Source organism: Acinetobacter brisouii CIP 110357, from assembly GCF_000488275.1.
GTDB lineage: Bacteria > Pseudomonadota > Gammaproteobacteria > Pseudomonadales > Moraxellaceae > Acinetobacter > Acinetobacter brisouii.
The window spans coordinates 380,871-496,213 of the sequence record NZ_KI530762.1; the positions used below are offsets into that span (position 1 = coordinate 380,871).

Genomic DNA, 115,343 nt, shown 5'->3' on the forward strand with positions numbered 1-115,343 from the left:
GGTATAACTGGAAACACGTCTTCGGCATCGCCTAGCCATAAATCTAGGCTAAAGCGTTCTTCTGGAAAATTAAGGCGATGACAGCCCGAAATCGGTAGGGGATATTGGGCAAGTAGCTGCTTAGCCAAAGGACGCAGCTCTTCCCATGCATTGAGCGCTCGAATCAAGTCAGGTTTAGACAGTGGAAATTTTTCGACACTGATGGCATGCAAATGGCTATGATTGTCAGGGCGAACCTGTTGCCACAATTGCCACAAGGCCAGAATATTCAGACCTGTACCAAAGCCTGTTTCACCGACACAAAAATAGGCATAATCATCAAGCTGTGCCAGACGTTCAGTTAAATCATTGCCATTTAAAAAAACATGTCGGGTTTCAAGTAAACCATTGTCTTTGGAAAAATATACATCGCCAAATTGTTTGGAAATAGGCACATCAATGCCATCGACCTGTTGCCAATCAAGCTCAGCCATTTCAATTGCACTAAACATGCAAAATTACCTCAGATTTACCACTGACGGCGACGTTTGGTATAAATATAACCTGCGAGCAGAAAGCCGATTAACACGCCAACGCCCATGGTCGCTGCACCATACATAAAGATTTGAGCGCTACGTTCACTTTGTAACACCTGAACCTGTACATTCAAATTGTCATTTTTAAGCTGGAGGGCTTGGTTTTGTGCTAACGCATCCAGATTGGCTTTTTCCAATTGCTGCATACGCGTCAATTGGTTTTTGACTAATGCTTTAATGCGAGCATCTTCTTCAGCTTTTTTCTGGGCAATTTGTGCAGGCGTCAGCTCCATAATCGGGGCAGGCTGATTGAGTTTGACAGCCGCAGGTTTGGCTGCGGGCTGTGCGGGTGTAGCAGGTTTTTGTGTTGTCGGTGGGGCTGTTGCTGTTGTACCCGTGGGTGCAGCAGCTTGCGGCTGAGTTGCTGTTTCAACAGCCCATGCTGAAGAACTAAGCAGAAGCAAGCTGAGTAAGCTTGGTACAACAACACGCATGATTTTATCCTTTTGGGAAAACTTGAATGAAAGGTTTAACGTCAACCTGACTATAAACCCCTGCTTTGAGATAAGGTTCTTCTTTCAGCCAGTCGTCGAGATCTTCACGAGAATCAAAATCAACGATCAGGGTGCTGCCATAAAATCCCGCTTGTGGATTACCTGGCTGTTTTGGCATAGGGCCCGCAACAATCAGACGACCTTCAGCATTGAGCTGTTCAAGTCGAGCTAGATGTGCAGGGCGGGATGCAATACGTTGTTCAAGAGTACCTTCATGGTCGGTACAGGATACTACAAATAAAGCCATAATCTTCTCTGATTTACTCTTCTGGAGATTTGAAATGTTTTCGTAATACGACAAACTGGATAATGATAAAAGAAAACATCACGATCATGTCACCAAATGCAGTAAATTCTCCCCAATATTTGCCATGTGCAAATAAAAAGGCGAAGAACACATGTAAACCTGACATCACCACAAACATTGCTGCCCATGCATAATTGAGTTTTTTCCATGCCGATGAGGTCAGTTCAAGGATGGGGCCAAACATGCGCTGGATGAGGGTACTGCGATCTTTGGTAAAAAATGGAGAGAGTGCAAATGCACCTGCAAACACCAGATTTAAAAGTGCGGCTTTGAGACGAATATAAAAATCATCGCTCAAGAGTAAGGTGACGCCCCCAAAAATCACCGTCATAAACAGCACGATCCATTGCTGTTTATCTAAACGGAATTTCTGGAAAACAAATAATGCACCGTAAACCACTAACATGGAAATAATCAGACCTGTGGTTGCTGCCAGAATATTATTATTATCGATCCCGCCTGGTGAACCAATCAAAGTGAGTAAAGGATGATGTTTGTCGGTCGGATCAACAGTCTTATATAAGTAAAAGAAAATAATGAGCGGCACAAAGTCTAAAAGTGCTTTCATGTTAGAGTATCTAATCCAGTTTCGAGAATGGCATAGTATAAAATATGCAGGTGATAGATTTACATACACATAGCAACATTTCTGATGGGACTTTGTCACCAGAAGCGCTTTTGGCACTGGCTGCCGAACGTAATATTGATGTGCTTGCCTTAACCGATCATGATTCGATGCAAGGAATTCAACGGGCAAAACAGGCGGCTGAGCAATATGGCATCTCGTTAATTTCGGGTGTGGAAATTTCCAGCCAGTGGTCACGTCCTGCCACTAAGAAAAGCTATAGTGTGCATATTGTCGCGCTGAATATGCAAAATCCTGAATCTTTAGAATATGTTTTAGAACAACAGCAACAAATTCGGGCTGAACGTGCCCAGCTTATTTGCGAAAAATTGCAGCAATTGGTCAAAATTGATTTATATCCTGAAATTTTACTGGAAGTTGAGCAACAGCCTGATCGGATTACCCGTAGTCATATTGCTAAAGCCTTACTCAAAAATGGTGTGGTCAGCCGTTTGCAGCAAGCTTTTGACCGCTTCTTAAAAGAAGGTAAGCCTGCGTATGTCAAGTTTGATGGTTTGAGTATTCAGGATACCGTACAGGCGATTCATGAAGCACAGGGTTTTGCGGTACTGGCGCATCCGACCCGTTATGATTTGTCTGCGACCAATACCCGATATTTGATTGATTTATTTGCCCAAAGTGCAGGAGATGCTGTTGAGCTTGCACCTGAAATAGACTCGCTGTCGACTCGGCAAATGGTTGATCGCATGATTGCGCAAAACAATTTAAAGGTTTCTATCGGTAGTGATTTTCACGGTGAACATATGCCATGGCTCAAGCTTGGACAGGCACCACGACCGCGACCTGAACAGGTGGGGATCTGGGAAGATTTTCGCTAAGTCTGGGTTATGGATTTTTCAACGAATTAGATAAAAACAATGATTGAAGATATTCGTTATTTAATTATTTTTGCCAAGATTGCAGAATTTGGTTCGATTTCAAAAGCAGCAAAAGCTTTGGGTTTGTCGAGTGCTACCCTCAGTCAGCATTTGCATAAACTCGAAAAAAATTTAGCGTGCGCGTTGTTCTACCGCAATACGCGGAATATGACTTTAACTCATGATGGTGAACGACTGCTAGAAACAGCAAAGTCAATATTGGGATTGTATGAAACAGGAATGAGCGAGTTTAAACAGCGCTCACTTATCACCAAGCAGAAGTTACACATCTCGATTCCCGCCGTGTTTATTCACGGGCAATTTATGCAGCATGTCATGGCATTTGCTGAACAGCATGTGGATTTAAACTTACAGATCACTTGTGATGATCAGCGCAGCGATATTATTGAAGAAAATATTGATGTCGCATTTCGGATCGGTGAACTGCCGAATAGTGCATTTAAAGCCAAATATCTGTTTGCATTGCCACGCCGTATAGTGGCGACGCAAAAATTTCTCGACCAATATCCACCTGTTCAACAGCCAGATGATTTGCAACAGATGCGATGGATCGGTTTGAGTATGCGCCCTAATTCGAGAAGGCTTCAGCATGATAGAACAGGTGAAGACGTTGAAATTTGTTATCAGCCACAAGTTTATGTCAATAACGTGGAAGCATCATATGCATTGGTTAAACTACATGCAGGGCTTGCCGCACCGCCTGATGAATTAACACAAGCAGATCGGCAAACAGGACAAGTTGTCGAAGTCTTACCTGAGTGGAGATTGCCACCACTTAGTGTATATGCAGTTTGGCATGCTAATGTTCCCATCAGTGGCATTGCTTATGCCTTGATTCAGCATCTTTATCGAAGATTTAACCCTTCAATAGATTGATCAGCATCGAAAGCGCCACAATCATCAAAGCCCCGCCCATGATGGCATTTAACATGCCTATACGTGTGGGGTGAGTGACAATATGAGCCAGTTTTTGCCCGAACATTCCCCAGAGTAGTAAGCAACCGTAACACACTAAAAAATACAGACTAATAAAAATGATTAATGGTGCAGAACGATCTGGGACAGAAAAAAGTGTGACCCCTGAGGCACATGCAATCCACGCTTTAGGATTGAGCCATTGCAACAGAAAACCATGATAAAACTTAGGTGCTGAGTGTGGATGAGTGATTTGAATCTGTGTGGATGAACTTAAAATTCTGTAGCCTGTATAACCAATAAATAGTGATCCAACTACTGCTAAGCCCTTAAACGTAAAAGGATAAAGTATGAGGAGTTTGGAAAAGCCAAAACCCGTCACAATCAGCAGCAATGTAAATCCGATGGTTGCTCCTGAAATGAAAGGCAACGTTTTTTTCACCCCGTAAATCAGACTGGATGAAAGAATGGTGATATTTATAGGGCCAGGTGAAATTGACATGCTGAACGAGAAAATCAGCATACTGAACAGGATGGTGGCTTGCATGGCGATCTTAATTTTAAGGAGAAAGATCAAGCATACAAAGCCACTCAAAAATGATTAGGGGCAATTCATCAAAAACAGATTTAGATTTTTTTAAAGATTGAGATGAAAAGTGCAGATTACAGATGTTTCAATTAATTCTGCCCGTTATTGCCCCAGCGCAGATAGGCTTCACGCTGGCTAAGTAATTCATAATAACGCTTCACCTGCGGATAGTCAGGTTTGTCAAACGGAGTTAAGTACCAACGCTGTACCGATAGCCCAATCACAATATCGGCTAAAGAAAAATGCTCGCTTGTGATATAAGCCCCTGTTTTTTCCAGTTGTTGCTCAACCATCTTCATCATTTTGCTCCATGCCTGAATGCTCTTTTCCACCAGCTTTGGATCTTGATAGTCGGGAGAATGGCGAAACAAATTCATCAGAGCATACGTCCAGCTGTTATTCAGCTCAATGCCTTGCCAGTCAATCCACTGATCGATGATGGCACGTTGTTTGGCATCGGCTGGATAAAGGTTTTGCCCCGCATAAGCATTAGACAAATAGCGAATAATCGAATTGGACTGCCACAGTACAAAATCACCATCAATAATCACAGGAATGGTGGCATTGGGGTTGAGTTTCACAAACTCTGGTGCTTGAGGCGACTGAAAACCACGTCCCCAATCTTCACGTTCATAAGCAATATTTAATTCATCACAGAGCCAAAGCACTTTGCGGACATTGATTGAGTCGGCTCGACCTAAAATTTTAATCACGACATCATTCCTTGCGGGGGGATTGGAGTGAAAAAATGCTCAACAATCGATTTTTCATCACAACTTACACTCTCTTTATTTTTCTTGTATCGGGAGAAATGAAAGGGGAATGATGAAAAAGTCGAATCGAAGCATTTCAAGGTTTTTTTATAGCAAATTATGATTGTCTACCTGAATCGGGGCAGGGATTGGCTTACCCAGTGAACTCAGTAATTCACGCTCGATGAGGCGTACAATCGAATCTAGTGGTAAATCGTTATCTTGAGTGCCAAACGGCTCTTCAAGTTCGGCGCTGAGCATGTCGAGTCCCAAAAACAAATACGCCAGAATCCCGACAAACAGCGGTGTCCATAAGCCCAGAATCGATTCCAGACTAAAAGGCAGCAAAAAGCAGAAACAGTACACAGTACGATTCAATAGAACTGAATAAGAAAAAGGTAAGGGAGTGCTGGCAATTCGGTCACAACCTGCTTGGACATTGCCCATATCGACCACATGACTGTTGACCTGCTGATACAAAATATCGCTAATTTCACCGTCTTTGAGTGCTTGCATCAGCTCCCATTGAATCAGTCCCAAGGTATATTGCGGTGCGTTCAAATGCTGATTGAGCCGTTCTACGGCATGTTCATTTAAGCGACCTGTTTCAAGTAATTGGGTCGGGTTGGCAGTTTGATGGCGTAAACGGTCACGTAGCATGTTGGCAAATACAATCACATGGTGAATGACCCGCTCTCGGCGGGCATGTGACAAGACGCGGGTATCTCGGTCCATGTGGCGGGCATTGGCAATCAGTGCGCCCCAGAGTTTGCGACCTTCCCACCAGCGGTCATAGCAGGCATTGTTACGAAAGCCCAAAAAGATCGACAGAATTACCCCAAAAATGGTAAAGCCAATCGCAGGAACTTGTGGCACGTGCAACATACCATAATAAGTAAGTGTTGCAGTCACTGCGGAAGCCAGCATCACTACGGCTAAAGACGGCAGGACTTTAGGCAGGATTGTGCCTCTCCAAGAAAATAACAGGTTAAAAATATTACTTTTATCGCGGATAATCATAAGGCTTCTATCGCTTGTTCAATTCTGAAGGAGAAGGCAAAAGCTGTTGCTCCGCGAAAGAGAATGAACCTGTTGGTGAAATAATGCAATGGTCAAGTAATTGGATTTCAAGCAGTTGGCAGGCAGTAGCAATTTGCTTTGTCAATTCATAATCGGCAGCTGAAGGCTGTGCCATAGCAAACGGATGTGTGTGGGCAATCACAATATGTACGGCATGCTGGGAGATGGCATAGCGCAGCAGCTGATTGATGGAAATGCTGCAGTGTTGCAATGACCCAAAGAATAATTTCTTAAAGTCGAGTTTGTGCAATTCGGCATCTAGGCACAGCACGGCAAACACTTCCTGTTTTTCGCCTTGCAGCTCATAGCGTAAATAGTCCATGACCAAGGTTGATGAATCCAGTGCTTGGCGCAGCGACCGATAACTCTGGCTCAAATAGCGCCGTCCCAGTTCCTTGACTGCCATCAGTTGAGCGTATTTTGTTGGGCCAATGCCGTGAAAATTGGATAAATCGTTCAGTGAAGCATCAAAAACAGGCGCAAGCCCTTCAAAATGCTGAATCAGAACACGCGCAAGCTCTACGGCAGAATATTGCTGTGAACCTGAGCGCAGAAAAATTGCCAGTAATTCTGCATCAGATAAACTGCTCGCACCTTGGTTTAATAATCGTTCGCGTGGGCGTTCCTGTTCGGGCCATGATTTAATGCTGGATAAACTCATATTTTTTAATTCTAAATAAATCGTTGTTGTTTTTCCCATGACTTGGGATTCGCTATATTTAATGCTATTGTGAGCGCCACTGCAACACAAAGGTAGCCCCTCGTGAGCTTTGATGTAAGCGTAATTTCAAGCAAAAACATTCTGTTGGCTGTAACTGGTGGTATCGCTGCATACAAGAGTGCCATTCTGGTTCGCCGTCTAAAAGACTACGGTTTTAATGTCCGTGTGGTGATGACTCATGGCGCACAGGCGTTTATTACCCCACTTACTTTTCAGGCACTTTCAGGCAATGTTGTACATACCGAATTGCTCAATCCAGAAGCTGAAGCGGGAATGGGGCACATTGAACTGGCGCGTTGGGCAGACCTGTTACTGGTTGCACCTGCCAGTTGTGACACGCTGGCCAAATTTGCACATGGTCTAGCCGATGATTTGCTGAGTACTTTATATCTGGCAACCAAAGCGCCTGTTTGGGTAGCGCCTGCCATGAACCAGCAAATGTGGGCAGCCAAAGCCACGCAGCGTAATTTGCAGATGCTGGTTGAAGATGGCGTGCATGTGATTATGCCTGCGGCAGGGTCACAAGCTTGTGGGGATGTCGGTTTGGGGCGTATGCCAGAGCCTGAATTTTTGGCCGAGCAGGTCAAACTGTATTTTCATCAGACCCAGCGTGCAATTGCTGAAAAATTTGGTTTGCTGGCAGGCAAACGTGTGGTGATTACCGCAGGGCCAACCCGTGAAGCGATTGATCCAGTACGTTATATTTCTAACCATAGTACAGGGAAAATGGGTTTTGCTTTAGCCAGTGCCTGCTATGCTGCTGGGGCAAAAGTCACTTTAATTGCAGGGCCTGTCAGCCTTGACACGCCAAATGGTGTGGAGCGGGTGAATGTACATTCGGCTTTAGAAATGCTGGATCAAAGTTTGCAGCAGCTTGAATATGGCTGTGATATTTTTATTGCCACGGCTGCGGTGGCAGATTACCGTGTGGCGCAGGTTGCCGAGCATAAAATTAAAAAATCGGGCGATGAACTCGATGTTTCACTGATTAAAAATCCCGATATTGTGGCGACCATTGCCCAGCAGCAGAAACGCCCGTTTATGGTCGGTTTTGCCGCAGAAACCCGCAATGTTGAAGAATATGCCGCAGGTAAACTGGTCGCGAAAAAACTGGATATGATCGCCTGTAATGACGTGTCACGTAGCGACATTGGTTTTGCTTCCGATGAAAATGCCATGACGGTATTTTTTGCACAAAAGCATGCGTTACCAAAACGTGACCTTGCTAAAGCCAGTAAGCAGGAAATCGCACAGCAGTTGGTTGAAGCGATTGCCGATGCTTTAGTGCATTAAATTTCAGCTTTCTCAAGCCATAAAAAACCGCATCTGAAATTGATGCGGTTTTTTATTTCTCTGAAAATAAATTCAGTAGGCTTGCACTTTTAAACGCTGATTCATCCTATACAAACGCCCAAGCAACAGCACACATGCCACTGCCAAGCCCACAATCAGGCTGATCCAGATGCCCTGTGGCCCCATGTGCTGATAGCGAATCCAGTAAATACTGAGCGGTAATGCCACCACCCAATAAGCCAGTAAAGTAATCCACATTGGCGCTTGAGTGTCCTGCATCCCACGCAAACAGCCTGCGGCACTGACTTGCCATGCATCCATCATTTGATAAGCAATACAGAAAAACAGCAAATACACAGTCACCTGTGCCACGGCAGGGTCACTGGTATATAACGCAGCAATTTGGTTATGAAATAGCGCAATAAAACCCATGGTCAGACATGCTGTCGCTGTTGCTGTCATTAAGCCAAGTTTTTGTACTTTGCGCAGACCTTCCCAGTTTTTTTCTCCGTAATAGGTGCCCACCCGAATGGTCAGTGCAATCGCCAGTGACAGCGGAATCATAAATAGTTGTGAAGTGACCGAGATGGCAATTTGATGTGCAGCAATAATGGTATCGCCCAGTGGGCTGAGAATAATCGCGCCTGTCGAGAAAATACTGACTTCAAAAAACACGGCTAAACCAATCGGAAGACCCAAATCCCAAATCCGTTTGGCAATGGCTTTGTCCAATGCTTCCCAGTGACTGAAAATTTTATGCGTTTGATATTTTTTTGCTTTCCAAATATAGACTGCCAAAGTGGCCAGCATCAGCCATTGTAAAATCGCGGTGGCGAAACCACAGCCTGCACTGCCTAAATGTGGAATCGGACCGACTCCATACATAAAAATGTAATCCAGTGGCACCAAAACCACCAGTGACAACAAGCTAATCACAGTCACAGGGCGCGGATAACCCAGTGCTTCCGAATAACAACGCAGTGCCGTATATAAAGTGATCGCAGGCATACCAAAACCAACCGCATGCAAAAACAGGCTGGCTTTGGGCATTAAATCTACAGGAACTTTAAATAACGGTAATAGCAGCGGCATAAACTGGAGCAGTAACATGGCTAAAATGCCGAGTAGTCCTGCGACCCATAAAGATTGACGCACAATATGCGGAATTTGGTGCTCTTGCCGAGCGCCCAGCGCTTCAGCCACCAATGGGGTTGTTGCCAGTACAATGCCTGTAAACATCAGCATCACAGGAATCCAGATCCCGACACCAACGGCAATCGCAGCCAGATCGCTTGCGGACAAATGCCCCGCCATAATGGTATCAATCAGCCCTAAACCCGCTTGGGCAAACTGGGTAATCAGAATGGGAATCATAAGACTAAACAGGCGTCTGAGTTCCACGCCTGTCGAAGGAGTTTTTAGCACTGAAAATACTCAAATAAATTAGCGTTGTAGAGTAAGTAATACACCGACAAAAATTGCGACGGCTCCGCAAACACGTTGCCAAGAGATCGGGACACGCTCATTACCAAACCACGCAAAGTGATCCAGTAATATTGACATACTGATTTGACCAAACAGTACCAAACCAGAAAAGGTCAAAAAGCCCAGTTTAGGGGCAGTATAAATGCTCATGCTGATGGCATAAACCCCCAAACAGCCACCAAACCACAAATACCACGGTAACAGGCTCAAGGTCTGCCATTGCGGATAACTTTTGGTAAAAAACAGAACCAGCAGTAATAAAGTCAGTGTCCCGACACTAAAGGAAATCAGAGCAGCATGCAGCGCTGAGGTTAAATGTTCGCGTAAGGCACTGTTAATCGCCGTTTGAAAAGTCATGGCAATGCCCACACCAAAGGCAAGCGGACACAACCATAACAGGTGGACTGTAAGTTTCACGGCTGATCCTTGCTGTTGTTATTTTCAGTTCAGTGTAGCATTGCCCAGCGGCTTTTATGTGTCAGACATGCTAAAATCTACGATGGTTTTTCTTATTTTAGGCTGAGTTCTTGAGCTTGTTTAATCCGCAAAATATTCCGCTGTCGCTGTACATTCATATGCCGTGGTGTGTGCGTAAATGCCCATACTGTGACTTCAATTCGCATGCTGTACCCGATGGCAAATTGTCACTGGATTTGGAACAGGAATATTTACAGGCGCTGGTTGCAGACTTTGATACGCAGATTGAATGGGCACAGGGGCGCGAGATTCAGAGTGTGTTTATTGGTGGCGGAACGCCATCACTGATTTCGGCTGCAGGCTATCAGTGGTTATTTAGCGAATTAAAACAGCGTCTTAATTTTGCTGCCGACTGTGAAATTACTTTGGAAGCCAATCCAGGCACACTGGAACATCAGCCTTTTGCCGATTATTTACAGGCAGGCATTAACCGCCTGTCGATTGGTGTGCAGAGTTTTGACAACGAACATTTGCAGCGTTTAGGGCGGATTCATAGCAGTGACAATGCCCAAAAAGCCATTCAGCAAGCGAGAACAGCAGGTTTTGAACGGGTCAATGTTGATCTGATGCACGGCTTGCCACAGCAAACCCTTGAGCAAGCCTTACTGGATTTGCGTTTGGCGGTGGAATGTGGCGCAACGCATGTGTCTTGGTATCAGCTCACCATCGAACCGAATACAGTATTTTTCCGTACTCAGCCGATTTTACCCGATGAAGATGTACTGCTTGAGATTCAACAGCAAGGTGAAGCGTATTTAAAAGCACAAGGCTTTATCAATTACGAAGTGTCGGCATGGCGTAAAGAATTGCCTTCACGACATAATCTGAATTACTGGCAGTTTGGAGATTATTTGGCAATTGGGGCAGGGGCACACGGTAAAGTCACGCAGCCCGATGGCATTTACCGTTTCCAAAAAAGTCGGTTACCGAAGGATTATCTTGCCAAAGTGCCTGCGCCTGCATTGCAATGGCAACGCATTGAAGACGAAGATCTGCCTTTTGAATTTATGATGAATGCACTGCGTTTAAATGAAGGCGTACCGAGTGAGTTTTATCAGCAGCGTACAGGTTTGCCATTTTCCAGTGTTGCGGCAAGTGTTGAAAACTTACAGCAACAACAACTTTTGATCGAAGATGCTGAGCGACTTGCTTGTACTGAAAAAGGGCATTTATTTTTAAATAGCGTGCTAGAAGAGTTTTTATAAATTCTAGGATCAATCAAGAAAGTATGAAGTATTTGATAAGAATGAAAAACATTATCATGATTTTATCTTGGTGAATTGATATGAGATGAATTCAATCGTAATTTTCTAACTGAACTGGCATTCAACATGACAAAGGGGCAAAATGCCCCTTTATCGTGTCTGTATTTTAGCGTTTGCTGAATGCCAGTTTCAGCGCAAACAAAACAAAAACAGTACCCGTAATACGGTCAATACTCTGCACGATTTTCGGCTGTTTCAGATATTTGGCAAAAGGCTGTGAACCGATGATCAGGAAAGCCGACCAGATCAGTGTCAGTACAATATGAATCAGCACCAGCAACATAATCCAAGCGGTCGCTGCCTGTTGGTTTGGGACAAATTGCGGTAAAAATGAAATATAGAAAATCCCGACTTTTGGGTTCAGCAGATTACTCAGGCAGCCTTTGAGTAACCAGTTTTGCTGCGGAGTTGTACCTTGTTCAAAATTGCCCAAGTGCTGACGTGGGTTGCGCAGCATTTGTACCCCGAGCCAAGCCAGATAAATTGCCCCTGTCCATTTCAGCAGGGTAAAGGCAAATACTGAACTACTCAGCAATGCCCCCAGCCCACAGGCAACCACCAGTCCCCAGACCAGACACCCCAGATTAATTCCAATCGCCGCTTGTAAAGCTTTTTGCCGACTTTCCACTGTTGCTGTACGCAAAATTAGCGTGGTGTCCAGCCCAGGGGTAATTGTCAGTAAAGTAATCGCAATCAGATAAGAAATCATCAGGGTCGTCACAAGGTTGTGCGTCCTTTAGGTTGGGGAAAATGATCGTGACTCTGATTTTAACTGGATTGAACAAAATCGCAATTCTGTGGCAACTCATGGAAGGTGACTGTTTAGCGCAAAAAATATTATCAAAAATAGCCTATTAAGCAGGGAATGCTTCGGGCAGAATGATCCGAACGATAAATTACAATAGCATTTAGGAGCTTTTCATGACTGCTCAATCCGTGATTTTGCCATTACCTTCAGATCATGCGCGTTTTCTTGTGGTTCGTTTGAACCAGCTCAGTCTTCATAATTTAAAAAAACAACTCGAGAAATTTTTCTCGGAACGAGATCGTCTGATTACCCAGCATCCGAATGAGCAAATTAAAACTGCAGTGGCTTTTGGCCCTGACTTGTGGAGTCAGCTGCATAGCACCATGCCCGCAGGGTTCAAGCAGCTTGATCCACAAGCGGGTGCGTTTAACATGCCTGTGCAGCCTGCCGATATACTGATTCATATTGCCAGTCAGCGTACCGACATCTGTTTTTCTTTGAGTCAGACCTTTTTTAATGGCATTCATGACAAAGTGGAAGTCCTTGATGAACGCGCTTGCTTTCGCTATCTCGATGGGCGTGATTTAACGGGTTTTATCGACGGTACCGAAAACCCGCAATTTAGCGATGACCGTGAAGAAACCGCACTGCTTGGTGCAGAAGCAGGTGAATTTGCAGGGGGGAGTTTTGTCTTTGCCCAGCGTTATGTGCATGATCTGGACAAATGGCGCCGTTTAAAAGTCGATGCTCAGGAACAGGTGATCGGGCGAACCAAGCTTGAGTCGATTGAACTGGACGATGAAGCTAAACCTGAAAATGCCCATATTGCCCGTACTGTGGTGGAGGATGATGAAGGTGAGGAACTGGAAATCTTGCGTCACAGCCTACCGTATGGCGATGGGCATGGTGATCAGGGGCTATTTTTTATTGCCTATACCAAAGATTTGACGCGTATAGACCGTATGTTGCAGCGCATGTTTGGAACCAGTGGCGATGGAATTCATGACCGTTTGTTGCATTTTGTGACTGCGGTGGACGGCGCTTATTATTTCGCGCCATCAGAACGGTTACTGGAACAAGTCCTCGATTTAGACGATTAAAGCTAACCAATAAAAAGAGCGCATTGAGCGCTCTTTTTATTTTGAAATTATGGCTTAGTAATCAAAACTGAAATGTTCGACAGGTAAGCCAATCAGGCTTTTTGATGGGGTTACCGCAGATTCGGCATGTCCTTGGGAGCGTGGCAAAATACGGTCAAAGTAAAAATCTGCCAGTTTGATTTTGGCTTTATAAAACTCGATGGTTTCTGCACCGTCACCTGCTTCGATTTTTTCAGAAGCAATCGCGGCTTGTTGTGCCCAGAAATAGGCCATCATCACATAACCCGAGAACATCAAGAAGTCGACAGAGGCAGCCGATACCACATCGCGGTCTTTGCGGGCTGCCAAGAAAATTCGTACCGTAATCGCATTCCACTGTGCGCAAAGTTTGGTTAAATCCCAGATAAAGCGGCGCAAGTATTTGTTACGCGCATGGCGACCACAGAATTTTAAAATCTCCGCAGTATAGTCACGAATGATTTTACCTTTAGATGACAGCAGCACTTTACGTCCGATTAAATCCAGCGCTTGTACGCCTGTGGTACCTTCGTATAGGGTGGAAATACGGGCATCACGGACGATCTGCTCCATACCCCATTCTTTAATATAACCATGTCCGCCAAAGACCTGCATGCCATGATTGGCTGCTTCAAAGCCCAGCTCAGTCAGGAAACCTTTTAAAATCGGGGTGTAAAAACCGAGTTTGTCATCATAGGCTTCAAACTCTGCCTGATCACCACGTTTTAAAGCATCGTTCATTTTGTCAGCAAGCTGCGCAGCATAATAAATCATGGCGCGCCCACCTTCAGCGATGGCTTTTTGGGTCAATAACATACGACGCACATCGGCGTGGTGAATAATTGCATCAGCAGGTTTGTCTGGGTCTTTTTTACCTGACAGCGCACGCATCGACATACGCTGTTTGGCATAAGGCAGCGAACCTTGATAAGACAATTCTGCATGGGCGATACCTTGTACTGCTGTACCGATACGCGCTGTATTCATAAAGGTAAACATGGCATGTAAACCTTTATTCGGCTCACCAATCAGGAAGCCTTTGGCTTGGTCAAAGTTCAGCACTGCTGTGGCAGATGCCTTAATTCCCATTTTATGTTCAATCGAACCGCAATTCACCGCATTACGCTCGCCCACACCACCATCGGTATTTGGCAAGAACTTCGGCACAATAAACAGGGAAATACCTTTGGTGCCTTGAGGTGCATTTGGTAAACGTGCCAGCACAATATGCACAATATTTTCAGTCAGGTCATGTTCACCTGCCGAAATGAAAATTTTGGTGCCTGTAATATCATAGCTGCCATCGGCATTCGGCTCAGCCTTGGTTTTGACTTGCCCAAGGTCAGTACCACACTGTGGCTCAGTCAAACACATGGTACCACTCCATGTTCCTGCTACCAGATGCGGCATATACGTGGTTTTCTGCTCAGGCGTACCAAACTGCATAATGGTATTCATACAGCCCATACTTAAACCCGGATACATGGTAAATGACCAGTTGGCTGTACCCATCATTTCGGATTTAATCAGGTTGAGTGACATGGGTAAATCTTGCCCACCAAATTCTTCAGGGTAGGACAACCCTTGCCAGCCGCCTTGGACAAACTGCTCGTAGGCTTCTTTATAGCCTTTTGGTGTGGTGACGACGCCATCTTTAAAATGACAGCCTTCATCATCACCCGTTTGATATAACGGTGCGAGGACATTTTCACAATAATCTGCCGCCCCTTCCAAAATCATATCGACCGTGTCTTGATCAATATTTTCAGCATTGGAGAGGGTTTTATAGTGCTCAGGATAATGAAACACCTCGTTCATAAGGAAACGTATGTCACGTAGGGGCGCTTTATATGTGGTCATAAGGCAAATATCCTAATTTTTATTGCGTTCTGATGGATTTCATTATTCATAACCGTGTACTAATTACATTGATAGCCTGACTTGCAAGTGCTGTCAATAAGGCAAATCCGATGGATTGAATTACATAAAGCTATTATTTGTATATTATTATTTTTGTTAAAGTATCTCCGAAAAATCGCACTATAGCGATAAGTCGATATAACAAGACGGAAAAACAAGTGATGATGAAATTACAATATTTAACATGTTGTTTATTTGGTTTAAGTTTGACAGGTTGTTCACAGCATTTTGTTCAGTCACATCAAAAAACGGAACAAATTCAGGATCATACTGTACATGCAGTCAGTGCAATTTATGAGAATTCGGGCTTTGATTTCAAAGGGAATCTTAGTTTTGATGTGCAACAGAATACACATGCATTCAAGAAAAATCCTGAGTTAAATCCGGAGTTAAAAAACAAATTAAATCATTATTTGAGTACACAGCAAATCAATTTATCTGCCGAGCAGCGTCAGCAGCTTGAGTTTGCCTTGCTTCAGGAACAACTGCAAAACGGCAAGCAAAAGTGGTCACGTCTGCTTACAACAGGTTTCAATTTCTTACAAGATTTTCAAGTGAATTATCAGGGTGGCGTTGATTATCGCGATCAGGTGGCGGGTATGAACCTGACGGCTCGTTATCAGACCCCAAGTTTACAAATGCAGCTTAGTTATCCGCTCATCGTTGACTTGAAACAGGCGAAATTCTATACCAACGTTTTTGCATTTATGCCATTTTTGGCTGCTCCAGAACAGCGTGACCAGTTGATGTATTTTGACCTGTCTAAATTTAAAGGTCAGTTCAATCGGCTGGATATGCGTTTGTTGGTCGATTACCTGAAACAAAGCAATGCGTTGCCCTATATTCTGGCAACACCAGAACAGTTGACTCATGTCAGTGTAAGTGCCGCTGAACGCCAGCAGGGTGTTGTCGAAAAAGTACAATTGCACACCTCTCTTGAGGAATATGTTGCACAAAGCCTGAGCTATAGCACGGTCAATAGTGCTTATTTGACCCGGCATTTGCTTAGTGAAAAACCTGTCACTACAGAAGAAGTCAAGCAAGTCGATTTAAACCGTATGACGCCACAAGAGCAGGCAGATTGGGCCTATGATTTATGGAAAGATCATGCGGCTGTAGAAAATGAGGATACGGGTTTAACCGATACAAAAGACCTAGAGCCTGTGGCTTCTGCGGCAACAAGTGATACAGAAGATCATGCTGCGGCAGCTGTCAAAAATGACGCAGTAAATAGCGAGTTGAGTGCGAGTGAAGCTGAAGAATCTGATACAGAAGCGGCTGATGTATCCAAACAGCAATGCGTAAATTTGCAAAAACAACCGAAGTCGGCGAGTGTAGGGCAATATCAAACCTGTCTGGATGAAGGTGTTGATCTGTTTGCAACTCAGACACAGGATGACCAACTTGCAGAACAACTGGCCAAGACAGGGACAAATGTGTTTAAAGTGGTGGAACTGTTTAAAGGCCAATCATCGGAAAAATGGGTGAGCGCCACAGATTTTAAAACCCAGTGGCAAGCCAAACAACCTCAAATTCAGGCGTTGCTGGCGAAAGTAGAACAGCGTAATCCGTTAGTAATTGAGATCGGTATCGACCGTCAGGGACGCGCTGTCACCACCAATTATCAGGCACAATTGAAAGCTGATTCGATCAATAAGACTTTACATATCCGCTCGAATAACCAGTGGAGCAATTATGGTCATCCGAAAAATATTGACCGTGAGGGAATGCGTAAAGCTAAATCTTTTGACGAAGCGGCCCAAGGAACGGTATTACAGGAAAAAGCTGAGCAATTTAAGCGATTATTTGGGCAACACAGTTGGGATGAGCAAATTCAGCAGCTTGCTAACCAAGCATATGCACAAAACCATTCCTATATAAAAACCTATCAGCTTGTGTATGGCATGTTATTGTCGCTGAAATATCCGCAAATTATGCAGCATTATTCGGCACAGGATATTCAAGAGATTGCACTGGTCATGGCGTATTATGATGGTCAGGAAAATGGTAGTTACACGCCAAAAGGGCAGGAGCTGGCAAGAATCAAACAGCTGATTAAAAAACATCAGCTCGATTCAAGAACATTCTATAAAGTTGATGCGACACCGATTGTGAAAAAAGCGCAGCGCGAGGCAGGAGTGGCTAAGCAGTGGGCAATTATTCAAAAATCGTATAGCAGTAGTGAGTCACGCTTTGCCAAGCTCTATGAAGTCAGCTATTTAACTGCACACAATGAGGAGCAAGCTACGAATGATTTGAAGCATCTGGCCAATCGTTTGGGTCAATTTTATGTGCAGTCGCGTCAGAAGTCACCGAACTTGAGCAGTATTCAACAGGTGAGTAGTACTGAATATTTATATATGGATAAAGATGTATTTAAGTCTGTATATGTGCAGATTCTACAAAGTTCAAAATAGAAATAAGAGCGCAATCACATGGCAGGCAACCTTATGGTTGCCTGTTTTTTTATCGGGTTTAGAGGAAATCTCGCAGTTCGGGTTTAACACCATTCCAAATCGCAAAGGCTTCAACCGCCTGACCAACCAACATGCCAAAACCATCGCTATATGGCACTTGGCGCTGTGCAGCTTGATCGAGAAAACTGGACGGTTTGCCGTATGCCATTTCATAAGCATGGCTGAATTTTAACTGCGCTGGCAATTGTAAAGCATCGCCTGTTAGGCTGGCAGATGTGGCATTAATCACCAGATCAAATTCTCCGCTTAGCTGATCTAAACCAGTGGCAGATAATTCGGTATTGGGTACAGCCTGTTGTAAGTCAGTTATCAGTTGTTCTGCGCGAGCTAAGGTACGGTTGGCAATCACGATTTGTTTTGCACCCGCTTGGGCCAATGGATAAATCACGCCACGGGTTGCACCGCCTGCACCTAAAATCAGAATTTTACTATTTTTAAGTGACCAGCCTAGCGCCAAAATGGCATTGACTAGACCCTGACCATCAGTATTGTCACCATGCAGTTGTCCATCTTGCATCCATAAGGTATTGACTGCTTTGGCAATTTTGGCACGTTCAGTGAGTTGCTGGCACAAGGCAAAGGCTTGTTCTTTAAAGGGTACGGTGACATTTAACCCGATACCACCTGACTGAAAGAAATCTTGAATGTTGTGTTCAAAGCCATCAAGAGGAGCAAGACGCTTATTGTAAGTGAGATCGATACCTAATTTTTGGGCAAAGGCATGATGTAGTTCAGGAGAGCGCGAATGTTCGATTGGATTACCAACAACAGCAAACTGTTTGCTCATGTTTTGATGTCCATGCGGTGAAAAAATTGCCCTCAATATACGTGAATTTTCACCTTGAAAAAACTAAAAAGCCTGTTTATGGATTACAGATGCCTTCAATTTTTTCCCAGAGTAGTGCCAAAACTAAGCTGATGAGAAGCATACTCAGCATAATGCTGAACAGAATGGATACGCCATCAGAAATGTGGTTGTTAACTGTGAATGTAGTTGTCATAGAACAGATGAGTAGGCTCAGTGTAAGAACAAAAAAACTACCTTTGTGATTATGAAATAGATTAAACATGGTGACTCTCATTCCTCGATGAGCTTGTATTACAGCAGATAAATTTTAAACGGATATGACAAAAATATCCTGAGTCTTTTGTAAGAATAATTATTATTTATAGTGAAAAAAGGCAGTTGAATTTAACTGCCTCAAAAGTCTTACTTTTATAATTCATTGAGCCAGTCTTGTGGTTTTAAATAATACTCGGTTAAGCGTCGTTCAGGAGAATCTTGCTCCCATTCGGGGCGGTATGACCATGCTGCCAGATTAGGTAGACTCACCAAAATAGATTCAATCCGTCCACCTGTTTGTAGACCAAAAAGTGTACCGCGATCATACACCAGATTAAATTCTACATAACGCCCACGTCGGTAGAGTTGAAACTCACGTTGTGCTTCGCTATACGGTTGTTCGCGGTGTTTTTCAAAAATGGGTAAAATTGCATTCAGATAACCATTACCTACAGCTTGCATATACTCAAAGCAGGTTTCAAAATCCCAGCAATTTAAATCATCAAAAAATAAACCACCGACTCCGCGCTGTTCATCGCGATGTTTTAAATAAAAATAATCATCACACCATTGTTTATGCTTGGCATATACATCTTCCCCAAAAGGCTGACACAAGTCATGTGCGGCCTGATGCCAGGCTTTAATGTCGGCATCGTCTGGGTAAAATGGAGTGAGGTCATAACCGCCACCAAACCACCATACTGGATCACGACCTTCGGGTTCTGCGACAAACAGGCGTACATTGGCGTGCGAGGTTGGAATGTGTGGATTTTTTGGGTGGATGACTAAAGACACGCCGAGAGCCTGTGCTTTGGCACCTGCAATTTCAGGATGGCGAGCCGTGGCTGATTCAGGCAGTTTACTGATATTGATGTGTGAAAACATCACGCCGCCTTTTTCAATCACTGTGCCGTTTTGTAGTACACGAGAACGTCCACCACCACCTTCAGGGCGTTGCCAGTCATCAATCTCGAATCGGGCAGTACCACCACCAGCTTGTTCTTGTTGTTCAAGACGCTCACAGATTCTTGCCTGCAAGTCGAGCAGAAATTCGCGTACACGCTGAATATCGACTGAAGTCGGATGCTGCATCACAATCCTCATTTAAAAGAGCAAATATGGCATACATCAAAACATAGAAATGTCAAAAAATTAAGAAATTTTAAATTTATACATAAAAATCAAAGTGTTTTAGTCGGAATAATAATGATATTTTGATCGTGAAATAGCAGTCGTGCCATGTCGTTATTGCTTGAAATCTTGCTGATAGCCGATCAGAATAAACATGCATTTAGGATCAATCTTTCCAAATTTTGCCTGTTGTGGTCAGCAACATCACCAAGAGTTGAGTAAATATGGGTACAACCTCGTTAATTCAAAAATATAATGTTCCAGGACCACGCTATACCAGTTATCCAACTGTGCCGTATTGGGATGATCAGGCATTTTCACTGGAACTTTGGCAGCAGACCTTAAAACGTGCCTTTGATGAATCTAATACCAGCGAAGGCATTAGTTTGTATATTCATCTGCCATTTTGCGAAAGTTTATGTACCTTTTGTGGTTGCCATAAACGCGTTACCAAACGCCATGAGATGGAACAGCCGTATATTCAGGCGGTGCTCAAAGAATGGAATTTGTATTGTCAGTTATTACAAGATCGCCCAGTCATTAAAGAAATTCATTTGGGTGGCGGGACGCCGACTTTTTTCTCAGCCGAACATTTGCTTGAGTTGATTCAGGGGATTTTAGCCAAAGCTGAGATTGCACCACAGCACGAATTTAGTTTTGAAGGGCATCCGAACAATACCACCCGCGAACATCTGCAAACCTTATATGATCTGGGCTTTCGCCGTGTGAGTTATGGGGTTCAGGATTATAATTTAAATGTGCAAAAAGCCATTCATCGTATTCAGCCGTTTGAGCATGTCGAGCAAGTCACGCGTTGGGCGCGTGAAATTGGTTATGAATCGATTTCTCACGATCTGGTTTTTGGCTTGCCATTTCAAAGTCTGGAAGATGTACTGAACACCATTGAAAAAACCAACAGTTTAAGTCCAGACCGCTTGGCATTTTACAGTTATGCACATGTGCCTTGGATCAAAGGCAATGGTCAGCGCGGTTTTAAAGATCAGGATGTACCTAAAGATGATGTGAAACGCACGCTATACGAAGAGGGTAAAAAGCGTTTGTTGGCACATGGTTATCATGAAATTGGTATGGATCATTTTGCTCTGGAACACGACAGCATGTATCAGTCATTTCAGCAGGGCAGTTTACACCGTAACTTTATGGGGTATACCTCATCGAAAACCAAAGTCATGATCGGTTTGGGATTATCTTCGATTAGTGATAGCTGGTACAGCTTTGCTCAAAATGAAAAAACGCTCGAAGATTATTATGCGCGTTTAGAGCAAAATCAAATTCCTGTGTTTAAAGGGCATATCCTGTCGCAGGAAGATTTAATCATTCGCCAGCATATTCTGAACTTGATGTGTACTTTTAAAACTTCGTGGGCAGACCCGAGTATGGCATTTCCTGAATTGTCAGAAGTGCTGAGTCAGCTTGAAGAAATGCAGCAAGATGGCTTGTTGACGCTTCAGCCACAAGGCATTCAGATTACTGAACAAGGTAAGCCGTTTATTCGCAATATCTGTATGGCGTTCGATTTGCATCTAAAACGAAAACAGCCGCAGACGCGAATTTTCTCGATGACGATTTAATTCACTTTATTTTTATAAGTCCTTTGTCTTTCTCTCTATGCAAGAAAAATAAAGAGGGTGTAGATAATGATGAAAGAAGCCTAATTTTCTAAAAATAAAAAGGGCATTTTAAAATGCCCTTTTTATTTGCCTGAACTGGCTGATTTAAAATGTGGTGACTTAAAAGTCATCTTCTTTATACATGTGTGACATGCGGTCATGTTTGGTTTTTAAGTATTGCTGGTTAAATGGATTTAAACCCACAGTCAGTGGTACACGATCAACCACATCAATACCTAAATCACGCAAGGCAATCAGTTTAAGCGGGTTGTTGGTAATCAATTTAACTTGATGTACTTGTAGGTGATCGAGCATGATTTTACACATGTCATAGCGGCGTGCATCGGCAGGCAAGTTCAGCATCAGGTTTGCATCGACTGTGTCATGTCCCTGATCCTGCAAGGCGTAGGCGCGGATTTTATTGGTGAGTCCAATGCCGCGACCTTCCTGACGCAAGTATAAAATGACCCCTTGACCTGCTTCATTAATCATGTGCTGGGTCGCTTTAAGCTGCGGGCCACAATCGCATTTTAAAGATGAAAATGCATCGCCTGTGAGGCATTCAGAGTGAATGCGCACTAAAACTGGTGCAGTTGCTGGCATATCCAAACCTTTCCATAAGGCGACATGTTCTTCACCTGTTTCAGGGTCTTGAAATACACTAATATGAAATTCACCAAATGCGGTTGGAAGTTTAGAAGTAGCAACAAAAGCAATCGGCACAGTCAAACTCTTTCGTCATCAATTAGTCGACCAAAGTATAGCGCAATGATCAGATATTGATAGCTTGAGCATACAAAAATTACGCCAATCAATTTATTTTTTTGTAGAAAGCAAATAATAATAGTTGAATATCGCTATCATTTTTCAGGATAATCACAGCCTTGTCTAGGACAAAAGCAATGTGTAAGACTACATCAAAAGACATGTGGCTCATTGAAAACAACGCTCGATAAGGTAGAATTATCGATTTAACGCAATATACCTAGCTTAGGATTTGCCAGGCTCTAGAAGGCTTTGCCACATATGTTGTATACAGAAATACCAACTCAACGTCCTGTTACGCCGTTGTTGAATGCGATTGATCATCCGCAGCAATTACGTCAGCTAGATCAAAGCCAGCTCGAACAAGTGGCGGATGAGTTACGTCAATATATCTTGTATGCGGCAGGACAAAGTGGTGGGCATTTTGGTGCAAACCTAGGTGTGATTGAACTGACTGTTGCACTACATTATTGCTTCAATACTCCGCAAGACCGTTTGATTTGGGATGTAGGGCATCAGGCATATCCACATAAAGTGTTGACGGGGCGACGTGAACAACTGCCGACCATTCGTAGTAAAAACGGTCTAGCAGCATTTCCTGCACGTGATGAGTCTGAATTTGATACTTTCGGTGTGGGACATTCGTCGACTGCGATTTCTGCGGGACTGGGTATGTCGCTGGCATGCCGCTATCAAAACAAACCGCGTGATGTGGTGTGTATTGTTGGTGATGGTGCCATGACTGCTGGTATGGCATTTGAAGCCATGAATGATGCAGTAGCGCACCAAGCTGACTTAATCGTGATTTTAAACGACAATGATATGTCGATCTCATGCAGTACAGGCGGGTTTGCCAAGCATTTGGCTGCCATTTGGGAGCAGGGACAATTCGTCAATATTAATGCCGATGGCGATGCCGTAATCGAGCCGCATCCTGAGTGGGCATATACCTCACGCTTGCATCAGTCTGCAACTCAAGAAGCAGATAACTTGTTTAAAGCCATTGGGTTTGAATACTTTGGGCCATTTGACGGTCATGATGTTCAGCAACTGGTTCAAGTCCTGAATGCGCTGAAACAGCGTAAGGGACCACGTTTGGTGCATGTCTATACCAAAAAGGGCAAAGGTTTTGCACCCGCAGAAGCTGACCCGATTGGTTATCACGCCATTGCAAAACAAGTGGTTTTGGTTGCTCCAGCCAAGAAAAAGTCAGCTCCAAAATATTCCGATGTTTTTGGGCAGTGGTTGTGTGATGAAGCTGCACAAGATTCGCGTTTGCTTGCCATTACTCCAGCCATGTGTGAAGGCTCGGGCATGGTGAAGTTTGCTAAACAATATCCTGAACGTTTCTTTGATGTTGCGATTGCTGAGCAACATGCTGTGACACTTGCAGCAGGCATGGCATGTGAAGGTTTAAAACCTGTAGTCGCGATTTATTCGACCTTCTTGCAACGTGGCTATGACCAGCTTGTTCATGATGTTGCCTTGCAAAATCTGGATGTGACCTTTGGGATCGATCGTGCTGGTTTGGTGGGGGAAGATGGACCAACGCATGCAGGTGCATACGATTATGCTTATATGCGGACCATTCCGAATTTGGTGATTATGGCACCAAAAGACGAAAATGAATGCCGCCAAATGCTACATACTGCCTATGCTTACGAAGGGCCTGCGGCAGTACGTTATCCACGTGGCGTAGGCGCAGGTGTAGAGATTGAGCAGAAATTGACGGCTTTACCAATTGGTCAGGCGGAAATTGTACTTGAACTCAACAGCCAGTATGACGATAAAATCAGTATTCTGGCATTTGGTAGCCGAGTCATGCCTTGCCTGAAAGTTGCAGAAAGCCTTGCGAAGCAGCTTGATGTTGCCGTTACCGTTGTAAATATGCGTTTTGTCAAACCGCTGGATGAAAACATCATTCAGCAACTTGCAGCAACCACAGCACTGTTCGTTACCGTTGAAGAACATGCAGTCATGGCAGGTGCAGGCAGTGCCGTCAATGAATATTTGGCACAAGCCCAGATTGTAAAACCTGTGCTGAATTTAGGTTTGCCAGACAGCTTCCTGCATCAGGCAGAGCATGCACAAATGTTGCACGATTGTGGACTCGATGCAGAAGGTATTGAGCAGTCGATTGTACAAGCATGGAAAAAAGCCTTACAACTTGTATAGTTTTTTCTGGTTACACATTTCGAAATATTTTTTAGCAAAAAGCGCAGATATTTGTTAAAATGCCTGCGCTTTTATGCATTATTCTTTGTCAAAATCTTCTTGTATTTTTAGTGGGTGTTCAATGGAACCTATGGTGGTGATGGCTGCGCGTGCGGCTCAAACAGTTGGTCAAGAGCTTTTAAAAGCGCATCAAAATCGTCATAAACTCGATTTACAAGTTGAAGAAAAAGGCATCGACGGTCCTGTGACACGTGTTGACCGTTACTTGGAACAACTGACTATCGATACCCTTCGTAAAAGCTATAAAAACCACAGCTTCTTAGGCGAAGAGTTTGGTATGCAAGAAGGCAAAGGCCATGATGCAGACTGGTGTTGGGTCATCGATCCTTTAGATGGCACATTAAACTTCGTCAATGGCGTTCCACATTTCTGTATTTCTATCGCAGTACAACACAAAGGCATTACTCAACACGGTGTGATCTATGATCCTGTGCGTGATGAGTTATTCTCTGCAAGCCGTGGTCGCGGTGCGATGATGAACCAACGCCGTATTCGTGTAAATGTTCGTGATAGCTTAGAAAGCACGTTCATCTCTGTAGGTCACGCTTACCGTGCCAAACGTAATGGTCAAATCATTTCTTATGCAAAACAACATTTTGATGCATTGCTTGCAGTGACTGAAGCAGGTGCACAATTCCGCCGTACAGGTTCAGCTGCGTTGGATTTGGCTTATGTTGCAGCAGGTCGTTTCGATGGTTTCTTTGAACTTGGTTTGAAACCATGGGACATCGCAGCAGGTGAGTTAATTGTGAAAGAAGCGGGCGGTACAGTTGTAGACGCACGTGGTGGTACAGACTCTATGGATAATGGTCAAGTGTTGGCATGTTCAATGAAAATGCTAAAACCATTAATGCAAGCTGTCGTTCCTGCCTGGGCAGATGCTGCTAAGTAAGATTGCATATCCAACTATGGATATTTAAAAAGTGACTCGTAAGAGTCACTTTTTTATGCCAGTAAAAAAATCATGATCTGAGAAATAAAAAATGCTCCCACTGATAAATGATCTAGATAGATTAAGTTGGCATAGATGACGATCATTTTATCTGTAATGCTTGCTTTGAGTGAGAGAGGGTGTTTGTAATAGAAACCACGATATAACAGGTAATAATGCGCATCCAATACATCAGAAACTCTCTTTTTTTTGAAATTTAATTTTAAAAATTTTAATAAAATTCAAATACTTTAATTTAATGACATAAAAGCCAATCAAAAAAGGTGACTTTCTAAAATTTTCTGCTATAATTCTCAGACGCACTTAATTTTCGTTCATTACCTGAACATTATCTTCTAATCATTGTATGCGCGTCTTGTCCATAGAGAGGACATATCCTTCGCGCCCCAATCGCTTAAGCGATTCCTTCAGGTTTGCGGCAGTAATCATGTGTGCGTTATATCCACATCGTCGTTATTCGGATCGCTGCTGAATTCTTATATTTTCAGCTCTAATTGCTGTACCGCTTTTTGCCGATGTCCATATTGTAATTTATTAAATGGAGCACCCACTTCAGGGTGAATACTCTCTATGAGCAAAACTTTTGCTGATTTTTCCCTTGATGAGTCATTAACACAGGCTCTTGAAGGTTTAGGTTTTACTACGCCAACTCCTGTACAAGAACAAGCTATTCCTGCTGCACTTGAAGGTAAAGACCTTCTAGTATCAAGCCAAACGGGTTCTGGTAAAACTGCTGCATTCTTGCTTCCAACTTTGAATGCGCTTGCAAATCAAGAAACTTTCGTACCGTTTAAAGAACGTATGAAAGCAATTACTCAACCGTCAATTCTAGTGATTTCTCCGACTCGTGAGTTAGCACAACAAGTATGTCAAGATGCGATTGCATTTGTTCGCCATATGAAGGGCGTTCGTGTTGCTGCAATCATGGGTGGTATGCCTTTTGGTAAGCAAATCCAACAGCTTAAAGGCGCGCAAGTGGTTGTTGCGACTCCAGGTCGTTTACTTGACCTTGTTAACCGTCGTCAAATCAAACTTGATAAAGTTGATTCGTTAATTGTCGATGAAGCTGACCGTATGCTTGATCTAGGTTTCTCTGAAGATCTAGAAGCAATTGGTGAATTAGCGGCTAACCGTAAACAAACGTTGATGTTCTCTGCAACTTTTGCACCGCGTATTATTACGCTTGCTGAACGCATGATGAATGATCCGATGCGTATTGCGATCGAAACAGGTCACTCTACAAATACAGACATCACTCAAACATTGCATTGGACTGATGGCTTTGAACACAAGAAAAAATTATTAACTCACTGGTTATCTGATGAGTCAGTAGATCAAGCAGTTGTGTTTGCTTCAACTCAAGAAGATACAGATATGTTGGCTGAAGAGCTTGCTGAAGCAGGTTTATCAGTTGTTGCACTTCATGGTGCAATGCCACAAACAGTTCGTAACCGTCGTTTACGTAGTATTCGTGAAGGTCGTGCAAAAATCCTTGTTGCTACTGACGTAGCAGCACGTGGTCTTGACGTACCAACAATTTCACACGTAATTAACTTCGGTCTTCCGATGAAAAATGAAGACTATGTACACCGTATTGGTCGTACAGGTCGTGCGGGACGTACAGGTAATGCAATTACTTTAGCGACTTACCGTGAGCGTGGTAAAATTCGCGCTTTAGAAGATTTCTTAGATGCACGTTTAAGTGTATCTGAAATCGAAGGTCTTGAGCCATCTCCACCTCCTGCACGTAGTGGTCGTGATGGCGGTGGTCGTGGTCGTGATGGCGGCGGTCGTGGTCGTGGCGGTCGTGATGGCGGTCGTGGTGGTTTCGGTGGTGGTCGTCGTTTTGAAGGCGAAAGCAACTTTAAACGTCGTGAAGGTGGTGATGATCGCCCACGTCGTAGTTTTGATGACAAACCTCGTGGTGAACGCCCAGCGTTTGGTGGTGAAGATCGCCCACGTCGTGATTTCGGTGATCGTCCAGCTCCACGTCGTGAAGGTGGTTTTGGTGACCGTCCACAACGTTCGTTTGATGACCGTCCAAAACGTGATTTCGGTGATCGTCCAGCTCCACGTCGTGAAGGCGGTTTTGGCGACCGTCCACAACGTTCGTTTGATGATCGCCCAAAACGTGATTTCGGTGATCGTCCAGCTCCACGTCGTGAAGGCGGTTTCGGTGATCGTCCACAACGTAGCTTTGGTGACAAACCGCGTTCTAACGATGACAACCGTGGTAACCGTGTAGATTACAAGCCAGCTCGTGATGGAGCTGATCGTCCGCGTCGTGATTTCGGTGATCGTCCAGCTCCACGTCGTGAAGGTGGTTTCGGTGATCGTCCACAACGTTCTTTCGATGATCGTCCAAAGCGTACTTTTGGTGGTGAAGAACGTCCACGCCGCGAGTTCAACTCAGATCGACCACGTCGTGAAGATGGTGAGCGTCGCCGTAAATTTAACGACTAATATTCGTTAGAATTTATTGTAAAAAGCCAGTTTTCTAACTGGCTTTTTTTTACTAAAAGTTATTTTTTATAAATGTAAAAACATCTTAAGTAAAAGATTTTAATTTTCTAATTTAATTTTAAATAGTGCTATTTATCAAAAACTTGATTGTTTTTTAAGTTATTTAAATCTATATGTTTCTTATATAAAGTCACGAACTTTGTACAAGTTTTATATTGTCTGCTGATAAAATCTTCAACTTTTTCCGTTGCGAAAATGGTAAGCTACGTCACGTAAAATCTATAGGTAAATTTTAAAAATCTTCTATCCTATGAAGAGTTCACTTGCTGTGAAAATCAAGCAGGAATTTGGTCCATTATGAAAAATACAGTAGCTGTGCCAGAGGATTCATTGATTGATATCAAGAATCTGAGCTTTAAGCGAGGCGAGCGCGTCATTTATGACAATGTCAATCTTTGTATTCGCCGTGGGCAAATTACTGCCATTATGGGACCTTCAGGTACAGGTAAGACAACTTTATTACGTCTGATTGGTGGGCAGTTGACTCCCGATCAAGGTTGTGTCCTGCTCGATGGCAAAGATTTGTCAGAAATGTCGCGTCATGAGTTGTTTGCTGCACGTGCACGTATGGGAATGCTATTTCAAAGTGGCGCATTATTTACCGACATGACTGTGTATGAAAATGTTGCTTTTCCACTTCGTGCACATACTCAACTACCCGAAAATCTGATTGCTGAGCTGGTAGCGCTGAAATTGGAGTCGGTTGGTTTACGTGGTGCGGAACAATTGATGCCTTCTGAGCTATCTGGCGGGATGAACCGCCGTGTAGCATTGGCTCGCGCCATTGCACTTGACCCTGAACTCATCATGTACGATGAGCCTTTCGCTGGGCAAGACCCAATTGTAAAGGGTGTTCTGACCCGCCTGATTCGTTCATTGCGTGAAGCATTGGATTTGACAACGATTATTGTCTCGCATGATGTCGATGAAACCATGTCGATTGCAGATTATATCTATATTGTTGCCGAAGGCATCATTCAGGGGGAGGGTACGCCACAAGAGCTACGCCAACATCCTTCTGCATTTGTACAACAATTTCTAAATGGACAGGCTGAAGGCCCTGTCGATTTCCAGTTTAGCCATCAGGCATATTTAAGCCAAGAGGTAAGTTCATGAATGCTATAGCCTTATTGGGTCGACGCGTGATTGAACGTGTACATGGCATTGGTGTGGCAACATTGATGTTGCTGCAGATTATCTGTTCAATGCCAACCCGACTCGGGGTACGTTTATTTGTTTATCAAATGTACCGTGTTGGGGTGATGTCCTTATTGATTATTTCTGTATCTGGTTTGTTTATCGGTTTGGTCTTGGGCCTCCAAGGCTACAATATTCTGGTGAATGTCGGTAGTGAAACCATGCTGGGTACGATGGTGGCATTGACCTTGCTACGTGAGCTTGCCCCTGTGGTTGCAGCTTTGCTGTTTGCAGGGCGAGCAGGTTCTGCATTGACCGCTGAAATTGGCTTGATGAAAGCCACTGAGCAGCTATCGAGTATGGAAATGATCGGGGTAGACCCGCTCAAACGTATTGTGTCACCACGCCTGTGGGCTGGGATTGTCAGTTTACCGATGCTGACCGTGATTTTTGCCGCAATTGGTATTTTTGGCGGCAAAATGGTGGGCGTAGATTTTCTGGGTGTAGATGAAGGCTCTTTCTGGAGTGGCATGCAAAACTCAGTAGAATTTCAACATGATATTGTCAACGGCATCATTAAAAGTGTGGTATTTGCCGTGATCTGTACATGGATTGCTGTGTATCAGGGATATTTTTGTGAGCCAACATCAGAAGGTATTTCCACCGCAACAACGCGTACAGTGGTGTATTCATCTTTGTGTATTTTAGGTTGTGACTTTGTGTTGACTGCGGTCATGTTTGGAGGAGTGTAATGAAGTCCCGTTCAAGTGAGCTGGCCGTAGGTGTACTTGTTATTCTATTCGGCTTGGCATTGTTTTTCTTGGCAATGAAAGTAAGTGGCCTGTCAGGCAGTACCTTAAGTAAAAGTTATGAAATGACAGCCACGTTTGACAATGTTAATGGTCTGAAAGAGCGCGCTAAGGTAACGATGAGTGGTGTGACCATTGGGCGTGTCGAACATATTGACCTTGACCCTGTAACACGTCTTGCCAAAGTGACTTTCGAGCTGGATGGTAATAAAACGACTTTTAATCCGACTCAATTACAGACTGTAGAACAAAATGCGGTGGAAGAACTGCACTATAGTGATGACTATCAACATGCAAATCCTGCGAAACAAAAAGTAATGGAACAGCAACTGTTGAGTAACATGAAGTCCATCACCAATATTGACCAAGATGCTTACATTATGGTGGCAACCAATGGTTTGCTTGGGGAAAAATATCTCAAGATTGTACCTGGTGGCGGTTTGAATTACATCAAGCGTGGCGGCGTGATTAGCAATACTCAAGGGACGATGGATCTTGAAGACTTGATTGGTAAGTTCATTACAGGCATGTCTGGCAAGTCATCTGCAGGTACAGCCGCAGAGACTAAAACAGCCTCTGAACCGAGCCAAACAGCTGATCCACAGACTTCATTCACCCAATAGCAGAATTTAGAGGAGTAAGACGTTGAATACTTTATTTAAACAAACCCTTACAGCAAGCATCTTATCTAGCATGATCGCAGGAACTGCGTTTGCAGCGCCTGCTGAAGCACCGCCAGTCTTTGTAAAACGTGTTGCAGATGCTTTGATTAGCCGCTTAAAAGCAGATCATGCCAAATTGCAAAGCAACCCAGCATCTGTCAATGCGATTGTGAAACAAAACCTTGACCCATATGTTGATGCACAGTCATTCACCCGTATTGTCATGGGAACTTATGCTGCACCACAAAACAGTACCGCACAGCAACGTGCAGCATTTGAACATAATCTGCGTCAAAGTTTAGTTCAAAACTACGGCTCGGCTTTAGCAAAATATAGCAACCAAAGTTATAGCCTACGCCCTTATAAACCTACAGGTGGTGCATTCCCTGTAGTCACTATCGACTTTGTGAACCAAGGGCAAAAAACCCCTGTATCATTCCAGTTGACTGACAGCAATAGCCAATGGAAAATCCGTAATATTAATGTGGCTGGAATTGACTTGGGTCTGCAATTTCGCAACCAGTTTGCAGCAACTGTAAAACGTAACGGTGGCAATATTGATAAAGCGATTGCGACCTTTAAACCAGATGCTGATGCTGCGGTGAAAAAATAAGATAGGTGTATTGTGATTGAGCTTAAACATCAGCAATTATGCCTGTCAGGCACGATTAATTTTGAGAATGCCGCGGAAATTTACCAGAAAGGTCTGGCGCTAATTCGCCAGCATGCACACTTTCCTTTGGTGGTGAATCTGGAAGGTTTGCAGCTTGGTAATACACTCGCGCTGGCAGTTTTGGTACAGTGGTTACGCCAGACGCCAGAACAAAAGGGGTTACATTTTCAGGCAGTTCCAGTCAAAATGCTCAAGATTATTGAAGCCTGCCATTTACAGGATGATCTGATTTTGTTGAGTTAAAGCATGCAATATAAAAAAGCATCCAGATTGGATGCTTTTTTTATATCCATTTTTTCCAGCGGAAATAAGCAGTTGGAAGAACAAATGATGCAACGATAATGACAGAGACAGCAGTAAAGCTGTAATCTCCATGCGCAAATGGTAGAACAGTCGTATTCATCCCGTAGAGACTGGTGACCAGCATCGGTGCTGTGAGTAAACTAGGTAAAATCGAGAAACGACGAATCGTATCGCTTTGTTCTGAGTTAATGAAGCCTGATGTGGTATCGAGTAAGAAACGTACCTTCTGGAACAAGAACGCTGTATGTTCAACCAATGAGCGCACATCTTCACTCATCTCCCGAATTTCACCATCATAAATATGGCTACCCAAAGCGCGTGGGCGAGATAGAAAACTGAGAATACGGCGTAAATCGATCAAACACAGTTGTGCTTTTCCGAGCATGTCTTCTTGTTGTGCCAAACGAGTGACCATGTCATCAAGGTCAAGCACTTGTTCACGGTGGTGGTTATTGAGAACTTCGGTTGAATATTTTTCTAGATCTTTATGAATATCTTCCAATATATCAGCAAGCTCATCGAGCTTGGCTTCGAATAATCCCAGTAAAATCCAGACAGGGTCTTTATAGTCTACATCGTAATCGTTGCGGCGCGCGCGGGCACGAAATGCACGAAATGACACCAGTTTCTCACCACGAAGTGTAAGCAGGCGCTGTTTATTTAAGATAAATGCAACGGTTTGTACCGTTGCCAGCATATGATCCTGCTCATCACTTTCATTATCGACCTGATAGTTTTTATTTTTCGTTAAAAAATAAGTACTGATATGTAAAATGCCATCATCATCGCGATAGAATCGAGCTGATGATGAAATATCTTCAAGCGATTTGAGTGTAGGCAGATTCTGTTCATAGGCATCAATAACCCATTGTTGCTCCTCTTGTGAAGGTGCAATCAGATCAATCCATACTAATTCTGGGTGTAAGTCGAATCCACCATTAATGGTCGCATCTTCGAGACTCCCACGCTCTGTTGCGTAAAAAGCTTCAAGCATCGGTGTCTTTCTCCCTTGGATAGGTCGGGGGTAAAACGGTGGGTGTATTTTAGACAAGGAATTGCGGAAAAACACTGATCAGTTCGTTATTTTGCTAAAAAAATTTCGCTTTAGTTTATTTTTAATACATGACAGATCAATAGTAGGTCAATTTTATGAATTCAATCGCAATCTTTTGTGGCTCTAAAGCAGGTAATGATTCAATTTTTGTAGAAACTGCACAACAGGTCGGACAAAAAATTGCCCAACAAGGTAAAACTTTGGTTTATGGCGGTGGGCGTTCTGGGTTAATGGGGGTTGTTGCAGATAGTGCTTTGCAAGCAGGTGGAAAAGTCATTGGTGTGATTCCTGAGGTACTGGTAAATCGCGAATTGGCGCACCCGCATTTAACTGAATTGCATGTGGTCAACAACATGCATGAGCGTAAAACCAAAATGTCTGAACTTGCTGATGGGTTTATTGCCTTGCCAGGAGGCGCGGGCACATTGGAAGAAATTTTTGAACAATGGACGTGGGCTCAACTCGGAATTCATTTAAAACCATGTGCATTTTTAAATGTGATGGGATTTTATGACCCGTTACTATCCATGATCCAAGCGACGGTCAGACAAGGTTTTACCCACTCTCGCTTTGCCGATACTTTGTTGGTATCTGACCAGATCGAAACTTTATTGGCCCAGTTTGCACAGTATCAGCCACCACAGCCGAAATGGGGCGTTAATGAAATTGTGGCATAAGTCATAAAGCGGTTTTGTGACAATAACTGGATAAATTTGTGAAGATTAATTTATCCAGTTTATTGTTGAGATCGTTGCATTGAGCAACAGGTGTTTTTGTATGATTGAACAAGGCTCTTGTCGCTTCACGAAAAAATAGAGCCTAGTTTTTCGGACTTGCTAGACAAACCGCATGAATCTGCTGGCAACCGAGTTGCTGTAATTTGCTATGTAATGCCTGAATTGAGCTCCCCGTCGTGATGACATCATCCACAATCAGCACGCGGCGGTAACGTACTTTACTGGGGGCTTGAATCACGAACTGCTGTTCAATATTACTGAGGCGTTCCAGTCGGTTCAAACCTTTCTGATGCTGTTGGTCTTGCCGTAGAATGGGTTGCCAGATTGGAACATTCAGTCGTTTAGCTAAATGCTCTGCCAAAAGCAAGGCCTGATTATATCCCCGTTCGATCAAACGTTGCTGTGAAATAGGCATGGGAACAATCGCTTGAACTTTGGGAAATTTAAGCTGACTCAACATATGATTAAATAACGGCAGATAATGCAGTTGCTGTTCGTATTTGAACTGTTGAATCATGCGATCAAGCGGGTACTGATAATAAGCTGCGACCTGAATTTGCATTTCTTGGCGGTGAATATGTTGTTTGAGCCATGGCAACTGTTGCCAGCAATCCTGACAGACAGAACTTTGGGTCGCCCGATCACTTTGGCACAGGCTACAGCTCAACACAGGTTGCAACAGCCGAGACAATTTAGACATAAGCATAGCGCGGTGCCTCCGGTAGCCAGCGTTTTAGCAGGGGTTCAACCAGTTGCGGATACTTTTGCATGATTTGCTGCGCCACATCGTGGGCTTGATTGAGCAAATGATCATCGCGCTCCAGTTTGGCCACCCGAAAACCCAGATCACCTGTTTGTCTGGTTCCCAGCATTTCACCTGGCCCACGTAGCTCCAGATCTTTTTCCGCAATGACAAACCCGTCATTACTTTCTCTTAAAATCGACAGGCGTTCATGTCCGTTTTTTGATAGTGGGGTTTTATAAAGTAACACACAAAAACTGGCTAAAGCGCCACGTCCAACCCGTCCGCGTAACTGATGTAACTGCGATAAACCCAGTCGTTCTGCATTTTCAATGATCATCAGGCTAGCATTGGGGACATCGACCCCGACTTCAATCACGGTGGTGGCAATCAACAATTGCAGCTGGTTGTCTTTGAATTGTTGCATCACGCGCTGCTTGTCATCGGCTTTCATTTTGCCATGCACCAAGCCAATTTTCAGTTCAGGAAAACGTTGCTGAATTTCCTGATAGGTCGCTTCAGCTGCTTGAGCATCGAGAGTTTCGGATTGCTCAACCAAGGTACAGACCCAGTAGGCTTGTTTACCTTCGGCACAGTTGTTGGCAATGCGCTGCAGCACTTCTTCACGGCGGTCGATGGGAATGGCAACCGTTTGAATCGGGGTACGTCCAGGCGGTAGCTCATCAATAATTGACGTGTCTAAATCACCATAAGCGCTCATCGCCAGTGTACGGGGAATCGGGGTAGCGGTCATCACCAGTTGATGCGGTGTGTATTGGGCATCGCCTTTGTTACGTAAAGCCAAGCGCTGATCGACCCCGAAACGATGTTGTTCATCAATAATCACCAAACCGAGTTTGGCAAATTTTACACTGTCCTGAAACAGGGCATGCGTGCCGATCACCAGTTGTGCTGCGCCCGTGGCAATCTGTGCTTCTGCTGCGCTACGAGCTTTGCCTTTTTGTTTGCCCGAGAGCCATGCCACGTTTAAACCCAAAGGTTCAAACCAGCGTTTAAAATTCAGATAATGCTGCTCCGCCAAAATCTCGGTCGGTGCCATCAGTGCCACTTGCCAGTCAGCTTCGAGAGCATGACATGCTGCTATGCCTGCAACCAGTGTTTTTCCTGCACCGACATCGCCTTGTACCAAACGTAGCATCGGCTTGTTCTGTTTTAGATCATCAGCAATTTCTTTCGACACCCGTTTTTGTGCATGGGTCATTTTAAACGGCAGCCCAGCCAAAAGCTGTTTGGCGAGGACTTTACTGCTTGGCAGAGCAGGTGCTTGGATTTGCTGAATATAGGCGCGCCGAGCCAGCAGGCTGAGTTGATGCGCCACCAGTTCTTCAAAAATCAGGCGTTGCTGTGCAGGATGCGAACCTTGTGCCAGTTGTTGCATGTTGGCACTTAGCGGTGGCTCATGAATATAAAACAGTGCATCTTTAAGTGCGTAGCCGTTACAAAACTGGCTGGGAATCAGCTCAGGTAAAGCGTCACTATGCTGTTGTAAGGCTTGTTTGACATATTCCCGTAGTTTGGCTTGGGTTAAACCATCAGTACTGGGATAAATTGCAGTCAGTTGGGTTTTGGGTAATGGGGTATGTGCATGAATGGCTTTAATTTCAGGATGATACAATTCCAAACCACGCGCACCGACACGGATTTCACCAAACACCCGAACCCGCTGCCCAACCTGTAGCGTATTGGTCAGGTTTTTATAGATATGATAAAAACGCAAGGTGACTTTACCAAAATCATCTTGTAGTGCCACCGCCATGGATTTGCGTTTTCCCGCAGGAAAATCGACGGATTGCACCACACCCTCGAGCAAATAGCTACGCCCAACTTGTAGTTGGTTCATGGCAATAATGCTGCTACGATCTTCATAGTCACGTGGTAAGTGAAATAGCAAATCGTCGGTGGTGAATAGATTCAGTTTTTCCAAGAGTGCAGCGGTTGCCTGACCCACGCCTTGTAATTGATGAATTAAAGCCATGTCCCTCCAGCTTAGGTCATGTCATGCATATTGTATTTATTGGTTATGGTAAAACATCTCAACGCGTTGCAAAACAGCTATTTGCACAAGGACACCAGATTAGCACAATTAGCCGTAGCCCGAAAACCGATCCGTTTGCCCAGCATTATGTTCAAGATGTTCATCATTTAGATTTATCAACCTTCGCCCCGATTGACTGGGTATATGTATTGCTTAGCCCTGAACAGAGTAGTGTTGAGGGGTATCAGCAGACTTATGTGGATTCGGTTGCCCCGATTGTGGCAGCATTAGCTTCACATCCTGTGAAAAAGATCATCGTCGTGTCTTCAACGCGGGTTTATGGTGAAGATGCAGGGCAGATAATTGATGATGATAGCCCAATCCAACCAAGTGATGCGCAGGGGCATTTACTGCGGAAAATGGAGCTACGCTGGCAGCAAGCGTATCCTGAACAGAGTATCATCATTCGTCCAAGCGGAATTTATGGAGACAGTGTAGCGAGGATGTGCAAGCTGGCACAGAACACCAGCATTTATCCAAATACACACTGGAGTAACCGTATTCATGTGGATGATCTGGCTGGTTTTTTAGCGTACCTGACCCAGTTACAACAACATCAGCCAAGTTATATCGTTACCAATCCTCAGCCGATTCCGTTGCATGAGGTGATTGCGTGGTTTCAGCAGCAATTGGCTTTGCCACGATTAACGGTAGCGCATCCTGAACAGATTTCGGGTAAGTGTTTATATGCAACGCATTTGCAACAAAGCGGTTTTCAGTTGCAGCATGCCGATTGTTTTCAAGATTATGCGGCGTTGTTGGCACAGCAGTCACATTAAGCTCATAAAAAAACCGCATTCAAAGATGCGGTTTTTTAAAGCCTGATCACTTATTTTTTCTTACGTTTTGAACGGCGTTTGGCATTGTGCTCGGCCATCGCTGCTAAGGCTTGTTGTAACTCATCATCGCTAAAAGTGGTAATGTGGCGCAGCATTTGACGGGTAGCGTCATCCAAGACCAAGTTGGCATATTGAGCAACACGGCTAAAGTTTTCGTCGTATTCCAAGAAGCCTTGTTCATTGGTTTTAATATAGTTTTGCTGAGTCAATACTTTGAGGAAGCTTTGGAATAATGCCTTATCAAAGAACTCTGGTGAATTAAATTCAAACAGCACGGACAAACGCTGCCCGAGTAGGTGACTCAAATCTTCAACCTGTTTTGCTGAAATATTGCCTGAACCACGTTGCGTGATCAGCGCCAAAGTCATGTAGTAACGTTCCAGACTTTGTTTGACAGGTGCCATCATCAGCACCAACTGGTTGTGTGCTTCCGAATTTGGTGTTGGGCTATGCAAGTCGCCTTGAGCATCGCTTGAGATCAGACCCGCTTCAATCATGGCATCGGTATAGGCTTGGATTGGTTGATTGAGCTCAGTCACATCCCATTTCATAAACAGTTCAGCTTTTAAGAATGGGTACAGCGTGCAGATCACATTGCCTAAATCTTCACGGCTGATTTTGCCGTTGAGTTCCACCAAAGATGCAATCAGTGATGGCAAGACAAAAGCATGCAAAACGTTATTGCGGAAGTAGGTCAACAACACTGCCTGATTGTCTTCTACGGTAATAATGTCGCCAAGTGCGTGTTGCACACGTTTGAGCAATTTGAGTTTCAGACCATAACTGATCATCTCTTTGCCTGACAACGAAGTCACTTCACTGCGCGCATCATAAGGCAATCGAGTTGCCAGATGACGATAGGTATCAAGCTGTTTAATAAACAGTTCTTCATCGAGTGTGTGTTTGTCGTTTGCCAGTAAAATCAGTGACAGTAATGAAACAGGATTGATTACCACCGCATTGTTAATTTTTTCCAAGATCGCGTGAGCAGAACTCGTGACTGCATCCGACACTACAGCAGGAATTGGGTCATCATTCTTTTCAATACGAATCTGGTCAGCATTGTGTGCTTTGAGCAGGTCATTCAAAAATACAGGTTCGCCAAAGTTGACATGTACCTTACCGAAAATGCGCTCGATTTTACGCAAGGTTTTGGCAATCCCAATCAGTGATTCCGCTTCTTTGGGTTTACCCTGCATTTCGCCAATATAGGTTGAACCTTCCATGAGGCGTTCATAACCAATATACGTCGGAATAAACACAATCGGTTTGTTGCTGGTACTGCGCAAATGACTGTGTACTGTCATCGCAAGCATGCCTGTTTTTGGCGGTAGCAAACGCCCTGTACGCGAACGTCCACCTTCAATGAAGTATTCGAGGGGCGTATTGCGTGACACAATGCTATATAAATATTCTTTAAATACAGTAGTATATAAACCATTTCCGCGAAAAGAACGGCGAATAAAGAATGCGCCACCACCACGTAATAATTGACCGACAAAAGGCAGATTCAGGTTATCGCCTGCCGCAATGTACGGTACCATCAAGCCACGACGATGAATAATATAAGACAGCAATAAATAGTCGATGTGGCTGCGGTGACATGGGGTATAAACGACTTCATAGTCTTTTGCCAGTTCACGCACGGTGTTGAAATTATGCACTTCAACGCCGTCATACAACTGCGTCCACAAGCGGGTCAGTGCCATATCGGCAAAACGTACGGTTGAATAAGAATAATCCGATACGATTTCATTGACATAGCCAATGGCACGGCGCTCAGCTTCAAACAGGCTGATTTTGCCACGAATACTTTCACGGCGAATGGCCTCTTGAACATCGGGTGCCTTGACCAGAGACTGCATCACGTTACGACGATCTGACAAGTCAGGGCCGAGTACGGCTTCACGTTGGCGATCAAGATATTGATTTAACTGATTGATAATATATGTCGCAGGGGACAGGTTCGGGCGTTGCTCTTTGGCAAAGTTAACCAAGTCGCGCAACGACTGTTCAGGATGGAATTCAATGAAGGACTGACGACCATGCATCCCGATATTAATCAACTGCTTGAGTGTGCTTGGTGTGGCCCACGTGTCAGTAAACAGCAGTTTAAATAAAGAGTCTTCTTTGTCTGGTGACCGCCCCCACAAAATGGTCACAGGCACTAACTGAATGTCTAGCTCAGGCTGTTTCTCAAGCATTTCAATCATGCGTAATAGGCGAGGGGGTAAGGTCGGCGCACTGGCATTCAATAAATAATTATGGTCGGGTTGCTGTAAAAAGAATACCGAGCTTTTTTCTGTCGTATCGCCCAATTGTAAGGGTTCTAATGCAGGCGGTAATTTGAGTTTACGGGTTTCACTATCGACCACCAACGCATTACTGCGTGAGTAATTTTGCAAGACATAGCAAACAATCTTTTGCGGTTGAGCCGCAACTTCGCCACTTTCTGTGGATGCAGCAGAAGTCTGTGGAACATCGCCAAGAACATGTGGAGTCACCACAAGATCAAGAATTTTGCTTGATAGTCTACGGTACATTTGACCAAAACTATTCTTGGACATAGAAACTCCTACTTCAACACAAAGGCAAAGTGATAAAAACAAACAGGATGAAGGGTGATGAGATGGAACAAATCGAACCTTTCGCCAATTTTAACCAAAATGTAGGGCTTTGCGCACAAATTACGTTGAAAAAACGTAGTTTCATGTCATTGAAATCAGAAAAATATTGATCTTATGGGTTTTTCTTGTGGTTTGGTTGCATAAAACTCACTAAATTACATCTGCACCTGCGCCATTGCTTGGGATTATGGCAAAATAATCAGTAGATTTTTATGGTCTTAAAAACCGCTTACTTAGGTAATTGATGATGACACTCACCCAAGAATTAATCGATTTGCTCAGTTTGGAAAAACTTGAAGAAGATATTTATCGTGGGCAGAGCCGTAATTTAGTGGGCAAACGCGTTTTTGGCGGTCAGGTGTTGGGGCAGGCATTGCGCGCAGCATCTTATACTACCGATCGACCTGCACATTCGTTGCATGCTTACTTTCTGTTTGGTGGAGATGTTGAAGCCCCGATTATTTACCAAGTGGATCGTTTACGTGACGGAAAGAGCTTTGTCAGCCGTCAGGTACGTGCGATTCAGCATGGACGCACGATTTTTACCGCTATGGTGTCGTTTGCCACGCCAGAAGAAGGTTTAAACTATCAGCATCATGCGCCAGATGTACCTGCACCTGAAACCTTGCAAAATGAAAAGCAGATCAAACAGGGTTTACTGGAATTTGTGCCTGAAAATGTACGTAACAGTTTTATGCGTGACCGTCACGTCGAGCTGCGTCCTGTAGAAGACATTCAAAATCCATTTCGGCCACAGCCACAGCTTCCACATTATTCACATTATGTGCGTACCCATGAGCAGATTCAGGCAGAGCAGGACAGTATCGCCCTGCATCAGTCGATTGTGGCGTTTTATTCCGACTTTACCCTCATGACTACTGCATTGCGTCCACACGGCTTAAATTATCTATCGCCGAGTTTGCAGTGTGCCAGTATTGACCATGCGATTTATTTCCATAAACCACTGCGTGCCGATGACTGGATGTTGTATGAAATGGAAGCAACGGTCAGTGCCAGCTCACGTGGTCTGAATTTTGGGCGTATGTGGCAAAATGGCGAGTTGGTGTGTAGCACGGTACAAGAAGGCTTGATGCGATTGCGCGAAATCGAAACACAATAAAATCAATAGGCTAAGGTGAAATTTTGCCTTAGCCTTTGTCATAAACCTGATTTACCTATTTAAAATGGCGCTCGATTCCTTATCTTTGCCATGCCATAGTATTCAACAGCTTAAAATAAGAACTGAGGCAAGATGAGTTTAAATACCAAGATTTTTATTGCAGCCATGATTGGCATTGCCTATGGTTTATTGCTGCGGTTTTATCCAGATACGGCTTTCTTTAATGGCAGCTTATATGTACTGGGCATTGTTAGTGGTATTTTTATCGGTTTCCTGAAAATGTTGCTTGTGCCACTGGTATTTTCTTCGATTGTGATCGGGGTCGCCAGTCTGGAGTCGGGACATCAACTGGGCAGGGTCTGGAAAATTACCTTGTTATGTAGTTTGACAACCATGAGCCTGTCGTTATTTCTCGGCTTGCTCGGCGCGCATCTATTTGAAGTGGGGAAAGGGCTAAATGTTGCCCTGTTCCAGACCGCGATGCAGCAACATCCACCCACAGCACAAAATCTGGATGCTTCCTCATTTTTGGTGAACTTTGTTCAAAATACCCTGATTAACCCATTTAAAGCCTTTAGTGATGGAAATGTGTTATCGGTGGTGATTTTTTCCATGCTGATTGGTTTGGCACTGGTGTATGGCGGAGAGCGCTTTACAGGGATTCGCCGTTTAAGTCAGGAATTTTTTGAACTGGTGATGATGCTGGTGGGCTGGCTGATGAAGCTTGCTCCGATTGGTATTTTAGCGTTGCTGGCTAAACTGATTGCCAAAGAAGATTTGTCGGTATTGAGCCGCTTGGCTGAGTTTGCAGCAGTGGTGACAGGTACAACCTTATTTCATGGCATTGTGGTCTTGCCGCTGTTACTCTGGATTTTTGGCAAAATGTCGCCGTGGACATTTTTTAAAGGTACGCGTCTGGCATTGTTGACAGCATTTGCCACCAGTTCCAGCTCAGCGACTATGCCACTGAGCATGAAGTGTGCACAGGAAAATCTGGGTGTACGACCACAGATAGCAGGTTTTGTGATTCCGCTCGGTTCGCATCTCAATATGGATGGTACGGCACTTTACGAAGCAGCAGCAGCGCTGTTTGTTGCTAATTTGATCGGACTGGATTTGCATTTGGGACAGCAGATTATTGTCTGTTTAACTGCCATGATTGCCTCTTTGGGGGCACCTGGTATTCCAAGTGCGGGCATGGTCACCATGATTATGGTGTTACAGTCTGTTGGGCTGCCTGCTGAAGCTATTGCGATTTTACTGCCGATAGACCGTATTTTGGATACTGTTCGTACCGTGGTCAATGTGCAAGGCGATATGATGGTGAGTGTGGTGGTGGATCGTTATACCCGTATTCCACAAGACCCAAGTTAAGCCCAATCAATCCTGAAAAACAATTCAGAAGATTGTCTGATTCAGTCAATCTTCTTTAAAAATTTTTCTGAAAACGGATTCTTTTCATCACTATGCAGTTTGTGGCGTAGCATCGCGCAAGAGCCAAATTGTTCAGTATGATGCAATACCTAGAAGAATCTTGAGCGTAATAAAAAACAGATTTTTGAGTCATGCGTTGGAATTTATTTTAGCTTTAAAATACTGATGTCATAGATCTACGTCGCCATGATTTGGGTAAATATATACAGCAAGCGCGAGATCTTCAGCATAAGCGAATCAGATAGACTACACTAAACCGATTTACACTCCTGCATCATCAGAACCATGACTCAATCTCAACAACCTGTGATTACCGTTGCCGCCGCGATTATTTTTAATGCTCAAGGACAGGCGCTTTTAGCACGTAAACGTCAAACCGAATTTTTTATGCAGGTTGGTGGGAAGCTTGAAGCCAACGAATCGGCTGAGCAGGGTTTACTGCGTGAAATTCAGGAAGAAATCGGCGTAGCTGCACGAATTATCAAAGATTTGGGTACAGTGGAAACGGTTGCAGCCAATGAAGCTAATCATCGTCTGTTCGCCCATTTATTTCATGTTGAATTGCTAGGTGAAGCTCAAGTGTCTGCCGAACTGGCAGAAATTCAATGGGTCAATGTCTTTGCACCGATTGACTTGGCTTTAGCGCCGCTAACCGAGCAATATGTGCTGCCGTATATTCGACAGCAGTGTGCTGCATCTTAAAACTAGCCGAGCAAGTGTCTTAATTTGTAGCGATTGCAGCATTGTGCTGAGCCACTTTATGTTGAAGCTGCTGTTTTTCTTGAGCGGATAAAAAGGCGATGCTTAAACCGTTCTGCTGTGCTTGACGGATTTGCGCTTCGGACAAGCCTGCCTGTGGTGCAGCCTGTAAATATTCATGTTGAATATCAATCCCTTCAACCGCAGGGTCATCGCTGTTAATGGTGGCTAAAATGCCATGTTCGAGAAAGGTTTTCAGTGGGTGCTGACGAATATCGGCAACGGTACTGGTTTGCAGGTTTGAGGTAATGCAGGACTCAATCCCGATCTGATGTTCAGCTAAATAATCCAGTAACTTTGCATCTTCCACAGCTTTCACGCCATGCCCGATACGGGTTGCACCGAGGGTTTGAATCGCTTGCCAAATACTGCTTGCACCTGCGGCTTCGCCTGCATGGATGCTGATGTGCCAACCTGCATCACGGGCTTGCTTGAAGTGTTCGACAAAGAGTTCCCCTGGAAAGCCCAGTTCATCGCCTGCCAAATCCAGTGCGGTAATCTGGTCACGATGCGTCAGTAAGGCATCCAGTTCTTGCTGGCAATGTGCCTGTCCAAAAGTACGGCTCATAATACCAATCAGTTTGGCAGGAATGTCAAAGTCACGGCTGCCTTGCTGAACGCCATCAATCACGGCTTCGACTACGCCCGCCAGTGGAAGTTGATGGCTCATCGCCATATAAAAGGGTGAAAAACGCAGTTCGACATAGTCCAAACCTTGCTGCGCTGCATCTTGCATATTTTCCCAAGCCACACGGCGGCAGGCTTCCAAATCACCCAAGACTTTTACGCCCCAGTCTAGTTTGCTTAAGAAACTCAGCAGGTCGGGCTGATTGTCCATGACCTGAACATGGGGCAGTAGTTCAGGCAGGGTATTGGCAGGCAGTTGAATCTGAAATTGTTGCCCAAGTTCTAAAATGGTTTGCGGGCGGATGTTGCCATCGAGGTGGCGGTGTAAATCGGTGAGCGGGATATTTTTATCAATCATTATTATTCACCTAAGGGTTTATCCAATCAAAAAAGCGTGATGTCCTCACAGCATAATCGCAAGTGGATTCATCACGCTAGTTCAAAGGCGAAAGGCTTTAGTCAATTTTCTGTAACTGATCGCCAACCGCTGCAAATAAACGACTGAGGTCTTCAGGTTTGCTATTAAACATTGGCCCAAATTGTAAGCAGTCACCGCCAAAACGCACATAAAAACCTGCTTTCCACAGTGCTGTACCGACTTCAAATGGACGAATGCTTGGGTCGCCATCACGCGCAGCCAGTTGAATTGCCCCGATCAAACCGCAGTTACGAATATCGACCACGTGTTTTGCCGTTTTCAGGTCATGAATCACGCTTTGGAAATGTGGTGCAAGCGCAGCAGATTGCTCAAGCAATTGTTCTTGTTTAAGTAATTCTAAAGTTGCCAAACCTGCAGCACAGGCGACTGGATGACCTGAATAGGTATAGCCATGTGCAAATTCAACAAAATGCTCAGGTGTACCTTGTTGCATGAAAGTATTGAAAATTTCGTCTGAAGCAATCACGCCACCCAAAGGCACAGCGCCGTTGGTGACCTGTTTGGCAAAGTTGAGAATATCTGGGGTCACACCAAAGTATTCGGCCGCTGTCCATTTACCCATACGACCAAAACCTGTAATCACTTCATCAAAAATCAACAGGATATTGTGCTGGTCACAGATTTCACGCAGGCGTTGTAAATAACCTTGTGGTGGAATGATTGCACCTGCAGAACCCGATACAGGTTCCACAATGACTGCTGCAATATTCGATGCATCATGCAGTTCAATCAGTTTCAGCATTTCATTGGCCAGTGCTACACCGCCAGTTTCTGCCATGCCTTGGGTAAATGGCAGGTCGGTTTGTAATGTATGCGGTAAATGATCGACATCCATAAACTGTCCAAACATTTTACGGTTACCACCGATGCCGCCGAGGCTTGTGCCTGCGATGTTCACCCCGTGATAGCCTTTGGCACGACCAATAAATTTGGTTTTGGCTGGCTGACCTTTGATGCGCCAGTAGGCTTTGGCCATTTTGACCGCAGTATCGGCTGACTCTGAACCTGAACCTGTAAAAAATACGTGGTTGAGTGGATCTGGGGTTAACGCGGTAATTTGTTCAGCCAGTTGGAATGATAGCGGATGCGCAAACTGGAATGCAGGTGCATAGTCCAGTGTGCCGAGTTGTTTGGCTACAGCATCTTGAATCTGGCTGCGGGTATGCCCAGCGCCACATGTCCATAAACCTGACAATGAGTCATAAATACGACGACCCTGATCATCAATCAGGTAATTGCCTTCGGCTGCCACCACAAAACGCGGGTCTTGTTTAAAATTACGGTTGGCGCTAAATGGCATCCAGTGCGCATCGGAATAATGAGCTTGAGTGTGGAGAGCATCAGACATGTGGGCATCCTTGAAAAATCCTGAGAAATACAGCTTACATTGAGTAAATAGATGAGATAAATTTAAGCTAACTCACGTTTAGATTTAGAAATCCTCACCTAAATGAAAAGCAAAACCTTGAACCAAGTCACCGACTCCGATATCAAGCTATTGAAGGTTTTTCGGGCTGTTGCAGAAAGTGGCAGTTTTTCAGCAGCAGAGAGTGCTTTGGGCATTACCCGTTCGGCGATTAGCTTGCATATGAGCACACTGGAAAACCGTTTGGGGATGCGTTTGTGCCAGCGTGGGCGTTCGGGGTTTGCCCTGACCGATGAAGGCAAACATATCTTGAGTTATAGCGAGGCATTGCTGACTTCGATTGAGGATTTTCGTCAGCATGTCAATCGCTTGCATCACGAAATCAAGGGTGAGCTGAAAATCGGCATCATCAATAATCTGGTGACTTTGCCACAGATGCAGATTACTCATGCCTTATCGCGCCTGTATCAGAAAGGGCCGAATATCCAGATTCATTTGAGTATGAGTACCCCGATTGAGATTGAAAAAGGTCTCATGGACGGGCAATTACATGTCGGGGCATTGCCAATGATCAGCCCGCTTTCAGGTCTGGAATATAGCGATTTATATGAAGAAGCCAGCTATTTGTATTGTAGTCATGCTCATGCATTGTTTCATCAGGTTGGGCAGGTGAGTAGTGCCGAGCAACTGAAAAACTGGGATGCAGTCGTACCGAATTATCGACTCTCTCAAAATGCAATAGAGATGCAGCAAACCTTAAATGCCAAAGCCAGTGCCAGTGACCGTGAAGGCATTGCCTTTCTGATTTTAACCGGAAAATTTATCGGGTTTCTGCCTGAACACTATGCCAAGCACTGGGTCGAACGTGGCATGATGCGTGCGGTTTTGCCTGAAGAAATGCATTATTTTTCCAATGTTTGTATCGCAACGCGTAAGGGGCGGCGCGCCAATTTTATTTTGGATCTGTTTTTGCAAGAACTCAAAGTTCAAGCTTAAGTTTTTATTTAATATGAAATTTAAAAGCTTGGAAAAGGATAGTGCATAGATGTTTTATGATGTCGCTATGAGACATTCATGGTCATTTTCAAAGATGGTGATTTAAAAACTGAAAAGTTTTGCGATGCCGAATGATAAATAATATGTTCCTGCCTCAGACCGATCAGTTATTTAGCATTCAGGTCAAATCATCGAGATGTGATAGAGGCGGTAACACCATTTTTTGATGTTACCTTAAAATTATGGTTTGATTTGTTCTAAACCCTGATCTTCAATAATCTGAGTCGCTTGTGGTGATTTCACGAATTGAATCAGTTCTTTGGCGAGTTGTTCATGTTTCGAATTTTTACCGATACCTGCTGAGAAAACAGTCACTTTTTGATAAGGTGCAGGAATAGGCCCAACCAATTCAACCTGTCCATATTGACCAGTAAAAGGTTTAATTTCGCTGATCTGCTGGAACCCGATATCAAATTGTCCTTCAGCAATACGCTTGGCAACCCGATCACCGACAACTTTTTCAGCCTTACTGCGAATGACTTTATATTCCACTGGGGGAAAGCTTGGGAAAACATCTTTTTCAAGATGCGTACCGCTTGCACTGGCAGAGTAACCAATATGTTTCGCATTTAACAAAACTTTTTCGAAATTTGCCGCAGAGCTAATATCAGGTTTTTTAGCGCCCTTCGGAATGACCATGCCAATGCTGGAATTGACCAAATCACGTTGTGTATTTGGCTCTACATAACCTTTTTCTAAGAGCTTGTTCAGTTCAGGAGCCGCCAGTACCACCATATCAAAACGTTCACCACGATCGAGTCGGTTAGGAATTGCTGTTGGCGATGCGCCCATCGACGAACCAGAAGATAGATGAACCGTATGACCCGTTTGTTTTTCAAATATTGGAATGAGTTTTTGCATGGAGGAATAAAATCCACCTGAGCTAATCACTTCAAGGGTCTCTGCATTTGCTACTGTTGATCCTAAGCCTAAACCAGCGAAGCAGACTATCGTGAAGATAGGAGACTTTTTCATAAGACCTCACATAAATTAAAAAGAGAGTCCAGCAGGTAGACCTGAGATCTACCTGACTGTGAATCGGATTGAAAAATAAACGGTCTTAAGTTCTGACTTTTACAGGTTCAGTTATAGCATCAGGGTGGTTCTGTTTAGAGCCACGACATAAATATAAGCTGGAAAGAAGGCTACATACCGCTGCGAACATCAGCCAGAAAGCTGGTGTGCTGGCATTTCCTGTATGTTCAACAAGGAAGGTACATGCGATGGGTGTCATGCCCCCAAAAATAGCGGCTGCTAGACTAAAAGCGAGAGAAAAACCGACTGTCCGTACACGTTTCGGCATGACTTCTGCCAGTGTTGCAACCATCGTGCCGTTGTACATACCAAAGAAAAATGAAAAGTAAGCAAGCGTAATCAGTAAGTTAGAGAAGCTGACATCATTGACCAACCAACTTAAAACGGGATAACTGGTAAAGATACAAAGTATGGTAATTCCGACAAGAACTGGACGACGTCCGATCTTATCTGAGAGTAACCCACCCATAGGCAACCAGAAGAAATTAGACAAACCTACAAATACTGTGGCTAAAAGACTATCTGTCACAGACATTTCTAAAGTGCGTTTTGCATAAACTGTAGTGTAGACCGTGATAAAATAAAAAGTTGTTGTGGTCATGGCACTCATCAGCATGCCTGCAAGGACAATGCGCCAGTTACCCAAAATAGTTCTGAAAATTTCCTTTGAAGTCGGGTGAATTTTTTGAGCCTTAAAGTCCTCTGTTTCTTCTAAAGTACGGCGGAATATAAAGATTAATGGAATAATCAAGCAACCGATAAAGAAGGGAATACGCCAGCCCCATTCGCCCACTTGCGCATGAGTTAAAACAGTATTCAGCCAATAGCCGAGTAATGAGGCGAACACAACGGCAATTTGTTGGCTGCCAGACTGCCAGCTGGTAATGAATCCACGATTTTTATCTGTTGCAATTTCAGCCAGATAAATAGATACACCACCAGATTCAACACCTGCCGAGAAACCTTGTAATAAACGCCCAATCACCACTAAAATTGGAGCAAGAATTCCGATAGTTTCATAACCAGGCACAAAGGTAATGAAGATTGTTCCAATCGCCATGAGGCTCAATGTGACGATTAATCCTTTGCGTCGACCCACTTTATCGACATAAGCACCAAGAAAAATAGCTCCTAAAGGACGCATCAGAAAACCAGCAGCAAATACTGTAAAGGTCATCATTAAAGAAACATATTCATTTTCAGAGTGGAAAAATTTTGCTGCAATATAAGTTGCATAAAAACCAAAAAGAAAGAAATCGTACTGCTCTAAAAAGTTACCACTCGTGACATTCAATATTTTTTTAAAAGTAGCCCAGTGTTTACTATTGCTATCCATAGGAGACCTCCTTGGTCTGACAAAATGGAAACACTCACAACAATCTGAATCTGAGACCGTTTATTCCCTCATATAGATGAGGTTCAAGAAAAGTCTTCACTGAGTCATTGTGATGCCTTGTTTCCAGTTCAAACTACACATTTACATTCTGTTAAACAGAAATACATTCACCATTCAAAGGAAAATGTAATCGCAAATGGTCGAGGGGAGTGAGAGTGCAAAGTTAATTAGGTATTTAATAAAACTAATGGCTGTTTAGAAAATTATTTCAGAGCAGGGCCAGTTTTGATTTTGTATCAGCTCTTTAATACAGGCTTTTATTGCTGATTTTGCAGCTAAAGCAGCAGGAGATAACTCATTTTCAGCGAGGCTGACCAAGTAGTTGATGCGTTCAATTTCAGGATCGATGACTTTAAGTAACTGCAATTTATGTTTGTATTCCTGTAAGCAGGCACTACCTGGGCGGATGCTGGCAAGTTCCAGATGAATAAGGCTGTCCATAAGCAAATGCAAGCCATCAATTTCATACACGATATTTAATTGCCCAATCGAATGATCTAATAATTTCCTTAAACTATGTCGTTGACGGGGGAGTACTAAGGGGATATCACCGATCTGTTGTGCTTGGATTGTCCCACTGTCGAGACATTCATGCAGCCCATATTTTTCGAGAAATTCCCGCCTCCCCATCAAATACATTTGTTCTTTGACTAATGGTTGTATTGCCCATTGTTTGTCGATTTCATTGGTAAAGATAATTGCCAGATCAAGCTGACGTGAATTAATGGCCTGAATCAGGTTGCCTGATAGTGTTTCAACAATTTCAAGATGGATATCAGGATAGCGTTCAGACATTAATTTCATTAACGGTATGCCTAATAAAGCCGTAATGGTCGGTGGAAAACCAATGCTGACATGACCTGAGAGCCTTGCAGAATGTGCCGCATCAATGGCAAAGTTGATCTGCCTGAGAATTAACTGGGAATGTTTTAAAAATGCAATGCCCGCAGGTGTTGGTGTTACTCCAAAAGCATTGCGCTGTAATAAACGGATACTTAATTCTTGCTCCAGTTTACTGATTTGTTGACTAATTGCAGACGCGCCAACATCGAGTTTCTGAGCGGCTTTTCCGATGCTTCCAGATTCAACGACCGTTGAAAAATATTTTATTTGCTTGATTTCCATAATGAATATTTCACTAATTATTCATAAATTATATGCGTATGATGCGACTAATCCTGTACGAATATTTATATTAACAGCGCTGAAGAGAAAGTTATCTTAAAATTATTCAATATGCGCTTGAAGCATTTCCATAGCGTAAATTTTAATCGTATTCACCCGTGTAAAAAACGCCAATCAATGTGCGCATTTTTCAAATCAACGTAACGCGATTTAAAAGTTTTCCAATTGTTTCGCTATTCTATTCTGCTCTGGGTTTCTCATTTGCTCAATTCAGTGATAAATCCCTTTATAGCCATCAAGTTGATGTAATGATTATAAATTTTAATTAATTCGTCAGTTGGCAAATCTAAGCCTCAAGTTCCAGTTCCAAAGCCAAATGCGTCATACGGTTTAGTCTGGAAGATAAATCAATATTCATTCTTTTTAGCAACTTCAAACCAACAACTGGAGATTCCTGACAAAGCTTGTCAAAAGCACTGCAAGATAATTTTAGCAGTGTAATTTCAGTGTCAGCATATACATCACAGACATGTGGATTTAACTGCTTGCTAAACAATGCACCGACACCAGCACTGTAACTGGCTAAACGGATCATTTGTGCATGATCATCAATAATAACGCTGACACGACCACGGGTAATAAAATACAGCCCACCTTCATCACAACAGTCTTTACGTAAAATAAACTGATGTGCAGAAAATGAAAACCGTTCCATTCTTTGATTCAAATCGGCGATTTGCTCTGGTGATAGGTCTGCCATAATGTCAAATTCAGACAATGGTTTTTCTATTTGTTCCAGAGTGGACAATCCCAATGTGTGTAAAAGCTCATCTTCGGCAAAAGCCAGTGCAGAATCATTATCCTCAAAAACACGACCAGAATTTTCAATTTCGCCAATACCGATATTACGCAGGTATTTACGGCGCTGCCCGCCAAACGGTAAATGTGATAACAGCAGTTTCTTGCCCGTTTTGCTCATGCTTTTGTCCAGACGTTTTAAGGTCATGGCGCCTGTCGTATCGATCATGCCACAATGTTTAAAACTGAGAATAATCCAGTCCGCGGTCAGCATTTCCTTTTCAATTTTTTGAAAGACAGTTTCAACATTGCCAAAAAAGAGCGGCCCGTGTAGATCGATATAGGCAATACGCTGAGATTCTTTGAGCAGGGCATTTACTGCTTCCATGCTACGGTCAGTACGGGAACGCATCTGGTCTGGATGAACAACACGGCGAATAACAGTTTTGTTGGCATTGTGCAGGAAAATCAGCAGGGTAATGGCCATACCTACACCCAGCGCAGCCAGAACACCTTCAAAAACGACTAAAAAGGTGACAAACACCACAATCGCCAGATTACTCAGTACATCGGTCTGGTTGGATATGGTGCTACTGATCCCGACTTTGCGCAGCAGTTGCTGAGTCCAACTGTCCATAGAAGATGCCGTTGTAGCGATAACTACACCCGCCATGACGGACAGTGGAATAGTGGCAATCAGGTCATTGAGACCATAAGACATACCAACCAGTGCAACACCCATCATGACATTGGCAAAACGTGTGCGACCGCCATTATTATAAACAGCGCGGGTCAGGTTCGGTGAACCACCACTTGGCGTACCACCAAACAGTGCCGATACGCCATTGGCACAGCCTTGTACCAGTAACTCCTTGTTGCTGTTATGTCGGGTAGAAAACAATTCGTCAGCATTGGAAATACTCAGTAAGGACTGGATAGATGAAACCAGTGCCAGTGTTGCCGCTGTGGCAAAGATCGCAAACAGGTGATGCTGAAAGCTGTAGCTTTGCATCACATCTAAGGCATTGCTCAATTGCGGTACAAAGTGGATGCCTGAAGGCAATTGACCAACGACTGGCACCAGATTGCTGATACCGGTGAATTTTGTTGCAGCGATATAGGCGAGCGTTCCACCGACCAGTCCGATCAAGGCAGAAGGTATTTTCTTAATCAATTTGCTGCTGAACGCGACCAATAATGCAGATAGAAGCATCAAGCCTAAAGACCAGCCATGCACAGGAATTTTCCCCGTTATTTCTTGCCAAACCTGATTTAAATTTTGTACCCCAAGTCCATTTGGAATTTGTCCGATCATGATCTGTAAGGCAAACCCGTTAATGATGCCTGCCAAAACAGGATAGGGCACAAACTTGACAAATGATCCCATGCGGAACAGCCCAAGCAAGGCTTGCATGATGCCTGAATGTTTGCTTAACGGAATGTGCGCAATACTAGGTGTTGTATTTGAACAACAGATTACAAAATATTGCACTTTTCAATTCATTACAAAAAGTAAGAATTTCATTTTTGAGTTTTGACAAGCCGTTCACAAGAAACGGATTTAAAAGCCTATTTCCGCAAATTTTATTCTTGGTGCTGCTGAGTTTCTTGTTACGTAAAGTAACAATGAGTGCTTTGGCGTTGAATTATCGCGGTTTGCAGAGATTTCTGAATGGGTTGATTTGATAAGGGTTAGATTTTTTATAAAAAAATAGAGCCATTTAGGCCCTATTTTTCGTGATATTAATGTGTGGTAGGTAAAAAATAATTTTATTTACTTTTAAATACTTACCAGCTTAATGCACCACCTGTTTGGTAGTCAGTCACACGCGTTTCAAAGAAGTTTTTCTCTTTACGCAAGTCCATCATCTCAGACATCCACTGGAATGGGTTATTCACACCAGGGAACTGTTCAGACAAACCAAGCTGAGTCAGACGGCGGTTACAGATGAATTTCAAATATTCTTCCATCATCGCCGCGTTCATGCCCAATACGCCACGTGGCATGGTGTCACGTGCATATTCGATTTCTAGCATAGTGCCTTCAAGCAGCATTTGAGTCACTTCTTGCTGGAATTCGGCTGTCCACAATTGTGGGTTTTCGATCTTGATCTGGTTGATCATGTCGATACCGAAGTTCACGTGCATTGATTCATCACGCAAAATGTACTGGAACTGCTCAGCAACACCGTTCATTTTGTTACGGCGACCCATACTCAAGATTTGAGTAAAGCCACAGTAGAAGAAGATGCCTTCAAGCACACAGTAGAATGCAATCAAATTACGAAGTAATTGTTGATCTGTTTCAGAGGTACCTGTTTTAAAGGTTGGATCACTTAAAGACTGAGTATATTTCAAGCCCCAAGCTGCTTTACGCGCTACACTTGGAATCTCGTGATACATATTGAAGATTTCGCCTTCATCCATACCTAAAGATTCAATACAGTATTGATAGGCGTGAGTATGAATCGCTTCTTCAAATGCCTGACGCAAAATGTACTGACGACATTCAGGGTTAGTAATCAGACGGTAAATCGCCAAGACCAGGTTATTTGCAACCAAAGAATCCGCGGTCGAGAAGAAACCAAGATTACGTTTAACAATAACTCGCTCATCTTCAGTTAAGCCATTTTCAGACTTCCAAAGTGCGATGTCATGGTTCATGTTGACTTCTTGTGGCATCCAGTGGTTTGCACAACCATCCAGATATTTTTGCCAAGCCCATTCGTATTTGAATGGAACAAGCTGGTTCAAGTCAGCACGGCAGTTGATCATGGCTTTATCATCAACCTGAACACGGCTTACACCTGTTCCTAGATCTTCTGAACCTGAGCTAATATCAAGATTTTTTAGGGATTCAGATGCTCGAGCCAACGAATCGGTTGAATCTGTTGTGGCACTGGTACTGGTTCCAACGGGTTGAGCATTTGCCACATTCGGCGACGATGGCTGCGAATCAGATACCACTTGCGAATCAGGCGTTTCTTGCGGTTGGACGGGCGCAGACTTGGGTTCTGGTGTAACCGGTTTTTGCGAATCATCTTCAAAATCGTCCCAACTAAGGATAGACATAATCATTCTCTCTTCGTTGTTTATATCTTTTATGACACCTTACAGCGAAGATGTCCCTACTATACGCTTATTCTGCGTAAGCAAAACTAAGTTTTGTCGATTGCTGTTTTGATTTTGTTCAAAAAAGCAGTCTGCACTACTTGTTTTGATTACGCTGTTCTTTACGTACTTTGTAAATCACATAAGTAATCGGTATACAAAACACAATGTAGGTAAAGACATATGCCAGTAAACCTAATTCATAGTTTCTAGATAAATGTTCAAACATCGTCTCTACCTTTGTGGTCTAAATGCCTAATCTCCCTAAATCCCTCTGTAAAAAAAGGGACTTTCACACCTAAATAGGTTGGGTGTAATTCCCCTCCTTTGAGGAGGGGTTAGGGGAGGTTATTATTGGCAAGCTTCGCAATCTGGATTGTCGATTGAGCAAGCTTGTGGTACTGGCGCTGCCTGAGAAAAGCCTTCTTCTTCAGCAACCACTTCCGCTTTTTTCTCAGCCACAACAGGCGCCGCTACGGCAGCCGCAACCGTTGCAGGTTTTACTGCGTTCAGTGCGCCTGTATTGATGGTTGATTTCTCAGCTGAAGTTGCACCTAAAGCACGGAGGTAATACGTAGTTTTCAAGCCACGTAACCAAGCCATTTTGTAAGTGATGTCCAGTTTCTTACCATTTGCACCTGCAATATACAGGTTCAATGATTGTGCTTGGTCAATCCACTTCTGACGGCGTGATGCAGCATCTACAATCCAGCGTGGCTCAACTTCAAACGCTGTAGAGAACATTGCTTTCAAGTCTTCAGGAATACGTGAAATCTTTTGTACTGAACCTTCAAAATGTTTCAGGTCATTCACCATCACGCTGTCCCATAAACCACGCGCTTTTAATGCACGAACAAGGTAAGGGTTGATCACGGTGAATTCGCCAGACAAGTTTGATTTCACATACAAGTTCTGGAAAGTCGGTTCAATTGACTGTGACACGCCACAAATGTTTGAAATGGTTGCGGTTGGTGCAATCGCCATCACATTTGAGTTACGCATACCGTCTTTTTGAACTTTGGCACGTAAGCTGTTCCAGTCCAGACGTTGGGTACGATCGACTTCAAACATACGTTCAGGACGTGATTTTGCCACGATCTCTAAAGAGTCGATCGGCAAGATGCCTTGATCCCAGAGTGAACCTTTGAAAGTTGAATATACACCACGTTCAACTGCAAGATCACTTGAAGTTTGAATCGCGTAGTAACTGATTACTTCCATCGATTCATCAGCAAAATCAACCGCTTCTTGTGAACCATAAGCCATGCCCATTTCATACAAGGCGTCTTGGAAGCCCATGATCCCCATACCCACTGGGCGGTGTTTCATGTTTGAGTTCTTCGCTTGTGGTACCGCGTAGTAGTTGATGTCGATCACGTTGTCGAGCATGCGAACAGCAGTTTTGATGGTACGTGCAAGTTTCTCGCGATCCAATACACCGCCTTGAACGTGTTGTACAAGGTTGACTGAACCCAAGTTACATACCGCGATTTCATCTTCGCTGGTGTTCAAGGTAATTTCAGTACACAAGTTTGATGAATGTACGACACCAACGTGTTGTTGTGGTGAACGCAAGTTACAAACGTCTTTGAAAGTAATCCACGGATGACCTGTTTCAAACAACATTGATAACATTTTACGCCACAAATCTTTGGCACGAACTTTCTTGTGTAACAAGTTGAGTTCTTTGGCGATGTTTTCGTAGTGCGTATAACGCTCAACAAAGGCATTACCAGTCAAATCATGTAGATCTGGCACGTCAGAAGGGGTGAACAAAGTCCATTCTGCATCTTCAATCACACGTTGCATAAACAGGTCAGGAACCCAGTTTGCAGTGTTCATGTCGTGAGTACGGCGACGATCATCACCTGTATTTTTACGAAGCTCTAGGAATTCTTCAATGTCCAAGTGCCAAGTTTCAAGGTAAGCACACACCGCACCTTTACGTTTACCGCCTTGGTTTACGGCAACTGCTGTATCGTTTGCGACTTTCAGGAACGGTACAACACCTTGTGATTTACCGTTTGTACCCTTGATGTATGAGTTCAAGGCACGTACAGGTGTCCAGTCATTACCTAGACCGCCTGCCCATTTAGACAACATGGCATTGTCACGGATTGCACCGTAAATGCTGTATAAGTCATCAGAAATCGTAGTCAAATAACAGCTAGATAACTGTGGACGTAAAGTCCCTGCGTTAAATAGGGTTGGTGTTGACGCCATGTAGTCAAAGCTAGACAACAGGTTATAGAACTCAATTGCACGATCTTCACGGTTATCTTCATTGAGTGCAAGACCCATTGCTACACGCATAAAGAACAATTGTGGAAGTTCGTAACGCACGCCATCTGAGTGGATGAAGTAACGGTCAAATAATGTTTGCAGACCTAAATACGTGAACTGGTTTGAACGCTCAGGCTGAATTGCCGCAGCAAGTTTCGCCAAGTCAAAGTTCAACAGTTCAGGGTCAAGCAACTCAAGCTCAATACCTTTCTTTAAGAAGGTTTCAAGCGCATCGCTTTCAGGTGTATCGGTTGGCAAGCCTAAAAATTCTAAGCCTGTAGCGACCAGCTCGTTACACAACAAGCGTGCGGTCACATAAGTGTAGTTTGGCTCTTGTTCAATACGGGTACGGGTTGCCATCATCATGGTGGTGGCGATATCGCTTGCTTTTACACCGTTATAAAGGTTTTTTACGGTTTCATCGACAATTGCCTGAACATCAATCCCTTCAAGACCTTCTGCTGCTTTTGTAATTGTTGCAGTCAATTCGGTCAAATCTAGAGGCTGCAACTGACCTTGAGCATCTAAAATTTGTAAAGTTGGGTGATGATTGGCATTGGTTTGCTGACGTGCAGTTGCACGTTGCTCACGATAAATGACATAAGCTCGAGCAACTTTTTGTTCGCCAGTACGCATTAACGCAAGTTCAACCTGATCCTGAATTTCTTCAATATGAATGGTGCCACCTGACGGTAAACGGCGGTGGAAAGTATTCATCACCATTTCTGTTAACTGTGCAATACGGTCATGAATACGGCTTGAATCTGCGCTTTGCTGACCTTCTACAGCTAAAAAGGCTTTTCCAATGGCAACAGAAATTTTTTCTGCATCAAAATGGACAACATCGCCAGTGCGTTTAATCACTTGCAGTTGACCTGGTGTTGATGAGATTACGCTCATGTCAGTTTAGCTCCATTTCTCATTCGTTATTATGTCTATAGACCATTTGAATCGGGTAAATGAACCTCGATATTTGCGGGATAAACACAAGATTTAGTGGTTTAAAAAGAATTAAGGCACAAGATACGGGAAAATTTTTTGAAGATCAATATTGACATTTTTTTAATTTTTTTTAAATTTTTGCGAGTGAATTTGAGCTGTTTTAGATACAAAGACATAGCGTATTTCGCTCAGGTTGCATAGCATAACAAAGTCCATTCCAAATTGCTTATACAGAACGCAGCAAAGTAATTAATTGATCATAAAATAGCGTGACCAAGCTCAGGTAAATCTGTAACACGGGTTACTTTAGCTACACGATATGGGCAATCATGGAAATAAAAATATTAAATTTTTCAATAATTAACCAATTTATTACAATTTACCCTGTAGATGTATCAGTTTGGTGAACGGCATCTTGTTTACAATGTAAACATGTGTATATTGCAGAATATGAATTAGCGTATCTGTTTGAATAACTAATAGCTAATATTGACAGAATTCAAGGGGCAAAATGATGAGCCAAGAAGAAAAGTTACCGAAAATCTTGATTGTAGAAGATGATGAACGCCTAGCACGCCTGACTCAAGAATATCTCATCCGTAACGGACTGGAAGTGGGTGTTGAGCCTGATGGTAACCGTGCAATTCGCCGTATTATTAGTGAACAGCCTGACCTTGTCGTTTTGGATGTAATGTTGCCAGGCGCAGACGGTTTAACTGTATGCCGTGAAGTGCGTCCACACTATCATCAGCCGATTCTCATGCTAACAGCACGTACAGAAGATATGGATCAGGTTCTTGGTCTGGAAATGGGTGCTGATGACTATGTCGCAAAACCTGTACAGCCACGTGTCTTGTTAGCACGTATCCGTGCCTTGCTACGCCGTACCGATAAAACTGTTGAAGATGAAGTGGCTCAGCGCATCGAATTTGATGATTTGGTCATCGACAATGGTGGTCGTTCAGTGACGTTAAATGGTGAATTGGTTGACTTTACCAGCGCTGAATATGACTTGCTTTGGTTACTGGCTTCAAATGCGGGTCGTATTTTGTCACGTGAAGACATCTTTGAGCGTTTACGTGGCATTGAATACGATGGTCAAGACCGTTCAATCGACGTGCGTATTTCACGAATTCGTCCAAAAATCGGCGATGATCCTGAAAACCCGAAACGTATTAAAACAGTACGCAGTAAAGGGTATCTCTTTGTGAAAGAAACCAATGGTCTCTAATGGAGATTATTGTCGTTGACGCATGACAACCTCTTTCATTCAAGATGAAAGAGGTTATTTGTTTGATTTAGACATCCTGAACAAAGGACGCTTCATTCGTGTTTAAGCACAGTATATTTTTGCGAATTTACGCAGGTGTCATCATCCTCGTGGCGTTGGTGGCTGTATTTTGCTATTTGCTGGTACAAATTATTAATTATCAACGTGCGCAAGAATACCGTGAATCTTTAACCGATGGCATTTCCTATGTGATTAGTCAGGGGGTCGAGCGTCAGCTGACTTTACAGCAAAAGAAAGACTGGATTTCTGATGCCGCCGATTTACTTGAACTTCCGATTTCTTTGGTCGATCGTTCTAAAGTCGAGTTGTCGCGCTCAGAAACCAAACGGATTGAAAATGAACAGGCTGTGGTACGTTACGATGCACAAAGTATGGTTGCGACTTTATTTTTAGCATTGCCACATGACCAAAAACATTATTTGTACATCAAGGTCAATAAAATTGGCGAGCGACAAATGAAAGCGCTGCCGATTTTTATTTTGGATTATTTAATTTATTATCCTGGTCAGGAAAAAGAATACCTCGAAAAAATCCATTCCCATTTTTCATATCCAATTGAAATTAGTTCGATTCTGGATTTGGGGCTCGACTCTGAACAGATTGGACGGTTGCGTCAGGATCAAAGCATCTTGTTATATCGTGACAGTGCCACAATTCGTGGAACGACGATCTCGATTGTCTCGCCAATGCCGAATAACCCTGCTGAAGTGTTGGTGATTGGTCCTGTACCCATGTTTAACTGGATGCCATTTCAACTTGCAGCAGGCATTACGCTGTTGAGTTTATTTCTGTTGAGTTTGGGCGTGTATGGATTGATTTTGCCGTTACAGCGTAAGACTAAGCAAACCATTAAAGCATTGAATCAAATGAAATCGGGGGATTTATCGACCCGACTCAATGTTGAAGGCACAGATGAAATGGCAAGTCTGGCATCGAGCTATAACGATATGGCAAGCCATATTCAGCGTTTGATTGAGGCGCAGCGTGAACTGATGCGTGCCGTATCACATGAGCTGCGTACCCCTGTAGCACGGATTCGTTTTGGTATGGAAATGCTTGCCGAAGATGATGACTATGATTCGCGTTTAAGTCAGGTCGATATGATTGATAAAGATATTGAAGCGCTCAATACCTTGATTGATGAAATTATGACCTATGCCAAACTTGAGCAGGGTACACCATCTTTGGATATTCAAAGTATTCCGATTGCGGATGTACTGGCACAGGTAGCGAAAGAAACAGAAGCCTTAAAAACCCAAAAGATCATTGAGCTGCAAGCGCCAGACCTGAGTATCGTTGCAGATGCTGAACGGCGTTATTTGCACCGTGTCGTGCAAAATTTGGTGGGGAATGCTGTGCGTTATTGTAATGAGCGAGTACGCATTAGCGGCGGGATTCGCCCCGATGGTCAGGCTTATGTTTGCGTTGAAGATGATGGGCAGGGTATTCCTGAACAAGATCGTGAGCGGGTGTTTGAAGCCTTTGCTCGTCTGGATGATAGCCGAACGCGTGCTTCAGGTGGCTACGGACTAGGATTATCTATTGTCAGTCGTATCGCCTTTTGGTTTAGGGGTAAGGTTGAAGTTGACCGTAGCCCTGAGCTTGGCGGCGCGCGTTTTATCATGACATGGCCTGCCAAACAGAAATTACAATCTAAAAATTAAAGTGCGGCGGCAGAGAGCGGAGCATTTTGGCTTTGCCCTTCTGTGATGAGTTTATCAGCCATTTCTTTGGTTTTCTTTTGGCGACAAAATTTGTCGCCAATCACACAAAATTCTAGCGTTCAGTGCAAGTTCTATTGGGAATCTAAAACCGAGATGACTATAATCATGCTCCAAGCGTAGGAGGTTCACATATGTCATCAGCAAGTCAACTCAATGACAAGCAACTTGAAGCCATGAAATACACTCAAGGACCCTTGTTAGTACTTGCAGGTGCAGGCTCAGGCAAAACTTCGGTAATTACCCGAAAAATTGCCTACTTGGTACAGCAATGCCGCATTCCCGCGCATCGCATTACCGCCATGACCTTTACCAATAAAGCCGCTCGTGAAATGAAAGAGCGTGTCGGTAAATTGCTGAGCCGTGAAGAAGCCAAGGGCTTGTCAGTGTCGACCTTCCATACCTTCGGCTTGAATCTGTTACGACTCGAACTCAAACATTTACCGCTTAAAGCCAATTTCTCAATCTTGGATGCAGATGACTGTAAACGCATTCTGATCGACTTGATGCATCAGGACAATTTGTCAGGTGCAGAAAGCAAAGAGTTGGTCGCAAAGGCCATGAAGAAAATTTCCGACTGGAAAAATGATCTGATTTTGCCTGAACAAGCGCCAAGTACCTGTGAAACCGAAGACGATGTGCGCTTTGCGTATTTATATCAACTGTATGAACGTAACCTGCGCGCCTACAATGCAGTGGATTTTGATGACCTGATTGTGTTGCCAACGCGCTTATTGCAAGAAAATGCTGAAGTGCGCGACAAATGGCAAAACCGCGTGCGTTATTTGCTGGTCGATGAGTATCAGGACACCAACACCGCACAGTATATTCTGGTGAAATTACTGGTTGGGGTGATGGGGCAGTTTACCGCTGTGGGCGATGATGACCAGTCGATCTATGCATGGCGTGGGGCAAAGCCTGAGAATATGGCACTGCTCAAAGAAGATTTCCCGAATTTAAAAGTGATTAAACTGGAACAAAATTACCGTTCGACCAGTCGCATCCTTAAAGCAGCCAATGCTGTCATTGAAAATAATCCGCATATTTTTGACAAAAAATTGTGGAGTGACAAAGGGCATGGTGAAGTCATTCGGATTATTACTTGTCGTAATGACGATGATGAAGCCGAGCGCGTGGTCAAGGACATCATGACGCACAAGCTCATGAACGGTAAAAACTGGAAAGATTACGCGGTGTTGTATCGCGGCAACTTTCAGGCACGGGTACTGGAAACCCAGCTTCGCCAAATGCAGATTCCATATAAACTCTCAGGCGGAACTTCATTCTTTGCGCGCAGTGAAATCAAAGACATCATGAGTTATTTGCGCCTGATCATTAACCCTGAAGATGACAGTGCGTTCTTACGCATTATTAATACGCCGAAACGTGCGATTGGACCTGTAACTTTGGAAAAACTAGGTCTGTTTGCTCAAGAAAATCATTTATCACTATTGATGGCGGCAGCCGATCAGCGTTTGGGAATGGTGCTAAGTAAAAAAGTCTGCTCGCAATTGCATGAGTTTGCGCAGTTTATGGCAGATTACACGCGTGAATTGCTCGATGATGATCAGCCTGTACCGATTGTCCGTCAGATGATCACTGAAACAGGCTATATCGACTATGTTCGCGAGCAATCGGCAACGCCTGCACAGGAAAAAACCAAGCTCGATAACATCGAAACTTTATATAGCAGTATTCAAAGCCTGATTAATCGCGCTGAAGATGTCGATGAAAAAAATATTGAAAGTGTGATTCGGAAAATGGTGTTGCTGGATATGCTCGAGCAACAGCAGGAAGAAGAAGACACGGACAAGGTCAATCTGTTGACGCTACATGCAGCAAAAGGTCTGGAGTTCCCGTTTGTGTATATGATGGGACTTGAAGAAGAATTGCTGCCGCACAAAAACTCGATTGCGGCGGAAACGGTCGAAGAAGAACGCCGCTTAATGTACGTGGGCATTACTCGTGCGCGCCAAGGTTTAACGTTGACTTTGGCTGAGCAGCGTAAGGCGGGCGGGCAAATGAAGCAGATGACCCCAAGCCGTTTCTTGGATGAATTGCCACAAGATGAACTCGACTGGCTTGGGCGTAAGAAAAAAACGCAACAGGTTCATGTTGACCCGAAAGAACAGGCCAAGGTTTATTTGGAAAATTTACGTGCCATGCTCAAGCATAAGCACTAATGTTTTGATTGTTTAGGAAAGTATATGAAAGTTCAGGTTAAAGTTTTAGACAAGCGTTTAGGTCAACAGTGGGCAATGCCTAGCTATGCGACTACAGGTTCAGCAGGTCTTGATTTACGTGCGTGTCTAGATGAAGCCATCCAGATTGAACCAGGTCAAACCGTATTGGTGAAAACAGGATTGGCGATTTATATTGAAGATACAAATTTTGCAGGTCTGATTTTGCCACGTTCGGGTTTAGGTCATAAGCACGGCATCGTTTTGGGTAATTTGGTGGGTTTAATTGATTCAGATTATCAGGGCGAGTTGATGATTTCTGTGTGGAACCGTGGACAACAAACGTTTACGCTTGAACCAGGCGAGCGTTTGGCTCAGTATGTGCTAGTGCCTGTGGTTCAGGCTGAATTTGAACAGGTTGATGAATTTGCTGCAACTGAGCGTGGAGCAGGTGGCTTCGGTCATACAGGTCAACATTAAAATCAGCAACTGATTTATCGTGGTGAAAAAAACTCCACATTGTTGGAGTTTTTTAACTTTATGTAGCGAACTCGGTGATTTCTTACAAAATAGCCTGAGTGTCGTATTTACAAAACATGAGTTTGTCCTACACAATTTATTCATGATTGATCTAAAAAAAAGTATTTTATGCAGTTAAACAAAAATGATTTTCCTGCGCATATCTTCCGTGCCTACGATATTCGGGGCAAGTTGGATGTTCTGACGCCAGCTGTCGTACAAGCGATCGCTGAAGCATTATCCCAACAATATTTACAACATCGGGTAATGACTGTGGTATTGGGCTATGATGCCCGTTTGACCAGTCCAAGCTATGCTGAAATTTTGCAGCAAACTTTTAAAAAGAATGGCTTAAATGTGATCGAATTAGGCTGTTGTTCCACGCCGTGTTTATATTTCTTCGCCATGCAGCACGGTGGTAATGGTGTAATGGTGACAGCGAGCCATAACCCCAAAAGTGACAATGGCGTTAAATGGATGTGTCAGGGAGACCCTTCATCTCCTGAACAAATTCAGCAGGTCGCATTGTCCGCACAACAACATTATCAACAGCAGCAATGTGCGATCCCATTTGTAGATCAGCCACATCAATTTATTGAGTCTTATAAAACCGAGTATTTGCAGTATTTACAACGCGATATTCATTTGGCACGCCCCCTCAAAGTCGTGGTTGATGGTTTGTATGGTTCGGCAGGACAATACGCGGTTGCCATTTTGCAGCGTTTAGGTTGTCAGGTGATTGCACTGCGCTGTGAAGCCAATGGTGAATTTCCTGAGCATGCGCCTGATCCATCCACTGCCAAGCATTTGGAAAAACTCTGTCATACGGTACGTGAACAACAGGCTGATCTGGGCTTTGCTCTCGATGGAGATGGCGACCGTGTGGTGATGGTCGATGAAACGGGAGCAATTTTACGTGCTGACCGTTTATTGTGCCTATTCGCCAAAATATGTCTTGAGCAGCAGCCACAGCGTGAAGTGGTATTTGATGTGAAATGCTCCAGTTTAGTGATTCAACAAATTAAGCACTATGGTGGTATTCCTCACATGTTGCGTACAGGCAGTACCTTCTTGCGTAAATATATTGCACATTCCAAAGGGCAGGCAGTTTTTGGTGGGGAATATGCTGGGCATTATGTGTTTAATGATGGGCGTGGCAAAGGCTATGACGATGGCCTGTATGCAGCACTGCGTGCGATGGAATATTTAGCCCAAAGCCCCGCTCAGAAATTTTCAGCATTGTTTGTACAAATTCCTGAGCGTTACGCGACAGAAGATACCTATATCCGTACTTATCAGCATCATCCTGTCGAAGTATTACAAGATATTGAGCAGCAAAGTCATAAAATTGCAGCACATTTAACGAAAATCGATGGGGTTAGGCTTGATTTTGATGATGGTTTTGGCATTATTCGAGCATCCAATACTGGCGAATATTTAACAGTACGCTTCGATGCCAGCAGTGCATCGCGTTTAAATGAAATTCGCCAAAACTTTGCATATCTGCTCAGCGAAAAATATCCAGAAATCGCGCACGATATTTGTAACGCGCAATAAGGAGAGGCACATGCCACACCAACACACTGGCCTCGACAAAGCACAGGTTTTAACAGAAGCTTTGCCGTACATTCAACGTTTCTCAGGAAAAACCCTTGTGGTCAAATATGGCGGCAATGCCATGACCGATCCTGAGCTTGAAAGCTCTTTTGCGCGAGACATTGTGTTGCTTAAAACTGTTGGCTTAAACCCGATTGTTGTCCACGGTGGCGGGCCACAAGTGGATTCATTGCTCAAGCGTCTAGGGCAAGAGTCAGACCGTATCGATGGTATGCGTGTGACCGATGCTGCGACCATGGAAGTGGTAGAAATGGTGCTTGGCGGTAGCGTCAACAAATCTATCGTTAATCTGATTAACAAACATGGTGGACGTGCCATCGGTTTGACAGGTAAAGACGGTAACTTACTTCGCGCCCGTAAACTCTTGATGAAAAAACAGAATGAAGATGGTTCTGTAAAAGAAATCGATTTGGGAATGGTTGGTGAAGTGGTAGGCGTGAAAACTGACGTTTTGCAAATGTTTACCCAAAGTGATTTTATTCCTGTGATTGCACCACTCGGTGTCGACGAACAAGGTAATACCTACAACATCAATGCTGACTTGGTGGCAGGTAAAGTCGCTGAAGCCTTGGGTGCAGAAAAACTGATTTTGTTGACCAACATCAGCGGCGTACTTGATGAAAATAAAAACCTGCTGACAGGTTTAACTACGCATGAAGTCGATCAACTGATTGAAACGGGTGTAATTTATGGTGGCATGATTCCGAAAGTGAGCTGTGCGCTCGATGCAGTTAAAGGTGGTGTGGTGAGTGCACATATCGTTGATGGGCGTGTACCACATGCGACTTTGCTTGAGATCTTTACTGATCACGGGGTTGGAACACTCATTACTAACCGTGCTAAAGCTGCACATCCAGACGCTTAAGTTGAAGAAACCGCCTGATGGCGGTTTTTTGGACTCAAAAAATTATTATTCAATAATCGTATTTATATTTTATTGTTTAGCATTATTTTTCATAAAGACAGTGAAAAAACGCATTTGCAGATCAAGGCTGCATCCGCTACATTGCCTATAGATGTATTTGATTGTAAGAAGATTTAAGTATGTGCCAGCTACTCGGAATGAATTGTGCAACACCCACCGATATTACTTTCTCGTTCCGAGGGTTTTCACAACGCGCGGGGGTGACCTCTGATCATTGTGATGGCTTTGGCATTGCTTTTTTTGAACATAAAGCCTGTCGTTTATTTGTCGATAACCAGTCTGCGGTTGAGTCACCGATTGCTGACTTGATTCGTAACTATCCGATTAAATCCCGCAATGTGATTGCACATATCCGTAAAGCCACACAAGGCAAAATTACCCTTGAAAATTCGCACCCATTTATGCGCGAATTGTGGGGGCGTCACTGGATTTTCGCACATAATGGCGATCTGCATGGTTTCCAGCCACAGCTCAGTGGACATTTTACCCCTGTAGGCAATACTGACAGCGAATATGCATTTTGCTTTTTGCTCGATCAACTGGTGGAACGTTTTGGTTATCAGGAACCTTCGATTCAAGATGTTTTTCAGGTTTTACAGGAAGTTGCTCCACAAATTGCAGAGCATGGCACATTTAATTTCTGTTTATCCAATGGTCAAGCCTTGTGGAGTTATGCCACTACCAAACTACATTGGATTGTACGTGAATATCCGTTTCAGCATGCCCAGCTCATTGATCTGGATGTCGAAGTTGATTTTAGTGAAGTGACCACACCAGAGGATCGTGTAGCCGTTATTACCACTGAGCCACTGACACAAAATGAACAGTGGACAGCTTTTCGGGCAGGAGAAATGATTTTATTTCAGCAGGGGCGCCCGATTTTACATGCCATGACCACCGTGCAGCGCTTGATTCGTGAAGCGCAAGATCCTTCTTTGCGACGTATCAGTAAAGCTGATTTATATTAGATTTTTTGAATTATTTTTTATATTTGGTAAAAACTAAATATATAAGCAATTGAATTGATTAAAAAATACTTGATTCTTTTAGTTGGGTATATGGGGTTTTATGAATTTAATCAAATAATTAGTGAAAAGTGTTGTAATTCTGAGGGCATTACTTGGTTTTTCATTGATCATTTTTTGTATATTATGCCTCGAAAATGAAATATGAATGCGTTAGGTGGCCTCACTATGAAGATGAATTGGCGCTCTGAATACAATACTGGTATTGAAGTGATTGATGATCAGCATAAACGTATTCTCGATTATATTAATCAAATCGAAGATGTGCGTTTTACTCACGATCGTAATCAAATCAAAGTGGTATTGGATAATATTATTGACTATACCCAGTCTCATTTTACCTTTGAAGAAAGTCTGCAAGATGAAGCAGGCTATAAGTATCGTGTGCCACATAAGCGTGTACATGACTTATTTATTAAAAAAATTGAAACCTATCGCGATCGTTTTATGATGGGACAAGCCATTGAAGATGAGTTGCATCAAATTTTAACAAAATGGTTGATTAATCATATTCAACATGACGATGCCGATTATGTCGGTGCAGTCAAAGAAAACATGAAAGGCATTATTCGCGAGCATGAAAAGAAAAAAGGCAAGAACTGGTTTGCACGGTTCTTCTCATAAATAATAAAAACAATAAACTAGAATAATCATAAAAAACTACAGCTTGCTTTTTGCGCCAAAAATCATTGCCTCGGCAATGATTTCTTTTTTCTACAAACTTTGATTTTCAGCCATGACAAAGGCAAAATAGCTCATTATTTTTAACTTCGGATGCAGGACAGACCTATGTCACGATGGTTATCGCCACTGATGGCGTTTTGTTTATCATTTATGTTGATTACCACGCTTGCGCCAGTGGTGGGGATTCAATTGGATCGGCAACTGGATTTCTGGTTGCTGTGGCTAGTCATGATGGTCGTACTGGCATTGCCTTTTGCCTACATGGAAGTCGCACTGGTTAAACGCGCGAAGACAACAGCCTTGCAAGCGTTGATGGCATTGACGCGTGAAGCAGATGCTTCAGCATATTGGCGTATTGCAGGTTGGCTGGCTGTGGTGTTTATGCCATTTTTAGCAGGTGCATTGATTGCCAATGCCAGTCACTCCTTAACGCATTATGTTCAACTACCTGTTGCAGAAAATATTGTATTTGCGATTTTGGCGGTAGTTGCTGTTACTGCATCATTTTTGCCACGCCTGATTTTGGTTGGTGTGAGTGCAGTTATGCTGCTGGTTTCACTGGTTTTGAGTCATCTCTTCCCGTTGAACTTAACTGCATGGCATATCACCGCAATTCACTTCTCTGAATGGGGCTATGCGGTGGTTCTGGCGCTGGTTGCTACAGGGTTGGGACTAGGTGTGTATGCGCAGACCAGCGCGGCGCAAATCAAAGATACTGAGCAAGCGACTCCAAATGCTTTACCTGTTTGGGTAGCACAAGTGCTTGCAGTAGTACTTTTTGGCTTTTTTGCGGTGCAAGCAGAACTTCCAGCGATTACCATTTTAGTGAGTGCAGTGGCTGTCGCGGCAGGCTTTGTACAATTGGCGCGTGAACAATTACAGCAACGTCAAATTGCGATGGTGGTGCAATGGGCAATTATTTTAATTGCAATATTGACATGGGCATGTCTTGCAATTGTTCCAGTACTCAATACTGTGCTTATGCTTTGGGGATTATTGATTTGTCTGATTTACGCGATTTTTGCGGGTTGGATCATGAAAATCAGCCATTTGCGTAAATCATTGAATTTCAGTCAGGAAGTGACTTATAACCTGTGGCGTATTGCAGTGCGTGTTGTTGCTCCTTTAGCAATCGTATTGGCAATGGTGGCGATTGTGCTGGGGGCAGTGTAATGCCTCAGCAGGTTTGGGTTGCCTATGCAACCATGCAGCAGCAATACTATCTGACTGTCGAATTTCAGCAGGGAATGACTGTACAGGATGCGATTGAGCAGAGTGGTCTTGCCATACAAACTGACCTGCCGCAGCCGTTACAGGTAGGGATTTTTGGGGTCAAAGTTAGCCTTGAGCATCGCTTGCAGGCAGGTGATCGGGTGGAAATATACCGCCCATTGCTGATTAATCCTCAAGATATTCGCCGTAATCGTGCTGCGAATCATCCTGTCGGACGCTATCAGAAAGGAAATCGGTTTAAGCGATCTTCTTAATAAAAGAAAACCCCAATCAAATCTGATTGGGGTTTTCTTTTACCGTATCGATGCATCAATGGATCGATTAGGGTTGTGCAGACAGGATGGTATCTTTTGAAGGTGGTAGTCCTGGTTGTGCATCTGGAAGGGTGTCTAAGCCTTCAATTTTGGTAACAATACCTGATTTATCAAAGTAAATACGCAAATGCTGACCATGAGCCGCTGGAATCTTGGCTTTTTTCGCATAAGTTCCTGGGATATAATTGTAAACATAATCCCAACGTTCAGGATTAAGTGGGTCAGTAATGGTTGGGCTACCAAGTAAGAAACGAACTTGTTGGTAACTCATGCCAACATGTATCTGAGAAGCTTGGGCTTTTGTTAAAGGTGTCCCTTGAGGAATATCTATTTTATAGACACAGCCGGCAAGCAATGAACTGACGAGTAAGGTCGTCAACATAATTTTTTGCATTTTTGCTACACTATCCAAATCAATTGTGATGCATTTAATCTAGTGATAGATCATACTGCATATAAACTCTGTTGCATATTCCAACTTAACAAATTGTTGAGAGACTTTTTCATGCCCATTTCGAATCAAGATTTGCGTAAAGCAGGACTTAAAGTAACCCTTCCAAGAATTAAGATATTGGAATTACTTGAAAGCTCAAAACAACACCATTTGAGCGCTGAAGATATTTATAAAACATTACTAGATCAAGGTGAAGATGTTGGTTTAGCAACCGTATATCGCGTGTTAACACAATTTGAAGCTGCCGGCATTATTCAACGTCATCATTTTGAAAATAATCACTCGGTTTTTGAAATTATGCAAGAAGATCATCATGATCACCTTGTATGTCAAAATTGCAATAAAGTTCTTGAATTTACAAACGATGTTATTGAGCATGAACAACATGAAGTTGCAAAAGAGTATGGTTTTACGCTTACAGGGCATTCTTTGAATTTATATGGTTATTGCGATGCAGCTGAATGTCAGGATGCTTCACGCAAAAAATAAGCCCTACATAAATATAACAAATAAAAAGGCATTTCTTTAAGAAATGCCTTTTTATTGCTGACTTACTGGCCGTCGAAAGTCATTTTGCTGCTTGCATTGAAGAGTTGGTTTGCTCCACCATCTTCTGAAAGCTTGATTTGTAGGCGTAGATCATTTGGCGAATCGGCATGACGAAGTGCATCTTTATAACTAATTTCACCTGCTTTATATAAATCAAACAAGGCTTGGTCAAAAGTCTGCATTCCCAGTTCGCGAGAGCGAGTCATGAGCGCTTTAAGCTCGTGTATTTCGCCTTTACGAATATAATCTGCCATCAATGGGCTATTAATCATAACTTCAATCGCCGCACGGCGCGATTTACCATCAACTGTTGGTACGAGTTGCTGCGCGACAACCGCACGCAAGTTGAGTGATAAATCCAGATAAATCTGCTCGTGGCGTTCGGTTTCAAAGAAGTGAATAATCCGCTCAAGGGCTTGGTTGGCATTGTTGGCATGCAGTGTCGCAAGTACCAAGTGACCTGTTTCAGCAAATGCAACGGCATAGTCCATGACTTCCTTGGTACGAATCTCACCAATCAAGATCACATCAGGCGCCTGTCGTAAGGTATTTTTGAGTGCAACTTCGAAAGAGTTGGTATCAATACCGACTTCGCGTTGAGTGATAATACAGCCAGCATGCTGGTGTATAAACTCGATAGGGTCTTCAATGGTAATAATATGCCCTTTGGAGTTATGGTTACGGTGACCTAACAATGCAGCCAAAGAAGTCGATTTACCTGTACCTGTAGCCCCTACGAAAATAATAATACCACGCTTGGCCATGACCAGTTCTTTAAGAACAGGTGGTAACTTTAATTCTTCAACACTTGGAATTTTGTGTTCAATACGGCGCAGAACCATACCAGGTAAATCCCGTTGGTAAAAGGCACTGACACGGTAACGTCGGGTTTGTTCACGGTTAGTAATCGCAAAGTTACATTCCCGAGTTTCACTAAATTCTTTGCGTTGCTTTTCATTCATGATGGAATGAATGAGCTGGTCAGCTATTTCCCCAGTCAGTTTGGTCGATGAAATGGGGGTAAGTTGTCCATTGATTTTCATTGACGGTTCAGCATCTGCGGTAATGAACAAATCCGATGCTTTTTTCTCACTCATGAGATTGAGTAAGTCATTAAAATCCATAGCCATGGCAGGGTTCCCTTCGCTGAATTACATAAAGCTGTCTGGTTGTTTGGCGGCGGTACGCGCGACATCCTTGGTAATGACGCCCTTAGTCACAAGGTTTTTGAGGCTTTGATCGAGTGTGACCATGCCCTGATTGGCACCTGTTTGGATTGCTGAATACATTTGTGCCACTTTGTTTTCACGAATCAGGTTACGAATAGACGGTACACCCAGCATGATTTCATGTGCTGCAACACGACCACCACCTGTTTTTTTCAGCAGGGTTTGTGAAATCACCGCCTGTAAAGATTCGGACAGCATGGCACGAATCATATCTTTTTCTTCAGCAGGGAATACGTCAATCACACGGTCAATAGTTTTTGCCGCAGAGGTGGTATGTAGTGTTCCAAATACCAAGTGACCAGTTTCAGCGGCAGTTAGTGCCAAACGAATCGTTTCTAAGTCACGCATCTCACCGACCAGAATAATGTCGGGGTCTTCACGCAGTGCTGAGCGTAATGCTTCGTTAAAGCCATGCGTATCGCGATGTACTTCACGCTGGTTGATCAGGCACTTTTTAGATTGATGTACAAATTCGATTGGGTCTTCGATGGTTAAAACATGATCATAACGGTTTTCGTTAATATAGTCGATCATTGCTGCAAGTGTGGTTGATTTACCAGAACCTGTTGGCCCTGTGACCAGTACAATACCACGCGGAAATTCACAGATTTCCTTAAAGGTATTACCTAGGCCCAGATCTTCCATGGTCAGGATTTTTGAGGGAATGGTACGAAATACTGCACCTGCACCACGGTTCTGGTTAAATGCATTGACACGGAAACGTGCCACGCCAGGAACTTCAAAAGAAAAGTCGGTTTCTAGGAGTTCTTCATAGTCGTGGCGTTGTTTATCATTCATGATGTCATAAATGAGGCGATGGACATCCTTGTGCTCTAATGCAGGAAGATTGATGCGGCGTACTTCACCATCAATACGAATCATCGGCGGTAAACCTGCAGAAAGGTGTAAATCCGATGCCCCATTTTTTGCAGAAAAAGCCAGTAATTCTGTAATATCCATTCTTGCCCCAAAGGTTTCGTTATTTTTGTAAAATAATAACGGCTTTCAAAACATCTAACCAATACTTTCCACCGCAAAACATGAAAAAAACCTTGAGAGATGCCTGTTTATGAATCATTACCAAGAATCTCGTGATGCTGTATTGCAACAAATACAACATGCATGTGCACAATCCCGCCGTTCAGTTGATAGCGTTCAATTGCTTGCAGTGTCGAAAACTCATCCGAGCGACGCTTTACGTGCCATGTATGCAACAGGTCAGCGGGCTTTTGGAGAAAATTATTTGCAAGAAGCACTGGATAAAATTGAGGCGCTGCAGGATTTGGCGATTGAATGGCATTTTATTGGGCATGTGCAGCGTAATAAAACCAAACATCTGGCTGAAAAATTTGCATGGGTGCATGGCGTTGATCGTTTAATTATTGCTGAACGCTTGTCGAGTCAGCGCTTAGACTCCGATGAACCATTAAATATTTGTTTACAGGTGAATATTGATGGTCAAGACACCAAAGATGGCTGTGCCCCTGAAGAGGTTGCAACATTGGTCGAGCAGATTAGCCAGCTTCCGCATTTGCGTTTACGCGGTTTGATGGTGATTCCTGCACCGAATAATCTGAAGGCATTTGCCGATGCACAGGCGCTATTTGAGCAAGTCAAAGAGCACCACGCTCACCCTAACGACTGGGATACGTTGAGCATGGGCATGTCGGGCGATCTTGAAGCCGCAGTTGCCGCAGGCTCAACCATGGTTCGGGTCGGTACAGCATTGTTTGGTGCGCGAGATTATCAAAAGTAACCATACAGATCAGGTGCGATGAGTTAGCCAAAGATTAAATGCGCACGATTTTGACGATAGCCTTTGCGGAGGAGGGTTACTGTTGCATCGTGCGGTTCCCATTTACATCAAATTTATTGTCTAGCCCATAATTTCAATCTGACTTGCTCCTGAACCGAGCGGCTGCACTTGGATCTGTACAGGAATGCGCTCATGCATGTCCTGAATATGCGAGATCAGTACGACTTTACGTCCCTGATTTTGCAATTGATCGAGCGCATTCATCACCATGTGTAGCGATGATGCATCTAAAGTGCCAAAGCCTTCATCAATAAACAGCGATTCGATTTTCATGGAGCCCAATGCCATATTGGCAATCGCCAGTGACAGGGCAAGGGCGGTGAGGAAGGATTCACCACCAGACAGTGAGGCAACCGAACGTACTTCGCCATCCATATCATGGTCAATGATGGCGAGGCTAAGCGAGTGTTCCAGACGCTTGAGCGTATAACGCTGTGACAGCATCGCCAGTTGCTGATTGGCATATTCAAGTAAAATATCCAGATTGTATTGCTGGGCTAAATCACGGAATTTTTTCCCGTTGGCATCTCCCATTAAACCTGAAATTTTACCCCAGCGATGTTCCTCTTGCTGAATCTGCTGAATCTGTTCGAAAAATTCTTGTTGTTTCTCTAGATTGCGCTGATGCAGTTCCAGCTTGAGTTTGAAGTTATCGCGGATGTCTTGGGTTTGTTGCAGGGATTCAAGCAACGCTGTGAATTCAGTGTGTAGTTGAGTCAGTCCAATCTCAGGCTGATGGCTCAAATGTTGTTGTAATTGCTCTTGAATGGCTTTCAGAGCCGCCTGAACATCTGCCAATGCACGTTCGGCATCTTGAACGTCTCGGCGGATCTGCTGCGCTTCTTCAAGCGAAATATGTTGTAGCTGGGAAAGTAACGGCTGATCAAACTCTGTATGTTGTGTTAGCCATTGTTCGATTTCAAGGGTCGCGGTTTGATGCTGTGCTGTCACCTGAAGCAACTGAATGTTGAGCTGATCGAGTTGCCGTTGCTGTTGCTCAAAATTTTCGCGGGTTTGCTCGAAGCTTTGGCGAATCTGGTTAAATTGAAGCTGTAGATTTTGCCGTTGCTCGTCATATTGAATCAACCATTCATGTGGTTTTTCAATCTGTATGTGCGTCATTTCAAAAATCAATTGGATGGCTGAATCGGTATTCTCTTTGCCTTTACGTTTCAATTCAGCCTGCTCTGTTTCAGCTTGTTGAATCAGCGCCTGTTTATGTTGCAGTTCAAGCGTTTTTTGCTGTAAATGCTGGGTTTTGTCATTCAACTGCTGATTCAGCATTTCAATATGCTGTAAAAGCTGACTACGTTGGTTGAGCAAGTGCATGATGTGCTGGGCAGTATTTAAAGTTTGCTTTTGCCATGCATCACGTTGTTCAGTCGTGAGTAGATCGAGCAGATATCGGATCGTCTGTTCGGACTGTTGCACGATAGAAAGCTGCTGCGAAATTTCCTGAATCTGTTGGGTCAGCGTGCGTTGCTGTTTTTGAGCATCATCAAGTTGTTGTATGGATTGCTCAAGGTTTTGCTTGTCTTGTTGAAGTGTTTGAATGATTTGTAAAAGTTTCTGCTGGGTTTGCTCAGGCGATTGGCTGAAATCAATGTCAATTTGAGCTTGTGTGCAGATGCTACTCATCGAGTGCTGAGTTTTTTCAAGCTCGGCAGTTAACGCATTTAGGCGGCTTTGATTTTGCGTGAGCGCCATATTGTACTGTGCATGAATCTGCTGCGCCCGTTGCCAAGCCTGTAACTGTTGTTGCTCCAGTTGAATGGCTTGTTGTTCTTGCTGTTCTTGTAGTTTGAGCAGCTCATTGGAAAGAGAAGTATGTTCCGCTTTAAAAGGATGATGGGTGCTGCCACAGACCAAGCAGGCTTCGCCTTCAATCAATTGCTCGCGTAGTTTTTCAATATTTTCGGTATGCAACAGGCGTTGCTGCTGCAAGATACGTTGTAACTGTTCTCGTTCCAGTTTCTGAGTTTGATATTGCTGTTCGGTGTGCTGAACCTGCTGTGTGCTGTGCTCAATTTCTTGCGTCAGTTCATCACATTTAGTTCGAACAGTATTCTGTTCTAAATGAAGTTGACTAAACTGTTGAAATTGGGTGTCGATTAAAGTCAATTGATGGCTTTGGGCAACTATTTTCTCATGCTGGCTACGAAGCTGTCGCAATTGTGCATCAATATTTTGCTCATGACCAAATTGCTGTTGTTGCGATGCAAGCTGTTGTTGTTTTTGACTTAAATCTGTTTGTGCTTTTGCGAGTTCACCATATTGCTGTTCGAAGCTTTGAAAATGCTGAATAAAGCGTTGTAGTGGCGCGATATGTGCGGACAGTCCTTGATCCAAACTGGAAAATTGTGCGGTTTGTTGTAGTTGTTGTGATCGTTCCGCAAGCTGCATGCTGAACTGATCGCAATCCGTTTGCAATTGAGTCTGTTGCTGTAATAACGGTTGTAAATCTTGTTGCAAACTTTCTAGCGTGGATTTGGCTTTAATAAATTGTTTGCCAATAAATTCACGTTCCTGAATATAGCTTCGGACTTGCTCAAGGCTGGACTGATGTATTTGTTCAAACGTATGCTGAGCTTTGAATTGTTTGTCCACATTTTCAAACACAGTTTTTTCTTGTTCAAAATCGTGTTTGATAACGTTGAATTTTAACTGGCAGCTTTGAATTTGTGGTTGTAACTGACGTAGTTCCGTCTGAGTTTTTTGCTGTTGAATCACGCTCGGGCGAATTGAGGCAAAGGTTTCCAATTGTTTAAGCTGCGTGCGTTTTGAACCCAGTGCATCAAATTTTTGTTGCTGCTCAGTTAGATGCTGCTGGCGTTGTTGTACATCACGTTCGAGTTGTTGCTGCTGGGTAAACCAGCGCTGATATTGCTCAAGTTTTATCTTCTCAGTATTGAGTTTCTCATACTGTATATTGCTTTGCTTTAGTTGCTCGGTCAGTTCAGCCACAGCTTCATCTGACAAGATTTCAATATGTCCTAAAACATTTTCCAGTTCTTTACGTTGCTTGGCAATGTCACGGGTTTTTTCAAATGCCAATTGCCCGATTTTGGCAAAAATTGAAGAATTGGTCAGGTATTCGAGCAGTTCACCTCGTTCACTGTCGCGAGCTTTTAAGAATGCCGTGACTTCGGACTGAGCTAACAGCACCGCACGGGTAAATTGTTCAAACGACAACTGGGTAATGTTTTTGATACTGTCATCGACGGCTTTGGTTTTGTCGGCAATTACCACGCCATCGCTCAGGCAAGTCAGCGAACGCTGTACGCTTTGCAATTTGCCCGTAGGGTTTTCACGGGCACGTTTCAACTCCCAACGCGCCAAATAACGCTTCTGATCGGGTGCGATAAAACTCACTTCGGCAAAACCATGCCCCGTGCCGCGGCGTAACACGGTTAAAGGTGAATTGGATAATAATTCTGAACCGTCGACATCACGGAGTTTCCCGTCGCTTTCCTTAAGACGCGGAATTTTATTAAATAGGGCAAGGCACATCGCATCCAAAATGGTTGATTTGCCTGCGCCCGTTTTGCCTGTAATTGCGATCAACCCTGCATTTGCCAACGGCTGACTTTCAAAATCAATCCATTGTTCACCCGCCAGTGATGCCAGATTTTTTATGCGAATAGATAAAATTTTCATGGCAAATCCTTAAGCAGAGGTTTCATCATCAAGAGCATGCTGGGCTTGTTCGACCAAACTCATAAAGTCTTTGAGTACGCTGTCATCGTTATCGTAACCTTGTTTTTGCCACAGGCTACTAAATAGTTTTTCAGGAGTCGGCGGTTCTAAACTTATGCTGAAAGCCTGATCTTGTTGCTGTTCATTTGGCAAATACTGGCGGGAAATTTTGACCAGTCGATAACGGTTTTTTGGCAGTGCATCTTCAAACTGTTGCCGTAAATTTAGAGCAGGCGGTTGGGTGGTACTGTATTCAATATCCACATATTCACGTTGCTCAATCTCCTCAATTTCGCCGTGTGGCAAAGCCTGTAACTGGGCAAAGACTTCATCTAGGCTGCCCCGAATCGCAATCAGGTTAATGCTGCGAGGAATGGCTATTGCGTCAAAAGTATACGGCTGTTCAGGATTTTGGGGGTCAATCCTGACATCAACCACCTGATGTTTATAATGAATTTCGCTAAAAGACAAAGGAATCGGCGAACCACTATAGCGAATATGCGCTTGTCCGACTTTTTGTGGTTTATGCAAATGCCCGAGTGCCACATAATCAATTGCACCATCAAATAATGCAGTAGAAAGCGCTTCTTCATTGCCAATGATAATTGGGCGTTCCGAGTCTGATGTTTCTGCACCTTGCATGTGCGCATGCGACATGACAATCAACGCCTGTTCAGGTGTTTTTCTTTTTTGCGCTTCGCTAATCAAGGTGCGATGTAGATATTCAATCGCAGATTGGCTGGTGCTGGTCTGGTCATTCAGACCTGTAATTTCCGCAGAACGTAGAAAAGGCAGTGCCACACACCACGCCACAATATTTTTTTGTGCATCGTAAATGGGTAAAATCAGGCGCTCAGTATTTAAGCTTTTGTCATCGTTCCAGCGAATCACGCCTACAGCTTTGGCGTGGTATTTTTCGAGGAGCGGTTCGACCTGTTCAATCCGATAACCTGAGTCATGGTTGCCTGCAATCATCAGGGTTTGCATCTGTGGTGCAGCGTCGTGCGCATCGGCAAGAAATTGATAGAGTTGTTTTTGTGCCTGTGAACTTGGATTGATTACATCGAAAATATCACCTGCAATGAGCAGAGCATGTGGTTGTTTTTCTTTGATTTGTTGAATGAGCCATGCCAGAAATTGTTCATGTTCATAGTGGCGCGAATGGTTATAAAAGAATTGTCCCAAATGCCAGTCTGAAGTATGAAGAAAATGCACGCTCATAAAGTTGGAAGTCCTGCGAATGAATGTCCATAAGGTAGCATAAAGCTGTATGCAAGGTGCAGAATACACACCAAGATTGAAAGCGACTTTTTTCCGATAATGGAATTGGGTTAATCGAATCCACTTTATTTTTATTGATTTTTTTGCTGGATATATTGTGTTTCGAAGTTGCCATCTCCATATTAATTTATAGATGAGATAGTTCTTAGATGGGTTGAAAATGAGTGGGAAAATACTCTGAAAAAGAAAAGACCAACGATTCGAGTGATATAAATCGTTGGTCTAAGATACTTCGTACAACGGGTTATTTTTATGAAGTTACCCGAGGCAAAGATTGTTGATGGCAGGTGACTGAAGAGACGTTTTCGCTGATGCCGTACAAAAACGTCAACAACAGACCTTGTACCCTATATAACGTCAGTGTTTTAGGAATGGTTGACAAGAAAGTTTAAAAAACTTTAAAAAAATTCAAGTGGTCTAATTTGTGATCAAATATTGGCAGACATGCTATATTTTTTAGACCATCTCATCTAATAAAAATGAACAAAGGAAATACTATGTCTGCTGCAACTATTTTGATTACAGGTGCTTCGGGCTTTATTGGTAGGCATTTGTTACCGTATTTGTTAGAGCGTGATTATCGTGTGATTGCCCTGAGCCGTAAAAATCGAACGTCAGACCACCATAACCTGCGCTGGGTTCAGAAACTCAGTCAGGTCAATAATGAAATGATTGACTATGTGATTAATCTGGCGGGAGAAAATATTGGTCAGCAGCGCTGGAGTACGGAGCGCAAACAGCAACTGATTTATAGTCGGGTTGAGACTACAACGCAGTTGTTTCAGTGGCTCAATCACCAAAAGCATCGACCAAAACTGGTGATTTCAGGTTCAGCAGTAGGTTATTACGGGATTGATGAGCAGCAACAGTGGCAAAAAATTTGTGATGAAAATACTGAGCCCCAAGACATTTTTATGTCAGAACTTTGTCAGCAGTGGGAACAGGCAGCGTTAGCATATCAAGCGCAGTACACGATTAAAATTATCCGTTTAGGCGTGGTCTTTGCTGCAGATGGTGGAATTTTACCGCAGATGCTACAACCGATAAAAATGAAACTGGCTGGGAAAATCGGGCATGGTCGTCAGCCTGTGACGTGGGTACATATTGCCGATGTGCTGGGCGCGATTGAATTTCTAATCACTCACCAACCACAGGCACAAATTTTTAATGTCGTTGCCCCTGAACACTCAACACAACAGCAGTTTGCCGAGTGCGCTGCCCGATATTTAAAGGTTCGCCCACTACTGACAGCTCCAAGCTTTGCTTTTAAGCTTTTACTGGGTGAACAATCTCAACTGATTTTAAATGGACAGTTTGTCCAACCCAAAGCTTTGCTTGAAGCAGGCTATCATTTTCATTATCCAACTCTGGATTTGGCATTGCAGCAATTATTGGCGTAATTAGGCGAGAGCATTTTGTATGAGGCGCTGCGGAGAATACGCTGCTGGATCGACCAAAGTGCTTTGTTGCAACATGAGTTGACGCAGTAGGCGCGCAGAAGCAGGTCCCATACACAAACCATTACGGAAATGTCCGAAGTTGGCCCATAAGTTGTCGACTTCTGGCATTTGCCCGATGTAAGGCACACCGTCAGGAGAGCTTGGACGTAAACCTGCCCATTGATCGACCAGTGGAAACTGTGCCAGTTCGGGCACCATTTCAAATACAGCATCGACAATATTTTGCTGAATATGGGCTTTCGGTGTGTTGTCAAAACCAAAATCATTCATGCTTGAACCACAGACAATATGTCCGTCACGCCGTGGAATCAGGTACATGACCTTGTTCATACACATGGTTGGCAACCAGTTTTCTGGTGTTTTAAACAGTGCCATTTGACCATGTATAGGTTTAACAGGAATGCTTAAATTGAGTGGCTCAGCCCAAGCTTGACTCCATGCGCCTGTGGCAAGTACCACCTGATCAGCCACAAATTTTTCGCCATTTTCAGTGTGAATCGCGGTGACTTTTTGGTTTTGAATCTGTAATTTTTGGATTGCACAGTTTTCCACAAATGTGATTTGAGGTTGCTGTTTTAAATAGGCAATTAAAGATTGCAACAGTCGTGGGTTACGCACATTGGACAGATGCGGAAAATACAAAGCCTGCTGAAACTGTTCAGATACACGCGGGTTGAGCTGATGTAAGTCTTGCCCTTGTAGTAACTCTGCATATTGCATCGGTTCCTGATGACGCTGCGCATAGCTTTGCCCAATCGCAAAATCTTCAGGGTCAAAAATCAGCATACCCGTATGCTGAATCTGAAAATCAATCTGGGTGATCGGATACAACTGTGCATTGTATTCCTCATAGAGCGCTTTGCCATATTGAGCCAGTTGGTTGACCGCAGCAGGGTAGCGCCACGGGTACATCGGCGACAAAATGCCACCGCCTGCCCATGATGCAGCCTTACCTGCATGTTGCTGGTCAAAAATCGTGACGGAACAGCCGTGTTGAATCAGTTCAAAGGCTGAGAGTAAACCACTTACACCCGCCCCAATGATGGCAATCTGCATCGTGCGCTCGATCTATCTGGGAAAATGAATTATTGCATTTCTTTGAGTTTTTGCGCAGCGACATCGGCAAAGTATGTCCAGATCCCGTCTGCACCTGCACGGCGGCAGCAGAGTAATGACTCTAGAATCACATTGTCACTGAGCCAGCCATTTTGAATCGCGCCTGCAAGCATGGCATATTCACCACTGACCTGATACACGAAGGTCGGCACGCCAAAGGTATCTTTAACTTCACGTACGACATCGAGATATGGCAAACCTGGTTTGACAATCACCATGTCCGCACCTTCCTGTAAGTCCAGAGCAATTTCATGCAAGGCTTCAGCGCGGTTGCCGACATCCATTTGATAGGTGTATTTGTTGCCACCTTTGAGGTTGCTTGATGAACCCACGGCATCACGGAATGGGCCATAAAAACTTGAAGCGTATTTGGCAGAGTACGCCATGATATTGGTGTAAATGAAGTTATTTTGTTCGAGTGCCTGACGAATCGCGCCAATTCGCCCGTCCATCATGTCGCTCGGTGCAATCACATCCGCGCCTGCTTCAGCATGACTGAGCGCCTGTTTAATCAGGCAATCTACGGTTTCGTCATTTAAGACATAACCGTTTTCATCAATAATGCCATCCTGACCATGCGTGGTGTAGGGATCGAGTGCGCCGTCAGTGATCAGCACCATTTCTGGTAATTCTTTTTTGAGTAAACGGCAGGTGTTTTGCACCACACCATCTTCACGCCATGCAGCTTCAGCGGTCAGACTTTTGTCTTCTTGTGGTGTAACAGGGAATAGGGCCAGTTTAGAAACCCCAAGCTCTAACAGGCTTTCCGCTTTTTTCAACAACAAATCAGCCGACAAACGCTGAATGTTCGGCATGCTTGGAATGTCTTCACGCTGGTTTTGCCCTGGCAGTACAAATACAGGATAAATCAGGTGGTGTGGAGTAATTTGAGTCTCACTGACCATCGCTCGAAGTTGATCATTCTTACGGATACGGCGCATACGGGTGGCAGGAAATGCAGGGCGATTGAACGTATAAGTCATAACAATCTCGATGTTCAGTATTAAACTTGGGGGCTATTGTAGCCCTATAATGAGGCGTTTGTACAAGAACATATCATCATTCAAGGAATAACTCAGCATGGGTCAAGCAAAAAAAACATGGACAGGGCAACTGGATATTTCATCTGAAAATCAGCTCTTTGCAATCTTGCAGCAATTGTGTGATGCCTTTAACCATTCGCCTTTTTTACAACACAACGGGATTTGCATGCGGGTGGTGGATGATCAGATTCAGGGGCATTTGAATATGCAGCCAAACCTGATTGGCAATGTGGCTTATGAAATTCTGCATGGCGGTGTGGCAGCGACCTTGCTCGATAGCCTTGGGGGTGTGGTGGCCATGGCAGAGTTGTACAAACGTGCCGATGTGCATAATCGGGCACAGGTGCTGAAACAGATCGAACGTCTGGCAACACTGGATTTGAGGGTGGATTATCTGGCACCTGGTCGAGGACAATCTTTTATTGCGCATGCAGAAGTCTTAAGAATGGGCAAAAAAAGTTGTACAATGAGAATGTCTATGCAAAATGACTGCTCAGTCACCATTGCGGTGGCAATTGCTTCTTATGCTTACTAAATAGATGAATATTTATAAATATTGATGAATATTAAAGTCTTAGATTGTGTTTTTATGTGCTGGAAGCCTATTAAAATCAGGGGTTCTGTTGCACTTTGTACACGTTTTTACGAAAAAAACAATCTTGTATTTTTATAATCAAAATGTGATTTTTACCCGATATAACGAAGCAAACGATTCAAAAAATCAAGACTGGGTATAGTTCAAATACATTTCCTGAGCCGATTGGCAAAGCCTGTGCACAGCTGAGATGTATTTGAGGTGTTCTGATCACAGTTTGAGTTAATTTAGGAATATGTGATGACAGATGTCTCCAATAATACACCCGAGACCCAACCGCCAGAGTCAAATTCTGAACCAGCCATGAAAGCCAAACGCAAAAAAATGCTTGGCTTTTTGGCACTCATATTGATTATTGCAGCGGTACTTTATGCGATTTGGGCCATTTTGTTTAATAACACGGTCAATACCGACAATGCCTATGTAGGCGCTGATACTGCTGAAATCACTTCAATGGTGACAGGGCAAGTTTCAAAAGTTTTGGTACAAGATACGCAACAAGTGCATAAAGGCGATATTTTAGTACAGGTCGATCAGCGTGATGCCAAAATTGCACTCGCACAGGCAGAAGCGGCATTGGCAAAAGCCAAACGTCAATATCACCAGACCCAAGCCAACAGCAGCTCGTTAAATTCACAAATTTTTGTGAGTAGTGACAGCATTAGCAGTGCGCAGGCACAAGTTGTTAAAGCGCAGGCAGATTATGATAATGCACGTCAAGAGTTAGCTCGTCGTCAGGCACTTGAGCAAACAGGTGCGATTTCTAAAGAAGAACTGACATCGTCACAAAGTGCGGCAAAAACTGCACTGGCAGCACTCAATGTAGCCAAAGCAGCCGTGTCGCAAGCCGAATCCAGCCGTAAAGCGGCACAAAGTAACTTGGCTGCCAATGAAGCCTTGATTACGGGGGCTAGTGAAAACACCGCACCCGATATTTTGACCGCACAAGCCCAGGTTCAACAGGCCTTGCTTGATTTGGAACGTACAGTGATTCGTGCACCTGTTGATGGTGTGGTGACGAGTCGTAATATTCAGGTCGGGCAGCGGGTTGCACCTGGCACTGTGCTCATGAGTGTAGTCCCTATTTCACAACTCTATGTTGATGCTAACTTTAAAGAAAGCCAGCTTGCCAAAGTTCGTATCGGGCAAACTGCAACCCTTACCTCTGACTTGTATGGAAAAAGTGTGGTCTATCATGGCAAAGTCATGGGCTTTTCGGGCGGAACGGGTTCAGCGTTTGCCTTGATTCCTGCACAAAATGCCACAGGTAACTGGATTAAGGTGGTACAGCGTTTACCTGTACGTATTGCACTTGATCCAAAAGAACTGGCAGCACATCCACTACGTGTCGGGTTGTCGATGAATGCTGATGTTGACCTCAGTGCGAAGTAATTGCTTATGAAAAATGCCACTCCTTTTGCTGAGTTGACAGGAGGGCGATTACTGCTGGCAGCATTTGTAATCGCGCTGTCAAACTTTATGGTGGTGCTTGATACCACCATTGCCAATGTCTCAGTCACCCATATTAGTGGTGACTTGGCAATTTCAACCTCGCAAGGTACATGGGTAATTACGTCCTATGCGGTTGCTGAAGCAATCTGTGTACCGTTAACAGGTTGGCTGGCTGGGCGTTTTGGTTCAGTACGGATTTTCGTTGCCTGTCTGATCGGGTTTACCGTATTTTCCTTACTGTGTGGTTTATCCAACAGTCTTGAAATGTTGGTGTTTTGCCGAATTGGGCAAGGGTTGTTTGGCGGTCCACTCATGCCAATTAGCCAAGCCTTGCTGATGCGTATTTTCCCACCTGAAAAACATGCCCAAGCCATGGGGCTATGGGCAATGACCACCGTAGTGGGGCCAATTCTGGGGCCGATTTTAGGTGGCTGGATCAGTGACAACCTGACTTGGCACTGGATTTTCTTTATTAATTTGCCTGTCGGGATTATTTGTGCGCTGGCTGCAATACGGGTACTGACACCCGCAGAAACGCCAACGACACAGTTAAAAATCGATGGGATGGGCTTGGGGCTGCTGATTCTCTGGATTGCTGCCTTACAGCTGATGTTGGATTTAGGACATGATCGTGACTGGTTCAATAACGGCATGATTGTTGTATTGGGACTGATCGCAGCGATTGGTTTTGTGGTCTTCCTGATCTGGGAATACACTGATAAGCACCCCGTGGTGGATATTCGAATTTTCAGGCATCGGGGTTTTTCGATTGCAACGTTGACACTGGCATTCGGTTTTGCTGCTTTCTTTGGCAGTATTGTGATTATTCCACAGTGGCTACAAAGCAACATGGGCTATAACGCCACGTGGGCAGGTTACCTGACGGCAATGATGGGCTTTGGAAGTTTGACCATGTCGCCGATCGTGGCAAAACTTGCCAGCAAGTTTGATGCGCGGCTACTGGCGTCCTTCGGTTTTGTGCTGATGAGTGGCGTGACCTTGCTGCGGGCTTTCTGGAACAATGAAGCAGATTTTATGGCATTGGCATTACCACAGATTATTCAGGGTTTTGCTGTCCCATTTTTCTTTATTCCATTGTCTAATCTGGCACTAGGCTCAGTCTTACCGCAAGAAATTGCATCGGCAGCAGGGTTGATGAACTTTGTAAGAACCATGGCAGGTGCACTGGGAACTTCATTAGCAGTGACGATTTGGGATGATCATAGCAAGATTGCCCGTAGTGAAATGGTATCCAGTTTGCATCCCGAAGGAACAGTACGGGCACTTGAAGCTAGTGGTATGAGCCATTCAACCATTGTGGGCACCATTGCGAATTTAGTCGATAAAGAAGCCTTAACCATTTCGGTCAATCATGTATTTTTAATTTTTACGTTGGTCTTTTTGGTCGGGGCAATTTTGATTTGGTTTAGTCCGCGTGCTAAAGGCAATGTCGAGGGTGGGCATGCTCACTAATAAAAGAAGCCAGTCATTCGACTGGCTTCTTTTATTTTAACTTAAATCAGAGCGGGCGCGTTGCAGGGCTTTATGCCACTGTTGCAGCTGGCTCTGGCGCTGGTCGGATGAAATGTTGGGTTCAAAGCAGCGATCCAGTTGCCAAGACTGGGCAATTTCATCGACATCGGAAAATACCCCGATTTTCAAGCCTGCCATAGCCGCGGCTCCCCATGCAGTAGCTTCACGCATTTTCGGGCGCATTACAGGGACATTTAAAATATCCGCCTGAAATTGCATCAGCATGTCATTTTGACAGGCGCCACCGTCAACTCGTAATTCTTTTAAGGGTTGAGATAAATCCAATTGCATTGCTGTGAAAACATCAGCCACTTGAAAGGCGATTGCTTCTAGGGCAGCACGAGCGATGTGGGCTTTGGTGGTGCCACGCGACATACCACACAGTAATGCACGTGCATCACTATCCCAATAGGGCGCACCCAGCCCTGTAAATGCAGGTACTAGCACAACACCATCGGTGTCTTTGACCTGGGACGCCAGATTTTCCACTTCTTGACTGCTTTTAATAATACCTAAGCCGTCACGTAGCCATTGCACAATAGCACCTGCCATAAATACACTGCCTTCGAGAGCATAGTGAGTTTGGTTGTTGCAGGTCCATCCCAGTGTGGTGAGTAGCTGATTGTGACTGTATTGCAGTTGGTTGCCCGTATTGAACAGCATAAAACAGCCTGTGCCATAGGTATTTTTTGCCATGCCTGTTTCAAAGCAGGATTGCCCAAACAATGCTGCCTGCTGATCACCCAAAATCCCTGCAATCGGGATATTGCTACCAAGTAGACCTTGTGCAGTATCGGCAATATAAGCATCGGAATGGATGATTTTAGGCAAGACACTGGCAGGAATGTTAAACAATTCGAGCAGTTCCTCATCCCATATTTGCTGGCTAAGGTTCATCAGCATGGTGCGTGATGCGTTACTGACTTCGATCACATGTTCTGCACCTTGGGTCAGATTCCATACTAGCCAACTGTCAATGGTGCCAAATGCCACATGTCCTTGCTGTGCCAGTTGGCGTAAACCATCAACATTTTCTAACAACCATACCAGCTTGCCCACGCTAAAATACGGGTCAATTTGAAGCCCAGTTTTTTTATGAATTTTGTCAGATAACTGTTGCTGAATTAACTGGTTACACCATGCAGTCGCACGGCGGTCTTGCCACACTAATGCGGGTGCGAGAGGCTTGCCTGTGCGTTTGTCCCAAACCACGGTGGTTTCGCGTTGATTGGTAACACCGAGTGCCCGAATATCTTTGGCAAGAATCCGTGCCGAAGCCAAAGCTTGTTGTACCACGGCAATTTGAGTTGACCAGATTTCATTGGCATTTTGTTCGACCCAACCCGAGTGTGGGGTCTGAATGGAAATTTCACGTTGTGCGATGGCATGAATTTGCCCAAGTTCATCAAAAATAATCGCACGGCTTGAGGTTGTTCCCTGATCGAGTGCAAGTAAGTAGCTCATTAACAAAACCATCGTAGTGGCGGATTGCAAAAATATTAGCCCAATCGTATAGGGAAAGATATGTGCTTGATGTTTGCAAACTGAGGTAGATCAATTAAGCTAAAAACCGCTTTCAAATCAATGGTCATAAGATGCATGCGATAAAAAAACTTAATTTGAATCAACAACTCACGGACTTGGATGTCCTTGAAATTGATAGTCCATCTTGTCGTGCTTGCATTGCCTTGCAAGGGGCGCAAATTTTACAGTATCAGCCCAAACACCGTGCGAACTCAGTACTCTGGTTATCTAAAGCCAATACGGGACAGGTGGGTAAAGCATTGCGTGGCGGCATCCCGCTATGTTTCCCGTGGTTTGGCGCGCATCCGCAAGGGTTACAGCCTGCACACGGTTTTGCACGTAACCAGATTTGGGAATTGCAAAACGTGAGTTATGACCAAGCTCAAGCCATTCACCATGTTGATTTTATTTTACAGGACTCGCCTGAAACGCGGAAAATCTGGTCACATGCCTTTCGTTTGAAATTGCGAATTTCTTGCGGAATATCGTTAAATCTGGATTTACAGGTCGAAAATATCGGGTCGCAAGCCTTTGAATTTAGTTTTGCATGGCATAGTTATTTTCAGGTTGATCAGATTCGGCAGGTTGAAATTCATGGTTTGCAAAACGCTGAATTTATGGATAAATTGCAAAGTAATCAACGCTTTTGTGAAGCAGATGCTGTGACCTTTCAACAAGAAACTGATCGAATTTATCCGAAAGCATCAGGTCATTATCAGATTGTACAGGCAGGGCATACTGCAATTGAGATTGCTGCACCTCGCTGTGCCAGTGCCGTGATCTGGAATCCGTGGCAAGACAAAGCGAAGCGTTTGGGTGATATTGCCGAGGGAGATTGGCAGCATTTTGTCTGTGTAGAATGTGGGCAGATTGCCAGTGAAACTGTACGATTAGCTGCAGGTTCAAAAGTAGATTACCAGCTCCAAATTACAGATATACCAATATAGAAAAGCTCACTGGTAAAAGTGAGCTTTGGCATGAATTTTTTGCGCTGAATTCATGTGAGACAAGGTGTTAAAAAACACTCAAGTGGCGCGATTATAAAAGCCTCTTGAACCCAAGAAAACTCTATTTGTATGACACACTATCCTATTTTTTGATCTATTTGGGGTGTTTTTTAGTCAAAAAACTTAGGGTTTGAGTTTTTAAAATATTGATAATTTATACTTTATTGAAAAATAAAATAATAATAGTATTTGTTTGATGCGATAAGACAAAGAAATGGCAAAGCAATACTGCTTGACCTGAGCATAATGGCTAGCGCTTTCATAAATTTATGAAGGATAGCATCCGAGATACAATCAGGTAGTAATACAAACTTGCCGTATGCATATGGTGGATATGCCTTAAAACCGACCAGTTGGATAGGGGAGTTGATTTTAACTATTTAGTCGGATGCTCAAAAGCAGAGTTGTAAAATTTTGATCTATAAGCAGATTATTCTCTCATAGATCAACATCTTAATGGGAGTTAGAATGATCCAAGTGGATCGTTTTCATAAATCTTGTTGGCAATTGTCGTCACACATTTCATATAGAGAAAAGGAAAAACCATCAGAACCAAAAAAGCTAAAAGGCTGTGGTCATAGTAGTCTTTTAAAAATAAAGCTGTACTGATGCTCAAGATAATCATACTGACCAGACCTACTTTCAAAAAAGTATCCTGGTTTTTTGGGAAAAATTTTTTCATAGCAGATGACCCTCTAGAAAATGTCGGCGATAATTAAAGCAAATTTCTAGGAATTTTTAATCAAGAAAATGTAACCTAATGCAAATAAACTAGGAAAACCTGAAACAGAAATAATCATTTTAAGGGCTTATTTCTATAACAGAAAAATAATAACTCGAAATTATTTAACTGTTTTATATATAGATTTTATTGGGTTTTATTTTTATAAAAAATGAATCAGCCCTTGCCTAAACAATTTTATATAAAATCGAATATTTCTAGATTTGCTGTGTTATTGATTGAAAAGTCATACATTGCTACATTAAATAGACGGGATTTGTTTGTGATAAAAAAGCATGCAAACTCAACCAAAAATAAAAAGACTAGTCATCCTCTAGCATATTGTTTTAAATGGATTGGATAGAAAAATTATATATTTTTTGTGTACATACTTCATTTAACTAACCATAACGATCTAAATAGACAGAGAGTATAAATATGAAAGGTACGTTGCTCGATTTTAGCATTCAATATAATGAAGGCATAATTAATGGTGAAGATAATAAACGCTACAGTTTTATTGGTGCAGAATGGAAAGAACAGGTTGCTCCTGTTCGAGGGCAGCAAGTTGATTTTTTGGTCAATGAACTTGGCCAAGCCGTGGGCGTTTATTTGGCAACCCTTGGAACGCCATTTCAACAGCCACCTGTATTTCAGGAAGGTAATGCACAGTTACAAGAAGAACAAAATTATGGTTTTTTTGATTGGGCAATGAAATGTCTAAAAAATTATACCAATTTCTCAGGTCGTGCTCGACGTAAGGAATATTGGTATTTTTATCTGTTCCAGATTTTATTGGGTTTTATTTTAGGTCTGATTTTGGCGATTATTGGGCTTAGTGAAAGCCAAGTGAATATTTTTACAGGGCTTTTAAACTTATTTTTCTTTTTGCCAGCACTTGCCGTTGGGGTGCGTCGTTTACACGATGTTGACCGTTCAGGCTGGTGGATGTTGATTGCTTTTACCATTATTGGTTTGATTCCACTGTTTATATGGATGGTAAGTGAAACCAAACCTGAGCGTAATCAATGGGGAAATCCTGCGAAATAAATCTTTTCTCGGCTAAAAAAGTAGCCATTTATTTGGCTATTTTCTGCGTTATAAACTTTATATTGTTCTTCAACAGATAGATCATGAAAGTTAAACAGGGAAGCGTTCTTATATTGGGTGATTGATGAACATATTCATGTTGTATAAGTAAAGGCAACTTGTTTATAGCGCCGATTTCCTTAATAAATCACGAATAGTGCATTGAACTTAAGATGATGAATTCAAAATTGAATTTTTCAAGGAAGTATTGAATTAGTTTCATCGAAATATTGAGTAAACTGTTTTCATCAGCCCATTTTATTTCTCTGGTTTTTGATTGAAATAAATTTCAATTTGGCTCAGGGAAAATAAAGAGGGTGTAAACAGTGATACAAAAAGCCTAGCCAGTTGTACTTTATTATTCATGCTATCTAAAAGAATGAAGATTTGGGTGAGCACTAAAAATTTGATGATGCAAAATAAGCCGAAAAATTATACTTACCCATACACCCCACCATACAAAGCTAACTGATAAGCTACCCCCATATAACTTGATATACAGGCAAGAAAAAAGGCCTAAACCCTTTAGATTTAAGCCTTTTCGTCTTATATATCCCCATATTCGGGCGATGGCGACAATTGAACTCGATATGCAAGTTATTGAATATAATATATATAGTTATTGATGTATTTTGCTGTGATACAAATAGTGATACAAATTACTTGCTGCTAGGCATTTTACCCCTCATTAGATAGCCGAAAATTACCACACTAAAGATAGGCGAAAATTACTTAAAAATTTATTTTTCATTTTTCTCATGTCGATAAAGCACTAAAAAATCGATATGACAATGATTATATGCTGATAGCGTAAGGATACTAAGATTAACTTTATTGGATTTACAATCCGAAATTCTATTGTTATCCCCCCAGTGGGGTAATAGGTGCTATCCTTCGCGCCCGCCCGCGTTTCTTAATTTTGCATTATTCCAATATTGGTCGGTTGTGTATTTTCGCATCCTCAAATTGAGGAAGCGTTATAATCCCCTCGCTGTGCGCAGTGATGTGCGCATGGAAAAGTATGTTTTGAATATGGTTGCACTGGTTACGGTTACAGGATTGGTTACGCATAAAACAAGGATTTATCTTTGGTATCCATAGAAACTATGTTTCCAAACTGGTTACCAAAGCTTTGGTGAACACCGAGGTGAACACGGAAAAGCGTGTTTTCAGCCCATGAATGAACAGATAACCATGTGCGCATGAAAACACATGTTTTTAAAATGGTGCGCACTCTCAAGTACGAAGCTTGGTACGCATAGAAAACCCTCTTTCATAGGGTTTGTTTCGCAAAACGCACTTTTGCGCTTTGCTATTGAAAACAATAGGATGGCATTTGAAATGCCGATGGGTGAATGTCCGTCCACCATTGGCGATTGTACCTGTTAGCATTTGTTAGTATTCAACCTCACAAAACCTAACCTTTGAACCTAATATCTAAACTTAGTAAAAATTAGTCTTGAACCTGATAAAACCTGCTATTTAAAATGCTGTACCTGCTAAGAAATGCTAAGGTATGAACTTATAAAAACTTAACCCTGAACCTCATAAAAACTGGCATTTAAAAATCAATCTTCACTTAATCGACTTTGAAATGTGAGTAAGTTTTCTTTATTCCGCATTTGAAATGGCAAATTCAGGCATAGGGTTGACTTGGATGTACTTGGATGAAACGCCGTACTTTTCAAACTTTTCCTTAATGTACCTTGATGAAATGGGTTTTCCTCAAAATCGCGGTAAAGATTGCTGTGTATGAATTAGAGGTCATTTTGATGGCTTCTTTACTGGTAGCCTATCAAGGAAATTTACCCTTACGTAGTCTTGCGAAATGAGCTTATCTTGTTGGACGTAGTATGATAAAACGCAAGTTGTAAAAATGCCTGAAAGCCTTGTTGTATATGGTTTAGAAGTATTTTTCTTAATTATTCGCTATCAATGTAAATAGTATTTAATTAATCTAGTAAGAGTATATTAATATCAGACAATTAGAGTTTCAAAAATGAATGAGAAAGAATGCATTGAAAAGCATGTTGAGAATACTTGTTATGTCATTATTCAACATATAAAAAATATTATTAATTTTCAAAAGAATACAAATAAACTCTTGGGTAATCATTCTAGATTTATAGAAAGATTGCTTCACCCTGAGGATTTTTTTATTTTTAAAGGAAAATCAAAATCTTATTATGAAAATCCAGATTTGGTTCGTAGGAAAGAACACATAGTCCCTATGACTTATTTGATAGATCAATTGTGGGATTTAATCTTGGCGGATAAGCATTCTGATAAAGAGCTATCTTATATTTTAAAAAGAAATCTTGGCGTAGCTTATATTTCTTATGAAGAATCATTAAAACTCGATACAAAAGAATCAGGATTAAAAATAAACATGCCAGCTGGATGGAATTTAGAAATAGATGATCCTTTAGATCGTTTAAAAGCCGTTGGAATAGTATTGGTAAATGAAGATGGGCAAGAAATTAAAACTTTAAAATAGATTTTTTCAGCAGCCGTTTTGCTTTACGTAGCTTTACTAAACTGGTTTCATCTAGAATGGCGTACACTTTGCATCCTCTACATTTGAGCATGGTTTTAGGGGTGTTTTTAGGGTAGAGCTGTAAAGCAATTTACCTTGACCCACCTTGACGGAATGGGGGGTGTTTTGTTTTACGTAGTGATACGAAACTTAGTTTTCAATAAATGGCTGTAATGCTTGCTGTATATGGCTTTAAGGTGTGTTTTGAGGTGGTTTTTATTGGGTTGTTGTAAAACAAAAAATTAAAGGTCGTTTTTTGTGACGGACTTAGTAAAAGCCCTCTGTTTTGTTTGACGTAGTATGACGAAATTAAAATATTTAGGTTGACGTAGGTGGATGGATTGGATTTTTTATAAAATCCATGAAAGTATTGATAGATAAGGCTTTGAGGATAATTTATGGCATGGTTTTAACAGTATTCTGTCAACCTAAATTTAAATATCTCGTCAAACAAGAAAAAGCCCCAGTTAAGGGGCTATATTTTTAATTCTTAAATATTTCATAATAATTGATAATCATAGTCTTTGGGTTAGCAAAACATTTGGTTGCATACTCATTGGCATGTGTATTTTGAAGCATATAATCTCTACTCAATAATATGGCTCTTTCTGCATCATCAGATACAATCATAATTAATTTCTTTTCTTGAGTTGGGGTTATATTAAGTAATTCCTCATTTGCACGATTAAAACGTGGTGAACTTGCACCGACTTGCGCCTGTAATGCTGCATTTACGTATGCATCAACAACAATATTTGCAGATGCTTGGCAGTATCTTCTTATATTGTATTCAGTTTTTGGAATCCCCTTAGCTAACTGTTTTTTATATTCTGTTCTTTTTCTGATAGCTGCCTGTTCAGCTTGCTTTTGAGCTGCTAGGCGTTGGGCTTCTTCCTGATCTTGCTGAATTTTGAGTTGATGTTCATAATTTTTTGATATGTAGAAATCATAAAAGCAACTGCCTTCATTATCTACATTGATATCTTGAGCAAAGCACATGGACACAATAGTTTCTTTCATTTCTAAAGTTTCACTGTGAACCCTATTATTCATTAAATAGATGCTTCTCAAAGAATCTATATTTGTATAATTCTTATTGAGCTTTGAAAAATCAAGTTTCCTCGTTATATCAACTAAATATCTAAATTTATCCTCAGTGTTTTTTACATTTTGATGTTCTACTTTTGCAACTGAATTTCTTTTATTTCTAGTATATTTATTATCTAAATCCATAATGGCAGAACCAACTAATCCACCTAAAGAGCCTGAAGTTTTGTTATTTGTATTTGCTCGTTCAAGCCCATCCCAAGCAAAACTATGGTTACAGCAACATAGTGCAAGTAAAGCAACAAGCCTTTTCATAAATTCCCCTTTTGTATTGTATAAATAAATTACTCAATTTTAAAAATTCAAAATCACTGTCTAAGCTAGTGGAAATTTCTTTTTTACGGACTCTAAAAAACTTTATATTTTGTTTTATTTATGCGTCAAAGCGAAAAAATTTAGCATAAGTCTTGCATATGCTATTTGATTTTCAGGCAAAGTTACGCTCATTTCCTCATAAGGGTTATCCTCATCAGGTCTATATTTAGAAACACCATTTGTTTGATACTGATCTTTTAATTGATATTGATAATAAACAGTTTTTTTGTTTGCTCTCACAATATGCAAAGGTGTTGATAAAGTATTAAGCTTTATATCAAAAGCTCGTTGATATTCTCTAGCAGCTTCTGGGAAAAATGGGCTTGCCGCTTCCATAGCACACCCGACACAAGCAGGGACATCATATAAATTTAGATTTGCTTTTTGGTCAGATGATGTAATTGTCATAATGGTATTGCCATCTGCCCCAATGTAACCCTCCATTCTAGACCATGATGCAGGCGCTAATATCCATTGACCTGTTTCCGCAATATTGTAGATTTTCATGTGTGATGCCATATCTTTTGGCAAGTCCATAGCAAAATAACATTTTGAAGAATTACAGTTTACCGTTGGCGAATGGTATTGCCTTTCTTTTTCATCAGTACCCATCGGAACACTGATTGAATAAACAGGTATATGTACACCATTTTTGAATACAGCCTGCCCTACATACGTTAGAGGATGGCGTTTTTTTTGCTCATTAACACTGAGTGTCACTTTGGCTGGGGTAAAGTTATATTTTTTAGCAAAAGAAAAAGTCGATAAAAGTGACATTGCCAATATTGAGATTATTTTAAATTTCATATTAACACTCTAAATTATATAGGTTTTATTGGATGAGATTTATCTAGCTTAGATAACCTTACATCAGGATTACATCACTATAATGCATTGCTTCAAATAGAAATAGCCGAACACATCAAAGAGACTTTAATATTTCCGAAAGATCAAAACTGACAAAACTAGATTTTTTGATTCAGTTATCTAAGATTTGGAGTATTCGGCTATCTTGTAAGGTAATTTATCTACACGTTAGAAACCAAGATTTTATTGGTATCTATACATAGCCGAAAATTCGATTCACTCACGATGCAGCCCCTCATTTTTATATTTTTCCCTGAAACTCTGACTAAATGACTAAGTTGGTTTTAAGATGCTGATAAATAATAATTTAGTCGTTATTAGTCACTGACTTAACGATGACTAAATGACTAAGTAAATGACTAAAATAGCCCTTTTGATTTAGTCACTTAGTCAGTCTTTAGTCACTGACTAAAACAGTAAATATTATTAAATAACATATGCTTATAACTCACTTAGTCACTTAGTCACTTTTTCGAGTAAAAAGGGACTTAATACGATTAATCGCTTCTTGCCGTTGGTTTCTACTCTTAGGTAATTTGAGTCCTCAAGCTGCTGAATAATCATTTCTAATAGCTTGCCGTTCTTCTGCATTGGGCGAGGGCATGAGGTCTGAACATTGGAATAATTGATTCTATCCACATGCTGCTCGGTGCATTTCTTGATAAGCCATTTAAGCAGTTTTTGGGCTTCGTTTTCTTCCTTGCTCTCAATCTCAGCATAACGTGACCATTCCACCAGTGAGTGCCGAACAATGTCACATGCACCTGACAGGATGGTGGCATCTATCTCATGCTTTCCCTCGAAATAGGCGAATACAGTCGCCAAGCGCCGTGCAAGTTGACTGGCACGACTTGCAAAGGCTTGGAGGTACTCATAACGCTGTCCTTTTGCCTGTAGTCGTTCCACCTCATTGTAAAAGGCTAAATCTATCTGCTTTGCCTGTTCGCTCATGTTCATCACAAAACGCCCATCATGCAGTTCATGCCCTGTTTGAGGTTGTGGGCAGTCATCCAATAGATAAGCGCAGCGTGTCCAGTAGGCAACAAGCCGATGATCAAGGTGGGCATTGTTGGCTTGATGGCTCGTATCCTGTAGCCGTGTGCCTGCCAAGTTTTCGGGAATGGTCAGGATAAAGCGAGGCAAAAAGCCTTGTCCCCTTAATACTGGGTCTTTGAGTGCATCGGATAAAACTTCATGCTGTCCCTGTAAATTAAAGGTCAATCGCACATCATAAGCCCGACCACTGCCGTTAAGGTTGGATTTAGATCGGGTACGTTCCACCGTGCCTTCATCAAATAGCTTGGTGTAGCCCCCTAGTGCGTGATTGCGTGTATCCGACTTCATGGTGTGACCGCCAAAAAACTGGGCAGCCTCATCACTGGAAATGGAGGCATTTTTAATGATGCCGTCCACATATAAGCCTGCAATGGATTCTAGTGTGATGTCGCTGTACAGGGTGCTTGGGTCATTTGGTGGGGGATTCTCCACGCCGTAAGCTTCACGGTCTTTTTTATTTAAGCCTGCCTGTCCACTTTTCCACTGTTCGAGGTCACGGCGGTATAACTCATATTGCTTACGTTCATGCTCAATAATGGCTTTGTCTGCCAGTTTTCGGCTTGTGGTCTTACGGCTACCGCTTTGCCCCTCAGTGAGCAAAAACAGGCTACATGGTTCGCCTTGAGGGTTATGCTTGTCGGGTGCATTAACATAGCTCTGGGCGATATGGGACATTGCCCCAATCACACACTGGGCAGTCATAGCAATAGGGGCTTGCACATGCTCAGCAATCGCAACGGCTGCCAACTTTGCCAGTGGTGGCAGGGAATCGATAGGATAGGGTATATTTATCCCAGTATTGCCCTGTATCAGGGGAATAGGGGCATCCCACTCACTGGATTGGCTTGCCATAATTAAGCCTGTAATTTCTGCATCTAGTTCACTTTGATTGGTGGTGATGTCACAAGGTATTTTAAGAGCAAGAATATCCACGCCTGTATCTCGAAAGCGCCGTTTATAGTCCAGTAGCTCATGCTGAGAACACACAAAATAGATTTGCTTCGCCTCTTGGCTTAACTGCTTTAATCCCTTGTCTGTGACCTTGTGGTGATGATAGACGGCGTAAGTGGTGATAAAGGCGAGGGTACTATCCTCTGTGACCAATAAAGGGGAATCCTTGAGCTTTTCACCGTTAAAGAAATTGCCACCCTTGCAAGCATAGCTACTGTTTTCTTGATTGTGTTCAATGTCATAGAATCGAGCGCCAACCAAATTTAAGCTATAATCGTAAGTGTCCCAAACGGCGTGATGGAAAAAGTTATCTCCCTCAAAATCTTCAATCACTGATTTTTTGATTTCAGGGGGACAGCCACCAAAGATTTTAACCATTGCTTGCTTCACTGGGTCACTAGGTAGCAAGGTTACTGTGCTTTCTTCTAAAAGCGTCACAAGGTCAGATTGTGGCGCTTTTTCATTGGGTTCATGCCCATCAAAATCAAAAGGAATGGTGGTGTCCCAAGTGGGTTTGGTATTCATTCTTCACCCTCCTGATAATCACTAGCATCTTTGTGGAATGTGAAAAACTCGTGCTGAATAACAAGTTTTGAAAAATATGGTTTGTTCTTTGAATTTGGTTTTTTATTGATTTGATTAGGCATGAGTTATGCCTCCTTACGTTTTTGAGTTTGGAGACTCACGCTAATTTGAGAGATTAGGGTGAGGGGATTCACTCTCGGAACGTAAGTACCGCCCGACATATTTGCCACGAATGACTTATTTTGTCGTGTCATCCCCTCATAGAGGGATTGCAGCCTTGTATGCATAGCTGTAATGCTTGCGCCCTTTATTTCGTGCATAGATTGAGAGTCTATGCAGAATTTAGGCACAATAAAACCACAATGACGCTGTGGGGTGACGCTTACGTTTTTTGAGAGGTCTACAGCATAAGCGGATTTACTACAGCTTGCAATCAGAAACACCGCTATAGCCCATACCACAACCAACAAGCCTAAGCCTTTGATAATGTTTTTCATGCCTCAAACTCCTTTAGCTCATAACGTGCGTGTGTGCCTTTACCGTTTAAGTTGGGTTCGTTGTGGGTCACAATGTCATGCCCTGCAATGCGTAATCGCTGAATAACGGCGCTCAGGCGATAGCAATCAAAGTGATAGATGGCTTCTGCCTGTGAAAGGGTTTTACCCTGTTTTAAGTGGGTTAAAACTTGGGTTTGATGAGAGGTGTTTTGCATAGATCAAGCCTCCATTTCTGAATTGGTGGCTTTTTGGTTGTTATGCCATGCGACTAAATCGGCATAGTCAAAATAGACAGGGGCTTGTCGGGTAGAACCTTGTTTATATGGCTTCGGAAAAGCAGGGTCTTTTTGGACAAGTTGGCGTAAAGCATCACGTTTAATGCTTAAAAGTTCACACGCCTGATTATAAGTAACTCGGATAGGTTGCATTTATTTAACTCCACATAACGGTGTTTGATGGAGTAATAAAAGCAAATAGATATTGGGGTAACGAAGTATCAAAGGTGTTATGGCAACCTATAATTATTGCTATAACACCAAAATAATTACATGATTTTATTATTTTTTATGGTGTGATGCCTTTCATTATATTTTATTGATTCCGTTTGGTATTACCGCCATTTTTGGCTTTGGGGTGACGGCATATTTTATCTATGGCTGTTTGGATGTAGTCACTATCCATTTCGGGATAATGTTCTGCTATCCATGATTTTACAGTACTTTGTTTGGGTGGTGGTTGATTACTATCAGGATCATAGCTTATCCAAAACTCATTAACAACGCCCTGAATAGCTTCTAATGCTGGAGTTGTATAAGTTGGTTCAGGCAATAAAATAATGTTGTTATGGTCTATTAGTTCAGGCTGTTGATATACGGTTTGTTGAACATTGATAATGTTTTGCTGCTGTATTTCAAAATACCCATTTTTTCTTAGCCATTTATGCAACTCATCCCTATGAATTTTTGTTTCATTTGCAACTATTGAGCTAGTGTCATCAAGGCTTATTTTGGCTTGCTCCACTGTTTCATTCCAACAATTGTCATTGTAGTCAGAGCGTTCAACTCGTATTAATGGTGATTTAATTTCTTGTGTGCAAATAGCTTCTATTAGTGACCTTATTAACATTAGAGCATGTTGCCAATTTATAGGTTTTTCATTAAGTAATTTTTGGCGAAGCTCATAATCAGCAAGATGATTATATTCGCAAGGTTCAAGCCCAGCAGTTAATAAACTAGCCTCGGCAATAGAAAATAACTTAATGGTATTCCAATGTCCTAAATCGGGATTGCCTCTTTTATTATGTAATTCTTTTAATGTAGCCATTTCGCCTCCCACAGCAGCCCCAAATAAACTGCTAAGCCAATCGGATTGGGTGTCCGACTTTCGCCCCGTCAGGCTAGGCTTAGCAAAATCATCATAATTTATATTTATTCATATTGCTGCATATAAAGCTAATTAGTGCGACTAATGTTGTCGCTATGCTTTCTTAAATTGAATGACCGTATCATCTGCCAATTGTTCTAAATGGTCGGCGTACCATTGCATTAAATGCTTACGGTCATTGAGATACTGAGCTTTATTATATACGCCTGCCACGCCGTCTTTCACGTGGGCTAAAGCTGCCTCGATGTGCCGTTCATCAAAGCCCTTGTTATTGAGTAAGGTACTGGCAATGTGTCTAAAGCCGTGAGGGGTTTGCCTGCCTTCATAGCCTAAGCGCCGTAATGCCATAATAAAAACAGTATCTGATTTGGGCTTATTCGGATTAGAGCGGCTAGGAAAGAGATATTCAGATTCACCACGAATGGACTTTAATTCATTGAGTAAATTAACCGCTTGAGTCGGTAATGGAATGATATGTTCACGGCGTTTCTTCATCCGTTCTTCGGGGATATTCCAAAGCCCTTCATCAAGATCAAATTCATGCCATTGAGCTTCCCTTAATTCACTGGGGCGACAAAACAACATCGTAAGTAGTTTTAACCCGATGCGAATGTCAGGAGTAGGGTAGTTATCTATGGCTCTCAATAATGGTGGTAGCTCTTTTTCATCAACATGCGCCATATTCTCTTTTTTGCCTGACTCTAGGAATTTATGCAGCCCCTCAAGTGGGTTGTAGTCAATGCGTCCAGTGACTTTGGCATAGTCGTAAATATCACGGCACATGGTGCGAATACGCTTCACCTGTTCATAGATTTTATGTTCTTGTTGGATGCCTTTTAAATGTTCCATCCATTCAATCGGGCGAATGGATACAAAGAGCCGTTTACCAAAAGTAGGGTAGATATGTTTTTCTAATGCACCTCTGTTTCGGGTCAATGTATCGGCAACCCATGTATTTTGTTTGGTGTCTATCCATTCTTTAGCCAGTGCTTCAAAGGTGGCGTTATTTTCTTCGAGTTCTTTTGCTTTGCGTTCTTGCTTGGTAATGATTGGATTTTCACCTTTGCCAATATCGGCAATTAACTCTTGGGCTTTCTTACGTGCTAATTCCCCACCTATTTGAGGATAGCCACCTAAGCCTAGCCATGCCCATTTACCATTGGGCTTCTTGTATCTGAGTTGCCATGACTTATTACCATTCTTTTGGACAAAGAAATATAAGCCATTACCGTCTAGCTCTCGATAGTCCTTATCCTCTGATTCAAGATTAGATAAGGTAGTATCCGACATTGGGCGTTTTTTAATTTGGCTTCTTTTCATTTTTCTTGTATCACTGCGGTTTCAATAAAAACTCAATGATACAAGGAGTGATACATGGTGAGCAATGGTATATACAGTTATGATTCGTTATGTACAGGCAAGAAAAAAGGCTTAAACCCTTTAGATTTAAGCCTTTCCAACTTATACATCGTCATATTACGGCATATAAATTTAAGTATATGGTGGAGATGGCGGGAGTTGAACCCGCGTCCGCCAGCATTACGCTCGAGAATACTACATGCTTAGATATCGTCTATTGTTTTAACATTAAGTGACCCGACGAACAGGGTACAAAACGCGATCCTCTTAGTTTGGTATAAAGCCCCGAGGCTTGGCTTTATACGGACTTGTGTGCGTGCGCTTCAGTCGGACTCTCTAACCACAAGTATTCGGAGAGGCGGACAAGCTGCCCTTAGGCAGCTAGAGCGTATGATTCGTCGTTTGCGACTAAAAAATGCAAATTTGATTTACGAGAGAAAATGCGCTCTCGGCATGCATCTATGAGTTTCATCACCAGCGTCGAAGCCAAGAACATCCCCATGATGATCGGTGAATTATAACATAACAATCGAAGAACTGATAATTTTTATTATATTCAGCCATCCTTGCATCATGATCAGTACTCGATTTATTACAGAAAATCGATTGGAAAAATAATAATTACGTTATAATATAACAAATATTAAGGCGTTTTTATTGCCAAATTTTTATGATTTATTTAGAGGCGAATAAATTGTGAAAAGAGGTTGAAAATGAAAACACTTCTCATTTATTATATTGAGACTTAATCGTTCAACTCGATAGTTGTGATTTGTCTATCACGATAAGTCATACGCCACAGGTTATAGTTGTGTTATGAGTCATTCTCCTGCATTGAATTTAGATCCTCATCCTAGTGATCGTATGAAAAAGAAAATACTTGCGACATTTATTGCCGTTGTGGTTGGACATATCGGCGTATTTTGGGCGTTGGGTCAAATGAAAATTCAGGATTTAAAGCCAGTTCATAAACCACCACTACAAGTACGTTTTGTTAAAATTCAACAACCTTCCAAGCCATTGCCTCCAAAACAAAAAGAAAAACCAAAGCCACAGGAAAAACCAAAAGAGGTCAAGGAAGTTAAAATTGTTGAAAAACAGCTGCCTCCACCACCTAAAAAAGTTGAAAAAATTCAACAGGTCAAGACTCAAGCACCAAAGCATGCTGTAGAGCAACCTGTTGTAAAAGCTCCACCTGCACCTGTAGTCACCACGACAAAATCTGCGATTACTAAATCTGCACCACAGCCTGCACCACAACCGGTTGCACCACAGCCCAGCGCTCCTATTGCTGATCCATCACCAAAAACGGTGAGTATTGGGGGAGGCTCTGGTGTTGAATGGAAATATGGGACAGATAGGATTACACGTGGCTTAAATGAAGTTGTAGAAGATTTTTTAAACAGTAATACTGACGATAGCCTAAAAGGTACTTTTGTCATAAAGCTAAGAATACATGCAACGGCAAAAGGTACGATCACTGATGTTGAAATTATTAAGTCATCAGGAAATAGTAAGTTGGATCAAATGGTGAAACGTTATATTTCAAGACAGAGCTTTAAGCCTTATGCGCATGATTTTATTGCACCTCAACCTTTTGCATTAAATCTGAATTAAATTTACGGCTAATTTATGAAATCAGGAGTTCGAGCATGAACTTTTCAATCTACTGGCAAAATGCCGATGCAGTAAGTAAAACGCTGTATTTTGTACTCATTGTAATGTCGATTACAACGTGGACGGTTTTTGCTTTACGTTTAATGGGTACACGTCACCTTAAACAACAAGCATATGCTCAACTCGAACAAGCGTTGACCAAGCTTAAAGCTAAACTTGCACCTTTGGCATTTGATCAGCGTAAAGCAGTTGCCGAACAAGCTTTACTGCGTCAAATTTCTGAAGAAAAAACTTCAGCAGAAAAAGGTGTTGCTGTTCTGGGAACAATTGCTTCAATCGCACCATTTGTAGGACTATTTGGTACAGTTTGGGGAATTTTTCACGCGTTAGCGGCTGTTGGTCGTAGTGGGCAAGCTGGTTTGGCACAGGTTGCAACGCCAGTGGGCGAAGCACTGATCATGACAGGGCTAGGGCTTGGGGTTGCGATTCCTGCGGTACTTGCATATAACATTTGTGTCCGTGCTAACCGTGCTTTAGCCCATGCGCTACAAGACAAAGCACATACTTTGCTGATTGACACCATGTTGCAACAAGATTCTGCGACACAAAGCAATACTGCAAATGCTGCCAAAACAGCTCAACAAAATTATGCTGGAGGTCAGGCATAATGGCTTTTCAATTGGGTGAAGATCACGATACTGGCATGAATGAGATGAACCTCATTCCGCTAATCGATATTATGCTGGTGTTGATGATTATTTTCTTGGTGACAGCAACCGTTGCGAATCCATCGATTCCTTTGACTTTACCCAAGACCACAGCGCAAATCACCACACCTCCACCTCATGCAATTACCATCAGTATTAATGCTAAAGGTGAAGTGGCATGGAATGATCAAATGATCAGTTTAGATGATTTGTCTCAGCGTTTTCATGCTGCAGGTCAACAAGCACAAAAACCAACTGTACAATTACGTGCTGATAAACAATCACGCTACGATACAGTGGCACAAGTCATGTCACGTGCCAGCGAAGCTGGGTTGAGTGATATTGCTTTTGTCAGTGAAAACTAAATCATGCTGAGATAAAAAAGCGACATTGAAGTCGCTTTTTTTTATGCTTTGAGCAAACCTTGAAACTTGCTACGTAATTTATTTAATTTTGGGGGAATTGCAAAATTGCAGTAGCCTTGGCTTGGATTTTTAGCATAGTAATTTTGATGATAATCTTCGGCAGCATAGAAAACTGGTGCAGCCGTTAATTCGGTCACCACTTGAACACCTTCTGCTTTGAGCTCATCAATAAACTGTTTAGCTTGCTGTTTTTGCTCATTATTATAGTAGTAAATCACTGAACGATATTGTGTACCAATATCATTGCCCTGACGGTTTAAGGTCGTTGGATCATGTGTTGCAAAAAATACAGTCAATAAATCAGTGTAACGGACTTGTTCTTCATCAAAGTCAATTTTTACGACTTCCGCATGTCCAGTATTGCCACTGCATACTGCTTCATAGCTTGGTTCAACAAGATGACCACCTGCATAACCACTGGTTACCTGTATAACACCGCGTAACTGTAAAAAAACGGCTTCTACACACCAGAAACAGCCACCACCAAATAACGCCTGTTGCATATCTAGATCCTTAAATGAACTTAAAAATTAGTGATTTTGAGAATGTAATTCCATAATTACATGGTTAGATTGATCTTTTAATTTTAAGATTTGTTTTTCTACACTAAAGCTTGTCACTTTTGCTAATGCTAAATGAAATTGATCACTGATTTGCATATTGCCTACACACATCATTTTCGTTGATGCCAGAGGGCTTAAGTGCAAATGATTGCCTTGCAACTGATAACTCCCAAAAAATCGGTTACAGCCATCGCTACCTTTAACCTGTTGGCTATTCGCATCAAAACTTAAAGAGGGTTGATGAGCGAGTTCATCAGCAGAGAGAGCATGTCCTTGAATATGTGTGACTTGCCAAATCACTTGCTTTGCTTGAAGCTCCTGCTGCTGTTGTGAAAGACTTGCTGAAGGTTGGTAAGGTAAGCTTGAACATGCTGAAATGACACCCAAGCTGGTAAAAAGAGTCAATAAAATAAGTTTTTTCATTACAGTAGTTTAATCCTATTTAAGCTGTTTTTTTAAGTATATTTTTTAAAAATGCGACTAAAAAGTATTATATGAGATGAATTATGTTTATAAAAAGTAAAATGTGACACAGGTACTATAATTTACATTTCACATGAATTGTTTACAAAAATCTTAAAAAGTGTGATTTATGTGTTGATTTGTATCGTTTTGTTATAATAGACTGAATCATATTGAAAACAAAGATCTTAAAAAGGAATGATTTTTATGAAAAAAAGTACAATTTTGATTGGGGCATTAGCAGCAGCAATTACCGTTCCTGCTTTAGCTGCGGATGGCGTGTTAAAAGATGCTTATGTATCTGCAAAAGTAGGTTTGAATATTACAGACTTAAATGCTGATAAATTAAAATCTAACAATTCAACAGTATCGTATGATTTATCTTCAGATGATAAACAAAATTTAGCCACTGGTGCGATTGCTTTTGGTTGGAACTTGGAACCAAGTTTACATGTACCAGTACGTACAGAACTTGAATATTCAGCGCAACAAGATCATCAATTTGACAGTAAACATGTATTGGGAAGCAATCCTGTTGTTACTGTTTATCTTAAAGATGCAGTTAAGCTTCAACAACAGTCAGTGATGTGGAATACCTACTTTGACTGGAAAAACACAACCAAATTCACGCCTTATTTTGCAGTTGGTGTAGGTGCAACGAGTATTCATACAAAGGGTACACTTTCTTTGAATCAGGATTGGAATGAAGTTGGTACTAGTGGCACTTGGCAGCAAAATATTGCTAAAACTTCAAAAACAACTACGAATTTTGTGTGGTCTGTGGGTGTAGGTACCTCTTACGCAATTACTCCAAATCTAGCAGCTGATTTTTCTTATAAATATATCGACTCAGGTAAGTTAAAACAGTATTACAATGACTTTGAAACTGATGTTGAATCAAGTTATAACTTACGTGCGCACAACCTTGCATTGGGTCTACGTTACTCATTCTAATTTGAGTTTATAGCATCTAGAAGTAAAAGAGGAACAAATTGATTTGTTCCTCTTTTTTTGACTTATTTTGTATAAGTTGCAAACTCAAAAGCAACACCTGATTGTTCATCGACATGTTTTTCACTACAAACCTTATGAAATTCATCTGGAATTTCAGGGTAGTAGGCATCACCTTGTACATCAAGCTCAACATGAGTTAGCTCTAAACGATCTGCAATTTTCATGGTTTGAGTAAAAATTTCCCCACCACCAATCACAAAAATACTTTCAGGTTTTTCGCTTGCAGCCACATCGGTCAGCGCTTGAGCCAATGCATCTTCAATGCTATGTGCGACTTTAACCTTGTCAAAAGACCATGATGTATCGCGAGTAATCACCCAATTCACACGTTTAGGTAAGGCGCGCCCCATGGACTCGAGGGTTTTACGCCCCATCACGACCACACCACCTTGAGTGATAGCTTTAAAGTGTTTTAAATCTGCGGAAATATGCCAAGGCAGAGCATTGCCTTTACCAATACAGCGTTGTTGATCCATCGCTACGACATGGACGATTTCGATTCCTTGAAAACTCATACAGCCACCGGTGCTTTAATTGCAGAATGTGATTGATAATTAACAATTTCGATATCTTCAAATTTGAATTCAAAAATATCTTTAACATCAGGGTTGAGCTTAAGCTGACACAGTGGTAATGGTTCACGTGTTAACTGTAGGCGAGCTTGTTCAAAATGGTTGGCATATAAATGCGTATCGCCACCAGTCCAGACAAAGTCACCAACACCTAGACCACAGACTTGAGCCACCATATGGGTCAGTAGGGCATAGCTGGCAATATTAAATGGCACGCCCAGAAACACGTCGGCACTACGCTGATACAACTGGCAAGACAGTTTGCCATCTTGTACAAAGAACTGGAACAATGTGTGACATGGCGGTAAAGCGACTTGTCCAGCTTCTTGCGGATTCCAGCCTGAAACAATCAGGCGACGCGAATTTGGATTGGTTTTGATTTCATTAATTAACCACTGAATCTGGTCAAAGCCATCTTTTTGGTAGCTGCCATCGGTATTTTTAGTCGCGCCAAAGTTACGCCATTGATGTCCGTACACAGGGCCGAGTTCACCTTCAGGGCGACCAAAACGTGCAGTTTGTTCTGCTGTTGCCCACTCGTCCCAAATGGTGACTTTGTTGTTTTGTAAGTACTGGACGTTGGTATCGCCTTTTAAAAACCACAACAGTTCAATCGCAATCGAGCGGAAATGAACTTTTTTGGTGGTCAGTAAGGGAAATCCTTGATTGAGGTCAAAACGCATTTGATGACCAAATACAGAACGCGTCCCTGTCCCTGTACGGTCGCCTTTGTCGCCGCCGTTGTCCAGAATGTGCTGTAGTAGATCAAGATACGCTTTCATAAAATTCCTATAGAGCTGAAATGTTACGACCTGATGTGTCGTACTGTGGCAGGTTGAGGATTTTACCCTAATATAGAACCTTGAATAATGTTTTTTAGCAAAAATGCCGACGACTCTATCATACTGATCATATCAAAAACCGATGCCAATAACATTGGGCGATTCCTGATTTAATCAGTCAAAGCGTTTCGCTCGATTTTGATAAATCGACATAATAAATAGGCCTAAGATCATAAAACCCAGTCCTTGACCGAGCCATGCCCAAAGCGCATTACTCGGTTGTAAACCAAGTGCAGTCAAACCGCCTAGAGGTAAAATCCAGACCAGTAATTTGGTATACGGGCGGCGCGCAGCAAATTGGTAAATCAAATGCATAAAAACCCCAACAGCAACACAGATTCCGACCCAAATAGAAGGTAGAGCCGACACTTTGGATAGGAGCATTGTCATTACACAAATGGCGATGGTGATCATGAGTTTAACGTTGCGGGTACAGCGTTCAGAATACCAAAATTGCAGCATAATTAAGATTCAGTTGAAGTAGGTTTTGACAAACGTGCCAGTGGTGAAAAAATAAAAACACTCAGTGCCATAAAAGCCAGCCCTTGAATGCCTAAAATCAGTAAATCATCCATAGTTTTCATAAACAGCACTGCCAAAATCAGTGCGAGTGGAATCCATGTAAACACACGAAATAAAAAACGGCTGGGGTCATTTTTTGCAATTTGCAAACGCGCATAACGACAAATCAAAAACACCAATCCTGTACCTGTAAACATCAGAATCACCGCAGAGGGTAGTGGTTTATACAGATATAGACCCACAGCGATTGCAATCGTAAGTAATAAAATTAGAATTTTACGCGCAAGTGTGGTGGTGGGTTCAAACCAGAATTCGAGCATATTGTGTGGAAAAAATGACGAAGGATATGCCGCACTTTAGCATAAAAAAAGGGACTTTCGTCCCTGATCGTATGATGTGACGGTGCTTTTATTTATTGACTGTCCAATCATAAACTTTGCGTTTATAGGCAAAGGCTAAGAGCAGTAATCCCGCAATAATCATTGGGAAAGAGAGCATTTGCCCTTTGGTCACCCAACCAAACAGGATAAAGCCTTGATCTGCATCGGGTTCACGGAAAAATTCCATAAAGAAGCGCGACAAACCATACCCCATAAGAAACAGGGCAGATACCGCCATGCGTGGGCGTGGCTTGCTGCTAAACCACCATAAAATAATAAATAACAATAAACCTTCACACAGGGCTTGGTAAATTTGCGAAGGATGGCGCACCAGATGTAATGGGTCAGTTGGGAAAATCATACCAAATGGATAATTGGGATCGGTCACAGGGCGACCATATAATTCACCGCCAATAAAGTTACCAATTCGTCCAAACATTAACCCTGTCGGGACACAAGGCGCAATAAAGTCCATGGTTTGAAACCAGGTTTTTTGGTATTTTTTACACCACAGCAGCATGGCGACCATCACACCAATAAAACCGCCGTGGAAGCTCATACCACCTGTCCACACCTGAAACAACCAAGTTGGGTTAGCGAGAAATTTATCAAATTCATAGAACAACACATAACCGACCCGACCACCGAGCACGACACCTAAAGCACCATAAAAAACCAGATCAGATACCATCTCGGCTGTCCAGTCGGTACGTTGTTTTGCCCGATAGTTGGCAAGTCCCCATGCACATAAAAATGCCAAGAGGTACATTAATCCATACCAGTGTACTTTGAGCGGGCCAAGCTCAATCGCAATTGGATTGATGTTGGGATAGGTCAGCATGACTATTCCTTTCATTTCTGTATGTTTGGCAAGATTCTAGCCGATAAACCTTAAAAATGTTGTACATTCAATGTGTAAAGATACAAAGGATCTGTTATGTGTATTGTGGCGCTGGCATGGCAAGTGGTGGAAGGTTTACCTATATGTTTATTGTCCAATCGGGATGAGTTCTATATCCGCCCAACCCAGTCCTTACGACACTGGCAACATAGTCCGATTATCGCAGGGCAGGACTTGCAGTCGGGTGGAACATGGATGGGCATCACCGAAACGGGGCGCTGGGCAGTAATCACCAATTATCGGGATGCTTCAGATCAGCGAACTTATCCGACTTCACGCGGTGAAATTGTGGCAGATTATTTGGCATTAGATTTACCACCGATTCGTTTTGCCCAGCAACTGGAGCAACGACAGCAAGATTACGCAGGGTTTAACCTGATTGTGGGTGATCGGCAACAAGCCGTATATATGAGCAATCGAGGGGAAGCACCACAGGTATTGGCACATGGTGTGTATGTGATGTCCAATGGCCTCATGTCGGAGCATTGGGCGAAAAACCAGCATTTGCGTCAGCGTTTTGTACAAGAATTTTTGCCACTCTTGGCTTTGCCTGATGTATCCGAATCAGACTTGCAACAGGTGGCTTGGGACATATTGGAAGATCAGCGCCAGCGCTTGCCTGAACAGTTGCCACAGACAGGCATTGCTCGGGAACTGGAACAACTGCTGTCCTCGACTTTTATTGCCAGCCCCAACTACGGCACGCGCTGTTCTAATTTTTTGCGCTGTTTTCAGCAGCATGCGGTCTGGTTGGAAAAAACTCAACAAGGGCCACAGCAAGGAAAGATTCAACGTATCGAGTTTAGCTACTCTGGTTGAGTCGGCTTGATGAAATTTTCTGGACAGGAAATGATTTTTATAGACTGAAATCGCTGTCATCAATAAGGATATTGACGATGATGTGGGGAAAAATCGCGCTTGCGATGAGTGCATTTGCAGCCAATTCAATTTTCTGTCGTTTGGCATTAGCAGACCGAATGATTGATCCATACAGTTTTAGCATGATTCGGATTGTCAGTGGAGTACTGGCACTGGCAGTCTTGCTGCGTTCAGTAGAAAAACTTAAACCCCAGCGCGAAAACTGGAAAGGCGGGTTGTGCTTAACAGGCTACATCTTGGCATTTTCAGTTGCTTATATGCAACTTGATGCAGGTTTAGGCGCATTGCTGCTGTTTGGCACAGTGCAAATTTCGATGGCACTGTATGCAGTGTATAACGGTGAAAAAGTCACGTGGTTCAGAGGAATGGGCTTATCGGTTGCTTTTTTAGGTATTTTGCTGCTCTTTTTGCCTGCGACGCATGCACCGTCTTTATTTTATGCTTTCATGATGATATTGGCGGGGTTAAGCTGGGCTGGATATAGCCTGATTGGAATGTCAACAGCCCAACCTATGATAATGACTTATAACAACTTTATTTGGGCAGTACCGATTTGCCTGCTCTTGAGTTTAGTCAGTATGCCCAATCTGTATATTCACTGGAATGGTCTGGCTTTAGCCATCATTTCTGGCGCATTCACCTCAAGTCTGGCGTATGTACTCTGGTATGATTTACTGAAACATCTTGATCGCATGACCGCAAGCACCTTGCAGTTGAGTGTCCCGTGTTTAGCATTGCTGGCAGGCGTGATTTTTCTCAATGAAACTTTGAGTTTGCGCATGCTGTTTGCCACAATTATGGTCTTGAGTGGTATCGGTCTGCTGATTTTTGCAGGGCGTAAAATCGCTGTGGTACAGCACATCGCTAAAAATGACTAAGTTTCTCCAACGTTTGTGCAGGAGTAGATATTTATTCTAATCAGAATGCTAGATTTGCTTTTATTGGAACTTTCCAGTAATTTCAGAAAGTGCTTTTATCGACACCGGGGCATAAAACACACAGAATAAGGAGATCAGGGTGAGTCTACTTTTACCAACATTGGCATTTATATTGGGTTGGCTCACCGCATCATGGAAATCTGCTGAAGCGCTGAAAGTATTTTGCTCTCGTATTCTGGCCCGATTTTTTATCCCTTTTGTGATTATTTACAACATGGTTTACTACCAGACAGGTAGTTTAAGCCTGATGCTGTTTAGCTTTAGCTCAGCTTTCTTGGTGTATCTGGGTTTTGTTTATTTCTTTAAAGATCGGCTCATTGCTCTCTGCGCCAGTTATGTCAATTTAGCATGGCTGGGTTTTCCATTTGCCTTGGCGATTTTTGGGCATCAGATCAGTTCTGCCATGATTGCGCTCTATATTGGCGGTTCATTGTTTGGCAATATTTGGGCGGTTTCTGCGGTCAGTTCAGCACCGCAAAATACAGCCAGTTTAATGAAAAAAGTGTCGTTATCGCCACCAGTGATTGCTCTAATCATTTCAGCGATTTTGCGTTTATTACACGTACAAAACTTTCAAGAACCGAACTGGGTGTTACATTTGTATCAGTTTGCCAAAGTGGGCATGGTGTTCACTGGTATGTGTGTACTGGGGATGTGGCTTAGGCATACTCAAGTGGCAAAAGCTGATCTGTGGCATAGCGTTCGTGTGATGCTACCGAAGTTGGTATTTGGGGGAGTCATTTGTAGTGTAAGTTATTACTTCATTCCCGTTGAAGCTTTTAAAGAATATATCGGGTTGATGTTCTTTTTATTTTGTTTACCCCCAGCAGCGAATATTGTGGCGCTTGAAACCCATTATCAGGGCACAGGCTACTCGGCACGTTACATTGCGGCAGGAACGATTGTCAGTATTGGTATAATTTTACTTTATGGACTTGTGTGGCGGTTACTCAAGGGTTAAATCTGAGCTTAACCCCTGAATTGATTGGTGATTTAAATTTGAGTCAGGCTTTGGCGGAACAGTTGCATAGCTTGACCACGGTGACTGATCTGGTTTTTTTCGGCTTTACTCAGTTCAGCACTACTTTTGCCAAGTTCTGGTAACCAGAATAATGGGTCGTAACCAAAGCCATTTTCACCACGTACAGCATCTAAAATTTCACCTGTCCAGATGCCTTGGAAAATTTTCGGTAAAGGATCTTCGGCATGTTCAACCAGAGCCAGTACACAGACAAACATGCCTTCAATGGCTTGACCTTCTTGGCGAAATGCTTGTAAATCTTCGAGTAATTTTTGGTTATTGGCAGCATCATTGCCATGCTCACCTGCATAACGAGCAGAGTAAATCCCAGGTGCGCCGCCGAGTATAGGCACACAAATGCCTGAATCATCCGCCAAGGCTGGTTTACCTGAAATTTTTGCAGCATGGCGCGCTTTAATAATGGCATTTTCCACAAAACTTAAGCCATCTTCGACCGCATCTTCAATATTTAGGCGGCCTTGAGGAATAATTTCAACAGGCAAATTAAGTTGTTGAAAGAGTGTTTCAAATTCGGCAACTTTGCCTTTGTTGTTGCTTGCAAGTACCAATTGACCCGCATTGAGCCATGAAGGGGTAGACATAATCAATCATCAAAATTTAGCAAAACATGGGCAGAATTATGCCGAGTTTGCCGATGAAAAACAAAAGATAATATGAAAGGAAAAAGATCAGGCAAAGCGTAGGGGAGTTTGCGTAGAATCACAGGGCATTCGGATTATCCCTGTGATTCGTTTCAAGCATTATTGTGCTTGAATCCATTTGTCAGCGCGGTCAACTGCCTGACGAATTTGTTCAGGCGTTAAGTTGGCTGCCAAAGCAGTTTTCTTGGTTTGTGACATATCAATCACTTTATTGTCTAACATACCGTCACGGGTTGAAAGTTCGTACCATTGGTATGCATTAACATAGTTTTTATTGTGTTCTTCAATGAGTGCCAAGTTGAAGCTGGCACGATTGTCACCGTGGCTGGCTGCTTTTTCAAGGTATTGGCGCCCCAATTTTTCATTTTGACTGGTACCAATGCCTTCAACCAACATACGACCGACATTGAGTTGAGCTGCAGAAACCCCCTGATCAGCTGCTTTTTTATACCAAGTAAATGCCTGTTTTGGGTCTTTAGAAACTTCACGACCATATTGATAACGGGTTGCAACATAAAACTGTGCTGCTGCTTGACCTGCTTTCGCTTCATTTAGTAATTCGTTAAAGCTCATGGTCGAATAACGCGCGGCCAAAGCCGATGTTGATTGCTGTGATGGTAGGTAATCAGCATGAACCTGAGTACTTAAAATACCAAACAAAATGGTGCTAAAGAATACTTTTTTCATAGGGCGCTTACTCGATAAATTGCGACTTCACCAAACAAATTTGGAATATGTTTACTGAGTAAACTATCTTGTTGATTCCCATTTACGGCGAGTCGATTAATAATCCTAATCTGATTTTCAGCACACAGTGCTTCAAAATCACGGAAAGTACATAAATGAATATTCGGCGTGTTGTACCACATGTAAGGTAATGTTTCCGAAACGGGCATCATTCCTTTAAGTGCAAGAAAAGAGCGAGTCTTCCAATGCGCGAAGTTTGGAAAAGTAATAATTGCCTGTTTGCCCACACGCACCATATCTCTTAAAAGAACATCAGGCGCATCAACCGATTGCAACGCCTGTGCCATAACAACATAGTCAAAAGACTGATCGGCAAAGCGGTGTAAACCTAGATTGAGGTCTTGTTGTATAATATTTAACCCCCGACTGATCGCAATTGCAATCTTTTCTTGGTCGATTTCTAGTCCGTAGGCACGAATTTGATGCTTTTTACTCATATGAGCCAAAAGCTCACCATCACCACAACCCAGATCAAGCACACTTGAACCTGGTTTGATCCATTTTTCTGCGAGTTGCTGATCTAAACGCATTACACGGTCTCCTGTGGGGTACTTGCCAGATGTTCTTCACCACCTAAGAAAGCTCGAAGGGTTTTAACATACAGTGGAATCGGGAACAAGAACGAGTCATGACCTTGTTCAGCCTCAATATCGAGGTAGCTGACAGGCTTGTGATTGGTGATGAGAGCATTGACAATTTCCTGAGAACGCGCAGGACTAAATCGCCAGTCGGTGGTAAAGGACACTACCAGGAAACGGCACTGTGTATTTGCCATAGCTTTGGTCAATGAAGATTCATATTCACGCGAAGGATCAAAGTAATCTAATGCTTTGGTCATAATCAGGTAGGTATTGGCATCGAAGTTACGACTAAACTGCTCACCCTGATAACGCAAATAACTTTCGACCTGAAATTCGACATCGAAACCATACATAAATTTGCCTGACTTCAAGTCACGACCAAATTTCTGTTTCATGGCTTCTTCAGATAAATAGGTAATATGCCCGACCATACGCGCCAAAATCAGACCACGTTTCGGGTAGCTGTCATGCTCTAGATAGCGCCCATGATGAAAATCTGGATCAGATAAAATAGACTGACGTGCAACTTCATTAAAGGCAATATTTTGCGCTGAAAGTTTTGGGGCACTGGCAATAATGACACAGTTTTTTAAGCGATCTGGATAATCCACAGACCATTGTAACGCTTGCATACCGCCTAAAGAGCCACCAATAATGGCATACCAAACTGAAATACCTAAACGGTCAGACAGCATGGCCTGAGTTTTGACCCAGTCCCGAACCGTGACTAATGGAAAATCTGGACCATACGGTAGATTGTCATTTTCGGGGTTAGGAGAAACAGGGCCTGTTGAACCATTGCAACCTCCAATATTGTTCAGTGCAATGACACAAAACTTGTTGGTATCAATTGCTTTGCCTGGCCCGATACAGGCATCCCACCAGCCTGCTTTTTTATCATCTTCATGATGATAACCAGCAGCATGATGATGACCAGAGAGTGCATGGCAAATCAAAATTGCATTGGATTTTTCCGCATTTAACGTACCATAAGTTTCAACCATAAGATCAAAACGAGGTAAGATTCGACCACATTCCAGTTGGAGTGGTTGTTCGAATTGGTACTTTTGCGGGACGACCAAACCTACAGAGTCAGCTGAAAAAGACACGAGTGCAAATCGCCTTATATTTTGGAATTATGAAAAAATAAAAGGATACCAACTTGGGTATCCTTTTAAAATGTTTTTTTTAAGATTAAACAGCTTCAGAAATAATATCGCTGGTGCTAAGCAAGCCTTGTTCAATCAAGCTATTAGTACAAGCAAAGATGGCTTCAATTGATGAGGTAACCGTGTTGTCGTGAATACCTGCACCAAACGCACTTTTACCTGTGCCTTTGACCTGTAATTCAACTAAGGTCAATGCTTTGGCATGTGCACCTGAACCGATACTGCGTTCTTCATAATTCAAGACATCGATCGGCAATTGAAGTGCATTGACAATTGCAGAAATTGGACCATTGCCTTCACCACGTAAATGCTGAGTTTCGCCGTCTATATCAATTTCAACATCAATAATCTGATTGCCATTTTCATCAGATAATTTGTAGTTTTTTGCGACGTAATTTTTGTCTTTGATGCTGACATAAGTTGTTTTGAACAAGTTCCAGATTTCATCTGCTGAAATTTCTTTAGCAGTTGCATCCGTATGCTGTTGAATCACTTGGCTAAATTCAATTTGCAAGCGACGCGGTAACACGACGTTATAGTTCGATTCAAGCAAGTAAGCAATACCGCCTTTACCTGACTGGCTATTGACACGAATCACAGCATCATAGTCACGTCCCAAGTCTTTTGGATCGATTGGCAAGTATGGCATATCCCAGATTTCTTCGTTTTTCTGGAATTCAAACCCTTTTTTGATCGCATCTTGGTGAGAACCTGAGAATGCAGTAAATACCAAGTCACCAGCATAAGGATGGCGTGGGTGAACTGGTAAACCTGTACATTCTTCTACAGTCGCAATCACTTCATTAATGTTGGAGAAATCCAAGTTTGGCGCAACACCTTGAGTGTACATGTTCAAGGCGATTGCAGCGACATCGACGTTACCCGTACGTTCACCATTGCCAAAAACACAGCCTTCTACACGGTCAGCGCCTGCCATAATCGCAAGTTCAGATGCTGCAATTCCGCAGCCACGGTCATTGTGGCAGTGAACTGAAATCAACACGCCGTCACGACGTTCAATATTACGGTGCATCCACTCAATCTGGTCGGCATAGACGTTTGGTGTCGACACTTCAACGGTCGCAGGCAAGTTTAAAATGACTTTCTTGTCTGGACGTGCATCCCAAATTTCAGTCACAGCATCACACGCTGCTTTAGCGACTTCCAATTCGGTTGCAGAGAAACATTCAGGACTATATTGGAATACCCACTCAGTTTCAGGATACTGTGCTGCATATTCTTTTACTTTGATGGCTGCATTGATGGCTAAAGCACGTGCGCCTTCAACATCGACATTCAAGACTTTTTTACGGAAAGTCGGTGAGTTGGAGTTGTAAATATGCACAATGGCACGTTTGGCACCTACCAATGCTTCAAAAGTGCGTTGAATTAAATGATCACGCGCCTGAACCAAAACTTCGATGTAGACATCATCTGGAATATGATTTTCTTCAATTAACTTGCGTGTGAAGTCAAAGTCAATTTGTGATGCAGAAGGAAA

At 42.8% G+C, this 115,343-nt stretch carries 103 protein-coding genes and 1 other RNA gene (2 of these 104 cut by a window edge); 47 read left to right on the forward strand and 57 right to left on the reverse strand.

The window, feature by feature from the left end:
- The 4 genes in view from mnmC to P255_RS01900 are tightly spaced (at most 17 nt apart) and all read right to left on the reverse strand, a layout consistent with a single transcriptional unit that may run on beyond the window.
- On the reverse strand, positions 1-491 hold the start of the coding sequence (mnmC, locus tag P255_RS01885) for a bifunctional tRNA (5-methylaminomethyl-2-thiouridine)(34)-methyltransferase MnmC2/FAD-dependent 5-carboxymethylaminomethyl-2-thiouridine(34) oxidoreductase MnmC1 (protein WP_004903062.1). 1,387 nt of this gene lie to the left of the window's left edge; 491 of the gene's 1,878 nt are visible here — the first part of the coding sequence; its start codon is at positions 489-491; its stop codon lies off the left edge, out of view.
- A gap of 17 nt (positions 492-508) precedes the next feature.
- Positions 509-1,009 carry an SH3 domain-containing protein gene (locus tag P255_RS01890; RefSeq protein WP_004903064.1) on the reverse strand — a complete coding sequence of 167 codons (501 nt, stop codon included), beginning with the start codon at positions 1,007-1,009 and terminating at the stop codon, positions 509-511.
- Between the two features lie 4 nt (positions 1,010-1,013).
- Positions 1,014-1,316 (reverse strand): YciI family protein, encoded by a 303-nt coding sequence (locus P255_RS01895; RefSeq protein WP_004903066.1) that lies wholly within the window; start codon positions 1,314-1,316, stop codon positions 1,014-1,016.
- Positions 1,317-1,329: 13 nt separating this feature from the next.
- Entirely contained in the window at positions 1,330-1,944 is a 615-nt protein-coding gene (locus P255_RS01900) for a septation protein IspZ (RefSeq protein WP_004903068.1), read from the reverse strand.
- Between the two features lie 44 nt (positions 1,945-1,988).
- Between P255_RS01900 and P255_RS01905 the strand changes: the two genes are divergently transcribed.
- Both P255_RS01905 and P255_RS01910 read left to right on the forward strand, forming a co-directional pair.
- On the forward strand, positions 1,989-2,840 hold the full coding sequence (locus P255_RS01905) for a PHP domain-containing protein (RefSeq protein WP_004903069.1): 852 nt from the start codon (positions 1,989-1,991) through the stop codon (positions 2,838-2,840).
- Positions 2,841-2,879: 39 nt separating this feature from the next.
- Positions 2,880-3,776, forward strand: a complete 897-nt coding sequence (locus tag P255_RS01910; RefSeq protein ID WP_004903071.1) for a LysR family transcriptional regulator — start codon at positions 2,880-2,882, stop codon at positions 3,774-3,776.
- On the opposite strand, the gene P255_RS01915 is transcribed toward P255_RS01910, so the two are convergent.
- The 4 genes from P255_RS01915 to radC form a co-directional block, all read right to left on the reverse strand.
- Positions 3,757-4,362 carry a LysE family translocator gene (locus P255_RS01915; protein WP_004903072.1) on the reverse strand — a complete coding sequence of 202 codons (606 nt, stop codon included), beginning with the start codon at positions 4,360-4,362 and terminating at the stop codon, positions 3,757-3,759. The two genes, P255_RS01910 and P255_RS01915, sit on opposite strands and share 20 nt — an antisense overlap.
- A gap of 131 nt (positions 4,363-4,493) precedes the next feature.
- Entirely contained in the window at positions 4,494-5,117 is a 624-nt protein-coding gene (locus tag P255_RS01920) for a glutathione S-transferase family protein (RefSeq protein WP_004903073.1), read from the reverse strand.
- 147 nt (positions 5,118-5,264) lie between these two features.
- On the reverse strand, positions 5,265-6,176 hold the full coding sequence (locus tag P255_RS01925) for a bestrophin family protein (RefSeq protein ID WP_004903076.1): 912 nt from the start codon (positions 6,174-6,176) through the stop codon (positions 5,265-5,267).
- A 7-nt stretch (positions 6,177-6,183) separates the two neighbouring features.
- Positions 6,184-6,897 (reverse strand): RadC family protein, encoded by a 714-nt coding sequence (gene radC / locus P255_RS01930; RefSeq protein WP_035365235.1) that lies wholly within the window; start codon positions 6,895-6,897, stop codon positions 6,184-6,186.
- 102 nt (positions 6,898-6,999) lie between these two features.
- Here radC and coaBC point away from each other — a divergent pair, with 102 nt between their 5' ends.
- The gene (gene coaBC, locus P255_RS01935) at positions 7,000-8,250 is read left to right on the forward strand and encodes a bifunctional phosphopantothenoylcysteine decarboxylase/phosphopantothenate--cysteine ligase CoaBC (protein ID WP_004903079.1); all 1,251 of its coding nucleotides are present in this window, start codon (positions 7,000-7,002) and stop codon (positions 8,248-8,250) included.
- 72 nt (positions 8,251-8,322) lie between these two features.
- Here the strand turns inward: coaBC and P255_RS01940 are convergent, their stop codons facing one another.
- Both P255_RS01940 and P255_RS01945 read right to left on the reverse strand, forming a co-directional pair.
- The gene (locus P255_RS01940; RefSeq protein ID WP_044450381.1) at positions 8,323-9,624 is read right to left on the reverse strand and encodes an MATE family efflux transporter; all 1,302 of its coding nucleotides are present in this window, start codon (positions 9,622-9,624) and stop codon (positions 8,323-8,325) included.
- Positions 9,625-9,693: 69 nt separating this feature from the next.
- Positions 9,694-10,152, reverse strand: coding sequence for a DMT family transporter (locus P255_RS01945; RefSeq protein WP_004903082.1), 459 nt, complete (start codon positions 10,150-10,152; stop codon positions 9,694-9,696).
- 158 nt (positions 10,153-10,310) lie between these two features.
- On the opposite strand from P255_RS01945, the gene hemW reads away from it, so the two are divergent.
- The gene (hemW, locus tag P255_RS01950) at positions 10,311-11,417 is read left to right on the forward strand and encodes a radical SAM family heme chaperone HemW (protein ID WP_370664280.1); all 1,107 of its coding nucleotides are present in this window, start codon (positions 10,311-10,313) and stop codon (positions 11,415-11,417) included.
- 166 nt (positions 11,418-11,583) lie between these two features.
- On the opposite strand, the gene P255_RS01955 is transcribed toward hemW, so the two are convergent.
- Positions 11,584-12,198, reverse strand: coding sequence for a LysE family translocator (locus tag P255_RS01955; protein ID WP_004903087.1), 615 nt, complete (start codon positions 12,196-12,198; stop codon positions 11,584-11,586).
- Positions 12,199-12,398: 200 nt separating this feature from the next.
- Here P255_RS01955 and P255_RS01960 point away from each other — a divergent pair, with 200 nt between their 5' ends.
- Positions 12,399-13,325 (forward strand): Dyp-type peroxidase, encoded by a 927-nt coding sequence (locus P255_RS01960; protein WP_004903088.1) that lies wholly within the window; start codon positions 12,399-12,401, stop codon positions 13,323-13,325.
- A 54-nt stretch (positions 13,326-13,379) separates the two neighbouring features.
- On the opposite strand, the gene P255_RS01965 is transcribed toward P255_RS01960, so the two are convergent.
- A complete protein-coding gene (locus P255_RS01965; protein ID WP_004903091.1) occupies positions 13,380-15,203 on the reverse strand; it encodes an acyl-CoA dehydrogenase C-terminal domain-containing protein in 1,824 nt (607 codons plus the stop codon).
- Between the two features lie 221 nt (positions 15,204-15,424).
- On the opposite strand from P255_RS01965, the gene P255_RS01970 reads away from it, so the two are divergent.
- On the forward strand, positions 15,425-17,680 hold the full coding sequence (locus tag P255_RS01970) for a hypothetical protein (RefSeq protein ID WP_004903094.1): 2,256 nt from the start codon (positions 15,425-15,427) through the stop codon (positions 17,678-17,680).
- A 58-nt stretch (positions 17,681-17,738) separates the two neighbouring features.
- Here the strand turns inward: P255_RS01970 and aroE are convergent, their stop codons facing one another.
- Both aroE and hemF read right to left on the reverse strand, forming a co-directional pair.
- The gene (aroE, locus tag P255_RS01975) at positions 17,739-18,527 is read right to left on the reverse strand and encodes a shikimate dehydrogenase (RefSeq protein ID WP_004903097.1); all 789 of its coding nucleotides are present in this window, start codon (positions 18,525-18,527) and stop codon (positions 17,739-17,741) included.
- Between the two features lie 429 nt (positions 18,528-18,956).
- Entirely contained in the window at positions 18,957-19,895 is a 939-nt protein-coding gene (gene hemF / locus P255_RS01980; protein WP_004903101.1) for an oxygen-dependent coproporphyrinogen oxidase, read from the reverse strand.
- Between the two features lie 263 nt (positions 19,896-20,158).
- On the opposite strand from hemF, the gene hemN reads away from it, so the two are divergent.
- Complete coding sequence (gene hemN, locus P255_RS01985) at positions 20,159-21,526, forward strand: oxygen-independent coproporphyrinogen III oxidase (RefSeq protein WP_004903103.1); 1,368 nt, start codon at positions 20,159-20,161, stop codon at positions 21,524-21,526.
- A gap of 159 nt (positions 21,527-21,685) precedes the next feature.
- Here hemN and ribA read toward each other — a convergent pair whose 3' ends face one another.
- Positions 21,686-22,288, reverse strand: a complete 603-nt coding sequence (gene ribA, locus P255_RS01990; RefSeq protein WP_004754074.1) for a GTP cyclohydrolase II — start codon at positions 22,286-22,288, stop codon at positions 21,686-21,688.
- Between the two features lie 303 nt (positions 22,289-22,591).
- Between ribA and dxs the strand changes: the two genes are divergently transcribed.
- The 8 genes from dxs to P255_RS02030 all read left to right on the forward strand — a co-directional run bounded on the left by dxs (position 22,592) and on the right by P255_RS02030 (position 31,564).
- Positions 22,592-24,505, forward strand: coding sequence for a 1-deoxy-D-xylulose-5-phosphate synthase (gene dxs / locus P255_RS01995; protein WP_004903108.1), 1,914 nt, complete (start codon positions 22,592-22,594; stop codon positions 24,503-24,505).
- Between the two features lie 121 nt (positions 24,506-24,626).
- A complete protein-coding gene (locus P255_RS02000; protein WP_004903109.1) occupies positions 24,627-25,457 on the forward strand; it encodes an inositol monophosphatase family protein in 831 nt (276 codons plus the stop codon).
- 630 nt (positions 25,458-26,087) lie between these two features.
- Entirely contained in the window at positions 26,088-27,980 is a 1,893-nt protein-coding gene (locus P255_RS02005) for a DEAD/DEAH box helicase (protein WP_004903111.1), read from the forward strand.
- 357 nt (positions 27,981-28,337) lie between these two features.
- Complete coding sequence (locus tag P255_RS02010) at positions 28,338-29,156, forward strand: ABC transporter ATP-binding protein (protein ID WP_004903114.1); 819 nt, start codon at positions 28,338-28,340, stop codon at positions 29,154-29,156.
- On the forward strand, positions 29,153-29,929 hold the full coding sequence (gene mlaE / locus P255_RS02015) for a lipid asymmetry maintenance ABC transporter permease subunit MlaE (protein WP_004903116.1): 777 nt from the start codon (positions 29,153-29,155) through the stop codon (positions 29,927-29,929). The genes P255_RS02010 and mlaE overlap by 4 nt, the downstream gene beginning before the upstream one ends.
- Positions 29,929-30,609: an outer membrane lipid asymmetry maintenance protein MlaD gene (gene mlaD, locus P255_RS02020; RefSeq protein ID WP_004903118.1), complete on the forward strand. Its 681-nt coding sequence runs from the start codon at positions 29,929-29,931 to the stop codon at positions 30,607-30,609. Before mlaE ends, mlaD begins: the two co-directional genes overlap by 1 nt.
- Positions 30,610-30,631: 22 nt before the next feature.
- Positions 30,632-31,261 (forward strand): MlaC/ttg2D family ABC transporter substrate-binding protein, encoded by a 630-nt coding sequence (locus P255_RS02025; protein WP_004903120.1) that lies wholly within the window; start codon positions 30,632-30,634, stop codon positions 31,259-31,261.
- 12 nt (positions 31,262-31,273) lie between these two features.
- A complete protein-coding gene (locus P255_RS02030) occupies positions 31,274-31,564 on the forward strand; it encodes an STAS domain-containing protein (protein ID WP_004903123.1) in 291 nt (96 codons plus the stop codon).
- Between the two features lie 40 nt (positions 31,565-31,604).
- On the opposite strand, the gene P255_RS02035 is transcribed toward P255_RS02030, so the two are convergent.
- Positions 31,605-32,618 carry a CorA family divalent cation transporter gene (locus tag P255_RS02035; RefSeq protein WP_004903125.1) on the reverse strand — a complete coding sequence of 338 codons (1,014 nt, stop codon included), beginning with the start codon at positions 32,616-32,618 and terminating at the stop codon, positions 31,605-31,607.
- 155 nt (positions 32,619-32,773) lie between these two features.
- Here P255_RS02035 and P255_RS02040 point away from each other — a divergent pair, with 155 nt between their 5' ends.
- Positions 32,774-33,355, forward strand: a complete 582-nt coding sequence (locus P255_RS02040; RefSeq protein ID WP_004903129.1) for an LOG family protein — start codon at positions 32,774-32,776, stop codon at positions 33,353-33,355.
- 142 nt (positions 33,356-33,497) lie between these two features.
- On the opposite strand, the gene P255_RS02045 is transcribed toward P255_RS02040, so the two are convergent.
- Both P255_RS02045 and recG read right to left on the reverse strand, forming a co-directional pair.
- Complete coding sequence (locus P255_RS02045) at positions 33,498-34,121, reverse strand: ComF family protein (RefSeq protein WP_004903131.1); 624 nt, start codon at positions 34,119-34,121, stop codon at positions 33,498-33,500.
- Entirely contained in the window at positions 34,108-36,153 is a 2,046-nt protein-coding gene (recG, locus tag P255_RS02050) for an ATP-dependent DNA helicase RecG (protein ID WP_004903132.1), read from the reverse strand. Before recG ends, P255_RS02045 begins: the two co-directional genes overlap by 14 nt.
- Before the next feature lie 23 nt (positions 36,154-36,176).
- Between recG and P255_RS02055 the strand changes: the two genes are divergently transcribed.
- Positions 36,177-36,992: an NAD-dependent epimerase/dehydratase family protein gene (locus P255_RS02055; RefSeq protein ID WP_004903134.1), complete on the forward strand. Its 816-nt coding sequence runs from the start codon at positions 36,177-36,179 to the stop codon at positions 36,990-36,992.
- Between the two features lie 50 nt (positions 36,993-37,042).
- On the opposite strand, the gene plsB is transcribed toward P255_RS02055, so the two are convergent.
- Entirely contained in the window at positions 37,043-39,619 is a 2,577-nt protein-coding gene (plsB, locus tag P255_RS02060; protein WP_004903136.1) for a glycerol-3-phosphate 1-O-acyltransferase PlsB, read from the reverse strand.
- A gap of 304 nt (positions 39,620-39,923) precedes the next feature.
- On the opposite strand from plsB, the gene P255_RS02065 reads away from it, so the two are divergent.
- The 3 genes from P255_RS02065 (at position 39,924) to P255_RS02075 (ending at position 42,935) form a co-directional block, all read left to right on the forward strand.
- Entirely contained in the window at positions 39,924-40,799 is an 876-nt protein-coding gene (locus P255_RS02065) for an acyl-CoA thioesterase (RefSeq protein ID WP_004903138.1), read from the forward strand.
- A gap of 132 nt (positions 40,800-40,931) precedes the next feature.
- Complete coding sequence (locus tag P255_RS02070) at positions 40,932-42,173, forward strand: dicarboxylate/amino acid:cation symporter (RefSeq protein WP_004903141.1); 1,242 nt, start codon at positions 40,932-40,934, stop codon at positions 42,171-42,173.
- Positions 42,174-42,518: 345 nt separating this feature from the next.
- Positions 42,519-42,935, forward strand: a complete 417-nt coding sequence (locus tag P255_RS02075; protein ID WP_004903143.1) for an NUDIX hydrolase — start codon at positions 42,519-42,521, stop codon at positions 42,933-42,935.
- Between the two features lie 19 nt (positions 42,936-42,954).
- Here the strand turns inward: P255_RS02075 and add are convergent, their stop codons facing one another.
- Both add and P255_RS02085 read right to left on the reverse strand, forming a co-directional pair.
- Complete coding sequence (gene add, locus P255_RS02080; protein WP_004903145.1) at positions 42,955-43,977, reverse strand: adenosine deaminase; 1,023 nt, start codon at positions 43,975-43,977, stop codon at positions 42,955-42,957.
- A gap of 97 nt (positions 43,978-44,074) precedes the next feature.
- A complete protein-coding gene (locus P255_RS02085) occupies positions 44,075-45,406 on the reverse strand; it encodes an omega-aminotransferase AptA (RefSeq protein WP_004903147.1) in 1,332 nt (443 codons plus the stop codon).
- 102 nt (positions 45,407-45,508) lie between these two features.
- Here P255_RS02085 and P255_RS02090 point away from each other — a divergent pair, with 102 nt between their 5' ends.
- The gene (locus P255_RS02090) at positions 45,509-46,420 is read left to right on the forward strand and encodes a LysR family transcriptional regulator (protein WP_004903148.1); all 912 of its coding nucleotides are present in this window, start codon (positions 45,509-45,511) and stop codon (positions 46,418-46,420) included.
- Positions 46,421-46,660: 240 nt separating this feature from the next.
- On the opposite strand, the gene P255_RS02095 is transcribed toward P255_RS02090, so the two are convergent.
- The 6 genes from P255_RS02095 to P255_RS02120 all read right to left on the reverse strand — a co-directional run bounded on the left by P255_RS02095 (position 46,661) and on the right by P255_RS02120 (position 57,128).
- The gene (locus P255_RS02095; protein WP_004903150.1) at positions 46,661-47,455 is read right to left on the reverse strand and encodes a substrate-binding domain-containing protein; all 795 of its coding nucleotides are present in this window, start codon (positions 47,453-47,455) and stop codon (positions 46,661-46,663) included.
- Between the two features lie 85 nt (positions 47,456-47,540).
- Positions 47,541-48,851 (reverse strand): MFS transporter, encoded by a 1,311-nt coding sequence (gene tcuC, locus P255_RS02100; protein WP_004903152.1) that lies wholly within the window; start codon positions 48,849-48,851, stop codon positions 47,541-47,543.
- Between the two features lie 255 nt (positions 48,852-49,106).
- On the reverse strand, positions 49,107-50,036 hold the full coding sequence (locus tag P255_RS02105) for a LysR family transcriptional regulator (RefSeq protein ID WP_004903154.1): 930 nt from the start codon (positions 50,034-50,036) through the stop codon (positions 49,107-49,109).
- 346 nt (positions 50,037-50,382) lie between these two features.
- A complete protein-coding gene (locus tag P255_RS02110; protein ID WP_155756911.1) occupies positions 50,383-52,326 on the reverse strand; it encodes an SLC26A/SulP transporter family protein in 1,944 nt (647 codons plus the stop codon).
- Between the two features lie 296 nt (positions 52,327-52,622).
- On the reverse strand, positions 52,623-53,906 hold the full coding sequence (locus P255_RS02115; RefSeq protein ID WP_004903159.1) for a ribonucleotide-diphosphate reductase subunit beta: 1,284 nt from the start codon (positions 53,904-53,906) through the stop codon (positions 52,623-52,625).
- 390 nt (positions 53,907-54,296) lie between these two features.
- Positions 54,297-57,128, reverse strand: coding sequence for a ribonucleoside-diphosphate reductase subunit alpha (locus tag P255_RS02120; RefSeq protein ID WP_004903160.1), 2,832 nt, complete (start codon positions 57,126-57,128; stop codon positions 54,297-54,299).
- Between the two features lie 556 nt (positions 57,129-57,684).
- Here P255_RS02120 and bfmR point away from each other — a divergent pair.
- The 10 genes from bfmR (at position 57,685) to P255_RS02170 (ending at position 68,619) form a co-directional block, all read left to right on the forward strand.
- Complete coding sequence (gene bfmR / locus P255_RS02125) at positions 57,685-58,401, forward strand: response regulator transcription factor BfmR (RefSeq protein WP_034426050.1); 717 nt, start codon at positions 57,685-57,687, stop codon at positions 58,399-58,401.
- Between the two features lie 98 nt (positions 58,402-58,499).
- Positions 58,500-60,125, forward strand: coding sequence for a sensor histidine kinase BfmS (bfmS, locus tag P255_RS02130; protein ID WP_004903163.1), 1,626 nt, complete (start codon positions 58,500-58,502; stop codon positions 60,123-60,125).
- Positions 60,126-60,316: 191 nt separating this feature from the next.
- Complete coding sequence (locus P255_RS02135; protein ID WP_004903164.1) at positions 60,317-62,365, forward strand: UvrD-helicase domain-containing protein; 2,049 nt, start codon at positions 60,317-60,319, stop codon at positions 62,363-62,365.
- Positions 62,366-62,389: 24 nt separating this feature from the next.
- Positions 62,390-62,842 carry a dUTP diphosphatase gene (gene dut, locus P255_RS02140; protein ID WP_004903166.1) on the forward strand — a complete coding sequence of 151 codons (453 nt, stop codon included), beginning with the start codon at positions 62,390-62,392 and terminating at the stop codon, positions 62,840-62,842.
- Between the two features lie 168 nt (positions 62,843-63,010).
- Positions 63,011-64,438 carry a phosphomannomutase/phosphoglucomutase gene (locus P255_RS02145; protein WP_004903167.1) on the forward strand — a complete coding sequence of 476 codons (1,428 nt, stop codon included), beginning with the start codon at positions 63,011-63,013 and terminating at the stop codon, positions 64,436-64,438.
- Between the two features lie 10 nt (positions 64,439-64,448).
- Positions 64,449-65,363: an acetylglutamate kinase gene (gene argB, locus P255_RS02150; protein ID WP_004903168.1), complete on the forward strand. Its 915-nt coding sequence runs from the start codon at positions 64,449-64,451 to the stop codon at positions 65,361-65,363.
- A 179-nt stretch (positions 65,364-65,542) separates the two neighbouring features.
- Complete coding sequence (locus tag P255_RS02155; RefSeq protein WP_004903169.1) at positions 65,543-66,391, forward strand: class II glutamine amidotransferase; 849 nt, start codon at positions 65,543-65,545, stop codon at positions 66,389-66,391.
- Positions 66,392-66,616: 225 nt separating this feature from the next.
- Complete coding sequence (locus tag P255_RS02160; protein WP_004903170.1) at positions 66,617-67,072, forward strand: bacteriohemerythrin; 456 nt, start codon at positions 66,617-66,619, stop codon at positions 67,070-67,072.
- A 150-nt stretch (positions 67,073-67,222) separates the two neighbouring features.
- Positions 67,223-68,305, forward strand: coding sequence for a membrane protein (locus P255_RS02165; protein WP_035364949.1), 1,083 nt, complete (start codon positions 67,223-67,225; stop codon positions 68,303-68,305).
- Positions 68,305-68,619: an RnfH family protein gene (locus P255_RS02170; RefSeq protein WP_004903172.1), complete on the forward strand. Its 315-nt coding sequence runs from the start codon at positions 68,305-68,307 to the stop codon at positions 68,617-68,619. The genes P255_RS02165 and P255_RS02170 overlap by 1 nt, the downstream gene beginning before the upstream one ends.
- Before the next feature lie 67 nt (positions 68,620-68,686).
- Here P255_RS02170 and P255_RS02175 read toward each other — a convergent pair whose 3' ends face one another.
- Positions 68,687-69,073 (reverse strand): outer membrane protein assembly factor BamE, encoded by a 387-nt coding sequence (locus tag P255_RS02175; protein ID WP_004903173.1) that lies wholly within the window; start codon positions 69,071-69,073, stop codon positions 68,687-68,689.
- A gap of 111 nt (positions 69,074-69,184) precedes the next feature.
- On the opposite strand from P255_RS02175, the gene fur reads away from it, so the two are divergent.
- On the forward strand, positions 69,185-69,622 hold the full coding sequence (gene fur / locus P255_RS02180; RefSeq protein ID WP_004903176.1) for a ferric iron uptake transcriptional regulator: 438 nt from the start codon (positions 69,185-69,187) through the stop codon (positions 69,620-69,622).
- Between the two features lie 62 nt (positions 69,623-69,684).
- On the opposite strand, the gene P255_RS02185 is transcribed toward fur, so the two are convergent.
- The gene (locus P255_RS02185) at positions 69,685-70,806 is read right to left on the reverse strand and encodes a PilT/PilU family type 4a pilus ATPase (protein WP_035365240.1); all 1,122 of its coding nucleotides are present in this window, start codon (positions 70,804-70,806) and stop codon (positions 69,685-69,687) included.
- A gap of 27 nt (positions 70,807-70,833) precedes the next feature.
- The gene (locus tag P255_RS02190; protein WP_004903179.1) at positions 70,834-71,871 is read right to left on the reverse strand and encodes a type IV pilus twitching motility protein PilT; all 1,038 of its coding nucleotides are present in this window, start codon (positions 71,869-71,871) and stop codon (positions 70,834-70,836) included.
- 109 nt (positions 71,872-71,980) lie between these two features.
- Here P255_RS02190 and P255_RS02195 point away from each other — a divergent pair, with 109 nt between their 5' ends.
- Positions 71,981-72,667, forward strand: a complete 687-nt coding sequence (locus P255_RS02195; RefSeq protein WP_004903181.1) for a YggS family pyridoxal phosphate-dependent enzyme — start codon at positions 71,981-71,983, stop codon at positions 72,665-72,667.
- 120 nt (positions 72,668-72,787) lie between these two features.
- Here P255_RS02195 and P255_RS02200 read toward each other — a convergent pair whose 3' ends face one another.
- Positions 72,788-76,384 carry an AAA family ATPase gene (locus P255_RS02200; protein WP_004903183.1) on the reverse strand — a complete coding sequence of 1,199 codons (3,597 nt, stop codon included), beginning with the start codon at positions 76,382-76,384 and terminating at the stop codon, positions 72,788-72,790.
- 9 nt (positions 76,385-76,393) lie between these two features.
- Complete coding sequence (locus P255_RS02205) at positions 76,394-77,644, reverse strand: exonuclease SbcCD subunit D (protein ID WP_004903185.1); 1,251 nt, start codon at positions 77,642-77,644, stop codon at positions 76,394-76,396.
- A gap of 557 nt (positions 77,645-78,201) precedes the next feature.
- Between P255_RS02205 and P255_RS02210 the strand changes: the two genes are divergently transcribed.
- Positions 78,202-79,104: a TIGR01777 family oxidoreductase gene (locus P255_RS02210; protein WP_004903186.1), complete on the forward strand. Its 903-nt coding sequence runs from the start codon at positions 78,202-78,204 to the stop codon at positions 79,102-79,104.
- Here the strand turns inward: P255_RS02210 and thiO are convergent, their stop codons facing one another.
- Together thiO and hemB are read right to left on the reverse strand one after the other, a co-directional pair.
- On the reverse strand, positions 79,105-80,220 hold the full coding sequence (gene thiO, locus P255_RS02215) for a glycine oxidase ThiO (RefSeq protein ID WP_004903189.1): 1,116 nt from the start codon (positions 80,218-80,220) through the stop codon (positions 79,105-79,107).
- Positions 80,221-80,249: 29 nt separating this feature from the next.
- Positions 80,250-81,263 carry a porphobilinogen synthase gene (gene hemB / locus P255_RS02220; protein WP_004903190.1) on the reverse strand — a complete coding sequence of 338 codons (1,014 nt, stop codon included), beginning with the start codon at positions 81,261-81,263 and terminating at the stop codon, positions 80,250-80,252.
- Positions 81,264-81,360: 97 nt separating this feature from the next.
- Between hemB and P255_RS02225 the strand changes: the two genes are divergently transcribed.
- From P255_RS02225 to P255_RS02235, 3 genes are all read left to right on the forward strand, one after another.
- Entirely contained in the window at positions 81,361-81,858 is a 498-nt protein-coding gene (locus tag P255_RS02225; RefSeq protein ID WP_004903192.1) for a thioesterase family protein, read from the forward strand.
- Positions 81,859-82,158: 300 nt separating this feature from the next.
- The gene (locus P255_RS02230; protein ID WP_004903193.1) at positions 82,159-83,310 is read left to right on the forward strand and encodes an HlyD family secretion protein; all 1,152 of its coding nucleotides are present in this window, start codon (positions 82,159-82,161) and stop codon (positions 83,308-83,310) included.
- A 6-nt stretch (positions 83,311-83,316) separates the two neighbouring features.
- Entirely contained in the window at positions 83,317-84,843 is a 1,527-nt protein-coding gene (locus tag P255_RS02235) for a DHA2 family efflux MFS transporter permease subunit (RefSeq protein ID WP_004903196.1), read from the forward strand.
- Positions 84,844-84,879: 36 nt separating this feature from the next.
- Here the strand turns inward: P255_RS02235 and glpK are convergent, their stop codons facing one another.
- A complete protein-coding gene (gene glpK, locus P255_RS02240; RefSeq protein WP_004903197.1) occupies positions 84,880-86,367 on the reverse strand; it encodes a glycerol kinase GlpK in 1,488 nt (495 codons plus the stop codon).
- 131 nt (positions 86,368-86,498) lie between these two features.
- On the opposite strand from glpK, the gene P255_RS02245 reads away from it, so the two are divergent.
- From P255_RS02245 to P255_RS02260, 3 genes are all read left to right on the forward strand, one after another.
- Entirely contained in the window at positions 86,499-87,374 is an 876-nt protein-coding gene (locus P255_RS02245) for a D-hexose-6-phosphate mutarotase (protein WP_004903200.1), read from the forward strand.
- Between the two features lie 1,219 nt (positions 87,375-88,593).
- The gene (locus tag P255_RS02255) at positions 88,594-89,205 is read left to right on the forward strand and encodes a DUF805 domain-containing protein (protein WP_004903205.1); all 612 of its coding nucleotides are present in this window, start codon (positions 88,594-88,596) and stop codon (positions 89,203-89,205) included.
- 2,038 nt (positions 89,206-91,243) lie between these two features.
- A complete protein-coding gene (locus P255_RS02260; RefSeq protein WP_004903206.1) occupies positions 91,244-91,741 on the forward strand; it encodes a hypothetical protein in 498 nt (165 codons plus the stop codon).
- 522 nt (positions 91,742-92,263) lie between these two features.
- Here P255_RS02260 and P255_RS02265 read toward each other — a convergent pair.
- From P255_RS02265 to ssrA, 10 genes are all read right to left on the reverse strand, one after another.
- Positions 92,264-93,142 (reverse strand): hypothetical protein, encoded by an 879-nt coding sequence (locus tag P255_RS02265; protein WP_004903208.1) that lies wholly within the window; start codon positions 93,140-93,142, stop codon positions 92,264-92,266.
- A gap of 114 nt (positions 93,143-93,256) precedes the next feature.
- Positions 93,257-94,009, reverse strand: coding sequence for a DUF4850 domain-containing protein (locus tag P255_RS02270; RefSeq protein WP_004903210.1), 753 nt, complete (start codon positions 94,007-94,009; stop codon positions 93,257-93,259).
- Between the two features lie 516 nt (positions 94,010-94,525).
- Positions 94,526-96,601 (reverse strand): DUF3987 domain-containing protein, encoded by a 2,076-nt coding sequence (locus tag P255_RS02275; RefSeq protein WP_004903211.1) that lies wholly within the window; start codon positions 96,599-96,601, stop codon positions 94,526-94,528.
- Positions 96,598-96,723, reverse strand: coding sequence for a hypothetical protein (locus P255_RS15675; protein ID WP_004903214.1), 126 nt, complete (start codon positions 96,721-96,723; stop codon positions 96,598-96,600). The genes P255_RS02275 and P255_RS15675 overlap by 4 nt, the downstream gene beginning before the upstream one ends.
- Before the next feature lie 3 nt (positions 96,724-96,726).
- The gene (locus P255_RS02280; protein ID WP_004903215.1) at positions 96,727-97,098 is read right to left on the reverse strand and encodes a hypothetical protein; all 372 of its coding nucleotides are present in this window, start codon (positions 97,096-97,098) and stop codon (positions 96,727-96,729) included.
- Entirely contained in the window at positions 97,095-97,313 is a 219-nt protein-coding gene (locus P255_RS02285) for a helix-turn-helix domain-containing protein (protein ID WP_004903218.1), read from the reverse strand. Before P255_RS02285 ends, P255_RS02280 begins: the two co-directional genes overlap by 4 nt.
- A 3-nt stretch (positions 97,314-97,316) precedes the next feature.
- Positions 97,317-97,526: a hypothetical protein gene (locus P255_RS02290; protein ID WP_004903219.1), complete on the reverse strand. Its 210-nt coding sequence runs from the start codon at positions 97,524-97,526 to the stop codon at positions 97,317-97,319.
- A 163-nt stretch (positions 97,527-97,689) separates the two neighbouring features.
- On the reverse strand, positions 97,690-98,421 hold the full coding sequence (locus P255_RS02295) for a hypothetical protein (RefSeq protein ID WP_004903222.1): 732 nt from the start codon (positions 98,419-98,421) through the stop codon (positions 97,690-97,692).
- A gap of 153 nt (positions 98,422-98,574) precedes the next feature.
- Entirely contained in the window at positions 98,575-99,801 is a 1,227-nt protein-coding gene (locus P255_RS02300; protein WP_004903223.1) for a tyrosine-type recombinase/integrase, read from the reverse strand.
- 180 nt (positions 99,802-99,981) lie between these two features.
- Positions 99,982-100,340, reverse strand: a transfer-messenger RNA (tmRNA) gene (gene ssrA / locus P255_RS15150).
- A gap of 316 nt (positions 100,341-100,656) precedes the next feature.
- Here ssrA and P255_RS02310 point away from each other — a divergent pair.
- From P255_RS02310 to P255_RS02320, 3 genes are read left to right on the forward strand one after another with little or no spacing between them, the layout of a single operon-like run.
- A complete protein-coding gene (locus tag P255_RS02310) occupies positions 100,657-101,457 on the forward strand; it encodes a TonB family protein (RefSeq protein WP_004903227.1) in 801 nt (266 codons plus the stop codon).
- Between the two features lie 35 nt (positions 101,458-101,492).
- Positions 101,493-102,125, forward strand: a complete 633-nt coding sequence (locus P255_RS02315) for a MotA/TolQ/ExbB proton channel family protein (protein ID WP_004903229.1) — start codon at positions 101,493-101,495, stop codon at positions 102,123-102,125.
- Positions 102,125-102,529, forward strand: a complete 405-nt coding sequence (locus tag P255_RS02320; RefSeq protein WP_004903231.1) for an ExbD/TolR family protein — start codon at positions 102,125-102,127, stop codon at positions 102,527-102,529. The genes P255_RS02315 and P255_RS02320 overlap by 1 nt, the downstream gene beginning before the upstream one ends.
- Positions 102,530-102,570: 41 nt before the next feature.
- On the opposite strand, the gene msrA is transcribed toward P255_RS02320, so the two are convergent.
- Positions 102,571-103,092 carry a peptide-methionine (S)-S-oxide reductase MsrA gene (gene msrA / locus P255_RS02325; RefSeq protein ID WP_004903234.1) on the reverse strand — a complete coding sequence of 174 codons (522 nt, stop codon included), beginning with the start codon at positions 103,090-103,092 and terminating at the stop codon, positions 102,571-102,573.
- A gap of 27 nt (positions 103,093-103,119) precedes the next feature.
- Entirely contained in the window at positions 103,120-103,575 is a 456-nt protein-coding gene (locus tag P255_RS02330; RefSeq protein WP_004903236.1) for an META domain-containing protein, read from the reverse strand.
- 246 nt (positions 103,576-103,821) lie between these two features.
- On the opposite strand from P255_RS02330, the gene P255_RS02335 reads away from it, so the two are divergent.
- Positions 103,822-104,568 carry an outer membrane protein gene (locus tag P255_RS02335; protein WP_004903238.1) on the forward strand — a complete coding sequence of 249 codons (747 nt, stop codon included), beginning with the start codon at positions 103,822-103,824 and terminating at the stop codon, positions 104,566-104,568.
- 62 nt (positions 104,569-104,630) lie between these two features.
- On the opposite strand, the gene P255_RS02340 is transcribed toward P255_RS02335, so the two are convergent.
- The 5 genes from P255_RS02340 to lgt all read right to left on the reverse strand — a co-directional run bounded on the left by P255_RS02340 (position 104,631) and on the right by lgt (position 107,785).
- Positions 104,631-105,143: a dihydrofolate reductase gene (locus P255_RS02340; protein ID WP_004903240.1), complete on the reverse strand. Its 513-nt coding sequence runs from the start codon at positions 105,141-105,143 to the stop codon at positions 104,631-104,633.
- The gene (thyA, locus tag P255_RS02345) at positions 105,140-105,982 is read right to left on the reverse strand and encodes a thymidylate synthase (protein ID WP_004903242.1); all 843 of its coding nucleotides are present in this window, start codon (positions 105,980-105,982) and stop codon (positions 105,140-105,142) included. Before thyA ends, P255_RS02340 begins: the two co-directional genes overlap by 4 nt.
- A gap of 174 nt (positions 105,983-106,156) precedes the next feature.
- Positions 106,157-106,504, reverse strand: coding sequence for a hypothetical protein (locus tag P255_RS02350; protein ID WP_004903246.1), 348 nt, complete (start codon positions 106,502-106,504; stop codon positions 106,157-106,159).
- A 2-nt stretch (positions 106,505-106,506) separates the two neighbouring features.
- Positions 106,507-106,884: a hypothetical protein gene (locus P255_RS02355; RefSeq protein WP_004903247.1), complete on the reverse strand. Its 378-nt coding sequence runs from the start codon at positions 106,882-106,884 to the stop codon at positions 106,507-106,509.
- Positions 106,885-106,972: 88 nt separating this feature from the next.
- Positions 106,973-107,785 (reverse strand): prolipoprotein diacylglyceryl transferase, encoded by an 813-nt coding sequence (lgt, locus tag P255_RS02360; RefSeq protein ID WP_004903248.1) that lies wholly within the window; start codon positions 107,783-107,785, stop codon positions 106,973-106,975.
- 96 nt (positions 107,786-107,881) lie between these two features.
- Between lgt and P255_RS02365 the strand changes: the two genes are divergently transcribed.
- The 3 genes from P255_RS02365 to P255_RS02375 all read left to right on the forward strand — a co-directional run bounded on the left by P255_RS02365 (position 107,882) and on the right by P255_RS02375 (position 110,623).
- The gene (locus P255_RS02365) at positions 107,882-108,664 is read left to right on the forward strand and encodes an NRDE family protein (protein WP_004903249.1); all 783 of its coding nucleotides are present in this window, start codon (positions 107,882-107,884) and stop codon (positions 108,662-108,664) included.
- Positions 108,665-108,741: 77 nt separating this feature from the next.
- Positions 108,742-109,602 carry a DMT family transporter gene (locus tag P255_RS02370; RefSeq protein WP_004903250.1) on the forward strand — a complete coding sequence of 287 codons (861 nt, stop codon included), beginning with the start codon at positions 108,742-108,744 and terminating at the stop codon, positions 109,600-109,602.
- Positions 109,603-109,741: 139 nt separating this feature from the next.
- On the forward strand, positions 109,742-110,623 hold the full coding sequence (locus tag P255_RS02375) for an AEC family transporter (RefSeq protein WP_004903251.1): 882 nt from the start codon (positions 109,742-109,744) through the stop codon (positions 110,621-110,623).
- A 32-nt stretch (positions 110,624-110,655) separates the two neighbouring features.
- Here P255_RS02375 and rdgB read toward each other — a convergent pair whose 3' ends face one another.
- From rdgB to leuA, 5 genes are all read right to left on the reverse strand, one after another.
- On the reverse strand, positions 110,656-111,285 hold the full coding sequence (gene rdgB / locus P255_RS02380; RefSeq protein WP_004903252.1) for an RdgB/HAM1 family non-canonical purine NTP pyrophosphatase: 630 nt from the start codon (positions 111,283-111,285) through the stop codon (positions 110,656-110,658).
- A 159-nt stretch (positions 111,286-111,444) separates the two neighbouring features.
- Complete coding sequence (locus P255_RS02385; protein ID WP_004903253.1) at positions 111,445-112,032, reverse strand: tetratricopeptide repeat protein; 588 nt, start codon at positions 112,030-112,032, stop codon at positions 111,445-111,447.
- Positions 112,029-112,622, reverse strand: coding sequence for a methionine biosynthesis protein MetW (metW, locus tag P255_RS02390; RefSeq protein WP_004903255.1), 594 nt, complete (start codon positions 112,620-112,622; stop codon positions 112,029-112,031). The genes P255_RS02385 and metW overlap by 4 nt, the downstream gene beginning before the upstream one ends.
- A complete protein-coding gene (gene metX, locus P255_RS02395) occupies positions 112,622-113,782 on the reverse strand; it encodes a homoserine O-succinyltransferase MetX (RefSeq protein WP_004903256.1) in 1,161 nt (386 codons plus the stop codon). The genes metW and metX overlap by 1 nt, the downstream gene beginning before the upstream one ends.
- Positions 113,783-113,867: 85 nt before the next feature.
- Positions 113,868-115,343: the 3' portion of a 2-isopropylmalate synthase gene (gene leuA / locus P255_RS02400; RefSeq protein WP_004903259.1), read on the reverse strand. It continues 222 nt past the right edge of the window; 1,476 of the gene's 1,698 nt are visible here — the last part of the coding sequence; the start codon falls outside the window, past its right edge — the gene reads right to left on this strand; the stop codon is at positions 113,868-113,870.

Excerpts from the sequence above, each read along its gene's own strand:
- P255_RS01890 (WP_004903064.1), bottom strand. The coding sequence starts at position 1,009 with ATGCGTGTTGTTGTACCAAGCTTACTCAGCTTGCTTCTGCTTAGTTCT.
- P255_RS01895 (WP_004903066.1), bottom strand. The coding sequence starts at position 1,316 with ATGGCTTTATTTGTAGTATCCTGTACCGACCATGAAGGTACTCTTGAA.
- P255_RS01900 (WP_004903068.1), bottom strand. The coding sequence starts at position 1,944 with ATGAAAGCACTTTTAGACTTTGTGCCGCTCATTATTTTCTTTTACTTA.
- P255_RS01905 (WP_004903069.1), top strand. The coding sequence starts at position 1,989 with ATGCAGGTGATAGATTTACATACACATAGCAACATTTCTGATGGGACT.
- P255_RS01910 (WP_004903071.1), top strand. The coding sequence starts at position 2,880 with ATGATTGAAGATATTCGTTATTTAATTATTTTTGCCAAGATTGCAGAA.
- P255_RS01915 (WP_004903072.1), bottom strand. The coding sequence starts at position 4,362 with ATGCAAGCCACCATCCTGTTCAGTATGCTGATTTTCTCGTTCAGCATG.
- P255_RS01925 (WP_004903076.1), bottom strand. The coding sequence starts at position 6,176 with ATGATTATCCGCGATAAAAGTAATATTTTTAACCTGTTATTTTCTTGG.
- radC (WP_035365235.1), bottom strand. The coding sequence starts at position 6,897 with ATGAGTTTATCCAGCATTAAATCATGGCCCGAACAGGAACGCCCACGC.
- P255_RS01940 (WP_044450381.1), bottom strand. The coding sequence starts at position 9,624 with ATGATTCCCATTCTGATTACCCAGTTTGCCCAAGCGGGTTTAGGGCTG.
- hemW (WP_370664280.1), top strand. The coding sequence starts at position 10,311 with ATGCCGTGGTGTGTGCGTAAATGCCCATACTGTGACTTCAATTCGCAT.
- P255_RS01960 (WP_004903088.1), top strand. The coding sequence starts at position 12,399 with ATGACTGCTCAATCCGTGATTTTGCCATTACCTTCAGATCATGCGCGT.
- P255_RS01965 (WP_004903091.1), bottom strand. The coding sequence starts at position 15,203 with ATGACCACATATAAAGCGCCCCTACGTGACATACGTTTCCTTATGAAC.
- P255_RS01970 (WP_004903094.1), top strand. The coding sequence starts at position 15,425 with ATGATGAAATTACAATATTTAACATGTTGTTTATTTGGTTTAAGTTTG.
- aroE (WP_004903097.1), bottom strand. The coding sequence starts at position 18,527 with ATGAGCAAACAGTTTGCTGTTGTTGGTAATCCAATCGAACATTCGCGC.
- hemF (WP_004903101.1), bottom strand. The coding sequence starts at position 19,895 with ATGCAGCATCCGACTTCAGTCGATATTCAGCGTGTACGCGAATTTCTG.
- hemN (WP_004903103.1), top strand. The coding sequence starts at position 20,159 with ATGGGTACAACCTCGTTAATTCAAAAATATAATGTTCCAGGACCACGC.
- dxs (WP_004903108.1), top strand. The coding sequence starts at position 22,592 with ATGTTGTATACAGAAATACCAACTCAACGTCCTGTTACGCCGTTGTTG.
- P255_RS02000 (WP_004903109.1), top strand. The coding sequence starts at position 24,627 with ATGGAACCTATGGTGGTGATGGCTGCGCGTGCGGCTCAAACAGTTGGT.
- P255_RS02005 (WP_004903111.1), top strand. The coding sequence starts at position 26,088 with ATGAGCAAAACTTTTGCTGATTTTTCCCTTGATGAGTCATTAACACAG.
- P255_RS02010 (WP_004903114.1), top strand. The coding sequence starts at position 28,338 with ATGAAAAATACAGTAGCTGTGCCAGAGGATTCATTGATTGATATCAAG.
- mlaE (WP_004903116.1), top strand. The coding sequence starts at position 29,153 with ATGAATGCTATAGCCTTATTGGGTCGACGCGTGATTGAACGTGTACAT.
- mlaD (WP_004903118.1), top strand. The coding sequence starts at position 29,929 with ATGAAGTCCCGTTCAAGTGAGCTGGCCGTAGGTGTACTTGTTATTCTA.
- P255_RS02035 (WP_004903125.1), bottom strand. The coding sequence starts at position 32,618 with ATGCTTGAAGCTTTTTACGCAACAGAGCGTGGGAGTCTCGAAGATGCG.
- P255_RS02040 (WP_004903129.1), top strand. The coding sequence starts at position 32,774 with ATGAATTCAATCGCAATCTTTTGTGGCTCTAAAGCAGGTAATGATTCA.
- P255_RS02045 (WP_004903131.1), bottom strand. The coding sequence starts at position 34,121 with ATGCTTATGTCTAAATTGTCTCGGCTGTTGCAACCTGTGTTGAGCTGT.
- recG (WP_004903132.1), bottom strand. The coding sequence starts at position 36,153 with ATGGCTTTAATTCATCAATTACAAGGCGTGGGTCAGGCAACCGCTGCA.
- P255_RS02055 (WP_004903134.1), top strand. The coding sequence starts at position 36,177 with ATGCATATTGTATTTATTGGTTATGGTAAAACATCTCAACGCGTTGCA.
- plsB (WP_004903136.1), bottom strand. The coding sequence starts at position 39,619 with ATGTCCAAGAATAGTTTTGGTCAAATGTACCGTAGACTATCAAGCAAA.
- P255_RS02065 (WP_004903138.1), top strand. The coding sequence starts at position 39,924 with ATGATGACACTCACCCAAGAATTAATCGATTTGCTCAGTTTGGAAAAA.
- P255_RS02070 (WP_004903141.1), top strand. The coding sequence starts at position 40,932 with ATGAGTTTAAATACCAAGATTTTTATTGCAGCCATGATTGGCATTGCC.
- P255_RS02075 (WP_004903143.1), top strand. The coding sequence starts at position 42,519 with ATGACTCAATCTCAACAACCTGTGATTACCGTTGCCGCCGCGATTATT.
- add (WP_004903145.1), bottom strand. The coding sequence starts at position 43,977 with ATGATTGATAAAAATATCCCGCTCACCGATTTACACCGCCACCTCGAT.
- P255_RS02085 (WP_004903147.1), bottom strand. The coding sequence starts at position 45,406 with ATGTCTGATGCTCTCCACACTCAAGCTCATTATTCCGATGCGCACTGG.
- P255_RS02090 (WP_004903148.1), top strand. The coding sequence starts at position 45,509 with ATGAAAAGCAAAACCTTGAACCAAGTCACCGACTCCGATATCAAGCTA.
- P255_RS02095 (WP_004903150.1), bottom strand. The coding sequence starts at position 47,455 with ATGAAAAAGTCTCCTATCTTCACGATAGTCTGCTTCGCTGGTTTAGGC.
- tcuC (WP_004903152.1), bottom strand. The coding sequence starts at position 48,851 with ATGGATAGCAATAGTAAACACTGGGCTACTTTTAAAAAAATATTGAAT.
- P255_RS02105 (WP_004903154.1), bottom strand. The coding sequence starts at position 50,036 with ATGGAAATCAAGCAAATAAAATATTTTTCAACGGTCGTTGAATCTGGA.
- P255_RS02115 (WP_004903159.1), bottom strand. The coding sequence starts at position 53,906 with ATGTCTATCCTTAGTTGGGACGATTTTGAAGATGATTCGCAAAAACCG.
- P255_RS02120 (WP_004903160.1), bottom strand. The coding sequence starts at position 57,128 with ATGAGCGTAATCTCATCAACACCAGGTCAACTGCAAGTGATTAAACGC.
- bfmR (WP_034426050.1), top strand. The coding sequence starts at position 57,685 with ATGAGCCAAGAAGAAAAGTTACCGAAAATCTTGATTGTAGAAGATGAT.
- P255_RS02135 (WP_004903164.1), top strand. The coding sequence starts at position 60,317 with ATGTCATCAGCAAGTCAACTCAATGACAAGCAACTTGAAGCCATGAAA.
- dut (WP_004903166.1), top strand. The coding sequence starts at position 62,390 with ATGAAAGTTCAGGTTAAAGTTTTAGACAAGCGTTTAGGTCAACAGTGG.
- P255_RS02145 (WP_004903167.1), top strand. The coding sequence starts at position 63,011 with ATGCAGTTAAACAAAAATGATTTTCCTGCGCATATCTTCCGTGCCTAC.
- argB (WP_004903168.1), top strand. The coding sequence starts at position 64,449 with ATGCCACACCAACACACTGGCCTCGACAAAGCACAGGTTTTAACAGAA.
- P255_RS02155 (WP_004903169.1), top strand. The coding sequence starts at position 65,543 with ATGTGCCAGCTACTCGGAATGAATTGTGCAACACCCACCGATATTACT.
- P255_RS02160 (WP_004903170.1), top strand. The coding sequence starts at position 66,617 with ATGAAGATGAATTGGCGCTCTGAATACAATACTGGTATTGAAGTGATT.
- P255_RS02165 (WP_035364949.1), top strand. The coding sequence starts at position 67,223 with ATGCAGGACAGACCTATGTCACGATGGTTATCGCCACTGATGGCGTTT.
- P255_RS02170 (WP_004903172.1), top strand. The coding sequence starts at position 68,305 with ATGCCTCAGCAGGTTTGGGTTGCCTATGCAACCATGCAGCAGCAATAC.
- P255_RS02175 (WP_004903173.1), bottom strand. The coding sequence starts at position 69,073 with ATGCAAAAAATTATGTTGACGACCTTACTCGTCAGTTCATTGCTTGCC.
- fur (WP_004903176.1), top strand. The coding sequence starts at position 69,185 with ATGCCCATTTCGAATCAAGATTTGCGTAAAGCAGGACTTAAAGTAACC.
- P255_RS02185 (WP_035365240.1), bottom strand. The coding sequence starts at position 70,806 with ATGGATTTTAATGACTTACTCAATCTCATGAGTGAGAAAAAAGCATCG.
- P255_RS02190 (WP_004903179.1), bottom strand. The coding sequence starts at position 71,871 with ATGGATATTACAGAATTACTGGCTTTTTCTGCAAAAAATGGGGCATCG.
- P255_RS02195 (WP_004903181.1), top strand. The coding sequence starts at position 71,981 with ATGAATCATTACCAAGAATCTCGTGATGCTGTATTGCAACAAATACAA.
- P255_RS02200 (WP_004903183.1), bottom strand. The coding sequence starts at position 76,384 with ATGAAAATTTTATCTATTCGCATAAAAAATCTGGCATCACTGGCGGGT.
- P255_RS02205 (WP_004903185.1), bottom strand. The coding sequence starts at position 77,644 with ATGAGCGTGCATTTTCTTCATACTTCAGACTGGCATTTGGGACAATTC.
- P255_RS02210 (WP_004903186.1), top strand. The coding sequence starts at position 78,202 with ATGTCTGCTGCAACTATTTTGATTACAGGTGCTTCGGGCTTTATTGGT.
- thiO (WP_004903189.1), bottom strand. The coding sequence starts at position 80,220 with ATGCAGATTGCCATCATTGGGGCGGGTGTAAGTGGTTTACTCTCAGCC.
- hemB (WP_004903190.1), bottom strand. The coding sequence starts at position 81,263 with ATGACTTATACGTTCAATCGCCCTGCATTTCCTGCCACCCGTATGCGC.
- P255_RS02225 (WP_004903192.1), top strand. The coding sequence starts at position 81,361 with ATGGGTCAAGCAAAAAAAACATGGACAGGGCAACTGGATATTTCATCT.
- P255_RS02230 (WP_004903193.1), top strand. The coding sequence starts at position 82,159 with ATGACAGATGTCTCCAATAATACACCCGAGACCCAACCGCCAGAGTCA.
- P255_RS02235 (WP_004903196.1), top strand. The coding sequence starts at position 83,317 with ATGAAAAATGCCACTCCTTTTGCTGAGTTGACAGGAGGGCGATTACTG.
- glpK (WP_004903197.1), bottom strand. The coding sequence starts at position 86,367 with ATGAGCTACTTACTTGCACTCGATCAGGGAACAACCTCAAGCCGTGCG.
- P255_RS02245 (WP_004903200.1), top strand. The coding sequence starts at position 86,499 with ATGCATGCGATAAAAAAACTTAATTTGAATCAACAACTCACGGACTTG.
- P255_RS02255 (WP_004903205.1), top strand. The coding sequence starts at position 88,594 with ATGAAAGGTACGTTGCTCGATTTTAGCATTCAATATAATGAAGGCATA.
- P255_RS02260 (WP_004903206.1), top strand. The coding sequence starts at position 91,244 with ATGAATGAGAAAGAATGCATTGAAAAGCATGTTGAGAATACTTGTTAT.
- P255_RS02265 (WP_004903208.1), bottom strand. The coding sequence starts at position 93,142 with ATGAAAAGGCTTGTTGCTTTACTTGCACTATGTTGCTGTAACCATAGT.
- P255_RS02270 (WP_004903210.1), bottom strand. The coding sequence starts at position 94,009 with ATGAAATTTAAAATAATCTCAATATTGGCAATGTCACTTTTATCGACT.
- P255_RS02275 (WP_004903211.1), bottom strand. The coding sequence starts at position 96,601 with ATGAATACCAAACCCACTTGGGACACCACCATTCCTTTTGATTTTGAT.
- P255_RS15675 (WP_004903214.1), bottom strand. The coding sequence starts at position 96,723 with ATGCCTAATCAAATCAATAAAAAACCAAATTCAAAGAACAAACCATAT.
- P255_RS02280 (WP_004903215.1), bottom strand. The coding sequence starts at position 97,098 with ATGAAAAACATTATCAAAGGCTTAGGCTTGTTGGTTGTGGTATGGGCT.
- P255_RS02285 (WP_004903218.1), bottom strand. The coding sequence starts at position 97,313 with ATGCAAAACACCTCTCATCAAACCCAAGTTTTAACCCACTTAAAACAG.
- P255_RS02290 (WP_004903219.1), bottom strand. The coding sequence starts at position 97,526 with ATGCAACCTATCCGAGTTACTTATAATCAGGCGTGTGAACTTTTAAGC.
- P255_RS02295 (WP_004903222.1), bottom strand. The coding sequence starts at position 98,421 with ATGGCTACATTAAAAGAATTACATAATAAAAGAGGCAATCCCGATTTA.
- P255_RS02300 (WP_004903223.1), bottom strand. The coding sequence starts at position 99,801 with ATGAAAAGAAGCCAAATTAAAAAACGCCCAATGTCGGATACTACCTTA.
- P255_RS02310 (WP_004903227.1), top strand. The coding sequence starts at position 100,657 with ATGAGTCATTCTCCTGCATTGAATTTAGATCCTCATCCTAGTGATCGT.
- P255_RS02315 (WP_004903229.1), top strand. The coding sequence starts at position 101,493 with ATGAACTTTTCAATCTACTGGCAAAATGCCGATGCAGTAAGTAAAACG.
- P255_RS02320 (WP_004903231.1), top strand. The coding sequence starts at position 102,125 with ATGGCTTTTCAATTGGGTGAAGATCACGATACTGGCATGAATGAGATG.
- msrA (WP_004903234.1), bottom strand. The coding sequence starts at position 103,092 with ATGCAACAGGCGTTATTTGGTGGTGGCTGTTTCTGGTGTGTAGAAGCC.
- P255_RS02330 (WP_004903236.1), bottom strand. The coding sequence starts at position 103,575 with ATGAAAAAACTTATTTTATTGACTCTTTTTACCAGCTTGGGTGTCATT.
- P255_RS02335 (WP_004903238.1), top strand. The coding sequence starts at position 103,822 with ATGAAAAAAAGTACAATTTTGATTGGGGCATTAGCAGCAGCAATTACC.
- P255_RS02340 (WP_004903240.1), bottom strand. The coding sequence starts at position 105,143 with ATGAGTTTTCAAGGAATCGAAATCGTCCATGTCGTAGCGATGGATCAA.
- thyA (WP_004903242.1), bottom strand. The coding sequence starts at position 105,982 with ATGAAAGCGTATCTTGATCTACTACAGCACATTCTGGACAACGGCGGC.
- P255_RS02350 (WP_004903246.1), bottom strand. The coding sequence starts at position 106,504 with ATGCTGCAATTTTGGTATTCTGAACGCTGTACCCGCAACGTTAAACTC.
- P255_RS02355 (WP_004903247.1), bottom strand. The coding sequence starts at position 106,884 with ATGCTCGAATTCTGGTTTGAACCCACCACCACACTTGCGCGTAAAATT.
- lgt (WP_004903248.1), bottom strand. The coding sequence starts at position 107,785 with ATGCTGACCTATCCCAACATCAATCCAATTGCGATTGAGCTTGGCCCG.
- P255_RS02365 (WP_004903249.1), top strand. The coding sequence starts at position 107,882 with ATGTGTATTGTGGCGCTGGCATGGCAAGTGGTGGAAGGTTTACCTATA.
- P255_RS02370 (WP_004903250.1), top strand. The coding sequence starts at position 108,742 with ATGATGTGGGGAAAAATCGCGCTTGCGATGAGTGCATTTGCAGCCAAT.
- rdgB (WP_004903252.1), bottom strand. The coding sequence starts at position 111,285 with ATGTCTACCCCTTCATGGCTCAATGCGGGTCAATTGGTACTTGCAAGC.
- P255_RS02385 (WP_004903253.1), bottom strand. The coding sequence starts at position 112,032 with ATGAAAAAAGTATTCTTTAGCACCATTTTGTTTGGTATTTTAAGTACT.
- metW (WP_004903255.1), bottom strand. The coding sequence starts at position 112,622 with ATGCGTTTAGATCAGCAACTCGCAGAAAAATGGATCAAACCAGGTTCA.